Consider the following 115343-nt stretch of genomic DNA (forward strand, 5'->3'; position numbering starts at 1 on the left):
CGGAGGTTCGACTGGAGCGAGCAGGCCTCGCCGCTGTGGTTGGCGATGCTCGTGGGTGGCGTGCTGTCGATGCTGTATCGGCCGTGGGTGGTGTTGCGCGCCCGGCGCCGCTCCGGTCGCTACGCGGTCGAGGGTGCCTACGACATCACCGACGACAACATCATGATGCGCAGCGGCTCGGAGTCCGGTGGCATCGCCTGGGACGGCGTCAGTCAGGTGGAGGACACCGGTGAGTTCTGGATCGTGTATGTCGGGCGGATGCCGGCGACGGTGATTCCCCGCCGGTTGATGTCCGCCGAGGACGCCGAGACGTTGCGGGCCTTCATGGCCGCGCGAGGGCTGCTCGACCCTCGGTGACGTGTTTCCGAAGATCGACGCTCCGCCTCGATGATTTTTCGAAAAGATCTGGGCGTGCGTGTCGATCGGGGCCGGCTCCGTTCGTAGCCCTGGTGAGAGCCCGGCACGAGACGGGCCACACACCCGCTGGAGGGCACGATGACCACCACCGCGAACACGACAGACGCCACCACCTCGACCCTCGGTGCGATGATCCGGGCCGGTGTCGTCGCCACCGTCGCCGCGAGCGCCGCCACCATGGCCGTGGCCGCCGCCGGCCACGCGGCAGGGGTCAGCCTGGATGTCGGCGGCGCCCCGATCCCCGTGACCGGGTTCGGCGTGCTGACCGCCGCCTTCTCGCTGATCGGCGTGGTCCTCGCCGCGCTGATGTCCCGCTTCGCCAGGCGTCCGCGGCGCACCTTCGTCCGTACGACGCTCGTACTGACGGCCCTGTCGCTGGTGCCGGACGTGATCGCCGACGCCGGAGTGGGCACCAGGGCGCTGCTGATGCTCACCCACCTGGTCGCGGCCGCGATCGTGATCCCCGCCGTGGCGCGCCGCCTGGCCGCCTGACCTGTCGTCATCCCACAATCGAGTAACCGGAGGATCGTCATGAACCAGTACCTGCTGTCCGTGCACTTCGTCGAGGGCCAGCCGGACCCGTCCGACGAGGAGATGGAGATCATGTTCAGGGAGACCGGCCGGATCAACGACGAGATGCAGGCCGCTGGCGCCTGGGTCTTCGGCGGAGGGCTCCGGTCGCCGGACAGCGCCACAGTCGTCCGGATCGAGAACGGCGCGACCACCATGAGCGACGGGCCGTTCGCCGAGACGAAGGAGCACATCGCCGGGTTCTGGGTCATCAAGTGCGCGGACCTGGACGAGGCGCTGGCCTGGGCCGAGAAGTGCGCGGCGGCCTGCGGCCCGGTCGAGGTACGCCCCTTCGACGACCTGTCCCAGGCCTGAGCGGGAGCCGTCAACCGGACATGGATCTGGCGAGCATCTACCGCGCGGAGTACGGCCGCTGCGTCGCCACCCTGGCCCGCCTCCTCGGTGACATCAACCTCGCCGAGGAGGCGGTCCAGGACGCCTTCACCACGGCCTTGCGGAAGTGGCAGACCCCGCCGCCGAACCCGGGCGCCTGGATCGTGACCACCGCACGGAACCGGGCCGTCGACCGGCTCCGCCGGGAGTCGACCCGTGAGGCCCGACACGCCCAGGCGCTGCTGCTGCACCAACCTGACGAACCCCAGGAGGTGGGACCGGTGAAGGACGACCAGCTGCGACTCATCTTCACCTGCTGCCACCCGGCGCTCGCCCCGGACGCACGGACCGCCCTCACCCTCCGCCTGCTCGGCGGCCTCGAGGTGCCGGAGATCGCCCGGGCGTACCTGATCCAGGAGGCGACAGTCGCCCAGCGGATCGTGCGGGCCAAGAAGAAGATCCGGGACGCCGCCATCCCCTACCGGGTACCCGCCGAACACGAGCTGCCGGACCGGCTGCCGCCCGTGCTCACCGTGCTGTACCTGATGTTCAACGAGGGCTACGCCACCACCGCCGGTCCGTTGATCAGGACGGACCTGTGCGCCGAGGCGATCCGGCTGGCCCGCGAACTCGCCGCTTTGATGCCCGACGAACCCGAGGTGCTGGGCCTGCTCGCCCTGCTGCTGCTGACCGAGGCACGCCGCCCGGCCCGGCTCGGCCCGAACGGCGACCTGGTGCCGCTTGCCGACCAGGACCGGTCCCTGTGGAACCGCACGCTCATCGCCGAGGGCCACGACCTGGTCCGTCGCTGCCTGCGGCGGGACCGGCCCGGCCCGTACCAGATCCAGGCCGCGATCAACGCGGTGCACACCGACGGCGCCGCCACCGACTGGCGGCAGGTCCTGGCACTGTACGACCAACTCCTGGCACTCGCGCCGACCCCTGTCGTCGCGCTCAACCGCGCGGTAGCCGTCGCCGAGGTGCACGGCCCGGCGGCCGCCCTCGCCGCGTTGGAGGGCGTCGATCTCCCCGGCTACCACCGGCTGCCCGCCACCCGGGCCGCACTGCTGGCCCGACTCGGACGCGACGACGAGGCCCGAGCCGCCTACGACCAGGCCATCGCGCTGACCGGTAACGAGACCGAGCGGGCCTTCCTGCTCGCCTGCCGTACCGACCTCACCCAGACGAGGGGATCCTCATGACCGTCACCTACACCTTCGACGTCTTCTCCAGCCTCGACGGCTTCGGCACCGCCAGCGGCAACTGGAGCGGCTACTGGGGCAAGCAGGGCCCCGAGTTGCTGGAGCGCCGCCTGGCCTCGTACGGCGAGGAACAGCGCATGGGTCTTCGGCGCCGGCACGTACCGGGTGTTCACACAGCTGTTGGCCGCCAGCACCGAGGAGTCCGGGGTCCGCGACGCCTGGGTCGACCGGATGAGGAGCCTCCCGGCGACAGTCGTGTCGAACACGCTCGAAGAACCCCTCGACTGGCCGGACGCGACGGTCGTACGCGGTGACGCCGTGGATGTCGTCGCCCTGCTCAAGGAGGAGTCCGACGTTCCCCTGCGCTCGCACGGCAGCCTGTCGGTGAACCGGGCGCTGATGGCCGCCGGTCTGGTGGACTTCGTCCAGGTGACGCTCTTTCCGGTGATCACCGGTCAGACCGGGACGGAGCCGATCTTCCAGGGGGCGGCCGACTTCGACATGGAGTTGATCGAGAGTCGAACTCTCGACGGACGCACACAGGAGCTCATCTACCGGCCCACCGTGCACGTCTGAGCCGTCGGGGCCGGCGCTGGCGCCGGCCCCGAACCGGCGCCGGGTCGACCGATCGTTCGCGTCGAACGCAGGCGTTGGCATTGGTGCGGACGCCGCCTATGGTGGATACATGCCTCCGGTCACGTTCCGCTCTCCTGCCGTCACTGATGTGGCGGCATTCGGGGCTGTGCGCCCGGCGGCTGCGGCGCGGCTGATGGCAGGCATGCGGGTGCCTGTGGTCCGCGCACTGCCCATCGCGTCCATCTCCCGGCTGTCGGGCCCGGCGCGAACCGGCCGAGGCCCTCCCGGGGAATCGTTGCACCACGAGACGACCGCCAGGGCGAAGCTATCCAGCTTCGGCCCTTTTCTTTTTACCCGGACTTTCCTCGAAAGGTAGATCATGAGCGTCGATCATCGAACTGTCGACCAGGGTTGGCTTGCTGACCTGCGAGCGTCCCTGGCGGACGACTTCGCCACGCAGACGGCTCGGCTGCGGGAACTGACCGAGCTCAACGCGGACACCGGCGACCCGAGCGAGGCTCACAACCGGGCCGCGCTGCTGGTGGCCACCCGCCGCAACATCGAGCAGATCACCGGTGCGCTGACCCGGATCAGCGACGGCACGTACGGTGCCTGCGAGAAGTGCCGCGAGAACATCCCGTCCGAGCGGCTCGAAATTCTCCCGCACGCGCGTTTCTGCGTGTCGTGCCAGGCGAAGCACAACGGGTGACCCCCGGTGTGGCCGCCGTGCCGCGCTCGTGGCACGGCACGGCGGCCACACAAACGACACCCGTCGCCCAGAGTGTCGACCACGTCCGCGCCAGGTGACCGCCCGTGCCCCCCGCCGTCGCCGGTGACCGACCCCGCGCGCCGGGGCCAATCATCGGCGGGCATCATGTCGGCGTGAATTCGACAGTCGCCGCTCTGCTCGGCTCCACGATCACCGCCTGCGCGTCCCTGTTCGTGGTCATGGTGCAGAGTCGACTGAGGCGCCGGCACCGGGAGCGGACCGACCTGCAACGCGCGTACATCCTCATGCTGTCCGGCGCCCTGCGCCTGTCGCACAAGGCCGAGGCGCTGCGGCAGACCAGGTACTGGCGCTCGGGTCTGCGGGAGGTGGGCGACCAACTGTTCGGAGGGCAGAAGCCGCTGGATCCGATGGTGCTGCACGACTGGCTGGCCCGGGACATGGCCACCGTGGAGGCCGCCTGGTCACAGGTCTGGACCAGCGGCGACCAGGACGGCATCGCCCTGGCCAACGGGCTCATGACCGCGTTCAACGGGGTGATGGACGCCGCCATGAGGGCCAGCGGGACGGAGTCGTTCGAGGCGACCGACGACATGGTGGTCGCCACCCGCCGCCTCGGCGAAGCACGCGGGCAGCTCGCCCTGCACGCCCGCCGGGTGGCGAAGCTGGGACCCCGCGACGTGGACCTGTTCACCGAACGCGAATACGCAGCGATGCCCGTCTGAGGTCAGCTCGCCGGGCGGCAGCGGGGGCGGCGGTCCGCCGCCCCCAACCGTGTACCGATCAGCCCAGGTACTTCTCCCACGGGCCGGTGATGGCCAGCGTGAGGCCGGGGTCCTGCATGTTGACGAAGAGCACCCTGCCGTCGGCGGTGAAGGTCGGTCCGCAGAACTCCGAGTCGTTGAGCTGGTTGCGAGCGATCGCGTACGTCGGGCCGCCCGGGATCGCGCTGAGCACGTGGGACGCGCCCGAGCCGTCCTCGGCGAGCACGAGGCTTCCCCACGGGGTGACAGTCACGTTGTCCGGGCCGTCGAAGGTGAGGTCGGTGTACCTGACCGGAGTCCCCTCCTCGGAAGCCTCCTGGTGCGGGAAGTACGTCACCAGCTCGATGGTCTGGGCCTTGTAGTTGTAGAACCAGACCATGCCGTCGTGCGGGGCGGCGTCCGCCGGCAGGTCGCCGTCGTCCCAGGCGTAGGAGTTGACCACGTACACGCCCTCGTCGGTGCCCCACACGCCCTCGAACTTGCGGCCCCGGGTGACCTGGCCGTCGGCGAACTGCTCGCGGACGGACGTGGTCCGCGCGTCGCGGTCCGGCACCTCGATCCAGCGGACGGCAAAGGGTCGGCCGAGCTGAGCGGAGGTCAGGTAGGCGACGTCCGGCAGCACCGAGCCGTCGTCCATGATGATCTGCATGGCGGCGAGGACACCGGCGTCCGGCGCGAGGCGGGTGAGCACGCCGGGGCCCAGCTTGACACCGCGCGGCGCGGTCCAGCGGTAGAAGAGACCGTTGGGCCCGTCGGCGTCCTCGGAGAGGTAGATCCGGGTGCGGTCCCTGTCGACGGCCAGAGCCTCGTGGGAGTAGCGGCCCAGGCACCTGACCGGCCTCGGGTCGGCGCTGCCGTCGGCCCAGACCTCGAAGACGTAGCCGTGGTCCTTCTGGTAGACGCCGGACCGGCCGCCCTCTTCCCAGGCGTCACCGGCCCGGTCCTCGGTCTCCTCGCAGGTGAGCCAGGTCCCCCACGGGGTCGGCCCGCCGGCGCAGTTGGAGATCGTGCCGGAGAGGGCCACGAACTCGCCCAGGTTACGGCCCGTACGGTCGGTCCTGATCACGGTGCAACCACCGGCATCGACGGCGCCCGCGTCGTAAACCGTCCCCTTGACGTGCGGTACGCCGAACTCGGCGCCCGGGTCGATCTCGTGGTTCTGGATCAGGGTGTACCGGCCGTGACCGGCGTCGTAGACGGCCATCCCGTCGTGGTCCGACGGGGTCGTGCCCTGGCCGCGGTCGAGCCGGGTGACGCCGGTCCGCGTGACGATCGTGTAGCGGAAGCCCTCGGGCAGGGCCAGGATGCCGTCGGGGTCGTCCACGAGCGGCGGGAAGGGCGTGCGTCCGCCCTGGACCGGCGGCTGCGGCCGGCCCGGGCTGGCCTGGGCCAGGGACGGCAGGCCGCCGGCGACGGCGAGGCCCACGCCTGCGGCGGCGCCGCCGGCGAGGAAGGTACGGCGAGAGGAAGGCACGGGGATCAGCTCCTGGTCGGGACAAGTGCGACGACCGACAGCCAACCCCCGCGGGTGGACACCGACACGTCACCTGGGGGCTCGCGTGGTGACATCGGAGTGAAGATTTGATGCCGCAGGCCTGCGGCCGCCCTGCCGTGGGCGTCGCTGGCCGGCCTACGGTTCGCTGGCGAGAGCCGAGGAGAGCGCGGGCACTGGAACAGCCACATCCTCCGCTGACGCGGAGGTTTCCGAGTTGAACGGAAATAGAAGGAAGCGCCCGCATGGCCTCGGCTGTCGCCGCTTACCCAGGGACCAGCTCGCTGAGTCGATCAAGTGTATAGGTCTCCGATCCGTCGGGCAGGCCCTCCGGCGCCTCGATGCCGATGAAGGTGACCGGCTCGTCGGGCAGCCGTCCGTCCCATGTCGACACGTCGGCCCGTGCCCGCCACCTGTCGACCAGGTAGGCGACGGTGAGGTACCGCCGCTCCACGAGTGCCCGTACCCGGTGGGCCGTGCTGAACGTGTTCTCCTCCACCCGGTTGAACGACGGCCAACCGCGCAGGTAGAGCTGTAGCCACATGGCCTGCCAGCCGGCCTCGCCGCGGGCGAACACGATCGGCAGCGCGACCCGACCCTGGCCACGCATGTGCGACCGCGCCCGGACCGTGCGCGGCTCGAACGGGGCGCCGAGCTGGTCCCGGGAGCGGACCTGGTACCCGAACATCGACTCGGCGACCTCGTCGAACGACTCTCCGGCGTAGATGTTCACCTGCGGCACCACATAGCGCGCGTCGACGGTCAGGGGCACGTCGATGAACTCGGTCGCGCCGTTCCTCGCGTCGGTGACGTCGCCGGAGTGCACGACGCCGTCGTGGTGGTAGTTGGTCCAGGACACCTGGCCCGCGCTGTGGAACTCGTCATCGAGCAGCAGCACCGACAGGTCGTAGTCGGTGCGACGACCCGTCTGACGCCAGTAGGTGAAGAAGCGCAGCAGCTCACCCGACACCGACCCCCGTGAGCCACGCGGCAGCACCGCGAAACCGCCCTCGGCCGCCTTGCCGGACAGCGGCAGCGCGACGTCGAGCACCTCCGGATCCACGAGCAACGGCCGCTCCGGTTCCGGGAGGCGGGCGTCGATCTCGGCGTCGAGCAGCGACGACAGTTCGGCCACCAGTTCGGCGGGCAGCGGCGGCCGTACGTCGGGACCGATCCAGGCGGTACGGGAGTGGCTGGCGTACAGCCGGGCCGACGCGGGAGTCGACCGGTTGTCGACGTGCTCGCGCAGCGAGAGGAGCACCCGCCCGGACGCCGAACCGAGCGCCCCGGTGACCGCGTCGACGACAGTGGACCGCTCCGACGGTGACGCCAGCCGCAGCAGCCGGTCGGCGGATCGCAGCAGCATTCCGGGTGCGGCCGACAGCACCGACGCCGCCGGACCTATCGCTCCGGCGCTGATCGCCGCCTCCGCCCGTCCGGCGAGGTTGGGTACGCGCCGTTCGCCACGCGCGACAGCGAACACCTCCTGGGCGTGCGGCCACCTGTCGTACTCATGGGGGTGCAGCCGTTCCGCGAGCCGCTTCCACCGCTCGGCGTAGCGCGCGACGTCACCGAGCTTGTGCGCGTTCGCGCCCACGACCGTGTCCAGCGCGGCAAGCAGAACGCGCCGCTCCGGTCGCCGGAAGGCACGGAACCGCGTGGGTGTCGTGAGCGAGGTGTCCCCGCCGGAGACCTGGCAGGCGAGGCGCAGCACGTCTGTCGTCGTGTCCACACCGATCAGTGGCCGGCCGAGGACCAGCCGGATTCCGTTGAGGACGGCCCGGTTCTCCCGGACCGGGATCTCGGCCGGCTGGGGGCCGTCGGCGCAGGCGACCGCGAGTTCGCCCAGGAGCGCGAGGTCCGTCTCGCCCAGGGGTGTCGTGCTGCCGGCGAGGGTCAGATAGAGCCGCTCGGCCTCCACGTCGGAGGTGTCACCGAGGCGCAGCACTGTCACCCGGTCGCCGGCCGCGCCGATCAGGTCGTCGTGCGCGGCCAGCAGCTCGGCGTAGGTGTGCTGGTAGGTGCCGTACCCCGGCAGGTCGAGCAGGTTCACCCCGCCCTCTGCGACGGCGTCCCGCACGTGCTCGTCGGTGGCGCCGCCGGTGAGGACTGCCGCGCGCAGCCGGTCCGTCCAGAACTCGATGGTGTCCGGCACGTCGTCGGGGAAGCCGATGAAGTAGGAGTTGTGCCGGACGTGGTCGCCGACGAGTTCGCGTACCGCCGAGACGACAGTGGCGGCGAGGTCCATCGCCGGTGCGGGGGCCAGCGTGCCGATGTGGTCCAGCAGGGCCCGCGACGCCGAGAACCCGACGTCGAGCAGCGCCGCGTCCAGCTGCCGGGCCACCGGCGTGCCGTCGCCGGCCGCGCCGGTGCTGGACGGGACGCGCAGCGTCTTCTGGATGAGCAGCTTCTCGAGCACGAGGCCCTCCGTTCCGGTCGACTCCGACAGGTGCCGGTCGTCGCCTACGGCACACGTGGGTCGCCGGGGACTCGAACCCCGAACCCTTCGATCCAACAAGGAGAAGGAAGCGCACCCATCGCCGCGCGGGGCGGAGGGCGGACGCGCTACTCAGTCGACTGCTCTGCCAGTTGAGCTAGCGACCCAGATGTCGATCATCGCACCGGTCGTGGCGGCGTGGCTATCGAGATTGCCGCCGGGCGTCAGCTCGTCGCTGTCGACTGACCGCTGCGGTCGCCGGGCCTCGTGTCGTGCCGGGGACGGCGGGTCAGCACCTGTGGCCCGTCGGTGGTGACCGCGACTGTGTGCTCCGAGTGGGCCGTACGCGAGCCGTCCGCCGAGCGGATCGTCCACCCGTCCTCGTCGTACCTGATCCGGTCGGTGCTCTGGCAGAGCCACGGCTCGATGGCGAGCGTCAGGCCGGGCTTGAGCTTCATGCCCCGGCCGGGGCGGCCGTCGTTGGGCACGTGTGGTGCCTCGTGCATGGTGCGCCCGATGCCGTGCCCGCCGAACTCGTTGTTGACCCGGTAGCCGTAGCGGCGGGCGACCTCGCCGATGGCGGCGGAGACGTCGCCGAGCTGGTTGCCCGCTCGGGCGGCGACGATCCCGGCCTCCAGCGCGACCTCGGTGGCCTCGATGAGCTTCAGGTCGTCCGGGCTGGGGGTGCCGACGATGACGGACAGCGCGGAGTCGGCGGTCCAGCCGTCGATCCCGACGGCCATGTCGATGCTCAGGAGGTCACCGTCGCGCAGGGCGTACCTGTGCGGCAGGCCGTGCAGCACGGCGTCGTTGACCGACAGGCACAGGACGTTACGGAACGGGCCGCGACCGAACGACGGCGTGTAGTCCCAGTAGCAGGATTCGGCGCCGCGCTCCTTGATCCGGCGGCGGGCGTGGTGTTCGAGGTCCATCAGGTCGACCCCGACGGCGGCGACCTCGCGCAGCTCCGCCAGCAGCTCGCCGACGAACTGGCCGGTCACGGCCATCCGGTCGATTTCCTGGGTGGACTTGAGTTCGATCACGATCAACACTCCCTCTCCGTGGCGGTATATTTATACCACGCTGATCGTGGTGTCCCGCGGGTCGGCGTTGCCGGTCCGCGAGGGCGGATCTATCCTGCTCACATGGTCCGCCCACCGCTCACACCGGCACAGATCGCAGCGGGGCAGCGCCTCGGCGCGGCGCTCAGGGTGGCGCGGGGTGGCCGCAGTCTGGTCGAGGTGGCCCTGGCGGCCGGTATCTCACCGGAGACGCTGCGCAAGATCGAGGTGGGTCGGCTTCCGGCGCCGGCGTTCGGCACAGTGGTCTGCCTCAGCGAGGTCCTCGGCGTCGCGCTCAGCGACCTGGCCGAGGTGTGGCTGGCCGATCTGCGCGTCCGTGAGGCGTCCTGAGGGCTCGCTGGGGTCCGAACCCAGCATCCGCATCGACCGGACGACCCACCGCGACGGCCGCGAAAGGGCTTAGGTTAGCTACCCTTCATGACAGTCGGATCGGCGTCGAGCACCCTGACCCAGACCCTGCCCATCGCCCCCTGGCGGCTGTTCGCCGTCGAGGTCCGGGCCGTACGCCGGCTCAGCCCGTCCTTCACCCGGGTCACCTTCACCGGGCCCGATCTGCACCGCTTCGCCGACAACGGCTACGACCAGCGGATCAAGCTTGCCCTGCCACTGCCCGGCCGGCACGGGGTGAATCTCCCCGAGGGCCCGGACTGGTACGCGAAGTGGCGCGCCCTGCCCGAGCGCGAGCGCAACCCGGTGCGCACCTACACGGTCCGCGCGGTCCGCCCGCACGTGTCCGAGGTCGACGTCGACCTCGTTCTGCACGGGGACAGCGGCCCGGCCACCCGCTGGGCGCGGCGGGTACGCCCGGGCGACGAGATCGCCCTGCTCGGCCCGGACGCCGGCTACGACGGTGACCACGGCGGGGTCGAGTTCAAGCCCTCGTCGACCGGGCACCTGCTGCTGGCCGGCGACGAGACGGCCGTGCCGGCGATCAGCGCCATCTGCGAACGCCTCCCGCTCGACGCGTGCGGCACCGTCCTGCTGGAGGTGCCCGACGCCTGTGACGTGCTGCCGCTCGTGACGCCTCCGGGCATCGAGGTGCGGTGGCTGCCCCGGGGCGCGGGCGGGCACGGCAGCCACCTGGTGCCGGCCGTCGCCGCGGCGGCGGGACAGCTGCTGGCCGGCGGTACGCCGCAGGTGACCGCGCAGCCCATCACTGACGTGGACGTGGACGCCGAAATCCTCTGGGAGGTGCCCGAGGAGGTGCCGCCGTCGCGGCTGTACGCCTGGTTGGCGGGGGAGGCGGGTGTCATCCGGACCCTGCGTCGACACCTCGTCGTCGAGCGTGGTCTCGACCGGCGGGCGGTGGCCTTCATGGGTTACTGGCGGCTCGGCCGGGCAGATCCGGTCTGATTCGACCGGTCGCGACGTTTCCCGATCGCACGGCGGGTAATCAGCCGCGCCCACGCAGTCGGGCGGGATGCCTCCGCATCCTCGTCCTGGAGCAAAGGAGCGGCCCGCCGTGTCGGATCAGAAACCTACGGTCGTCCTCGTGCACGGCGCGTTCGCCGAGTCGGCGAGCTGGAACGGTGTGATCGAGCGGCTCGGTTCCGCCTACTCCGTGGTGGCCGCCGCCAACCCGCTGCGCAGCGTCACGGCAGACGCCGCGTACCTGCGGGACGTCATCCGGGGGATCGGCGGTCCCGTCCTGCTCGTCGCTCACTCGTACGGCGGAATGGTCGTCACGGAGGCGGCGGCGGGCGACCCGACGGTGCGTGGCCTGGTCTACGTCAACGCGCTCGCCCCCGAGGCGGGGGAGTCGGCGCTGGCGCTGTCCGCCAAGTTCCCGGGCAGCACGCTCGGCGACACCCTGGTCTCCTACCCGGTGTCCAGCGGGGGCAACGAGGTGGCGATCGGCCAGAACGCCTACCACACGCAGTTCGCCGCGGACGTCAGCGACGACATGGCGGCGCTGATGGCCCGGACGCAGCGGCCGATCACCGAGCAGGCGCTCGGCGAGGGCCTTCCGACGCAGGCGCCTGCCTGGCAGACGTTGCCCAGCTGGTTCGTCTTCGGTGACGCGGACCGCAACATCCCGGTGGCCGCGCATCGCTTCATGGCCGAACGGGCAGGTGCGCGCGGGACCCGGGAGGTGGCCGGCGCGTCCCACGCGATGGCGGTGTCGCAGCCCAGCGAGGTCGCGGAGTCAATCATCGAGGCGATGCGGGGCGTCGGAGCCTGATCGTCGCGGGCGTGGCGTGCGCGCCGGCGTCGCCGCCCCGGCGGCCACGCTCGTTCCGCTACGAGCCGTCCGGGGTGTCGGCGGTGGGAGCCGTGTAGCCCAGCTCGGAAGAGATCTGGTTCGCGGTCGTGAGGAGCAGCGGAAGGTTGCTCTTCAGCTGGTCGAGGTTGGCGATGACCTCGATCGCGGTGATCGAGGCGGCGGCGATGACGAGTCCCCGCGAATCCCGGATCGGCGCGGCGACACACATGACGTAGGCGTCGTGCTCACCGTTGTCGGCGGCCCAGCCGCGTTCGCGGATGCCGACCAGTTCCGCTTCGAGCAGGTCGTGGTCGGCGAGGGTGGTGTCGGTGAACCTCTCGAAGGCGACGTGCGAGAGAAGGCGGTCGCGTTCCTCGGGGGGCAGGTAGGCAAGGATCGTCTTGCCCACGGCGCTCGCGTATACCGACACCGCGCGGCCCACCCGGGAGGGCAGCTTCACGGCGTCGAACGCCTGGCTGTCGACCTTGTCGATGTAGATGATCTCGTCGCCGGTGAGTTGGGCGAGGTGCACGGTGTGGCCGGTCGCGCGTTGCAGGGCGCGCAGGGGCGCGGCGGCGAACTGGCGCAGGTCCATCGAGCCGAGCGCGAGTTCGGACAGTTCGATCAGCCCGCTGCCGAGCACGTAGGTGCCGGCGCCGGTGCGGCGTACGAAGCGTTCGGCCTCCAGCGTCCGCAGGATCCGCAGGGCTGTGGACTTGTGGACGCCGAGCACGTCCGCCGCCTCGGTGAGTGACAGCGGGCGTTCCGCGGATCGGCGGATGAGGTCGATCGCGCGTCGAATGGATTGGGCCACCGGCCAGATCTCCCTTCGTGCGACGGCTGTCCCACCGGCGCTGCTCGTTGCGTAATGTGCAATGTAGCGGACGCGATACGCAACAACTCCTTGACGTCGTTGCATATGTCGCTACGATCGTTGCAAATGTGTTCCGCGGTGTCGTCTCTGACCACCGTCTGGGACGAGCGGTCCTTCTTCGACCCGGGGAGCGGTTCATGACGGTGCCCGAGCCCCGAGGGCGGGCCGCCGACGCGGACTGGTTCGGGACCGCCGCCGAAGCGCTGCCGACCGACGCCGGCGACAGCGTCCTCATCGGCCGGATCTGGGATCCGTCGGTCGACGGCCCCTCACCCGTGACCGTCCGGGACGGCCAGGTCATCGACATCAGCCACCGGTTCTCCACCGTCCGGGACATCTGCGAGCTGCCCGATCCCGCCGCGACGGTGGCCGCGCTCGACGGGCGGGTGCTCGGCGGCATCGGGGCGGTGCTGGCCAACACCGGTGCCGGGACCCGCGACCGCACCCGACCGTGGCTGCTCACCCCGGTCGACCTGCAGGCGCTCAAGGCCGCCGGGGTGACCTTCCCGGTCTCGATGATCGAACGTGTCATCGAGGAACGGGCCCGGGGAGACCTGGCGCTCGCGGCGGACCTCCGTGGCCGGATGCTCGCCGACGTCGGCGCCGACCTGCACAGTCTGGTCCCGGGTTCGGCGCAGGCGCGGCAACTCAAGGATCTGCTGGTCGCCGAGGGCATGTGGAGCCAGTACCTGGAGGTCGGGATCGGCCCGGACGCCGAGATCTTCACCAAGGGGCAGGTCCTCTCCGCCGTCGGCACCGCCGTTCCGGTGGGCGTGCTCGCCACGTCGACCTGGAACAATCCGGAACCCGAGATCGCGCTCATCGTCCAGTCCAGCGGCCGGATCGTCGGTGCCACCCTCGGCAACGACGTGAACCTGCGGGACGTCGAGGGCCGCTCGGCGCTCCTGCTCCCCCTGGCGAAGGACAACAACGCCTCGTGCGCCCTCGGTCCCCTGATCCGGCTGTTCGACGAGCGGTTCGACATGCGGCGGGTGCGCGAACTGGAGGTGGCGCTGACGATCCGTGGGGTGGACGGCTTCCAGCTGGAGGCGGTCTCGGAGATGACCCGGATGTCACGTGACCCGGAGACGCTCGTGCGGCAGATGATCGGCCCGCACCACCAGTATCCCGACGGCGCCGTCCTGATGCTCGGCACGATGTTCGCGCCCATCCAGGACCGGGACCGCCCCGGTGAGGGCTTCACCCACAAGATCGACGACGTGGTACGGATCGGCTGCCCGGCGCTCGGCACCCTGGCGAACCGGGTGCGGCACGCCCAGGAGTGCGCGCCCTGGCACTTCGGCGTCCGCGACCTGATGGGCAATCTGGCACGGAGAGGACTGCTGTGAACGTGGTCAGCACTGTGGACCCGCGCGACGGTAGGCGTCGCCCGACGGACCTCGTCGAGACCGACGAGTCCGCGCTGGAGGCGACCGCGGCCCGGGCGGCCGCGGCGGTGCCGTGGCTGTCCGGGCTGGGCCGGATCGGCAGAGCGCAGATGCTCGACGCGATCGCGGCGTCCCTGGAGTCCCACCGGACGGACCTCGTCGCGACCGCGCAGGCCGAGACCGGACTGGCCCACGCCCGGCTCGACCAGGAACTCACCCGGGCGGCACTCCAGTTCCGGATGTTCGGCGAGGTGCTGCGGGACGGGGCGTACGTCGAGGCGGCCATCGACCACGCCGCCGACACGCCGCTCGGGCGCGGCCCGGATCTGCGGCGGATGCTCGTACCCCTCGGGCCTGTCGCGGTCTTCGGCGCCAGCAACTTCCCGTTCGCCTTCTCGGTCGCCGGAGGCGACACCGCCGCCGCCCTCGCGGCCGGTTGTCCCACGGTCCTGAAGGCACACCCGTCGCACCCGTTGACCTCGCACGCGTCCGCCGAGGCGATCGCGTCGGCCATCCGCGAGCTGGGCGCGCCCGAGGGCGTGACAGCCATCGTGTACGGGGAACAGGCCGGCCCCGCGCTGGTGCGCCACCCCGCGATCCGCGCGGCCGCACTGACCGGCTCCCTCGGCGCGGCCCGCGCCATCCAGGCGGCCATCGACGAACGGCCCGACCCCATTCCCCTGTACGCCGAGCTGAGCAGCCTGAACCCGACAGTCGTCCTGCCCGGAGCGGCGGCCGACCGGGGAGACCAGATCGCCGAGGGGCTGTTCGCCTCCTTCACGGCGTCGGGCGGTCAGTTGTGCACCAAGCCGGGGCTGGCGTTCATCCCGTCCGACCCCGGCGGCGACCATCTGGTCGAGGGGCTACGGGAGCGGGTCGACGGCTCCGGCGGCGCGGTCCTGCTCAACGAGCGCATCCGGGACGCGTACGAGAGCGGGGCCGCCGCGTTCGAGCGGGCCGGCGCCCGCGTCGCGGCGCGGCCCCGGGTCGAGCCCGGCGCGGGGTTCACCGTCGCGCCGACCCTGCTGGAGGTCGGTCTGCCGGGCCTGACTGCCGAGATCGCCGACGAGTGCTTCGGTCCGCTCCTGGTGGTGGTCCGGTACCGCGACGTCGCCGACCTCGACACCGTGCTGGCCACCGTCCCGCCGTCGCTGACCGGCTCGGTCCATCACGGCCCCGGCGACGACGCCGACGTCGTACGCCGACTCGTCGAGGGGCTCGCGGAGCGCGCGGGTCGCATCGTCTTCGACGGCTATCCCACAGGGGTCCGGGTGTCCTGGGCCCAGCACCACGGCGGGCCCTGGCCGTCGACGAACACCGTGCACACGTCGGTGGGCGCCACGTCGATCCGACGATTCCTTCGCCCCCTGGCCTGGCAGGACGCCCCGGCCTGGATCCTCCCCGAGGAGCTGCGGGACGAGTACACCGCCATTTCCCGACGGGTCGACGGGAGATGGGAGCCGGCAACGGGGGAGCCGCGGCGATAGGTGTCCGCGCCCGCTCCGCCATCGCTGAATCCGCATCCCGGACGCAGGACAGAAAGGTGTGCTGATGTCGACGACAGATCGTCCGCTGCGCAGCGGCGAGTGGTTCGGTGCGCAGGGCCGCAACGGGTTCATCCACCGGTCCTGGATGCGCAACCAGGGTTTCGCCGACGACGTCTTCGACGGTCGCCCGGTGATCGGCATCGCCACCACCTGGTCGGAGCTGACCCCCTGCAACGCCCACCTCAGGGACCTCGCCGAGTCGGTGAAGCGGGGCGTGTGGGAGAGCGGCGGTCTGCCGCTGGAGTTTCCCGCGATGAGCCTGGGCGAGCCCCTCATGCGACCCACGACGATGCTCTACCGCAACCTGCTGGCCATGGAGCTGGAGGAGTCGGTCCGCGCCAACCCGCTCGACGGGGTGGTCCTGCTCTCCGGCTGCGACAAGACAACTCCCGGCCTGCTGATGGGCGCGGCGAGCGTCGACCTGCCGACTCTCATGATGACCGGCGGGCCGATGCTCAACGGCAAGTTCCGGGGCCGGGACATCGGCTCGGGCACCGTCGTCTGGCAGTTCACCGAGGAGATGCGGGCCGGTCGGATGACCGCTGCCGACTGCGCGGAGGCCGAGGTCGGCATGTCCCGCAGCCGGGGCCACTGCATGACCATGGGGACCGCCTCCACGATGGCCTGCGTGACCGAGGCGCTGGGCGTGCAGCTGCCGGGAGCCGCCGCCGTACCGGCCGTCGACTCCCGCCGGTACGCGCTCGCGCACGCCGCCGGCCGCCGGATCGTCGCCATGGTCGAGCAGGACCAGCGGCTGTCGTCGGTGCTCACCCGGCAGGCGTTCGAGAACGCCATCCGGGTCAACGCCGCGATCGGCGGGTCCACGAACGCGGTGGTCCACCTGCTCGCGATCGCCGGGCGCCTCGGCGTCCCCCTGTCGCTCGACGACTTCGACACCCTCACCGCCGACGTGCCGATGGTGGTCAACCTGATGCCGTCCGGGGCGTACCTGATGGAGGACTTCGCCTACGCGGGCGGCGTACCGGCGGTGATGGCGGAGATCGCCCCGCTGCTGCACCTCGACCACGTCACAGTGAGCGGGGCGACGGTGGCCGACAACATCGCCGACGCCCGGTGCTGGAACCGGGACGTCATCGGCACCATGGCCGAGCCGTTTCAGGCAGCCGGCTCGGGCACGGTGGTGCTGCGCGGGTCGCTCGCGCCGTCCGGGGCCGTGCTGAAGGTCTCCGCCGCCTCGGCCCATCTGCTCACGCACACCGGGCCGGCGCTCGTCTTCGACCGGATCGAGGAGTACGTCGTCGCCGCCGACGATCCGGACCTGGACGTCACCCCCGAGACGGTGATCGTGGTACGCAACGCCGGACCGCGCGGCTACCCCGGCTTCCCCGAGGTGGGTAACGTGCCCATGCCCCGCCGGCTGCTCGCCGATGGCATCACCGACATGGTGCGGATCTCCGACGCCCGGATGAGCGGCACCGGGTACGGCACCTGCATCCTGCACGTGGCACCGGAGGCGTCAGTGGGTGGTCCTCTCGCGCTGGTGCGTACCGGCGATCTGGTCCACGTCGACGTGTCGACGCGCCGACTGGACCTCCTGGTCGACGACGAGGAGTTGACCCGACGCCGTTCCGGCTGGCAACCGCCACTGCCGACGGCCGAGCGCGGCTGGACCCGCCTGTACAGCGAGCACGTCCTTCAGGCGGACCAGGGCGCCGACCTCGACTTCCTCGTCGGCGGCAGCGGCAGCGCCGTACCCCGCCACTCGCACTGACGGTCACGAGAGGAACTCCACGTACCCGTCCGTGCCGTTGACGCGGATGCGCTGCCCGTCGCGGATCAGCGTGGTCGCCTGTGCCACCCCCACCACGGCGGGCAGCCCGTACTCCCGGGCGATCACCGCGCCGTGGGTCATGAGGCCGCCCACCTCCGTCACCAGGCCCCGGACCGCGACGAACAGCGGGGACCAGCTCGGGTCGGTGAAGGCGGTGACCAGGATGTCGTCCGGTTGCAGGTCGGCCTCGGCCAGGTCCAGGATGACGCGGGCGCGCCCCTCGACCGTCCCCCCGGACACCCCGAGGCCGACCAGCGCGCCGGCCGGCACGTCGTCGCGCCGGTACGCCCCGAGGAGCGCCTCGCCCTCGGACGTGAGCACGCGGGGCGGGGTGAGCTGCCGGTACGACCGGAACTCGTCCCTGCGTCGGCGGATGAGCCTGTCGTCGACGCGTCGGGTGCGCACGACGTCGTGCAGTTCGTCGAACGTCAGGTAGAAGATGTCGTCGGTCGTGCCCAGCACACCGGCCCGTACGAGTCGTTCGGCCTCGGCCAGGAGGGCCTGCTTGTAGACGAGGTAGCGGCTGACGATGGCGTACTTGGGATACTCCCGGTAGCCGATGAAGGTGCGGACGCGGTCGATCATCCGCTTGGTCTCGTCGGCCCTGCGCTGCCCGTCCGGCTGCGCCCTCAGGCGTTCCAGGACATCCCGCTCCTTCTCGAGCGCCGCCTGGCGTCCCTGCTCGAAGCGCCGCTCACGCGCGCCGGGTTCGAAGTTCCTGACGTTGTCGAGGATGAGCGGCGCGAGGGTGCTCGGGCGCTCGATCCAGCGCGGTCGGCTGATGTCGATCTCGCCGACGCAGCGCATGCCGTACCTGTCGAGGTAGGCCTGGAGGGCGGCGCGCGCCTGCGGGCCGCCCGGCAGCCGGGCCAGGTCGTCGAGGAAGTTCTCGTCCCCGGCCCTGTGCAGGAAGGTCACCACCTCCGGGTGGGGGCGGACGACGTCGGCGACGTCCAGGAGCGCCAACCCCATCTCGGACGTGATGTTGTGGGGTGCGGACAGGGTGAGTGTGTCTGCCGCGTTCTTCTCACCCAGCCACTCCTGGAGCTGGTCGTTGAGCCACCAGGTGGCCTCCATCCCCGCCATGATCACCTGCATGCTGAGCGGATCGGCGAGTGCCCGCTTGTGGTCCCCGAAGGCCTCCAGCAGGAAGCTGAACAGCGCCGGACCGCTGACCGTCGCGATGTCGCGCCGCAGGTCGGCGATGGACGCCTGGCTGCGCTCGATCAGCTCGGTGACGATGGCCGGGTCGGTGTCGATCGGGGTGGGGGCGGGGCCGGGTGGCCCGGCGGGAGCGGCATCGGTGACGATCGGGACGAAGTCGGCGCGGTCGAGGACGGTCTCCAGCGCGTCCCTGGTCAGCGGATCGGACCTGCCCACCATCGCCAGGAGGGCGGCGCGGCTGGCCGGCGAGGACAACTGCCGGGTGGCGTCGACGAACAGCCGGCCACCTGCCACGTGCATCGGCGCCAGGGCCGTCAGCTGCCATATGGAGAGCCCCAGGGGCGTCATGGCGTCGGTCATCATCTGCTGGTGACCCACCGAGAGGTAGACGTGGTTCCCGGCGTCGTCCGCCTCGGGGATGGGGAACAGCGTGGTGACGGGCCGGCTCTGGACGATGTGGAAGTCGGAGTCCACCAGGCACCATTCGATGTCCTGCGGGTGGCCGAGGTGGACCTCGATCCGCCGGCCGAGCCGTACGAGCCGTAGGACCTGCTCATCGGTGAGGGCCGGCTCCTCCTGCCGGTCGTCGTCGACCGCCTGCCGCGTCGTCCCGCCGGTCGGCACGGGCTGGATGGCGAGCGGCTTGGCGGCGATGGCCCGCTCGACGACGCGGTCGTCGCGTACCCGGTAGGCATCCGCGTTCACGAGCCCGGAGACCAGGGCCTCGCCGAGGCCGACGACGGCCTCCACGGATGCGACCCTGCGGTTGGAGGTGACCGGGTCGGCGGTGAACAGGACGCCCGCAGCCTGCGGGACGAGCATCCGCTGTACGACGACGGCCATCTCGACCGTCCGATGGTCGATGCCGTTGCGCTGGCGGTAGGTCACCGCGCGCTCGGTGAAGAGGGAGGCCCAGCACCTGCTGACGTGCCTCCGGATCTCCGCCGCCCCGATGACGTTGAGGTACGTGTCCTGCTGGCCGGCGAACGAGGCGGTCGGCAGGTCCTCCGCCGTCGCGCTGGACCGGACGGCGTACGCCGCGTCGTCGCCGAGCCGGGTGAGCGCCCTGTCGATCGCCGCCGACACCTCGTCGGGGAGGGCGACACCATCGAGGGTACGGCGGATCCGGGCGCTCACCGCGCCGATCGCCTCCCGGTCGTCCGGGTCCAGCCCGCAGAGGTCGTCGAGCAGGTCCCCGATCGCCGGCGCCCCGGCCAGGACCAGCCGGAAGGCGTCCGTCGTCACGCAGAACCCGTCCGGCACGCGGACACCGTCTATGCGGGACAACGCCCCGAGGTGCGCGCCCTTGCCGCCGACGAGGGCGATCCGCGACTCGTCGACCTCGCGCAGGCCCACCACATACCGCTCGTTCATCACGGCCCCTTTTGAGAAATGTCGCTCTGTTCCACCGGCGGATCGGTCTGGCGCGTGCGCGTTTTTCGTCCGCTCGCGGCTCCGGCCGACGATTCTGCGCCGCACCCCGGGTCTTGTGGCAAGCCCCCGGGTGCGATATACGTTTTAGAGGGAACAATTCCGCGCCGTCTTCGCCGCTGCGGACGAAAACTCTTCTCGCGAGTGCGTCTTTCAGAAAACGTCCGGGACGTCACCGTGCCTCGCGCGGGAGGATGGTCATGGCTGGTCGGCGGCAGGTGCTGTTCATCCAGGGCGGTGGCGCGGGCGTGCACGACGACTGGGACAGGGCGCTGTCCGACAGTCTGCGACGGGAGTTGGGCGACGGGTACGAGGTCCGTTATCCGCGGATGCCCGACGAGGGCGACCCGACCTACGCGACCTGGAGCCCGGCCATCCGGCGGGAGGTCGCGGCGCTGGACGACGGGTCGGTCGTGGTGGGGCACTCGGTGGGCGCCACGATCCTCGTCCACACGCTCGCCGACCGACCGCCGCGGCGGCACCTCGCGGCCATCGTTCTGCTCGCCGCGCCGTTCGTCGGTCCGGGCGGGTGGCCCTCTGACGAGTTCGAGATGCCACACGACCTCGGCGAACGGTTGCCGCCCGGCGTGCCGGTGCACGTGTTCCACGGGCTCGAGGACGACACCGCGCCGCCCGCGCACGCCGACCTGTACGCCCGGGCCATCCCGCACGCCCGGCTGCACCGGCTGCCCGGCCGCGATCACCAGCTGGGCGACGACCTCGCCGAGGTGGCGGCGGTGCTGACGCTCCTCGATCCGCGTACCCCCTGATCCCCGCCGGTCGGAGGCTGCCCGCCGGCGCGCGCCGAAAACTGGTGCCCGTCCGGGGGTAACCAAACCGGCCGGCCAACCCGTCAGGTCAGGTGACAGGGTCGCCGTGCCGGTGGCCGACCGGGGAGGAGTACGGGACATGCACGACGTCCGCAGGCTTTTGGGGGACGATCTGACCCGGCATCCCGCCCCGCCGCTTGGCGATCTGGTCCAGCAGGCGATGGTGCAGGGTCGCCGGCTGCGCCGACGACGCCGCCTGGCGGGGTTCGGTGGCGGGTCGGCGCTCGTGCTGCTGCTCGTCGTCGGGTTGGCCGTCGGGCCGTTCGACAGGTTCGGGGCGGTCCCCGTTGATGTCGGCGCGCCGGCCGGACCGGTTGTCGGGTCATCGGCCGGGACGCCTGCCACCGCCTCGCCACCGCCCCCGCTCGGGGCGCCCGGCGCCGCGGCCGCCCCGGGGCCGCTCCGCTGGGCGCCGGCGCCGCCGACCGCGACCCGGGTGCTCGGCACCGTGGGGGTCGGCCGCAAGCCGGTGAGCGGTGCGCGGACCACCACCCCGCAGGCCGCCCTGGAGCTGCTGACCCGGCTGCTGCCGAGGGGCAAGACCAGCCACTACGCGATGCTGCCCAACGACGGGGCGGGCCCCGGTATGCCCTTCGTCCAGCTCTACCTGGATCGGGGCAAGGGGCCGGGGATGCTGCGGCTCTCCATCTATCAGGACGAGCGCGGTGGCGACCCGCCTCCGGGGACAGTGGAGCTGACCGAGCTGCCGGACAACTGCGTGCAGGACAGGATGGTCACCGTGCACCACGGCCGTGGCCTCCGGATCGACCTGCTGATCTCCGCTTGCCTCGAGGGGGATGGGAACAACAATCCGGCGGCGACCCCCGCCCTCTCCGTCGAGGAGGCGGTCGATGTGGCGGCCAACCCGCTCTGGGGTACGGAAATGCCAGCCGACATCGTCGCCTCCGGTGCCAAGACCTTCACGCCACTGGCCCGGTCGAATGGCTGACGAGGAGTTCGTCGAATTCGCGCAGGCGGCCGGCGGCCGCCTGCGCGACGCCGCGTTCCTGATGTGCCGCGACTGGCACCTCGCCCAGGATCTCACCCAGACGACGCTGGCCAAGGTGTACGCCAACTGGAGGCGGGTCCGTCGAGCCGACGACCCCCACGCGTACGCCCGCAAGATCCTGGTGCGCTGCGTGATCGACCAGCAGAGGCGTCGATCCAGCCAGGAGTTGGCCGTGTCGAGGCCGCCGGAGCGGGCCGAGGAACATCCCGCGGAACTGCGGATGACGCTGCTGGACGCGATCGCCACCCTGCCACCGCGGGACCGGGCGATAGTCGTCCTGCGGTACTGGGACGACCTGAGCGTGGAGACCGTCGCCGAGGCCGTCGGCGTCTCGATCGCCGTGGTCAAGAGCCAGAGCATGCGCTCGCTCAGCCGGCTGCGCGACCTGCTCGGCGAGAGCCGGCTCGAATTGTTCGCCGAGGAACGCCACTGAGCGGTCCGGTCCGGTTCGGCGGTGATCGTCGCCGGTCGGCGGGTGCGCGTCGCGCACCCGCCACATTGTCGTGGGTCTGGGGAGGTCCATCGTGTCCGTGTCGGTCAGAGGGCGTGGCGCGGGCCGGCGCCGGGTCGCCGTGCTGGCAGCGCTGCTGTCGGCGGTGGTGGTGTTCGGCGGCGGCTGTCAACGTTCCGAGTCGGACGACGTGGCCGGTACGCCACAGACGGTGAACGCCACGTTGCTCGACGCCGGCATGTTGCTGAGCGCTGGTGATCTGGGTGCGGCCTGGCGGGAGGGCGACGCTCCGGCCGGGTCGCCGCCGTGGCCGTGGGAGCAGAGCAGCTGCCCGCACTATCGCGGCGGCGACTACCCGGCCCGGTCGTACCGGCAGAGCGCCGTGGAGCGCTTCTACCGCCCGGCGGACGGCTCGTCGCCGGCACACCACGTGGTGGAGAAATTCGCGCCGGGATGGGCCGAGCGCAACGTCGAGGACGTCCGGCGCGTCCTCGTGCGGTGCGCGGACTACCGGATGCTCGGATCGCGTATCTCATTTACCGTCGTGGATCAAAATTACCGCGCGGGCGCCGGGATGCTCATCCGGGGTCGTATCGAGCACGAGGACCGTCCGGCGACCGTCACGTATTTCGTCGTGCTGAAACGAGGTGAGGTGGTGTCGACGTTCAGCCTGCCGGATCCGGGTAGTCGCGCCGCATTGGATTCCGTCGCGGCGAGAGCGGCGGCCCGCCTTGGCTGAACGGAACGGCAGAGGGCTGCCTCGCCGCTGGGTCGTCTCGGCGGTCACGATGTCCGTCGCCGGCGTCGCCACCGCCGCCTACGGTGCTACGCGCGGTGTGGGCCACGAGGGCGCCGCCGCCTCGCCGAGTCGGACGCCCGCCCAACCGGTCCCCACGACGCCGGCCGTCGACTGGATCGGGCAGGCGCGAACGCGGATCGAGACCTACGTGCGGCAGTACGACGGCCACCTGGCAGTCGCCGCACTGGACCGGCGCGGGTCGGCGGCGGTGACCGTCGGGGCGCGACGTTTCGAGACCGCCAGCATCGTCAAGGTCGACATCCTCGCGGCACTCCTGCTGCGCCAACGACCGCCTGGCAGGGCCCTGAGTTCGGCCAACCGGGAGTTGGCCGAGGCGATGATCCGGTCCAGCGACAACGACGCGGCGAGTGCGCTGTGGCAGAAGATCGAGGGATCGCGGGGGCTCACCGCCGCGAATCGCACACTCGGTCTGCGGGAGACCAAACCCCGCTCGCAGTGGGGTCGTACCACCACCACTGTGGCCGACCAGATCCGGCTGCTGGGCGCGCTGACGTCGCCGACCGGGCCGCTCACCGCGCAGGACCGCCGTTTCGTCATGGGGCTCATGTCGACTGTGGTGCCGGAGCAGCGCTGGGGGGTCACCGCCGGGCGGGCGCCCGGCAACCGTGGCACCTACGTCAAGAACGGCTGGGACACCGCCGACGCCGACGGTGGGCGCTGGCTCGTCAACAGCATCGGGCGGGTTGTCGAGGACCGCCACGACTGGCTCGTCGCCGTGCTCTCCGACCATCACGTGAGCCGGGAGGCAGGTGTCCGGGTCGTCGAGAAGGCCGCCACGTACATACTTCGGGAGCTGCGCGCCGCCGCGGCGCACGACACCCCCGCCCAGGGGTAGGTCGCGCGGCGCGCGGCGGCGGTCGGCTTGCGCGACGGGGTTGTGTTCCCTGGGGATTACGACTTGACGAACAGCATGTTATCGCTCACAGTCGATGGACAAGGACGACGGCACCCGAGGCTTACCGGGCGAGCCTGCTGCGTCGACCTCGAATCACACGTGCGTCAGGACATGCCGGAACAGTGTTAACGCAAACAATCTTGTGGCATGCGCCAGGCCGTGCGTCGCGGTGCGCCCAGCTCGGGTGAACCGTTCGGCTCCTGGTTACTGGAGGAGGACCATGTCTGCCCTTGATAGGTCTCCATCGATCGTATCGCCGTCACGGCGGCGGCGAGGATGGTTGCTGCGACTCGTCACCGCCGGCGTCGCGGCGGTGGTCGCCGGTGGCGCCGCCGCCGTGGCGGTGACATCGCCCGCCGCCGCGGCGACTGTCGACACCAGCGCCTGGTACGTGCTGGTCAACCGCAACAGCGGCAAGGCCCTGGACGTGTACAACCTGGCCACCAACGACGGCGCCCGGATCACGCAGTGGACGCGGAACAACGGCAACCAGCAGCAGTGGCAGTTCGTGGACTCGGGCGGCGGCTACTACCGGTTGAAGTCGCGGCTGTCCGGCAAGGTGCTGGACGTCTACAACTTCTCCACCGCCAACGGCGCCAACATCGTGCAGTGGAGCGACGGCAACGGGACGAACCAGCAGTTCCGGCTGGCCGACTCCGACAGCGGCTACATCCGGCTGATCAACCGGAACAGCAACAAGGTGGTGGAGGTGCAGGGCGCCTCGACCGCCGACGGAGGCAACGTGGTGCAGTACGACGACTGGAACGGCAGCAACCAGCAGTGGCAGCTCGTCCGTGTCGACGGTGGGGGCAACCCGACCACGCCGCCGCCGACGGGTACGTGCAGTCTGCCGTCGTCGTACCGGTGGTCGTCCTCGGGGGTGTTGGCGAACCCGAAGTCGGGGTGGGTGTCGTTGAAGGACTTCACTGTGGCGCCGTACAACGGTCGGCACCTCGTGTACGCCACGACCCATGACACCGGTACGCGGTGGGGGTCGATGAACTTCAGTCTGTTCTCGAACTTCTCGGAGATGGGTTCGGCGAGTCAGAACACGATGAACTCGGCCACCGTCGCGCCGACGTTGTTCTACTTCGCGCCGAAGAACATCTGGGTCCTGGCGTACCAGTGGGGCGGCACCGCGTTCTCGTACCGCACCTCGACCGATCCGACGAACCCGAACGGCTGGTCGGCGGCGCAGACCCTGTTCACCGGCAGCATCACCGGCTCGGGCACCGGCCCGATCGATCAGACGTTGATCGCGGACAGCACGACGATGTACCTGTTCTTCGCCGGTGACAACGGCAAGATCTACCGGGCGAGTATGCCGATCGGGAACTTCCCGGGCAGTTTCGGCTCGTCGTACACCACGATCATGAGTGACACCACGAACAACCTGTTCGAGGCCCCGCAGGTGTACAAGCTCCAGGGCCAGGACCGGTACCTGATGATCGTCGAGGCGATCGGCTCGCAGGGCCGCTACTTCCGGTCCTTCACCGCGACGAGCCTGTCGGGGTCGTGGACGCCGCAGGCCGCCACCGAGAGCAACCCGTTCGCCGGTAAGGCCAACAGCGGGGCGACCTGGACCAACGACATCAGCCACGGGGAACTGCTGCGCACCAGCGCGGACCAGACGTTCACCGTCGACCCGTGCAACCTGCAACTGCTCTACCAGGGCCGCTCGCCCAGCTCCGGCGGGGACTACGGCCTCCTGCCCTACCGACCCGGCCTCCTGACCCTGCAACGCTGACCACACGACACACGGGCGGGCACGGCCAACAGGCCGTGCCCGCCCTGCCGTGCGAGAGGTGGTGCTGGGCCGCCGCCTGAACGACGTCGACCCGACGCCCCCGCGTGCCAGAGTGGGACATGCCATTGAGCGCGTACCACCTCAGAGCGTCGATCGCCGTGTCCGACATCCAGACGGCTGTCGCCTTCTACGAAGGCAAGCTGGGCCTGCCGGTGCTGCGGTCCGGTCCCAGCGCCACAATCGCCGGCGGCAGCCGGATCTACGGCTCCGGTGGCGGGCCGGCGCTGAACGTCTACCAGTCGGTGACCGCCGGGAAGACCCAGGCCACGCTGGCGACGTGGTACGTCGACGACCTCGACCGGATCGTCGACGAGCTCAGCTCGGCCGGTGTCGAGTTCGTCCGCTACGAGCAGTTCGACCACGACGCCCGGGGAATCACCCCGCGCGCTGGAGGTGGACGTATCGCCTGGTTCCAGGACCCGGACGGCAACACCTTCGCCCTCGAGGCCGACACCTGACCGTCGGTGCGTCAGGCGTCACCTTGACGCTGTCGGCTAATCGTATTAGCTTAAAGCTAACGCACATAGCTAACCGGGGAGAGCTGATGACCGAACACCTGACCGTCGACGGCGGCACCATCGCGTACGAGGTGACAGGCGACGGACCACTCGTCGTCCTCGCCCACGGCATAGGGGACAGCCGCGAGGCGTACCGTTTCGTCGCCCCACGCCTGGCGGCCGCCGGCTACCGGGTGGCCGCGGTCGACCTGCGGGGCTGCGGCGAGTCGAGCGTGGGATGGCCGTCGTACAGCCGCACCGACATCGCGGGCGACCTGCTCGCGGTGATCAGGCACCTCGGCGGCCCGGCCGTGCTTGTCGGTCACTCGATCTCGGGTGGGGCCGCCACCATCGCCGCCGCCCAGGCGCCCGACCTGGTCACCGGCATCGTCGAGTTGGCGCCGTTCACCCGCAAGCAGTCGATCAGGCTGGGCGACCTGCGGGTCGGCCGTTACCGCAGGGGCATGATCCGACTGCTCGGGGCCGGCCTGCTGGGCAGCGTGCCGCTCTGGCGCAGCTACCTCGAGGTCGCGTACCCGGGCAGGAAGCCTGCCGACTGGACCGCCCGGATGGCCCGCGTCGACGCCATGATGCGCGAGCCCGGCCGGATGAAGGCCCTGCAGAAGATGGGCCAGTCGGCGCCTGTCGACGCCGGGGCGCAGCTGGCGAACGTCCGCTGCCCCGTGCTCATCGTCGAGGGCACGCTCGACCCGGACTGGGCCGACCCGCGCGCCGAGGGCGAGGCGATCGTGGCCGCGCTCCCGGCAGGTCTGGGCCGGCTCGACACCATCGAGGGCGCCGGCCACTACCCGCACGCGCAGTACCCCGACGAGGTGACCGCGCTGGTGCTGACCTTCCTGCGCGCGAACGCCCATGCCTAGGGCCGGCCTCGCCCCGGCGGCGGTCGTCGCTGCCGGGGCCGCGCTCGCCGACGAGGTCGGCTTCGCCAACCTGTCGATGGGTCTGGTGGCCGAACGGGTCGGCGTCCGGACACCGTCGCTCTACAAACACGTCGACTCGCTGGAGGCGCTGCGTCGGGGCATCTCCATCCAGGCCCGCCGCGAACTCGGTGACACGCTGGTCCGGGCGACCGTCGGCAGATCCGGCCCGGACGCCGTCCGCGCGTTCGCCGACGCCTACCGCCGCTGGGTTCTCGACCATCCGGGCCGCTACGCCGCCACCGTCCGCGCGCCCGACCTCGATGACGAGGAGGACCGCCGCGCCGGCGACGAGGCCCTGCGGATCCTGCTCGACGTCCTGGCCGGCTTCGGGTCGCCGGGCGCCGATGCCATCGACGCCGCCCGCGCGCTGCGCTCGGCGCTGCACGGCTTCGCCAGCCTGGAGAGCGCCGGCGGCTTCGGGCTGCCCCGCGACGTCGACCGCAGCTACCGGTTCCTCGTCGAGACTCTGATCAGCGGCCTGGGAGCCGACCGGGCCGGTGACGGCGAAGGGGAGGCCTGACCGCCGCTCCCCGCCGCCGTCAGACCAGCAGTTGCTCCCGCAGCCGTGCGCCCAGGTTGATCGCGCCCACCGCCCGGGGCCCGGCCGGATCGTGCACGCCGACCGTGTTGTTGCGGCGCATCAGCTCACGGACCGCGGGGGGCAGTCGGGGCGGATCGTCCATGGCGGCGAGGACCTGCGCGGCGCTCGAGATCAGTCGATCGACCAGGGCGGCGGCGTCGGTGTCCACCCGTACCCGGCCGTACTCCCAGCCGGCGGTGGTGAGGTCCAGCACCTCGAACACGCGGGTCACGACCGGGACCGGATCGGTCACCCGCTCGAGACGGCGCGCCTGGCCGCCGACCACGGAGACAGCGGCGGCCAGCTGGGCGTACGGGTGGTAGCCGCACGGCAGCGCGAACAGGGGCCACCGCAGCGCCGGACCGACCTCCTTCCACAGTGGCCGGTAGTTGCGGCGGTTCACCAGCAGCCGTCGACCCGTCCGTCGGTGGTAGTCCTGGGCCTGGGCCTGCAGGTCGGCGTGGGCCTCGTCGGCGACCTGGCTCACGATCCCCGCCGCCACCACCAGGCCGTCATCGCCGTCGAGGACTCCGGTGACCGCCTCGACCTGCTGGGCGAACGGGATCCGCGCGTGGGCGCCGTACCTCTGCCGGACGTCCCGCAGCAGCGCCTGCTGCCGCTGCGGATCGAGCTGGACCCGCCCGCCACCCAGCAACCGCTGGAGCCAACCCATCTCGCCTCGTTTCAGCAGAGCCGTCCCGGACCGCGGCAATGCTAGTGCGTCGGACCCCGCCCGGTGCTGAAGGGGTGGCGACCGGCCACGGTCATCGGCAGGCGGGCCACCCTCCTGGGCTCTCTACGAGGCGTACGCCGGCAACCTGTACCAGGTCCGGCGCTCGTCGGACAACACGACACGCAACATCGGGCTCACGGGTACGGGCGGCACCCTGATGAAGAAGCAGGGCGCCATCATCCTGGGCAGCGGCGGGGACTGCTGCAAGCCCGACGGCGGCGCGAACCTCAGCGACGGCACCTTCTACGAGGGGGCAATGGTCGCCGGCTGTCCCAGCGATGCCACCGAGAACGCGGTGCAGGCCAACGTGGTCACCGCTGGCTACCGCTGACCTGTACGGGAAGCGCGCGGCACACCCGTGCGCCGGTCACCACTCGATGATGGCCGGCGCACCCGCGCGGCCGGTCAGGAGACCGCCGCCTTCACCAACTCGACGACCCGCTTCTCCACCTCGGGGCTCCACGCGCGCAGCGCGTACGCCACAGGCCACAGGTCACCGTCGTCGAGGTTGGCCGTGTCCTGGAAACCCAGTGTCGAGTACCTGTAGTTGAACTTGGCGGAGTCCTGGAAGAAGACGACGATCTTGCCGTCCTCGTTCGCGTACGCGGGCATCCCGTACCAGGTCTTCGGTGCCAGGTCCGGTGCGGTCGCGGTCACCGTCACGTGCACCCGCTCGGCGAGCGCGCGGTCCTCCGGCTCCATCTGCGCGATCCGGTCGAGGACCGCCTGGAGGCCGTCGGCCCGCTTCGCGCCCTTGCGGCCCTCGGCACGCAGCTCGGCGGCGCGCTCCTTCATCGCGGCGCGTTCCTCAGCGGTGAAGCCGTCGGATGGGGTCGTGGACGTCTTCGCGGACATTCGCGGGCTCCCTCTCTCTGGTGAGGCTCGGCGTGCTGCCGTCTACCTGGTAAAAGGCTAGGCTCGGCGACCCGCGGACGCTTCTTGATTCCTGATCGATGACTGGTGCGGCGTGACGTGCCTCCGTGACCGCGCCACATGACCGGGCCGTCCGTACCCGACTGGGCGGCACACCGTCGGACCGGTGTCCGCCGGACACGCACAAGCCCCGGTCGGAACGTGTCCGACCAGGGCTTGTGCGGTTGTCCTACCGGCGGCTTCGCCGGGTCATGAGACGAAGCGGGTACGGCGGCGGCGCCCCATCAGGAACAGGACGGCGCCCGCGGCCAGCAGGGCGACCCCGCCGCCCAGCGCCAGGCTGGACTGGCCGGTGATCGGCAGCGATGGTCCGTCGCCGGCATCTCCGCCACCGGCACCGCCACCGGCACCGCCACCGGCAGGGTTGACGACAAGTGCGGCGACGTCGTTGTCGGACGTGACGTCAGGGGTCGAGGACTTCGCCGTGACGGTGCCGGTCAGCTCCCCGGCCGTGTCGACCCGCAGCCCGAAGTTCCAGGTGACCGCCTCGCCCACGTCGAGCGGGTGGACGGCCGTCCGGCAGACGTAGCCGGCGTCCGCCTTCGCGCAGCCGTCCGGCACCGCCGTGACGGTGGTGCCCTTCGGCGGTACGACGGTCACGGTCGCGGCCGGCTCGCTGATCCCGGAGGCGTACGCGGGACCGAGGTTCTTGACACCCACCTTCGCGGTGACCGTGGCGCCGACACTGGCGCGGACCTGCCCGCCGACGGCGCTCACGTCGGAACGGTTGGTGCCCTCGACGGTGAGGATCACGTGCTGCGAGTCCAGGAAGACCGAATCCTCGGTCTGGGCGCCCTGGGCGCGCAGACCTTCGGTCTTGCGGACCAGGCCGAGGGTGCCCTGCGTGCCGCGGGTCGGCTTGGTGGCCCGGACCATGTCGAGGTTGTCCCGCCCGTCGACCGGAGTCGACCAGGTGAACCCGGCCCCGGCGACACCCGGCGCCGGCACCTGCGGCCGAAGCTGCAACGGCAGATCCTCGGACAGCCGGTACTCCTGACGGGGGGCCAGCGTGGCGTCGAAGTGGCAGTACGCGGCGAAGCTGCCGTACTCGCAGTTGTCGTAGCGCTTCGGCACCGTGAACATGGCCTCGTAGTAGAAGAACAGGTCGACGCCGGTGATCGCGTTGTCGCCGGCGTTGCGCACCGTGAGCGGGTTGGTGAAGACGTCGCCCGGCTTGGCCTTCTTGCTGATGATCGGCCCGACCTCCAGGGCGACCTTCTCGCTGACGGTCACCGTCGACGTCCTGGTGTACGTCTGGTCGCGGCTGGCCACCTTGACGCTCACCTCACCCTCGTCGCCGACCTTCGCCGCCGCCAGCGGCCGGAAGGTGAGCGTGGTGATGCCCGCGAACAGGTTCTCCGAGGCGAGAGTGTCGAACGTGCAGGTGATCGTGGTGCCCGACTGCTTGCACGGGTCGAGGCCCTCGAACGTGAGCGCGGCCGTGGCGACACCGGCGAGCTTCGAGGTGTCGATGGTGACCGTGACGTCGTTGAGCGCGAAGTCGGTGTCGTAGTTGTAGAGGTAGACGGACTGGGTCTTGCCGAACGAGCCGGGCACCAGAGCGGTGTGGTCGAGGCGGAGCTGCGTGCCCTTGGGCAGCGCGACCGCGGACGGCGGCGCCACGGCGTTGGCGCCGAGCACCCCGATGGCGCAGGCGCCGAACCACGCGGCGACCCGCAGTAGACGTGAACGACTCACTGATGTTCCTCCCCCGTTGATGAACGGGGGAGATCCTAGCCTCCGTGACCTGTGCGTGGGGGGCGTCGGGACGACGGACCGCCCTCGCTGGACGTAGGCTTCGGCCTATGTCCAGCTGGCCATGGCAGGGCCGGGCGACGAACGTGTCAGTGGTGTTCGTGGTCGGCCTGGTCGCGCTCGTCGGCCTCGTGGTGCAGTCCGAGGGCGTCGACTCCGCCGCCGACCGGGTGGCCCTGCTGGTGGTGCTGGCCTCCTCCGGGGCGCTGTACGTGCGCCGCCGTCACCCGGTGTGGGTGGGCGTGGTGGCGCTTGTGGCCGTCGGCGCGTACGGGGCACTGCTGCACCGGCCGGGGCCGGTCATGCTGGTCTTCGTCGTGGCGCTCTACACGGTCGTCGACGAGGGCCACCTCGCGGTGGCGATCGGGCTCGGGGTCGCCTCGGTGGTCGCCTTCGCCGTGGCGGACGGCGGCAACCGTGTGGGGCCCGACTCCAACGGTGCGACGCTGCTGCACGCCGGCTGGCTCGTCGCGGTCATCGTCGGCGTGACCCGCAACCGCCGGGCGTACGTCGCGGAGGCGCGGGCCCGGGTGCTCGAAGCGGAGCAGACCATGCGGGAGGAGGCCCGTCGGCGGGCCACCGAGGAACGCTTGCGCATCGCCCGTGAACTGCACGACGCGCTCGGCCACCACCTCTCGCTGATCAACGTGCAGGCCAGCGCCGCGCTGCACCGCCCGGATCCCACCCGGTCCGTGCAGGCCCTCACCGCGATCAAGCAGACGAGCAGGGACACGCTTCGCGAGTTGCGCGCGACGTTGGACGTCCTGCGGCAGGAGAGCGGGACACCCGCCGCGGCACCCGGCCTGAACCGTCTCGACGAGCTGGTGCATGTGGCCGGAGGGTCCGGGTTGGCGATCCGTGTAGACGTGACCGAGACCCGGCCGTTGCCGCCGGAGGTCGACCTGGCGGTGTACCGGATCGTCCAGGAAGCGCTCACCAACGTGGCCCGGCACGCGGGCGCGACCGCCGCCGTGGTCCGGGTGCGGCCCCAGGGGGACGACGTGCTGGTCGAGGTCGACGACGACGGCAGCGGGTCAGCCGGGCCGCCCGGCAACGGCATCATCGGCATGGGTGAGCGTGCGCGGTCGCTCGGCGGTTCGCTCACCGCGCGCCCGGGGCCGGACGGCGGCTTCCGGGTGCGGGCCCGCCTCCCGCTGCGACCAGGCGATGTGCCGGCGGGAGCGTCGGCGTGATCCGGGTGCTGCTCGCCGACGACCAGACCCTGGTCCGTGCCGGCTTCCGGTCCATCCTGGAGGGCGAGGACGGCATCGAGGTGGTCGGTGAGGCCGCCGACGGCGCCGAGGCGGTGCGTCTCGCCCGCCTGTCGCGGCCGGACGTCGTCCTGATGGACATCCGGATGCCCGGGCTGGACGGCCTGGCGGCGACCCGCGAGATCACCGAGCGCTCCGAGATCCGGGTGATCATCCTGACCACGTTCGACCTGGACGACTACGTGTACGGCGCGCTGCGGGCCGGTGCCAGCGGTTTCCTGGTCAAGGACACCGAGCCCGCCGAACTGATCCACGGCGTGCGGGTGGTGGCCCGTGGTGACGCGCTGATCGCGCCGTCGATCACGCGCCGGCTGATCTCCGAGTTCGCCGCCCGGGCCCGGCATCCGGACCCGGGCCCACGGCTGAACGCGCTCACCGACCGGGAACGCGAGGTGATGGCGCTTGTCGCGGCCGGGCTGTCCAACGACGAGATCGCGGCGCGACTGGTGTTGAGCCCGGCCACCGCCAAGACGCACGTCAGCCGGATCATGACCAAGGCGGGGGTCCGGGACCGGGCCCAGGTGGTCATCCTCGCCTACGAGTCCGGTCTGACGGTCCCCGGATGGCTCGCCCGCGACCGCCCGTGACCCGGCCGCCGGTCCCGTTCAGCCGGCACGCCGGGAGCGGGCCAGCGCCAACCCGCCGAGAACGATGCTGACGAGGCCGACCACCAGAGCCACGTAGGCGCCGCCACGTCCGTTGCCGGTGCCGATGCCACTGTCGGAGGTGGCCACGACGATGCCGCCGAGGACGACACCGATCAGCCCGGCCGTCACGGCCACGGCCGGCCGGAGCCGCGCGTTTCCGGCACCGGTGGCGGGGCGGGCCAACGCGAGACCCCCGATCACCACGCCGATCAGCCCCAGCACAGCGGCCACGGAGGCGCCGAGCCGACCGGCGCTCATCGTGGTGACGCTGGCGGCGAGCAGGTGAATGTCGTACATGGCGGTTCCCTTCGCTCACGAGTGGATGCCGTTGCAGCGTATGGAGCCGCAGGGTCACCGGTCGTCAGGCCGGAGTTGTCGATGGGCCTACCACCACGGGTGTACTGGCGCGACACGACGCACCACCCCGGTTGCGACCCGCACACGCCAACGCCGCCGCCTGCCGAAGAACCGGCAGGCGGCGGCGCTGACGCGACGCTCAGGAGTACGGGAGCCGCAGCACCGACTGGTTGCCGATGCCCACAGTGCTGGGGTTGCTGCCGATCGCCGACCAGACCTCCACCCGGACCGTGCCGTTGGTCAGCGCGCCGAACGTTCCGGTGGCCGAGGCGAGGCCGGCGGCCTGGGTGTAGTGCTCGTAGCCGGAGACCGGGTCGGTGGCGAAGTACCGCCACGTCTCGACCCGTTCCCAACTGCCGTTGCCGGTCAGGTCGTAGGAGACCCGCACCTGCACGCCGTTGCCGACCGCCGTACCGGCATCGACGAACAGGTCGAACGCGGTCTGCGCGCCCGAGTAGGCGAGGGTGAGCCCGGTCGCCGTGAACACCTGGGCGTTCGTCGGCGTACCGTCGTGGTTTCCGTTGGCGGCCGCGACAGCGGTCGTGGCCGCGCCACCGGCGGCGCCCAGACCACCACCGGGCAGCAGGTACCGCGTCGGGCTGCCCGTCGGCGGCGGCGTGGTCGGTGGCGGCGTCGTCGGCGGGGGATCGGTGGGCGTCGGGGACACGCCGCCGGCCGCGTTGCCGCCACTCCAGGTGTACGCCCCGGTGGTGGCCGTCCTGCCGGCGCCGACGGTGAGCGTGGTGCCGTTGGAGAACGTCACAGTGACAGGTGACGCGGTCGGGTTCGACGCCACGTAGGTACGCGCCCCGTTGCGCGAGAAGACCGCCGACAGCGGATGGTTGCCGGTGACCGTCGTGTCGACTGTGCCCAGCGCCGCGAGGTTGCGGATCCAGTGGAAGGTGTGCGCCCTGCTCTCGCCCTCCTCCGGGGTGTAGCCGGGGTTCGCCCGCAGGTTCGCCAGTGCCGCGTCGGGATCGCCGAGCGCCTGGAACTGCCAGAGGATGTCCTGCCACACCGTGGGTTGTCCGCCGTTGTTGCGGACCAGTTCGGCGTAGTTGGTGCGCACGTACGCCGGGTTGTTGCCGAGGTAGAGGTGTCCACCGGTGACGGGCAGCAGGTTGATGCCCTGGATCATCTCCGGGTCGGCACTGAACCAGGTGGCGTACGCGCCGCCGTCGCCCCAGACCATGCCGACAGTGGAGTGCCCGAAGGCGGCGGGGAAGTTCTGGTCGCTGACGTCGAACCAGTACTCCTGGATGGCGGCGGCCTGCGTGGTGTAGAGGAAGACACCCGCGTCACGGACGGCCGTGTTGCCGGTGACCTGCCCCCACTGGATCAGGGCGTTGGCGAAGTTCATCCCCTCGGACGAGGACTCCTGGTTGTTGCCCGAACCGAACGAGCCGTGCCCGGACGCCCAGTCGTGCCCGGCGTAGATGTCGAAGTCCCGCAGGTAGGGAAAGCGGGTGTCGTCGCGCCGGTAGTTGTTGGCGTCGCGGATCAAGAGGTCCACCATGCCGCCGTAGCGGCTGGTGCTGGCCCACGACGGGTCGAATTTGGCAAGTGTCGCGGCGGCGGCGATGTAGTAGCCGTAGTGGAAGTGGTGGTCGTTGAGTTCCTGGTCGGAGCCGTACGACGCCGGGTAGCCGATCAGGGTGCCCCAGTTGTTGTCGTAGTAGAAGACCCGGCTGGTCTTGCCGCTGGACGCGGTGAACCAGTCGGTGAGCGTGCTGCGGATGGCGTTCAGCGCGCTGTCGCGCGTCGTGGTGTCGTTGACCAGGTCGGCGATCTCGGCGATCCGGGCGGCCCGGCCGAGGCCCTTGCCGGTCCAGTACGTGTCGCCGCCGCGCTGGTCCATCGGGTTTGCGCGCACGGCGGCCAGTTGGCTGGTGAGCGTCGCCAGGTCGCTTCCGCTGCCGTCGCCGACGGCGGGCAGCTCCGGCAGGACACCCTGGTACTTCATGGCGGTACGGAACTGGTTGACGCCTGTGAGCACCTTCATCCGGCCGCGCGCCGACGGGTAGGTGGGCGTGATCGCGGTGGACCCGCTCAGCGACTTCCACTGGTGCGGGTAGAGGCTGACCACCGTCTGCGTCGCGGTGCCCTCCCGGGCGGTGGTGGTGAACGCGTACGTGGTGGTCAGGCCGCTGGTCGCCGGGTCGTAGGCGTACGACACCTGGGTGCCGGTGACGTGGGCGTGCGCGTACCGGCCGTAGGTGGCGGCCAGGTCGGCGCGTTCGCTCGCGCTCGACGTCGGCGGCAGGAGAGCGACGGAGAAGTAACCCCGGCCGTTCAGGGTGGACGTGATCCGACCGGACGCCACGGTCCAGCTCGCGCCGCTGGGGGCGTACCCGACGTAGTCGTGGCCGTTGACCCGGAAGCCGATTGTCGCGCCACTGTTGGACCAGACCTCGGGGGTGCCGGCGGTGCTGATCTGCGCGTTCCCGCCGGTGGTCTGGAAGTACGCGAAGGGCAGCCCGTGGCCGATGGTGGCGCGCATGGTGCGCGTGCCGTCACTCCAGTACGGGCTGACGGTCCAGTCGGTCCAGCCGTCGACCTTGACCACTGGTGCGCCGAGGCCGGCCAGGCCCACCCGGATGTCCTGGACGTACGGGTAGTGGAATTCCCCGACGCCTGTCGCGGTGCCGCTGATGGCGGGTGTGGAGTTGGCGGAGAAGCCGAGGCCGTCGGTGTAGGTGTCGTACGAGATCGGGTGGGCGTGCAGGGGCTCGCTGAAGGAGCAGTCGGTGCGCTTGAACAGCAGCGAGGACCACCAGTCGTTGGTGGGTACCGCGCCGGTGGGGGCGTTGGCGGTGACGAACTGCCGGGGGTTTGTGGACATCGGTCCGCACCCCGTGGGCAGCGGCCCGACAGGGGTGGTGGTGTAGCTGCCGGCGCCGACGGTTGCGGCCGCTGCGGGGCCGGTGACGGGGATGGCCAGGCCGCCGACGACAAGCGCCAGGGCTGTCGTGACGGCCAGGATCCATCGGCGGTGGGGGACGGGAGGTTTCATGGTGCCTCCATCGCGCGTCGGTGCCGGTGGGGGCCGGCCCGACGCCTTCGTCTTAATTGAGGAGAAGGTCTGCTGAGAGAGCGCTCTCTCACCGGGCACGGTAATCGAACGCCGAGATTCTCGTCAATGTGTCCGGCTGGTTGCGTGCTGATGTCGCGATTTGCCGCCGGCGGGGCCGGCCCGATCCCTGGGCCCGACGCGCGGCCGTCAGCTCAGGTCGTACCAGCGGGCCCACTCGTTCGCCACGGCGACCCGGACCGGGTCCGGGTCCGCCCAACTCCAGTTGGGGTGGGCCCGGTTGGTGAGAAGGACGAGCACGAGCCTGCGGTAGGGGTCGACCACCAGGGAGGTGCCTGTGAAGCCGGTGTGCCCGAAGGCGGTCGGACGGCTGATCCGGCCCATGAACCAGGGTTGGTTGAGCACCACGCCGAGGCCGTGGTCACTGGTGCGACCCGGACGCTCGGCGTCGACCGCGGGCAGGCCTGCGTTGGCGTTGGTCAGCATCAGCCGTACGGTGCTCTCGGCCAGGAGCCGTTGCCCGCCGTACACGCCGCCGTCGAGCAGGAGCCGACCGATGACGGCGACCTCCTGCGCGGTGCTGAAGACGCCCGCGTGCCCGGCGACGCCGCCGAGGTGGTTGGCGACGTCGTCGTGGACGACCCCGCGCAGCAGCCCGCGCGAGGATCGGGCGTCGGTGGCGACCATCCGGGCCGCGCGTTCGGCGCTGCTGATCCAGGTGTCCGGGGTGAAGCCGGTCCACAGTAGACCGATTGGGTCGGTCAGGTTGGTCTTCAGTGCCTGGTCGAGCGTCTGGCCGGTGACCTTCTCGACGAGCTTCCCGGCGACCATCAGACCGACGCTCGAGTACCGGAACACGCTCCCCGGCACGGCGCCCGCGACCAGCGGAGTGGCGAGCACAGCCCTCCACCTCGCGTCCAGGGTGCCCGAGCTGGTGCCGCTGGCGCCGACCGGCAGGCCGCTCGTGTGCGCCAGCAGCATCGCCACGGTGACCGCCGACTTGCCGGTGCCTGTGAAGTCCGGCAGATAGCGCACCACAGGCGCGTCCAGGTCGAGGCGACCCCTCTCCACCTGCTGCAGCACGAGGATCGCGGTGTAGACCTTCGTGATCGACGCCAGGTCGAAGATCGAGTCTGGACGCATCCGGACACGCTGCGCCGCCGGCAGGAGCACCGGTCCCGCGTCGAAACGCAGGGCCTCACCCACGGTGACCCGCGCGCTCGTCTGCCCGTCCGTGCTGACCAGCGCCACCGCGCCCGCGTACGACGGGTGCGCGGGATTGTCGGCTGTGGGTTCCAGGTGTTCGGTGAGCAGGCGGGTCAGCCGTTTGCCGAGCGTCGTCGCCGCCGGGCCCAGGGGAATGGTGGCACCGCCATGACCGGCGGCCACGGACGCGGCCGGCCGAGCACCCGTCTGTTCCGCCGGGTGGGTCGGCTGGCGACCGGTGAGTGCCGCGGCGGCGGTCAGGCCGAGGCCGAGCAGCGAACGACGATTGAGGCGCACGGGTGGATCATTCCAGCCGGCCGGGCGTGTCGGCAGCAGTCGACACGCCACGACTGCCGGACGAGGTCAGCGGAGACCGGCGAACAGATCGTCCTCCGGCAGCGGCGCGTCGGTGGTGTCCCGGACCCGGACGAACGTCTCCATGCCCATCAGCTCGGTGAACCGCTCCCGGCCCAGCTGGAGGAAGAAGATGTTCTCGGTCTGGCTGGCGTGCGTGGCCAGGGCGTCGAACTTCTGCCCGCCGTACGCCCGGGTGTCCACCCAGGTGGAGATCTCCTCGTCGGGCAGGCCCAGCTGCGGCTGTGGCTCGTCCGGCTCGGCCCACTCGACGCCCATCTCCTGCATGATCTTGCCGAACTCCGCGAAGGCCGTACGCGGCACCGTGGTCCAGTACACCTTCGCGGGGATGTCGGTCTTCGCGACGGCCGCCATCGTGATCCGGTGCGCCTGGATGTGGTCCGGGTGGCCGTAGAAGCCGTTCTCGTCGTAGGTGACCACGACGTCCGGGCGGTACCGCCGGATCAGCTCCGCCAACCGGTCCGCCGCCTCGTCCACCGGAGTGGTCCAGAACGAGCCGGGGAGGTCGTTGGTCGGCCACCCCATCATCCCGGAGTCGGCGTACCCGAGGGTCTCCAGGTGGGTGACCTTCAGCGCCGCGCAGCTGGCCTCCAGCTCGGCCTGGCGCATCGCCACGACGGACGCCGGGTCGTGCCCCGGGTCGCCGGGTTTGACCCCGCCCGGACCGTCACCGCACCGCCCGTCGGTGCAGGTCACGAGCACGGTCGTGACCCCCTCAGCCGCGTAGCGGGCCAGGACGCCGCCGGTGCTTGTCGCCTCGTCGTCGGGGTGGGCGTGCACCGCCATCAGGGTCAGGGTTCGTTCAACCATGCAGTCAGCCTACGAGGACCGGCGGGGATCGGTGGTGACCCGCGCCACGGCGCCACTGAGCGCGGCCGCCGGGGCTACGACCAGAACCGGCGCGACTTCGCCCGGTTGATCTGGCACACCGCGTCACCGAAGTGGCCGTTCGACGACGCGACCTTCGACCGCAGCGCGGCGGCACGGGCACAACCTGCCCCAGGAGGCACCCCGCGCCTTCGCCGAAGCGGTGCTCCACGTCTGCGCTCAACGCTGAGCCCTCGGACGTTCCACGCGGACCGGGTCGCCGCGGACCAGCTCGTCGTGCACGCGCCAGCGGGCGGTACGCACCGCGCGCCGTGCGGCGTCATCACCCTCCTCGACGCGCTGACGCAGTAGGCGCAACGCGATGCGGCGGTTGAGGGTGAACTGCCGCTCCGTGTCCACCACCACGACGATGCCCGACGGCCGGTGGGTCGCCCGTACCGCCGTGCTGGCCTTGTTCCGGTGCTGACCGCCCGGCCCGCCGGTCCGGCAGCCGACGATCTCGACGTCCGACTCCGCGAACGGCGTGGACGGGGCGTCGCCGTGGGGTCGCCGCGCCGTGACGTACCAGTTCTTCCGGCCGGCGCCCGCTCGGTACGGGCTGGGTGCCTGCCAGCACAGGGTGCCGGTCCACGAGGCGGCGAACGCCTCCGCGTCCCCGCCGGTGATGCGGATCAGCACCGACCGGTAGGTGCCGGGCCGCTCACCCGGCACGGCCCGGACCTGCTGGACCGTCAACCCCTGACGGCCGGCGTCAGAGGTGAGGCGGTGCAGCAGCCGGCCCACCGCCCAGGCGCACTCCTGGGGGCCACGACCGGCGGACAGCAGCAGGTACGTGCTCACGACCGGCCCCGCCCGTGCCGCCGCTCCCGCCGTCCGGTGCGCGACGCCGCCCCGAGGTCCGGCGTCTTGTACGTCACCAGGGGCGTCGTGTCGACCACCGGCGTGGCCAGATCGTGCGCGACGAGGTCCGCGATCACCTGCTCGATGCGTTTGTACGCCGTCGGCGCCTCCTCGAACAGCAGCTGCCGGTCGCCGCAGACCACGACCGAGCCCACCGGCGTACGACGCAGTTCCTCCACCGTGTGCTTCGCCCGGCCGCGGCGCAGGGCGTCGGCGCGCGACATCTTGCGACCCGCGCCGTGCGCCACCGAGTGGTTGGCGTCCGCCCCGGCGTGGGCCGCCACGAGGCAGGAGGTGGTGCCCCGCGTACCGGCGATGAGCACGTCCCGGCCGTCGCCCGGCGCCGCGCCCTTGCGGTGCAGGTAGACCCCGTCGCGAACCTCGACCAGGTTGTGGCACTGGTCGACGATCGGTTCGGTCGGCTCGGCTCCCAGCGCGTACGCGACCCGCGCCGCGAGGACCCGACGGTTGAGCGAGCCCCACCGTACGGCGGCGTCGTGCAGCGCCAGGTAGGCCTCGGGGTCGACGGCCCGGCCGGCGCCGTGGACCTCGGTGTGCGCCCGCAGGATCCGTTCGCCCAACCCCCGTGAGCCACTGTGGACGATAAGCACGAGCGCGCCGGTGTCGAGCCCGAGACGGCGCGCGTGCCCCGCGTCGAGGACTGTGTCGACGCGTGCCAGTTCGACGAAGTGGTTGCCCCGGCCGACCGTACCCAGCCCGTCGAGGTGGCCCGCGGGGATCTCCGCCGGTACGACGGCCCAGGCCGGATCGTCGGCGTCGCGCCTCGGGTCCAGCGCGCGGTCGAGGTCGGGGAACCGGGTGGCGAGGCGTTCGGGTACGGCACGCCTGAGCCGGATGGGGAACACGGCGATGCCGCATCCGATGTCGGAGCCCACCAGATGTGGGTACAGCACCGTCGACGCCATGGCGGCGCCGATCGGGGCGCCCTTGCCGGGGTGCAGGTCCGGCATCGCGGCGACGTGGACCATGCCGTCGAGGGCGGCGACCTGCTGACACTGTGCGAGCGCGTCGGACTCGATCCAGCTCGCGGGCGAGGCGAAGACGGTGACGGTGGCGGGCGTGCGGGAGTACACCTGGGACAAGGGGTGCTCACTGTTCTGAAGAGACGGACGGACGGCGGCGCGGCCCGGGAGTCGTCACCGGGGGCGCGAGCGGGGGTGTGTCCGTCAGTACGTCATGGGTGTCACTCTCGCGGAATCCGCGAGCACCCGGCAAGCGAGTTTTCCTCGCGGCTTACGCTGCCGCGATGAGCGCACCGCGACGCATCCTGGTCTACGGCGTGTACGGCGCCGGCAAGTCCACCCTCGCCGCGCGCCTGGCAGAGCACCTCACGGTGCCCTGGTATCCGGTCGACGACCTGCTGTGGCAGCCGGGCTGGGTCGAGGTGCCTGTCGCGCAGCAGCGCAGCCGGATCGAGGAGATCTGCCGACGGGACCGTTGGATCATCGACGGGGCGTACCACGGCTGGCGGGACGTACCGTTGGCCCGCGCCGACCTGGTCATCGGCCTGGACTACCCGCGGTGGCGTTCGTTCTGGCAGCTGCTGCGCCGTACCGCCCGGCGCCTGGTGACGCGCGAGGTGATCTGCAACGGCAACCGTGAGTCGCTGGGCAGCGTGCTGTCGCACGACTCGATCCTGATCTGGCACGTCGCCGCGTTCGGTCGGGCGAGGCGACGGATGCGCGCCTGGCGGGATGACCCGTCCGTGCCCCAGGTGCTGCTGTTCGACTCACCGTCGGCTCTCGACGACTGGCTGGCCGCCCTGCCCCACCGGTGATCCGGCTCAGCCGGGGTTCGTCGTCGCCTGTCGCACGGCCCGTCCCCGGACGCAGGGCGAGGACGGGCCGTTGCTCGTCGCCGGGAAGCGGAACTCCAGCAGCTCCTCGATGACGAACCCGTGTGCCCCGATGGCGGCGACGGTGTCCCGGGAGGTGTGGCAGCCGGCGAAGAGCGTCGGCCACACCGTCGCGTCGAGCAGCCGCTGCACGCGCCGCAGGCGGCCGGATTCCTCGGCGGCGACGTGCTCGAGGAACCGCACCTCACCGCCGGGGCGCAGCACCCGGGCGACCTCGGCGAGCGCGACGGCCTGATCGGGCACGGTGCACAACACCAACGCGACGACCGCCGCGTCGAACTCGCCGTCCCCCGCGGGCAACGCCTCGGCCAGACCGTCGACGACCGTGACCGGAACGGGCGCCGTCGCCGCCGCCCGCAGCGCCGCCGCGCGCAGACGTGGCTCCGGTTCGACGGCGAGGACCCCGGTCACCGTGGGCGGGTAGTGGGGGAACATCAGGCCGTTGCCCGCACCGATCTCGATCACCCGGCCGGTCAGGCCGGCGACCAGCTCCCGCCTGTGCTCCGCGGTTCCGGCGCGGTCCATGGCGACGCTGAGCCGCTGGTAGACCCGGGCGAACACCGGGTGGGAAACCGTGGCCATGCCGACCTCCAGCGGTGGTGGTGAACTCCGGCGATTGTCGCGCACGGGCGCACGCTTTCCGGCTTAGACCCTGGTATATAAGGGGTTCGGGTGGTCGTTTGCGGGGTGGAGATCGATAGCCAGGCTCGCCTTCAGCGTGGCGGCGTGACAAGAGGAAGGGCCTTCGGTACGAGCAACGGTGACTAGCCAGCAGCTCGAACCCCGAAGGCCCAACCCGGTCTGTATACCTTGTCACCGGGATTGCCACATCGATGATCCCGGCCACTCTCGCCGAGCACCTGCGCAGCGCCCGGCCACGGCACTACCCGTCCGACACCAGCGACGCCGAATGGGCGATCCTCGCCCCATCAGCGCACCTGAACCCCTTATTTACCAGGGTCTTACTTGCCAGGGTCTTGCTTCGCCGGGACTGCGACGCCGGTGGAGGTAGTCCGACGGGGTGCAGCCGTACTGCTTCTTGAAGGTACGGACGAAATGGCTGCTGTCGGTGAAGTGCCAGCGGGCTGCCGCCTCCGAGATCGTCGTCGAAGGAGTGGCGAGCAGCAAGCGGGTGGCCTCCTCCAAGCGGCGGCGGCGAATGTATGCGCTCAGCGGCTCATCGGTGGTGGCGAACGAACGCTGCAATGTTCGTACCGAAACGTGCAGGCAGGCGGCAATGAGTTCCGGGGTCAGATGCTCCGACTCCAGGAGTTCCTCCGATAATTCCCGGGAGGCTCGGACCAGAGCGGGGACGAAGGCCGATTCCTGCTGGTCGAACTCGCTGAAAACCACGCCTTTCAAGAGTTCGACGAGCGCTGAGGCGGCGCCCTCTCGTCCGCGCGGGCCGAGATGGGGAAGGTTCTGCCGGATCGTCTCTGCGTGGGCCACCAGCAGACGCAGCGGCGCCATGCTCGTCGCGCCCATCGTGGGTTTGCCGGCCAGTAGCCGGCGGAGGAGGTGGCCGGGGAGAAGCAGGGCGAGGGCAGCGATGGGCGAGGTGGTGTCGAAGTGATGGTCCTGCGTGATGTGGCCCAGGAAGTAGCGTCCCGGTGTAAGTCGCACGTCACCGCGCCCGGTCGGGTCGTTCAGAAGCAGCGCACCCCGGTGAACGGCGTACAGGCGGATCTGGTCCTGTTCGAGGGCGCCGACCTCAGCGGTCCGGATACGTGATTCCGCCTGATAAGTGGCGATGACGATGCCGTCGAGCGCGACGTTCTGGAAAGTCCCGGTGAACTCCCGGGCTGTGGACGCCGAGTACGTGGGGTGGCGGAAAGGTTCCCCCAGTTCGTTCGCGTAGGCCTCCAGATACGCATCGAAACCCTTCTGGCCGCCTTGGGCGCCCTCCGCGTTCAACATGAACGCCCCGCTGCTGTTCGGCATGTTGGTTCGAGGTCCTCTCGGATCCTGACGCGACGATACAAAGTCGAGTCGTACGGATACAAGCCCGAAGGCCACGCTGGCTTCTAGAGTCGGGTTTTGAATTTTCGTCCTACGCGAGCGAATGGAAATCGGCCTTGTCGAACTTTGTTTTTGTTCCCGGAGTCAACCATGGCGGGTGGTGCTGGAATCCTGTGGGTCGGCGGGTGCGTGATGCGGGTCATGCCGCCTACGCCCTCACCCTGCCCGGGCTTACGCTCGGCGATGACACCACCGGATTGCAGCTGGCGGACGCGGTGAAGTACGTCGTTGACGAGGTCGAACGCCGGGACCTGCACGACGTCGTTCTGGTCGGGCACAGTTTCGCCGGCGTACCGATCAGCGGCGCCGCCTCACGCTTGCGGGAACGGCTGACGCATCTTGCGTTCTTCAGCGCGTTCATTCCGCGCTCAGGCGAGTCGATGGCTTCGGCCCTGGGCCCGCAGACGGCTGCCTGGATACGGGCAACCGCAGAGGCTTCCCCTGGTGGCACGATCGACCTCGATTTCGAAACGTTGAGCACACGGCTCATGCAGGACGAGCCGGCGGTGTTGCAGAGGATGGTTTTCGAGCAGTTGACGCCTCATCCCGGCGGCTACGTTCTCGATGCGTGGGAGGGCGAAGACCTTCGTACGCTGGGCGTGCCGATGACCTACCTGCTGGCCGAACGTGACATTGCGCTGGCCGCCCCGGGTTCCGAGTTGGCATCCCGGCTCGGCGTGGAGCCGGTGATGGTGCCCGGCACGCACGAGGCCCTGCTGACCCATCCGGATGAGCTGGCCGGAGCCCTCCTAAAGGCCACCGTGACGCCGGGAAACTGATTACGGTGCTTCCTCATGTCCGCTTGACACGCCGCCCACGAGCGGGATCGTCGACTTTCACCAGGCGGTGCCCGCCTCGCCGGCACCCGGCTGGACGACTGGCGGTCCCGGACGTCCGGCGGGAGCTGACCCGGTCCGCTCACGCACGCGTCGCACCAGCTCCCGTACCGCCCCGGTGAACGGCTCGTCGGACTCGCCAGGCCAGTGCCCCTCGATCGGCGGCGGCACGCTGTCGCTGGGCGGTGTCACCACGTCCCGGGGGTCGCGCTGGCGGCGGTCCACCCCGTCCGCCGGGTCGCCGGTCGCGGGCGGGACCGCCGAGCGGTGGGCGGAGAAGATCCAACCGCCGATGGGGTCCGTGTCGCGCCACAGGTTCACCCAGCGCCAGCCGACCCGCCTGCCGATCTCCCGCAGCGCGGCGTCGTCGACGTAGGCGGGGAAGAGCCGCGCGTACAGCCGCCGCAGCGGCGAGCCGTGGGTGAGCAGGGCGACCCGGTTGCCGACGTGTGGCGGCAACTGGAGCACCGTCGCGGCGAGCAGGACCGAGCCGTGACTGTGCCCGGTGAGCAGCACCGCGTCCCCGCGCTCCACGAGGTACGTGATGCGCCGGGTCAGCTCCGGCACGGCCCGTTCGGAGTAGCAGGGCGGCGCGAACGGGTGGGCGGCCCGCGGCCAGAAGGTGCCGAGGTCCCACAGGACGCCCACGTGCCGCCGGAACGGGACCGTCCGGTACGCGAAGACACCGCCGACGACCAGGCCGAGGATGATCGCCGTGATCGCCCAGCTGGTGGACGCGATGCCGAAGGTGACGGCGTGGGCCGGCAGCCCGGCGAACCGCTCCACGACGTCACTCGGGAACTGCCCGAGCAGGCCGATGGTGGTGGTGGCCGTTCCGAGCCCGGCGAAACAGCCGTAGGCGACCGCAAGCGGCACCAGCCGCTCGGTGAACCGGGCGCGAGCTATCGCGTTTCGGACCTGCCGCAGTCGAGGCGCCGCCTCCGCCGGCGGATCCGGGTAGTCGTGCGCGACGATCGCCGCCGCGGCCCGGCGCCGGGCGCGTCGGGAGACGAGCACGAGCAGGCCGGCGACGACAAGCGTGAGCACCACCGCGCGCAGAAAACCGAAGACCACCCAGGTGTACGCCGGGGGAGGGCCGGTGGTGATTCCCTCCCCGGTCGGCAGATCGCGGTCCAGGAAGTCCGCCGCCCGGTAGACCAGTTCGGCGGAGTACGCCACCGCGACACTGATTCCCGTCGCCGCGATGAAGAGGGCCCCCAGCCCGAACATCGACGTGACGCCCCGCCCGCGGTCGCGCCGCCACAGCAGCACCACGCCGAGGACGGCCAGCAGCGCCGTCTGCGCCACGAACACGCCGGCCAGTGTCGTGTCGTAGCCGGGAAGCCCGCGCTCCTGGCTCCACGGCTCGGAGCTGACCAGCGTGTGGACCATGACGACGACGGTCAGGACGACCGCGACGGTCCGCAGCGCGGAGGTGATCCGGTCGAGGCGGCGGTCGGTGGCGCCCCTGTCGATAAGCGGCGGTGTGCATAGCAGGCCCACACAGGCGGCCAGGACCACGGCGGTGGCCACGCCCAGCCCGATCGTGGTGACGGTGGCGCCGGTCGCGGCCCGGGCGAGCAGCAACGTCAGGTCCAGCGTCGCGAACGCGGCGGCGACGTGGATGGAGCGCAGCCGCCCCACCAGCGGCTCGGCGTCCCACTGGCCGATGGCGCCGAGGGGAAGGTCGGAGACGTCCCGCTCGGGTGCGCGGAACGCGGCGAACGCCCGTCCCGGCCGGTTGCTGGACCGCCAGACCAGGCCGATGGCGGCGGCCGGCACCAGCGCGAGCACCGCCAGCCGCAGCCCGACCGGTTGCCCACCCAGCCAGGACAACCAGCTGCGGCCGGCCAGGCAGCGGGGCGAGGCCGTGCACGTCCAACCGACCAGATCCAGGGCGACGCCGGAGATGGCGAGCACGTACAGCGCGGTGAGGGTGAGCGCCAGCACCCGGCACAGGGACTTGACCACGGCCTCCGAGCGGGGGTCCGCCGGACGCATCCAGATCGCGACGTTGACAAGCATGAACGGCAGCAGGAAGACCAACGCCAGGGTGCGGGCCACCGTCCCGGACGGCAGGTCACCCCAGCGGTACGCCTCGAGCGTCACCCCGTGCGTGGCGCCGGTGTCCGTACGCCCGGGTCGTTGCCGGTAGAAGCCTCCGCTGCGGTCGCCCGCGACCTGCGTGATCTGCCGCAGGTCAAGCACCTGGTCGGGGCTGGCGCCGGAGACGCCGTGCACCCGCACCTCCACGACGTCGCCGGGGACGTCCGGCCCGCTCAACCGCGCTGATCCATCCGACATCGCCCCCCGACGCGTCCTGACCGGCATCGGGCAGGTCCTTGCGCCGAGGCCGGGCCACCAACTCCGCGTTCTACCCGGCCGGGGCGGCCCCAACCGCCGGCCGGCGGCTCACGCGCTCGCGACCGGGTCGGCTCAGCCGGACCGCCCGGAGCGGGCCAGCTGCCGTAGGCGCGCGGTGAGGAGGTCGTACCCGGCGGGCCGGACGCCACCGGCGGGGTGGCCGCCCACGCGCTTGACCCGGCCGCCGCCGACCGGCTCTGGACGTACGCCGAGAAGGCGGTTGTCACGCGCTGAGGCACGACGCGGCCATCGGCGGCGCGGTACGGGACTGATCCGGTTGACCCCGGGTACGTGCCGCCATGGTCGATGTCGGTCGGCAGGGAGCGGACAAGGGCACGCCGACCCGGACCGGCCTGGCGGCGAGGCTCACCGGGCTGCGTGAGCGTTCGGTGGTCGAACTGCGGGACCGGGGGCGTCGGGTCCGCGCCATCGGCGGGCTGGCCCTGCAGGCCGGACTGGCCGCGGCGCTGTCCTGGCTGGCGGCGCACGAGCTGCTGCACGTCTCACAGCCGGTGTTCGCCCCGATCTCGGCGGTGTCGACGCTCGCCGCGTCCGTCGGCCAACGGTTGCGCCGCACCGTCGAGCTGGTCATCGGTGTCACGGTCGGGGTGCTGATCGGCGATCTGCTGCTCCTGGTGATCGGCACCGGCTGGTGGCAACTCTCCCTGATCGTCGTCCTGGCCGTCCTGGTCGCGTTGTTCCTGGTCGGCGGCGCCGCGGTGATGATCCAGGCCGGTGCCACGGCGGTGCTCATCGTCGCGCTGAGTCCGTCCGTGCGGGACCTGGAGATCCCCCGCTTCGTGGACGCCCTCGTCGGGGGATCGGTGGCGCTGCTGGTGACGGCCGTCCTGCTGCCGCTGAACCCGTTGCGGGTGCTCAACCGGGCGGCCCGGCCGGCGCTGGACCTGCTCACCGCCCAGCTCGACGCGACCGCGTCCGCCCTGCGGGAGGGCGACGTCGCCCGTGCGCGTGCCGCGTTGACCGCGCTGCGGGAGAACACCGATGAGATGAACGCCCTGATCGAGGCGACCAAGGGCGCTCGGGAGGCCAGCACCCTGTCGCCTGTCAACTGGCATCACCGGCACGGGCCGGTGAGCCGCTACGCCCGGATGGCCGAGCCGATCGACCGGGCGATGCGCAACAGCGGGACGTTGATCCGCCGGGCGGTGACCCTGATCGAGGACGGCGAGCCGGTCCCGGAGCCGATGCCCAGGGCGGTCGCCGACCTGGCCGAGACGGTCCGGCTGCTCAAGCAGCAGTTCGCCGCCGGCGACGAACCCCTTCGGGCACGGGAGGCGGCGTTGCGGGCGGTCTGCGCGGCGGGTGACGCGTACCGCGAGGGCGTCGGGTTCTCCGGCGCCGTCGTGGTGGCGCAGGTCCGGACGACGGTCAGCGATCTGATGGTGGGCACCGGGCTGACCCAGGAGACCGCGAACCGGCTGGTGAGGCGCGCCTTCGGTGAGCTTCGGCCACCCGCCGCCCTCACAGACGACGACGGTCTGGCACCACCGGCGACAGCAGACTGAGCCATAGGTGTTGCACTCTGAGCCAAAGTGGTGCCATGATGGTGCCATGGAGCTGAGGTCGTACGTCGAGAACCTGCGAACCGAATTCGCCGTGGCGGCGGAGGGAGTTGACCCGGAGGCACGGGTGCTGGCCGAGAGGCTCTTCACCCAACTGGAGGCGGCCACCCGCCTCACGTTGCTGGAGGCGCTGTCCGACGCCGCCGACGAGATCACCCGGGAGCTCGCCCCGGGGTCGGTGCACGTCCGGCTGCGCGGCCGCGAACCCGACTTCGTGGTGACGCCGGCCAACCTTCCGGTCGACCCGGCGGGCGAGGTCACCGAACCACCCCCGATGCCGGCCCCGCTGCTCCCGCCCGAGGGCGACGACGGTGGCACGTCGCGGATCAACCTCCGCCTGCCCGACCACCTGAAGGCCAGCGTCGACGAGGCGGCCAGCCGGGCCGGGCTGTCGGTAAACGCCTGGCTGGTGCGCGCCGTCGCCGGCGCGGTCGCGGCCGGCGGGACAGACCGGCAGCCACCCCGCCGACCGGAGCCGCCCCGCTCCGGCCAGCACTTCACCGGCTGGGCGCGCTGACCCCCGTACCCCCTCTCCTTCCTTCGCCGCCCACCGGCGGTGACCTTCGCCGACCACCTTCCGGGAGACCGCCATGCCTGTTTTCGACACGCCAGAGCCGATTTCCGTCCAGATCGAGATGCCGGTGGGGGACGCGTGGATCGCCGCCACCGACCGCACCGACACCGTGGTCCAGGTGCGGCCCCGTGACCCGTCGAGCAAGTCCGACGTGAGCGCGGCCGAGCAGACCACTGTCGAGTACGCCGCCGGGAAACTGCTGATCAGGGTGCCCAAGAGCTGGCGCCGCTACGGCTTCGGGTCCGGCCCGTCGGTCGACGTACTGATCGAGCTGCCCACCGGGTCGCGGCTGCACGCGGAGGCGTCCTGGGCGGCGTTCCGCTGCGAGGGCCGGCTCGGTGACTGCCGCATCAAGACCGGCAGCAGCATCCGGCTCGACGAGACCGGGCCGCTCGACATCGACAGCAGCCACGGCGAAGTCGCCGTCGAACGCGTCGCCGGCTCCGCCCGGGTGAAGGCGTCCTCCGGCAAGGTCCGCATCGGTGCGGTCGACGGCACCGCCGAGATCAAGAACTCCTCGGGCGACTGCTGGATCGGCCAGAGCGGCGGGGACGCGCGGATCAACACCGCGTACGGCGACATCACCGTCGACGCGTCGACGGCCTCGGTGAACGCCCGTACCGCCTACGGCAACCTCCGGTTGGGTCAGGTCGTACGCGGAGCGGTCGAGTTGCAGACCTCGTACGGGGCGATCGAGGTAGGCGTCCGCCGGGGCACCGCCGCCTGGCTCGACGTCAGCTCCCGACACGGCCGCGTGCACAACGCGCTCGAGACGACCGACAGCCCGGCGCAGACCGACGAGACGGTCGAGGTCCGGGCGAACACCTCCTACGGCGACATCACGATCCGCCGCGCCTGATCCACCTCCACGAATCGAGGCAATCCATGACCAGATCCCGACCATCCGCGATCAGCGCGACAGGTCTACGAAAGTCCTACGGGGACAAGGTGGTGCTCGACGGCATCGACCTGGAGATCGCCGCGGGGACGATCTTCGCGCTGCTCGGCCCCAACGGCGCCGGCAAGACCACCACCGTGCGGATCCTGTCCACCCTGATCGACGCCGACGGCGGCGAGGCCCGCATCGCCGGGCACGAGCTGAGCCGGCAGGCCGACGCCGTACGCGCCCTGATCGGCGTCACCGGCCAGTTCTCCGCTGTGGACAACCTTCTCACCGGGCGGGAGAACCTGCGGCTCATGGCCGACCTGTGCCACCTGGACCGGGCGGCCGGGCACCGACGCGTCGAGGACCTGCTCGTCCAGTTCGACCTCGTCGACGTGGCGGGCAAGCCGGCGTCGACGTACTCCGGAGGGCTGCGCCGACGGCTCGACCTCGCGATGACGCTTGTCGGCGAACCGCGCGTCATCTTCCTCGACGAGCCGACGACAGGCCTCGACCCGCGCAGCCGCCGCGCCATGTGGCAGATCATCCGTGACCTCGTCGCCAGCGGCGTCACCATCCTGCTCACCACCCAGTACCTGGAGGAGGCCGACCAGCTCGCCGACCGGGTGGCGTTCCTCGACCACGGGCGGCTCATCGCCGAGGGCACCCCGCGCGAGCTGAAACGGCTCATCCCCGGCGGGCACGTCGTCCTCCAGTTCGCCGACCAGGACGGGCTCGACGCGGCGGCGCGCACCCTCACGCCGTCCACCCGCGACGACGCGGCGCTCACCCTCCAGGTGCCGAACGACGGCGGGGTCGGATCACTGCGCTCCCTGCTGGACCAGCTCGACCGGGCCTCGATCAGCGTGGCCGGTCTCGCCGTGCACACCCCCGACCTCGACGACGTCTTCCTCACGCTGACCGGTCAACCCGACCACGAAAGGGCCATGGCGCGATGAGCACCCTCACCCTCGCCGTCCGCGACTCGAGCACGATGCTGCGACGCAACCTTCTGCACATGCGCCGCTATCCCTCGTTGACACTCATGCTCATCGGCATCCCGGTCATCCTCCTGCTGGTCTTCGTCTACGTCTTCGGCGGCACGCTCGGCGCCGGCCTCGGTCCCTCCGGAGGTCGTGCCGAATACGCCAACTACGTCACCCCCGGCATCCTGCTCATCTCCGTGGCCAGTGCGGCGCAGGGCACCGCCATCGGGGTCGCCATGGACATGACCGAGGGGATCATCGCCCGGTTCCGGACCATGGCGATCTTCCGACCGTCGGTCCTCACCGGCCACGTACTGGGCAGCGTCATCCAGACGATGCTCGCTCTGGTGGCCGTCGTCGGAGCGGCGCTGCTCGTCGGGTTCCGACCCGACGCCACCCCGCTCGAGTGGCTCGCCGTGGCCGGTGTTCTCATCATGATCACCGTGGCGGTCACCTGGCTCTCGGTCGCCCTCGGCCTGGTGAGTGAGAGCGTCGAGACGGCCAGCAACCTGCCGATGCCCCTGGTGCTCCTGCCCTTCCTGGGCAGCGGGTTCGTTCCCACCGACTCGATGCCGACGGCGGTGCGGTGGTTCGCCGACTACCAGCCGTTCACGCCCGTCATGGAGACCCTGCGGGGCCTGCTGTTCGGCACCGAAATCGGCGCCAACGCGATCCTCGCGGTCGCCTGGTGCGCCGTCATCACGGTGCTCTGCTTCCTCTGGGCCAAGACCCTGTACAACCGCAGTCGGGCCGCCTGATCCGGCGCTCGACGCGCGGCCACCCGCACCAACGACGGCCCGGATCCCGCAAGGGGTCCGGGCCGTCGGTCGTGCCCGCGTCGGCGAGCGTGCGGAGGCGCAACGGAAACGTCGAATGTTATCGATAACACCGATCATCGCCCCGGCGCGGCGAGGGGCCCGACTTCCTGCGGGGCGCTCGGCCCCGAGCCCGGCGGTGCGCGGGCGTCGTTCCATTGATCTGATCATGCCGGCGCGGCGCTCGGATGATGTTATCGCTGACATCGCCGGTGCCGGGGCCGGACGTCGTGACTGGATGGTCCTCGCGCGGCTGTGCGGGGACGCTGCGCTCGTCGTCCGGCCCGCCGACGGGCCCGCCCGTCCGGTCGCCGGCCCGGCGACCGGCCCCTCGTCCCACGTCCGCGGCGGGCGCCGGGATCGAGTGTTTTGCACCGTTCCGGTATCAACGCGCCCGAGTCGATCCGGCCCTGCCGTTCCGTTACGTAGCTGTTGCGGTCAGATGTCTTGACGACGCTGGATGTGAGCGTTAACACTATCCCCGTTAACGGTGGAGGTGAACATGAACCGTGTGGACGGAGCTGACGACCGCTATGTCGTCGGTGTCGACTTCGGCACCCTGTCCGGACGAGCTCTGGTGGTTCGCGTCGGTGATGGTGCCGAACTGGGGACCGCGGTGCACGAGTACGGCGACGGAGTCATCAGCACGGCGCTTCCGGGAGGTCGACCGCTTCCCCCGGACTGGGCCCTGCAGAACCCCGAGGACTACCGCGACGTGCTGCGGTACGCCGTCCCGGCGGCGCTGGCCGCCGCGGGGGTGGACCCGGCGGCGGTGGTCGGCATCGGCATCGACTTCACCGCCTGCACGGTGCTGCCGACCCTCGCGGACGGCACTCCGCTGTGCGAGACCGCCGAGCTTCGCGACAGGCCACACGCCTGGGTGAAGCTGTGGAAGCACCACGCCGCGCAGCCGCACGCCGACCGGATCAACGCGCTCGCCCACGAGCGGGCCGAGCCGTGGATCGGCAGGTACGGCGGCAAGATCTCCGCCGAGTGGCAGTTCGCCAAGGGCCTGCAGATGCTGGAGGAGGACCCGGAGGTCTACCACCGGGCCGAGCGTTTCGTCGAGGCGGCCGACTGGATCGTCTGGCAACTCAGCGGCACCGAGACCCGCAACGTCTGCACTGCCGGTTACAAGGGAATCCTCCAGGAGGGCACCTATCCCTCCGAGGGCTTCCTGACCGCGCTCAACCCGGGCTTCGGCGACTTCGTGGCCAAGCTGGACGGTCCGCTGCTGCCCCTCGGGGCGCGCGCCGGCGCGCTGACCGCCGAGGCCGCCGCGTGGACCGGCCTGCCGGAGGGGATCGCGGTGGCCGTCGGCAACGTCGACGCGCACGTCACGGCGGCGGCCGCGCAGGCCGTGGAGCCCGGCCGCCTGGTCGCCATCATGGGTACGTCCACCTGCCACGTGGTCAACGGCACCCAGGTCGCCGAGGTGGCCGGGATGTGCGGGGTCGTCGACGGCGGTATCAGCCCAGGCGCCTGGGGTTACGAGGCCGGCCAGAGCGGAGTCGGTGACATCTTCGGCTGGTTCGTCGAGCACGCGGCCCCGGCCGGCGTCGACTCGCACGAACGCCTCACCGAGCTGGCCGCGAGCCAACCGGTCGGCGCGCACGGTCTGATCGCGCTGGACTGGTGGAACGGCAACCGTTCCCTGCTCGTCAACCACGACCTCAGCGGGATGATCGTCGGCATGACCCTGGCCACCCGGCCGCCTGACATCTACCGGGCGCTGCTGGAGTCCACCGCCTTCGGCACGCGGATGATCATCGAGGCATTCGTCGAGGCCGGGGTCACCGTGAACGACCTGGTGATCGCCGGTGGCCTCACCAACAACGCGTTGCTGATGCAGATCTACGCCGACGTGACCAGGCGACCCCTGAACATCATCGCCTCCGCCCAGGGGCCGGCGCTCGGCTCGGCGATCCACGCCGCCGTCGCCGCCGGCGAGTACCCGTCGATCCACGAGGCAGCACAGGCGATGGGTCGGGTGCACGAGGCCGTCTACCGGCCGGACCCGGACCGGGCGCGCGCCTACGACGCCCTCTACGCCGAGTACCGGGCGCTGCACGACCACTTCGGACGCGGCGGCGACGACGTGATGCTCCGCCTTCGGGCGATCCGGAACGCCGCGGTCGGCACCGCCGCCCCCGCGCACGGGACCGCGCTGGAGGTGGTGGCGTGAACGCCGAGGTGAGTCGACAAATCGGCGCTCTGCGTGAGACCGTCGCCCGGCTGCACGCCGAGTTGACCCGGTACAACCTGGTCGCCTGGACGTCCGGGAACGTCTCCGCGCGGGTCCCCGGCCACGACCTGATGGTGATCAAGCCGAGCGGGGTGAGCTACGACGACCTCACCGCGGACACGATGGTGCTGTGCGACCTCGACGGCGTACTCGTCGAGGGGGACTTCGCCCCCTCCAGCGACACCGCCGCGCACGCCTACGTCTACCGGGCCATGCCGGACGTCGGCGGGGTCGTGCACACGCACAGCTCGTACGCGACCGCCTGGGCCGCGTGCGGGGAGTCGATCCCCTGTCACCTCACCGCGCAGGCCGACGAGTTCGGCGGGGAGATCCCGATCGGCCCGTTCGCGTTGATCGGCGGCGACGACATCGGCAAGGGCATCGTCGCCACGCTCGCCGGGCACCGCTCACCTGCGGTGCTGATGCGCAACCACGGCGTGTTCACCATCGGGCGGGACGCCCGCGCGGCGGTCAAGGCGGCGGTCATGTGCGAGGACGTGGCCCGTACCGCACACCTCGCCCGCACGCTCGGGCAGCCGGTGCCGATGGCGCAGGCGGACATCGATGCTCTTTATGACCGTTACCAGAACGTCTACGGTCAACAACCAGTCGCACCGGCGGGTTCCTGACCGTCCACCGGTTATCCGGGACCTGCCGGTCTGCACCACGACGCACCAGCACGCACCAACCCGCGTACGCCGCTTCCGCACCTCGGCGGTTGGCGCGGTCACCCACCACACCCAGCCAAGGAGAACTGATGAGAAAGTTGCGAACGCAGCGCGTCATCGCGGTCCTCGCCAGCGTGCTGCTCGTCGGCGGCGTGGCGGCCTGCGGCAACAGCGACACCGGCGGCGGCGGGTCCAAGGACGACGGCAAGATCACGCTGGGCTTCTCGCAGGTCGGCGCGGAGAGCGGGTGGCGTACGGCGAACACCACCTCGATCAAGGAGTCCGCTGCCGCCGCGGGCATCGACCTGAAGTTCGACGACGCGCAGCAGAAGCAGGAAAACCAGATCAAGGCGATCCGCAACTACATCCAGCAGAAGGTGGACGTGATCGCCTTCTCGCCGGTGGTGGAGTCCGGATGGGACACGGTGCTCAAGGAGGCCAAGGACGCCGGCATCCCGGTCATCCTGACCGACCGCTCGGTGGATTCGGCCGACAAGAGCCTGTACAAGACGTTCCTCGGCTCGGACTTCGTCAAGGAGGGCCGCCTCGCCGGCGAGTGGCTGGTCGAGCAGAAGAAGGGCGCCACCGGCCCGGTCAACATCGTGGAGTTGCAGGGCAACACCGGCGCGGCCCCGGCCAACGACCGCAAGAAGGGCTTCGGCGAGGCGATCGCCGTCAACCCGAACCTGAAGATCATCGCCTCTCAGCCGGGTGACTTCACCCGGGCGGGCGGCAAGCAGGTCATGGAGCAGTTCCTCAAGGCCAACCCGAAGATCGACGTGCTGTTCGCGCACAACGACGACATGGGCCTGGGCGCGCTCGAGGCGATCACCGCCGCCGGCAAGGTGCCCGGCAAGGACATCACCATCATCACCGTCGACGCCGTCAAGGACGGTATGCAGGCGCTCGCCGACGGGAAGTTCAACTTCATCGCCGAGTGCAGCCCGCTGCTCGGCCCGCAGCTGATGGACCTGGCCAAGAAGGTCCACGCGGGCGAGGAGGTGCCTGCTCGGATCGAGACCGAGGAGACCACCTTCACCCAGGAGCAGGCCAAGGAGGCCCTGCCCAACCGCAAGTACTGATCGACGACGGGGTCGCCGCGTTCGCGCGGCGGCCCCGCCGCGTCGCTCCCATACCCGTAACGGACCGGGCCTGGCCCGCGACCACCCCCGTACCACGCACGCCCGAGCGACCCCCAGGGACGACCGGGCGGGCGCCGCGGGAGCGTAGCGGCCTCTCCGTGCCGACAACCCAGAAGAGGTCTGATGGGATGACGGATAGCCGTCCGGTCCTGACGATGACCGGGATCAGCAAGTCCTTCCCCGGGGTGCGCGCACTCCACGACGTCAACTTCCGGCTCTTCCCCGGCGAGGTGCACGCCCTGATGGGCGAGAACGGCGCCGGCAAGTCGACTCTCATCAAGGTGCTGACCGGCGTCTACGACACCGACGCGGGCGCGATCACACTCGACGGTGACCCCGTGTCGTTCACCGGGCCGATGCAGGCGACCGCCGCCGGGGTGAGCACCGTCTTCCAGGAGGTCAACCTCTGCACCAACCTCTCGGTGGCGGAGAACATCTTCATCGGCCGTGAGCCTCGGCGCCTCGGCGCGGTCCACTGGGGCGAGGTCCGCCGTCGCGCCCGCGCCCTGCTGGCCCGCCTCGACCTCGACCTCGACGTCAGCGCGCCGCTCGGCTCGTACTCCCTGGCGATCCAGCAGATGGTCGCCATCGCCCGCGCCATCGACATCAAGGCGCGGGTCCTGATCCTGGACGAGCCGACGTCAAGCCTCGACGCCGGCGAGGTGGCGCAGCTGTTCCGCATCATGCGGCAACTGCGCGACGAGGGCATCGCCATCCTGTTCGTGACCCACTTCCTCGACCAGGTCTACGAGATCGCCGACCGGATCACCGTGCTGCGCAACGGCGGGCTCGTCGGCGAGTACCTCACCACCGCGCTGCCCCAGCTCTCCCTTGTGGAGAAGATGATCGGCAAGGAACTCGACGCCCTGGAGGGCATCGAGGAGCACTCCCGCCGGGACCTGGCCGCGATGGAGGAGGGCACCCCCCTGGTGGCGGTGTCGAACTTCGGTCGGACGGGCGCGGTCGAGCCGTTCAGCCTCACCATCCACGCCGGTGAGGTGGTGGGTCTGGCCGGCCTGCTGGGTTCGGGGCGTACCGAGGTGGCGCGGCTGCTGTTCGGCGCCGACCGGACCGACGGCGGTCAGGTCGCGATCGACGGCACGGCGAGCAGCCTGCGTACTCCCGCACAGGCCATCGACCACGGCGTCGGGTTCTGTTCGGAGAACCGCCGCGCGGAGGGCATCGTCGCCGACCTGTCGGTCCGGGAGAACATGATCCTCGCCATGCAGGCGGCCCGTGGCTGGCTGCGGCCCATTCCGCGTCGCCGCCAGGACGAGCTGGTCGACAGGTACGTCAAGGCCCTCAACATCCGGCCCGCGGACCCGGAGGTGCCGGTCGGCAACCTGTCCGGCGGCAACCAGCAGAAGGTGCTGCTGGCCCGGTGGCTGATCACCGAGCCACGGCTGCTGATCCTCGACGAGCCGACCCGGGGCATCGACATCGGCGCGAAGACCGAGATCCAGAAACTCGTGACGCAGCTGTCCGACGGTGGCATGGCCGTGCTGTTCATCTCCGCCGAGCTGGAGGAGGTGCTGCGCCTCAGCCACAAGGTGGCGGTGATGCGGGACCGGCAGATGGTCGCGCAGCTCGCCAACGACGACAGCCTCGACGCCGACCGCATCATGCAGACCATCGCCAGCGGATCCCACCGGGAGGAGGCAGACCGATGAACGCCACAATGAGCCGCTACCGGACGATTACCGGTCACCGGCTGTTCTGGCCCGCTGCCGTGCTGTTCGTCATGCTCGCCGCGAACACCATCTACCGCCCCGGGTTCCTGTCCATCGAGCTCAAGGACGGGCACCTCTACGGCTCGCCGATCGACATCCTGCGGTTGAGCGCGCCGCTGATCCTCGTCGCGCTGGGAATGACCCTGGTCATCTCGACCGGCGGCATCGACCTGTCGGTGGGATCGGTCTGTGCGATCAGCGGCGCGATCGCCTGCATGTACATCAGCAAGCAGTCCGACCAGAACAGCCTCGTCGTGGTGCTGACGGCCCTCGCGATGGCGTTGGGGGTCGCGCTCGTGCTCGGCGCCTGGAACGGGGTGCTGGTGGCCGTGATCGGGATCCAGCCGATCATCGCCACCCTGATCCTGATGGTGGCCGGCCGGGGTCTCGCCCAGCTGATCACCCAGGGCCAGATCATCACTATCAACTCCGAGCCGTTCCGGGCGATCGGGCTGGGCCACCTGCTCACCCTGCCGCTCGCCATCTTCATCGCCCTCGCCGCGGCACTCCTCGTCGCCGCGTTCACACGGCGTACCGCACTCGGGATGATCGTCGAGTCGGTGGGCGGTAACGCCGAGGCGAGCCGGTTGGCGGGCATCCGCTCCGGCCGGGTCATCTTCCTCGCGTACGTGCTCAGCGCCGCCTGCGCCGCGATCGCCGGTTTCATGATGACTGCCAACGTCTCGAGTGCCGACGGCAACGCGGTGGGCCTCTGGGTGGAGCTGGACGCCATCCTCGCCGTCGTCATCGGCGGTACGTCCCTCGCCGGTGGCCGGTTCTTCCTCAGCGGCACGATCATCGGCGCGCTGATCATCCAGACGCTGACCACCACCGTGTACGCCATGGACATCTCACCGCAGACCTCGCTGCTGTTCAAAGCGGTGGTCGTCATCGCCGTCTGCCTCATCCAGGCGCCGGCCTTCCGGGCCCGGTTCAGTCGCCGCAGGCGCACCGCACCGCCGCCCGCCGCCATCGCCGACAAGCCGAAGGAGCAGGTGCCGGCATGACCACTGGATTGCTCACCCCCGGCCGTACCCGGTTCCGGGTGCCGAGGAGGCAGATACCGGTCCTGGCGACGCTCGCCCTGCTGCTGGTGATGTACGGCATCGGCGTCTCGCAGTACACGGCGTTCTCCAACGTGCAGGTCATCTTCAACGTCTTCATCGACAACGGTTTCCTGCTCGTGGTCGCGATCGGGATGACCTTCGTGATCCTCACCGGCGGCATCGACCTGTCGGTCGGGTCCGTCGTCGCGATGACGGCGATGGTGTCGGCCTGGCTGCTCCAGGAGGGCCTACCGGCGGCCCTGGTGCTCGTCATCGCCCTGCTCATCGGGCCGACGCTCGGCCTGCTGATGGGCTGCGCCATCCACTTCTTCGACATCCAGCCGTTCATCGTCACGCTCGCCGGAATGTTCTTCGCCCGGGGGATGTGCACGTTCATCTCGGGCTCGTCGATCCCGATCACTGACGGGTTCTGGACCAGGATGTCGCAGGAACGGATCGGCGATCCCCGGGGCAACTTCGTCTCGATCAGCGTGTTGATCGCCTTCGTCGTGGTCGCCGTCGCCGCGTACACGCTGGCCTACACGCGGCTGGGGCGCAACGTGTACGCCATCGGCGGCAACCCCCAGTCGGCCCTTCTGATGGGTCTGCCGGTGGGACGGACCAGGATCGCCGTCTACACGATCAGTGGTCTGTGCTCGGCCATCGGCGGGATCCTGCTGTCCTTCTACACCCTCTCCGGCGCGCCGCTGATCGCCGTCGGGATGGAGCTGGACGTCATCGCCGCCGTCGTCATCGGTGGCACGGTGCTCACCGGCGGCGCGGGTTACGTCTTCGGCACGGTGCTCGGCGTCCTGGTCCTGGGCGTGATCCAGACCCTCATCACCTTCGACGGGAGTCTCAACTCCTGGTGGACCAAGATCGTGATCGGCGGTCTGCTCTTCGCGTTCATCCTCCTTCAGCGCCTCATCGGAATCCGTTACAAGTGACCGCCCCTCTCGCGGAAGGCAACTCCATGGCACCACACACCGCACCCGAGATCTGGTTCCTCACCGGCAGCCAGGGCATGTACGGCGAGGAGACGCTCCGGCAGGTCGCCGAGCAGTCCCGTCAGATCGCGGCCGCGCTCGACGACTCGCCGCAGATTCCGGCCCGGGTGGTCTGGAAGCCCGTCCTGACCAACAGCGGTGAGATCCTGCAGGTCTGTCGGGACGCCGCCGCCCAGGGCGCCATCGGGGTCATCGCCTGGATGCACACCTTCTCGCCGGCGAAGATGTGGATCGCCGGTCTCGACGCGTTGCAGACGCCGTTGCTGCACCTGCACACGCAGGCAAACGTCCTGCTGCCGTGGAACGACATCGACATGGACTTCATGAACCTGAACCAGGCCGCCCACGGCGACCGGGAGTTCGGGTACATCCAGACCCGTCTCGGTGTGGCCCGCAAGACGGTGGCCGGGCACGTCAGCGACCCGCGGGTGAGCGCCCGGGTCGGGGCGTGGGCCCGCGCGGCGCTCGGTTGGTCGGCGATGCGGTCGCTGCGCCTGGCCCGCTTCGGCGACAACATGCGCGACGTGGCGGTGACCGAGGGCGACAAGGTCGAGGCGGAGCTGCGGTTCGGGGTGTCGGTCAACACCTACGGCGTCAACGACCTGGTCGAGGTGGTCGGTCAGGTCACCGACGCGCAGGTGGACGACCTGGTCAAGGAGTACGAGGACACCTACCGGGTGGTGCCGAGTCTGGTCGCGGGCGGCGAGCAGCACGACTCCCTGCGGTACGCGGCCCGGCTGGAGCTGGGCATGCGTGCCTTCCTGGACGAGGGCGGGTTCCGGGCCTTCACCACCAACTTCGAGGACCTCGGCGGCCTGCGTCAGCTGCCCGGCATCGCCGTGCAGCGGCTGATGGCCGACGGGTACGGCTTCGGTGGCGAGGGCGACTGGAAGACCTCCGTGCTGGTGCACACCCTCAAGGCGATGTCGGTGGGCGTGGACGGCGGTACGTCGTTCATGGAGGACTACACCTACGACCTGACCCCCGGCGAGGAGCTGGTGCTGGGCGCCCACATGCTGGAGGTCTGCCCGACCATCGCGTCGGACGTGCCGAACGTGGAGATCCACCCGTTGAGCATCGGTGGGCGGGAGGATCCGGTCCGGCTCGTCTTCGACGCCGCGCCCGGTCCGGCGGTGGTGCTCGGTTTGGCCGACATGGGGGAGCGCTTCCGGCTGGTGGCCAACGAGATCGACGTGGTCGCGCCGCCGCAGCCGTTGCGCCGGCTGCCGGTGGCCCGCGCGGTCTGGCGGCCGCGCCCCGACCTGCCCGGCTCGGCGGAGGCGTGGATCACCGCCGGCGCGCCGCACCACACGGTGCTGTCCCAGGCGGTGGGTGTGGAGGAGCTGCACGACCTGGCCGAGATGAGCCGCACCGAGCTGGTGGTCATCGACGCCGACACCCGGCCCCGTCGCTTCGCCGACGAGATCCGGTGGAACCAGGCCTACTACCGGTTGGCCCGCGGCTTCTGACCGTCGCGGTCGGAGCGCCTCTTCTGACGGGTGGCCCGTCCCTGCTGCGAGCGGGGGCGGGCCACCCGTTCGCGCGTCCGCAGCACGACCGGGGGTCGACTGTGTTACGCCTTGACTAAGAGCATGTTATCGCTCACAGTCTATAGCCAAGATGGTCGATGTCTTCCGTTGGTCCGGCCCGGCATGTGTCCTCGCCCCTCGGTTCCGGCAGTTCGGTGCCGCAACCGCTAGGCGATCGGTGTTAGCGATCACATGATTGGGCCGTGGTCAGCTCGGTGCCCCGCCCGGCGCCGCGGACGCCGGCCCAGACCGCTCGGTTCGCGTCAGCAGAGGAGGATCATGCTTTCCATCGGTCGGGTTCCCCGCGGTGCGCCACGCCGGCGCGGGTGGATGTCGCGGCTCGTGGCCGCAGCGGCGGCGGTGCTGGTGGGCGGCGCGGTCGCGGCCGTCGCACCCACGGCCGCGTCGGCAGCGACTGTGGACACCAACGCGTGGTACGTGTTGGTCAACCGCAACAGCGGCAAGGCTCTGGACGTGTACAACCAGGCGACCAACGACGGCGCGCGGATCACCCAGTGGTCGCGTAACGACGGCGCCTGGCAGCAGTGGCAGTTCGTCGACTCCGGCGGTGGCTACTACCGGCTCAAGTCGCGGCACTCGGGCAAGGTGCTCGACGTCTACAACTTCTCCACAGCGAACGGCGCCTCGATCGTGCAGTGGGCGGACGGCAACGGGACCAACCAGCAGTTCCGGCTGGCCGACTCGGACAGCGGCTACATCCGGTTGATCAACCGCAACAGCAACAAGGCGATGGAGGTGCAGGGCGCCTCGACCGCCGACGGTGGCAACATCGTGCAGTACGACGACTGGGGCGGCAGCAACCAGCAGTGGCAGCTCGTCCCCGTCGGCGGCAGCAACCCGCCGCCGTCGAGCGGCACCTACACCAACCCGGTCATCTGGCAGGACTTCGCCGACGTCGACATCATCCGGGTGGACAACGCCTACTACATGTCGGCGTCCACCATGCACTACTCCCCGGGCGCGCCTGTGCTGCGCTCGTACGACCTGGTGAACTGGGAGTTCGCCGGGCACTCCGTACCCCGCCTCGAGTTCGGGTCGAAGTACGACATGAGTGGCGGCAACGCGTACGTCGACGGGATCTGGGCGTCGACGTTGAACTACCGGCCGAGCAACCGGACGTACTACTGGGCCGGGTGCATCGACTTCGCGCAGACCCACATCTACACCGCGTCCGCCGTCGACGGCACGTGGAGCAAGCACACCACCATCCCCAACTGCTACTACGACGCCGGGATGCTGATCGACGACAACGACACCATGTACGTGGCGTACGGCAACGGCACCATCAGCGTGGCGCAGCTGTCCGCCGACGGGAAGTCGCAGGTCCGCGCCCAGCAGGTGTACCAGACGCCGTCGAGCATCGGGACGCTGGAGGGCGCGCGCTTCTACAAGCGCAACGGCGCCTACTACATCTGGCTCACCCGCCCGGCCAACGGCCAGTACGTGCTGAAGTCGACGAACGGTCCCTTCGGCCCGTACGAGCAGCGTCAGGTGCTGCTCAACCTGCCCGGCCCGATCTCCGGCGGCGGTGTGCCGCACCAGGGTGGGCTGGTGCAGACCCAGAACGGCGACTGGTACTACATGTCCTTCGTCGACGCGTACCCCGGCGGTCGGATGCCCGCCATGGCCCCGATCACCTGGACCGGCGACGGTTGGCCAGTGCTCCAGACGGTCAACGGCGCGTGGGGCACCTCGTACCCGAAGCCGAACCTGCCGGCGCCGCCGCGCGCGGTGAAGCCACTCACCGGCAGCGACACGTTCGCCGGCACCACCCTCGGCCCGCAGTGGGAGTGGAACCACAACCCCGACAACAGCAAGTGGTCGGTGAACAACGGGCTCAACCTGCAGACCGCCACCGTCACCGGCGACCTCTACAAGGCGCGCAACACGTTGACGCACCGCATCCAGGGCCCGACCTCCACCGCCACCATCGAGTTGGACTACTCCACGATGCGCGACGGCGACCGCACCGGCCTGGCGGTGCTGCGCAACTCGTCGGCCTGGATCGGGGTACGGCGGGACAACGGCTCCACGCGTCTGGTCATGCAGAACGGCCTGACGATGGACGACAGCTGGAACACCACGAGCACCGGCAGCGAGGTGGCGAGCACCGCCGTCTCCGGTGGCCGGATCTGGTTGCGTGCCAACGCCGACATCAGACCCGGCTCCGGCCGGCAGGCTCGTTTCTCGTACAGCACCGACGGGGTCAACTTCACGTCGTTCGGCAACGCCCTGACCCTGGCGAACAACTGGCAGTTCTTCATGGGCTACCGGTTCGCCATCTTCAACCACGCCACGCAGGCGCTCGGTGGTGCCGTCACGGTGCGCCGATTCGACCTGACGACACCGTGACACCAGTCCCACACTGATCGGTCCACAGGTCACGAGGACAGCCCTGCGCCCCGTGCGCCGGGTGCGGTCCACGGCACCGCGTCACACAGTCGCCGGCCCTGCTCCCCGCCCTTTCCAGGGGCGTGGAGCGGGCCGGCGCTTCCGTTGCCGGTCCGGCGCGGGGCCGGGATGCCGCGTGCGCGACGGGAAGCCCGGCGCACGGCCAGCTCGGACCTTCCGTCCGCGCCGCATGGCCGAACCGTGTCGGAGGCCTTCGCTGGCGTAGACTGTCGGCGATCCAGCGCTGGTCACCTGGGATTCAGCACCGGCGTGGTGGCTGAGCGAGGGGATCGGGCCGGGCCGCTCCAGTCGACGTCGACGGGCTGCGGGCCGGAGACGTAGCGGGGGGAGTTAAATGGCCGTCCACGGTCCCGCGATGACGGACGTCGCTCGTCTCGCCGGTGTCTCCCATCAGACGGTGTCGCGGGTGCTCAACGGGCACCCCAACGTCCGCGAGCAGACCCGGCTGCGGGTGCGCGCGGCGATCGCCGAACTCGGCTACCGTCCGAACGGCGCGGCACGCGCGCTGGTGACCGGCCGGTCGCAGGTCATCGGTGTGGTCGCCCAGAACACCACGCTCTACGGTCCGGCCTCACTGCTTGCCGCGTTGGAGCAGACGGCCGCGGCGGAGGGTTTCGCGGTGAGCGTGGGCAGCGTCCGGAATTTGGACCACCGGTCCATCTCGGCGGCCGTCGAACGGCACCTGTCGCACCGCGTCGCCGGCATCGTGGTCATCGCGCCCGTCGAATCGGCCGGCGAGGCGCTGGAACGACTGCCCAAGGACGTCCCGTTGGTCACTGTCGACGGGGATCCGAGCCGGCCGGTGCCGCTTGTGACAGTCGACCAGGTGGCGGGCGCCCGAGCGGCGACGCAGCACCTGCTCGACGCGGGGCACCGCACCGTCTGGCACGTCTCCGGGCCGTCGGACTGGTTCGACAGCGTCGGCCGGGTCGACGGCTGGCGTGAGGCGTTGGTGGCCGCCGGGATCGACCCGCCGCCGCTGATGCACGGCGACTGGTCGGCCGCGTCGGGTTACCGCTGTGGGCAGATGCTCGCGCGGATGCCGGAGGTGACCGCGGTCTTCACCGCCAACGACCATCTCGCGTTGGGCGTGCTGCGGGCTCTGCACGAGTTCGGTAGGCGCGTGCCGGACGACATCAGTGTCGTCGGCTTCGACGACGTGCCGGAGGCCGCGTACTTCATTCCGCCGTTGACCACCGTCCGACCGGACTTCGACGCGGTGGCGCGGGCGAGCCTGCAGCTGCTGCTGAGGCAGATCGAGTCGGGCACCGGCGGGGCGTTGCGGCAGACCATCGCACCGGCCCTGGTCGCCCGCGACAGCGTCGCCCCACCACCCGCCTGACGGCGCCCGGGCGGTGTGCCCGTATTCGGGTCGGCCATCGTGCCGCTATGGCGTCCGTCGATGAGGGGTCAACCTACTCGATCGACGTATGACGATTCGATGCGGCGCAGGTATTGAACGACCTGAAATCCCGCCGTAACATGATGGCCGTCTCTGTTAGCGTTAACAACATTGGTGTCCGGCTATCAGTCCACGGGTCAGCGATCCCGGTCGCGGGGCGGGGCGCCACCGGCAAGGAGGCTCGATGAACCGCATCACCCGAGGTCGTCGGTGGGGAAGCGTACTGGCGGCGGGACTACTGCTGGCCGGCGCCCTCGTCGGCCTGCGCGCCCCGGCGGCGCAGGCGTTGGACAACGGGGTGGCCCGCACACCTCCGATGGGTTGGAACTCCTGGAACTCGTTCGGCTGCAACATCAACGAGGGGCTGATCCGACAGTCCGCCGACGCGATAGTCAGCAGCGGAATGCGGGATCTGGGCTACGAGTACGTAGTCGTCGACGACTGCTGGTTCAACCCGAACCGGGACTCCTCCGGCAACATCCAGGGGGACCCGACGCGGTTCCCCAGCGGGATGAAGGCGCTCGGCGACTACCTGCACGCCCGGGGCCTGAAGTTCGGTCTGTACCAGGTGCCTGTCGACAAGACCTGCGCGCAGTACTTCAACTCCTACCCGGGCGCCACCGGCAGCCGGGGCCACGAGGTGCAGGACGCCCGCCAGTTCGCCGCCTGGGGTGTCGACTTCCTCAAGTACGACTGGTGTTCGCCGGAGGGCAGCATCAACGACCAGGTGGCCACCTTCGCCAAGATGCGGGACGCGCTGGCGGCTACCGGCCGACCGATCGTGTACAGCATCAACCCGAACAGCATCCACGCCAAGACCGGCCCGCAGCGCAACTGGGGCGACGTGGCGAACATGTGGCGGACCACCGAGGACATCACCAACGCGTGGGACACCGGCCAGACCAACGGCTACCCGATGGGCATCCAGAACATCATCAACGTGACGGTTCCGCTGGCCTCGTACGCGCGCCCGGGTGGCTTCAACGACCCGGACATGATGGAGGTCGGTCGCGGCGGCATGAACGACACGGAGATGCGCAGCCACTTCGCGATGTGGGCGATCATGGCGTCTCCGCTGATCGCGGGCAACGACGTGCGGAACATGAACGCCGCGACGCAGGCAATCCTCAAGAACGCCAACCTGATCGCGATCAACCAGGACTCACTCGGGTTGCAGGGGACGCCTGTGTCGTTCGACGGTACGCGTCGGGTGCTGGCCAAGCGGCTCGCCAACGGTGACGTCGCGGTCGCGCTGTTCAACCAGGGCTCCTCGACGACGACGATTTCGACCACGGCCGCGGCGATTGGCAAGTCCGGGACGTCGTTCACGCTTGTCGACGCGTGGACCGGCGGCACCAGCTCCAGCAGCGGGACCATCAGCGCCAGCGTCCCCGCGCACGGCACTGTGGTGTACCGGGTCAGCGGTGGCGGCACCACGACCCCGCCCCCGACCACGTCAAGCGCCCTCGCCAGCGTCTCCTCCGGTCGCTGCCTGGACGTCCCGAACAGCAACACGGCAAACGGCACCCAGCCGGTCATCTGGGACTGCAACGGCGCCGCCAACCAGAGCTGGACGGTCAACGGGCAGACCCTGCAGTCCCTCGGCAAGTGCCTGGACGCTCCGCTCAACGCCACGGCCGGCGCCAAGGTGCAGATCTGGGACTGCAACGGTGGGGCCAACCAGCGGTGGAGCATCAACACCAACGGCACGATCAGCGCCGCGCAGTCCGGGCTCTGCCTGGACGTCAACAACAACGGCACGGCCAACGGCACCACGGTGATCCTCTGGACCTGCACCGCGGCGGCGAACCAACGGTGGACGCGGCGGTAGCCGGTCGGGTCCGCCGGCCGACCGGGCCCCGGCGGCCCACCTGACCCTCCGGCGGTGCGGGGTGCCCGCGGACGACGACGTCGTCCGCGGGCACCGCTCTGTGCGGGCCCCCGCGTGCGCCTCGGTGACCTGCGCTCCGCGTCGGTCGGCGCCGAAGTCGCTCTTGCGCGGACGCCTCCGTTACGAGACCGTGACACCGGTATTTCGGATCAAGTGTTGACGCACCCTATGTGAGCGCTAACACTACCCGAAAGGTGACAGTTGGCCCCGGCACTCGGCGGGGGAGTCCAGAGAGGAGAGGCCCGTGGGCAGGAGATTCCTGGTTGCTCTCGGCAGCGCGGCGCTGGCGCTAAGCCTGGCGGCATGCAGTGGCGAGGGCGCCGGCAGTGGTGGCGACAAGAGCGGGGACAAGCCCGCCGACCTGACCATCGGCGTCTCGATGCCGACCCAGACCTCCGAGCGGTGGATCGCCGACGGCAACGCCGTGAAGCAGAAGCTGGAGGCCAAGGGCTACAAGGTCGAGCTCCAGTACGCCGGAGACGACATCCCCACCCAGTCCCAGCAGGTCGACCAGATGATCACCCAGGGCGCCGACGTCCTGGTCATCGCCGCGATCGACGGCACGGCTCTCAACAGCCAGCTCCAGGCCGCCGCCGACGCGAAGATCCCGGTCATCTCGTACGACCGGCTGATCCGCGGCAGCAAGAACGTCGACTTCTACGTCAGCTTCGACAACTACAAGGTCGGCGTCGCCCAGGCCACCTCCCTGCTCGTCGGTCTCGGCCTGCAGAACAAGGACGGCTCGAAGGGCACGGCCAAGGGTCCGTTCAACGTCGAGCTGTTCGCCGGCTCGCTCGACGACAACAACACGCAGTACTTCTTCGGCGGCGCGATGGACACGCTGAAGCCGTTCATCGATGCCGGCACGCTGAAGGTCAAGTCGGGCCAGACCAAGATCGAGCAGGTCGCCATCCTGCGGTGGCAGCAGGAGACCGCGCAGAAGCGCATGGAGGACCTGCTCACCTCCAGCTACAACGACGGCGCCAAGGTCGACGGCGTGCTGTCGCCGTACGACGGCATCTCCCGGGGCATCATCACCGCCCTGCAGAACGCCGGCTACGGCAGCGCCAGCAAGAAGATCCCGGTGGTCACCGGCCAGGACGCGGAGATCGCCTCGATCAAGCTGATCAACGACGGCGTGCAGAACTCCACGGTCTTCAAGGACACCCGTCTGCTCGCCGAGCAGGCCGTGAACGCGGCCGAGGCGTTCCTGCAGAAGAAGCAGCCGCAGGCCAACGACACGAAGACGTACGACAACGGCGTCAAGGTCGTCCCGGCGTACCTGCTACCGATCGCGACCGTCTACAAGGACGACATCAAGGCTACGCTGATCGACTCCGGCTACTGGACGGCGGACGAGGTCGCCGCCGGTCAGGCCAAGAAGTAAGCCCGTCGTCGGGCCCGACGGTGACCGTCGGGCCCGACGCCGTGGCGTACCGCGTCCGACCTGACAGAGGACAGTGACAATGGACGACACCATCCTCGAGATGCGCCGCATCACGAAGACCTTCCCCGGGGTGACCGCGCTGGAGGACGTCTCCCTCTCGGTGCGCCGGGGAGAGATCCACGCCATCTGCGGTGAGAACGGCGCCGGAAAGTCCACCCTGATGAAGGTGCTCTCCGGCGTACACCCGACCGGCTCCTACGACGGCGAGATCCTGTTCGACGGCAAGCCTGTGCAGTTCCGGGGCATCCGCGACAGCGAAGCCGACGGCATCGTCATCATCCACCAGGAGCTCGCCCTGGTGCCGTACCTGTCGATCGCGGAGAACATCTTCCTGGGCAACGAGCGGCGCGGTCGCGGTGGGCTCATCGACTGGAACCGGGCCAACGCCGAGGCGGCGCAGCTGCTGGCGTCCGTGGGGCTGCACGAGAACCCGGTGACCCCGGTCATCCAGCTCGGCGTGGGCAAGCAGCAACTGGTGGAGATCGCCAAGGCGCTGTCGAAGAAGGTGCGCCTGCTCATCCTCGACGAGCCAACCGCCGCCCTCAACGACGTCGACTCCGCCCACCTGCTCGACCTGCTGCGGCAGCTGCGCGACAGGGGCATCACCTGCATCATGATCTCGCACAAGCTCAACGAGATCACCGCCATCGCCGACTCGACCACGGTCATCCGGGACGGACGCACGGTGGAGACCCTCGACATGAAAGCCGGCGAGGTGACCCAGCAACGGATCATCCGCGGCATGGTCGGACGCGACCTGGACAGCTTCTACCCGGACCGGGAGTCGTCCCCCGGCGAGGAGGTCCTGCGCATCGAGGACTGGACGGTGCGTCACCCCGTCCAGGACCGCAAGGTCGTCGAGGGTGTCGGCCTGTCCGTGCGCGCCGGCGAGGTCGTCGGCATCGCCGGTCTCATGGGGGCCGGGCGCACCGAGCTGGCGATGAGCGTGTTCGGCAGGTCGTACGGGCGGGACATCAGCGGCCGGCTCTTCGTGCGCGGACGCGAGGTGCAGGCCCGTACCGTCGCCGAGGCGATCGACAACGGCATCGCGTACGTCACCGAGGACCGCAAGCGGTACGGCCTCAACCTGATCGACGACGTGCGCCGTAACGTCTCGGCCGCCGCGCTGGACCGGCTGGCCCGGCTGGGCTGGGTGAACGGCAACGAGGAGATCAAGGTCGCCGAGACGAGCCGGCGGGAGATGAACATCAGGACCACGAGCGTCATGGCGGTGGTAGGCAAGCTCTCCGGCGGCAACCAGCAGAAGGTCGTGCTGTCGAAGTGGCTGTTCACCGACCCGGACGTGCTGATCCTGGACGAGCCCACACGTGGGATCGACGTCGGCGCCAAGTACGAGATCTACACGATCATCAATCGGCTGGTGGCCGCCGGTAAGGCGGTGATCGTCATCTCTTCGGAGCTGCCGGAGCTGCTCGGGATGTGCGACCGGATCTACACCCTCGCCGGCGGCCGGATCACCGGTGAGGTGCCGGTGGGCGAGGCGACCCAGGAGAGCCTCATGGAGCTGATGACCAAGGACAAGGAGCTCGTCGGATGACAAGCATCAAGACCCCTCCGGCGGAGCGCCCGACGCCCTCGGACAGCACACCAGCCGCCGCCCTGCACACGGGGACGAGCGACCTGCGGGCGTTGGTGTTGAACAACCTGCGGCAGAGCGGGATCTACGTCGCGCTTGTCGTCATCGTGGCGCTCTTCGCGATCCTGACCGACGGGGTGTCGCTGAGCCCCGGGAACATCACGAACATCGTCCTTCAGTACTCGTACATCCTGGTCCTCGCGATCGGGATGGTCATCCTGATCATCGGCGGGCACATCGACCTGTCGGTGGGGTCGGTCGTCGCGCTGACCGGGGCGGTCTCCGCCGTCCTGGTGATCCAGCAGGGCCACCCGTGGTGGATCGGCGTGCTGGCCGCCCTGGCAGTCGGCGTGGCAGTCGGCGCGTGGCACGGCTTCTGGGTGGCATACGCCGGCATCCCGGCGTTCATCGTGACCCTCGCCGGGATGCTGCTGTTCCGCGGCCTCACCCTGCGGGTGCTCGACAACATCTCGCTGTCGCCGTTCCCGGGCGAGTACCAGCGCGTCGCGGCGGGTTTCCTCAACGGACTGCTCGGCGGCAACGGCTTCGACGCGTTCACACTGCTGATCGGCGCCGTCGCGGTGGCCGGCTACGCGGTGAGCGGGTTCCGCACCCGGGTCGCCCGCATCCGCTACCAGCAGCCCGTCGAGTCGTTCCCGCTGTTCGTCGCCCGGGTCGTCGCGGTCGGCGCGGTCATCATGTACTTCGCCTGGCAGTTGGCGCACGCCCGTGGTCTGCCGATCGTGCTGATCATCCTGGCGGTGCTGGTCCTGGTCTACGGCCTGCTCACCCGGCGTACCGTCTTCGGCCGTCAGGTGTACGCGATCGGCGGCAACCTCTCCGCGGCGGCGCTGTCGGGCGTGAAGGTCCGCACCGTCAACTTCTGGATGTTCGTCAACATGGGCTTCCTGGCGGCGGTGGCCGGTGTCATCTACTCGTCGCGGTCCAACGGCGCCCAGCCGGCAGCCGGCAACATGTTCGAGCTGGACGCGATCGCGGCGGCCTTCATCGGCGGCGCGGCGGTCACCGGTGGCGTGGGCACGGTCGTCGGCGCGATGGTCGGTGGTCTGATCATGGCGGTGATGAGCAACGGCATGCAGCTGATGGGCGTCGACCAGTCGACCCAATCGGTGGTCAAGGGGCTCGTGCTGCTGGTGGCCGTCGCCTTCGACGTCTACAACAAGCGCCGCGCCGGCTCGGCCCGCTGACGTCGGCACCGCACGTCCGTGCCCCCTGCCCGTCGTTCGGGCAGGGGGCACGCGTCGTGTCGGGCGGTCAGTGGCAGGTGGCGGTGCCGCTGTCGGTGTACGTCTGGCCGGCGACCGGCACGAACTGCCAGTCGTAGCTGCCGGCGTGCAGGGTGAACTTCAGGACCCCGTACGCCGAGCTGTTGCGTGCCTCGCTGTTGGGCTGGATGGTGCCGAAGCCGTAGTGGCTCGCACCGCCCATCCCGGCCACGAAGCTGCGCATGCCCCGGGTGGCGTCGGCCCCGCCGGCCGGGTTCATCGGGGCGAACCGCTCGTACACGTGGTTGTGGCCCCACACCACGACGTCGGCGTTGTAGTCGTAGAGCGCCTGGTAGAGCGGGCGTGTCGACGTCGACGGCGCGTGGTTGGAGCTGGACGTGAACAGCGGGTGGTGCCAGTACGCCAGCGTGCACGGCTTGCCGCTGGCGGCCAGGTCCGCGCGCAGCCACTGCTCCTGCGCCGACCCGGCGGACATGCTGATGTTGGAGTTCAACGACACGATGTGCCAGTTGCCGAGGTCGAAGGAGTAGTAGCCGCGACCGCTCGGGCCGGCGGCCGTACCGAAGTAGCTGTAGTAGCCGGTCGCGCCCGAGGTGTTGTAGTCGTGGTTGCCTGGCGACGGGCGGGTGCGTGCCTTGTGCCGACCCCAGGTGGGCTCGTAGTAGCTGGCGAACTGCGACGCGGTGCCGTTGTCGTACACGTTGTCGCCGGTGGTGAAGACGGTGCCGGGGATGCTGTCCAGCAGCGCGGCGGTGGCGGTGTCGCCGGAGCCGGAGTTGGCGATGTCGCCGGCGCCCACGAAGACCGGGTCACCTGACGTCGGCGGCGTGGTGGTCCCGGTGGTGACCACCAGTTGCGGCGCGTCCGCTCCGCTCTCACGGGTGCCGTAGTAGGCGCCGTCGCCGCTGGTCGAGGTCGCGCCGAAGCTGTACGTGCCGTTGCCGGTGACCGCGGCGGTGACGTCGACCTCGTACCAGCCGGCGCCGCTGACCGCTCCGATCGAGCCGAGTGTGGCGCCGTCGATGGTCGGCTGGTTGCTCCAGGTGGTGCCGGTCTCCGACCAGGTCGTGTTGGACATCCGCCGGAACGTGCCGCCGGCGTCGCTGCCGTCGTTGCCGCTGATCGTGCGCAGTCGCAGCTTCGCGCTGGTCACCGTGCCGCTGACCCCGCTGACCGTGAAGCGCAGGAACGAGCGCCGCACCGGCGAGTTGTCCACCACGAGCTGCGCGGAGGTGCCGTAGTTGGTGGACGCCGTGTCGCTCTGGACGTAGGTGTCCGCGACCGGCGTGAACGTCACGCTCGCGGCCGAAGCCGCGCCCGCTCCGGTCACGACGACGGCGGCCGTCGAGGCGAGCAGTACCGCGACCACCCCCACCGTCACCGACGGGCGGGGAAATCGAATGTCCATGCAGGACTCCTTCGCTACGGGTGTGAGGCGCAAGGAATGTAGGAAGGTCGATCGGCCGGCGCACTACGCGTGGGTGAACAGTGCGTCCCGCCAGGCGAACACCTCGGTGTTCGGCGAGCGTTCACCCGCCGCACGCCCGGCCGTCACGCGCCCTCCCTTGTGGCCGGTCGGACCGGTTCCGCACGATGGCTGACCGTCAGTCGTCGATCCGAGGAGATGCTCGTGTACCTGTCGACCGTCTCCCGACCGGTCACCGATCCGTCCGGGCCACGACGCCGACGGCTCGCCATGGTCGGTGGCAACGTCGTCGCGTTGGGCACGGTCAGCCTGATCACCGATGTCTCCGCCGAGATGGTCGCCGCCGTCCTGCCGCTCTACCTGGTGCTGGGACTGCACCTGAGCCCGGTGGCGTTCGGTGTGCTCGACGGCGTCCACACCGGCGCCACGGCACTGCTGCGGGTCGTCGGTGGATTCGTCGCCGACCGGTTCCGGCGTCGTAAGCTGATCGCGGGCACCGGCTACGCGCTCTCGGCGGTCGCCAAGCTCGGCCTGCTGCTCGCCGGCCGTTCGGTGCCGGCGATCGGCGCCGTCATCGCCGTCGACCGGCTCGGCAAGGGGATCCGCAGCGCGCCCCGCGACGCGCTGATCACGCTCTCCACCCCACCCGAGGCGCTTGGGCGCGCGTTCGGGGTGCACCGGGCCATGGACAGCGTCGGCGCGTTCCTCGGCCCGCTCGCCGCGTTCGCGGTCCTGCTGGCCGTCGGGCAGTCGTACGACGCGGTGTTCGTCACCAGTTTCTGCGTCGCCGCCCTGGCCGTCGTCGTGCTCGTGCTGTTCGTCAGGGAGCGGCCGTCCGGTGTGCCGACCGACGGGCCGGACGACCCGAGGGTCTCCGTCGGCGAGGCGTTCGGACTGCTGCGCAGCCGGCCGGCGCGCCGCCTCGTGCTGGCGGCGGCGCTGCTCGGCCTGTCCACCATCGGCGACGGGTTCGTCTACCTGCTGCTGCAACGGCGCGAGGACCTCGGTCTGCGCTGGTTCCCGCTCCTCGCGGTCGGCACCAGCCTGGCGTACCTGCTGCTCGCCGCGCCCCTCGGGGTGCTGGCCGACCGAATCGGCAGGCTGCCGGTGGTGGTGGGCGGATACGCGGCACTCGGCGTGACGTACCTGCTGCTGTCCACGCCGACGCACGGCTGGCCGGGGCTCGCGGTGACGCTTGCGCTGTACGGGACGTTCTACGCGGCCACCGACGGAGTGCTCATCGCGCTCGCCGGTCCGGTGCTGCCGGCGCGACTGCGCACCACCGGGATCGCCCTCGTGCAGACCGGGCAGGCGCTGGCGTACCTCGTCTCCTCGATCCTGTTCGGCCTGGCCTGGCAGGCGTGGGGGCCGCAGACCGCGGTCCGGGCCGCGGCCCTCGCGGTCGGCGTCGTTCTCGTCGGCACGCTCCTCCTGCTCGCCTCGCCGTCCCGTCCCGTTGCCCGGAGGGTCTCCCGATGACCACGATGTCGACCCGCGCGAAGATCGCCGTGGTGACCGCCTCGGCCGTGCTGCTGGGCGCGGCGGCGGCCGGCTACGCCGCCACGGCGGCGGAACCGACCCGGACCCCGCCGCCGGCCAGCGGCGAGCGGGCCGTCACCCTCGCGCCCGGTCCGCGCCTGCTGGCCATCACCGACAGGTACGTCTCCGCTGTCGACGCGACCGAGCCCGACGGGCCGCGCACCGTGTCCGCTCTGGAGTGCCTACGCGTGTACGCCGCCGCCGGCACCGGTGTCTGCCTGCGACCGGAGACCGCCTGGTCGTACCAGGTGGTCGTGCTCGACGCCGCGCTGCGTCAGACACGGGCACTGAGCGTGCCGGGCCTGCCAAACCGGGCCCGTGTCTCGGCGTCCGGGCGGATGGTCTCCTGGACGACGTTCGTGGGCGGCGACTCCTACACCGCGAGCGGCTTCTCCACCCGCACCGGAATCCTCGACACCGTCACCGGTGCGAGGGTGCAGTCGCTCGAGGGGTTCGCGATCACGCGGGACGGCAGGGCCTACCGCAACGCCGACGTCAACTACTGGGGCGTCACCTTCACCGCCGACGACAACCGCTTCTACGCGACCCTGTCGACCCAGGGACGGCGCTACCTCGTGCGGGGCGACCTCGCCGCCCGGACCGTGGAAACCGTGAAGGAGAACGTCGAGTGCCCGTCGCTGTCGCCCGACGGCACGCGACTGGCCTTCAAGGAGGCGATCGACGCCGACCCGGCGAAGGGCTGGCGGCTGTCGGTCCTCGACCTGGCGAGCATGCGGGTGACCGCGACGGCCGAGACGTCGAGCGTCGACGACCAGGCCGCCTGGCTGGACGGCGCGACGCTCGCCTACACGCTTCGCGTAAGTGACGGCCGGCCGGACGTGTGGAGCGTCCCGGCGGACGGGTCCGGTACGCCGACGCTCCTGATCCCCGGCGCGGAGTCGCCCTCGCCGCTCACCTGACGGTCACAAGGCTCCTCGGCCTCGGGGCGACCAACTCCACCTGGCTCGTCCCGGCCGACGAACTGCCGACGAAAGGCTCGGGCCGCCACCGGGCCCCGGCGGGGTGACCGGGATCGGGGAAACGGGCCGCGTCTCGCGTTCGGAGGCGCGGCCCGTACGCGTCGAGGAGGTCACGCCGGGACTCATCCTCGCCCACTCCCGGCGCGGTCCGAGGGGTCGGGCCCGCAATAGCGGAGATGTAGAAAACTTTCGATGTGTGCATTGACTTCCGGTGGTTTACTACACAACAATCACCGTCAATATTCACACCTGTCTCTTTCAAGGTCACGCCAGCGGCCGTCGGCTCTCCGTCGCCCCGGCCTGAACCCGCCGCACCGAAAGTGAGGGCACGATGAGACACAGCCGACGACTGGTCGGCGGCGCTGCCGCCGCCCTGTTGATGCTCACCAGTCTGATCGGGGCGACACCCGGCGCCGCCTCGGCGGCGCCCGTCACCTCCACGCTCACCGCCGCGGTAACCGCCAAACTGCTCGGCGCGGCCGAACTGTCCACGTCCGCCGCGCGACCGGAAACCCGGGTCACCGTCAGTCGCACCAGCGGCCGGTGGGCGTTCGGCACCGCTGTCGCCCTCGCGCCCCGACAGGAGGACGCCCACCCGACCGGCTCGGTCTTCATCGCCCGGTCCGAGCCCACCGGCTGGCGGGTCGCCTTCGACGGCGAGGCCACCTTCGCCGCGCTTGCCGCCGAATCGCCACTGGTGAGCAACCAGGAGAGGGGCGTGCTCACCGCCACCCCCACCCCGCTCTACGCGGGCGGGGACTTCCGCACCGGGATGGCCCTGCCGTTCGGCGTGGGCCAGACGTGGACGCTCACCAGCGGCCCGCACGGCTGGGGCGGAACCGAGTGGCCGTACAGCTCGGTCGACCTGGCCGGTGGTGACCAGGTGGTCCGCGCCGCCCGCGCCGGCACGGCGTACACGATGTGTCAGGGATGGATCCGGGTCATCCACGACCGGGGCTATTCGACCGACTACTACCACCTGTGGAACAGCATCTCCGTCAACGGCCTCGGCGTCGGCCAGGGCGCCGTGCTGGGCAACACCGGCACCGACGTCACCTGCGGCGGGGCGGCGTACGGCCGGCACGTGCACTTCGGGCTGCGGCAGAACAGCGCGTACGTGCCGATCGCCGACCACGACATCGGAAAGTGGGTGCTGGCCAACGGGTCCGCCGCGTACCAGGGCGGGGCGCGGCACGGTTCGGCCTGGGCCGGCGTCGGCGGCGGCCTGTACAACTACGGCGCGCTCGGCTTCAACCAGGCGGTCGTCGACGCGAACGGCGGCGGAGCGCTCACCCGACGTGCCGGGCCGGGCAGCGGCTACGGCTCGCTCGGTTCACTAGGCGACGGCGCGACAGTCACCGTCTCCTGCTCCGCCAACGGGACCTCGCACACCGGGCGGTACGGCACCACGGCGCTCTGGGACCGCCTGAGCGACGGCAGTTGGGTGTCCGACGCGTACCTGTGGACCGGCGTGAACGGTCCGGTCAACGGCTGGTGCTGACGAGTTCGACCGCCGGGGTGGGTGGTCGACCGGCCGCCCACCCCAGTCCTCCCGAGGAGTGCTGATGTCCGTTCGAACCTCCCTGCTCGCCCTGACCACAGCCCTGACCGTCGTGGTCGCGTCACCTGCCGTCGCCGACCCCGGGGGGACACCCGCGTCGGCCGCCCCGCTGGCCGCCGCGTTCGACACCGCCGCCGCGCGGTACGACGTTCCCCGCGACCTGCTTGTCGCCCTCGGGTACGCCGAGTCGCGGCTCGACCCGCACGGCGGCGCGGCCAGCACGGCCGGCGGGTACGGGCTCATGCACCTGGCCACCGACCGCACCCTGGACGAGGCGGCCACCCTCACCCGACTCAGTCCGGCCACGCTGCGCGCCGACACCGCGGCGAACGTCCTCGGGGCGGCCGCCGTCCTGCGGTCGTACGCCGACCAGGCCGGCCTCACCACCCCGGCCCGCGACGACGTGAACGGGTGGTACGTGCCTGTCGCCAGGTACGGCGGCGCCGCCGAGCCGTCGGTCGCGCGGCTCTACGCGGACACCGTCTACGACCTGCTGCGCGTCGGGATCGCTCCGACGAGCGGCGAGGCGGTGGCCGGCCGGCCTGTCGCGCCGCGCCGGGGCGCCCTGGAGCGGGCCGCGGTGCCCGGCGGGGTCGGCACCCTCAGCACCGACTACGGGCCGGCCGCGTGGGCACCGGCCAGCACCAGCAACTACACGGTGGCCAGCCGGCCGGGCAGCCACCCCGTGAACCGCGTCGTCATCCACTTCGCGCAGGGCTCGTACGCCGGGACCATCAGCTGGTTCCAGAACCCGGCCGCCCAGGCCAGCGCGCACTACACCGTCCGCTCCTCGGACGGCGCGGTCACCCAGTCGGTGCGGGAGAAGGACATCGCCTGGCACGCCGGCAACTGGACCTACAACACCCAGTCGGTAGGCATCGAGCACGAGGGGTACGTCGACAATCCGGCCTGGTTCACCGACGCGATGTACCGCCAGTCCGCCACCCTGACCCGCAACCTCACCACGAAGTACGGCATCCCCAGGGACCGGGCGCACATCATCGGCCACAACGAGGTGCCCGGCGCCACCCACACCGACCCCGGCCCGAACTGGAACTGGACCTACTACCTGCAACTGGTGAACGGGATCACCGGCATCGGCTCGGGCACGGTGAACACAAGCGCGAGCACCCTGAACGTGCGCTCCGGCCCGGGGGCGAGCTATCCGGTCGTCGGCTCGATCGCCGACGGCGCCACGGTCTCCATCTACTGCCAGGCGGTCGGCAGCACCGTCACCGGCCCGTACGGCACCACCTCCGTCTGGAACCGGATCGGCACCAACCGCTACGTCTCGGACGCGTACCTGCTCACCGGGTACGACGGGTACATCCCGAACGTGCCGCGCTGCTGACGGCGCGCATCGGCCCCGGCGACCGTCGCTCAGGCGGTCGCCGGTGCGCCGAACAGCAGGTCGAGGTGGGCGTCCAGGGCGTCCAGCGCCTGCTCGGGGGTGTACTGCCCACCCAGCAGGTAGACGCCCAGCCCCTCCATGAGCGCCAGCAGGCCGGCCGCGGCGGCCGCGTCCCTCGTGGGCAGGACGCTGGCGATGAAGGTGGTCAGCTGCGCGGTGTCCGCGCGGAGACCGGGTGCGGCCGACGGTCGTACCGCCGTGTAGGCGAGGAACGCCAACGCCACCCGGCCGTCGTCGCGGGTCCGGTCGTCGAGCGGCAGCAGCGCGGCGATCATCGTCCGAAGCAGGAGCCGGGGGGAGGGGTTCTCGCCCAGCCGCCGCACCGCCTCGGTGACCCGGACCTGTCCGCGCTCGCGCACCACGCTCAACGCGAACGCCATCATCTCGTCCTTGGTCCGGAAGTAGTGCTGGACCATCCCGGCGGACACGCCGGCCGCGGTGGCCACGTGACGCAGGCTCACCGCCTCCAGGCCCTGGTCGGCGGCGACCCGCATCAGCGCGTCCGCGATGAGGGTGCGTCGCTCCTGGTGGTCGACCTTCTTGGGCATGACCTCGATCGTTTCACAGTGGGTGGCCCGGACACGCCGCCCGTCGGCGGCGGCTACCGGCGGGCGGTGTCGCCCGCCGGCGTGCCCCGCGCGCTGCGCAGGAGGCCGTCGGGGTCGTCGGCGTACAGCCGGAGTTCGTTCATCGGCGCGGACCGGCCCTTGGGCAGGTCGAAGGTCAGCGGGTGGCGCAGCAGGACGTCGATGCTCGTCTGGCTGCCGACGGCGAGATGCAGGACCTGTCGGTCTCCCTCCCGCTCGACCTGGACGGATCTGCTGGAGGGCAGCGAGCGGTAGCGCTTGCGCAGCGCCTCGATGTCCGTCCACGGGATCCAGATGTCGATTCCCGAGCTGACCCGGACCCGCAGGCCGGTGTCGCCGACGACGTGCGGGTGGATCGTCATGCTGGCGAAGAGGCCGATCATCCAGAGCAGACCCCAGACGCCGAGGCCCAGCACGATCCAGCGGGCGGGCCGCCACGGCACGACGTGGGTGACGACGAGGTCGAAGATCGGGATCTCGACAGCCGACAGGACGATGAAGATGCCGAGGATGGGCTTGACCACGCCGAGGTAGCCGAACGGCTCGTCGCCGGGTTCCAGTGGCAGCGGGCGTCGTCGCGCCCACAGGTGCAGGCTTCGCCACATCGCCGCCTCGGCCGTCGCCGCCCGGCGCAGCAGCTGGCCCACGGTCGTCGCGGTGGGTGGTCCCGGCTCGGTCATCGTCGTCCTCGCGGTAGGGGTGGTGGTCAGTGGAGGGTGACTGTTCCGGCGCCGCCGTCCACGGTGACGAGTTGCCCGGTGGTGATCGTCCGGGTGGCGTCCGGCACGCAGATGACGGCGGGGATCCCGTACTCCCGGGCCACTGTGGGCCCGTGGGCCATGACCGCGCCGGTGTCGGTGACCAGCGCGGCAGCGGTGAGAAAGAGCGGGGTCCAACCGGGGTCTGTGGTCGCGGCGACCAGGACGTCGCCTGGTTCGAGGTGGGCGGTGCCCGGGTCGTGCACGACCCGGGCCGGTCCGGTCACCCGACCCGCGGACGCGCCCACGCCGACGAGCGTCCCCTCGCCGGCGGCAGTCGCCGGCAGGACCGCCTCGACGTCTGTGCCGTCGGACAGCAGCGCCACTGGCACCGACCGGCGACGCAGTTCCCGACGGTGCACGGCCCGCCGCGCGGCGACCACGCCGCGCAGATCAACACCCTGGTGTACGACGGAGTGCGCCTCGTCGAGCGTCAGGAACATGATGTCGTCGCTCTGGTCCAGCAGCCCGGCGCCGTGCAGGTCGGCCCCGATGAGCAGCAGGTGTCGGCGGGTCTCGCGCAGCGGGTACAACCCGGCGAACTTGCCTGCCTCGCGCAGGCCGGCCAACGAGCGGGCGCGGCGGAGCAGGAATCCGGCGAGCCTGCCCCGTACCGGGCGCCGGCGGCGGGCCCGGGCGACCAACTCCTCCAGCGCCGCCTCCGCCGCCACGGCGGCCCGGTGGAAACGCTTGTCAGGGCCCTGCCGCGGATCGGTGACGCGCAGGTAGTTGGCGAGCGCCGCGAAGACGGGTGTGGGGTCTTCGGCCCAGCGGGGCACACCGAGGTCGACCTCGGCGACGCCCCGGTGGCCGTACTCGTCGAGGAAGGCGGTCATGCCGATGTCGGGCAGCGTTCCGCTCAGGTGACGTGCGGCCAGCTCGTCCGGCGGGGTGTCCAACAGGAGTTGACGGTGGTCACCCGCGCCCTGGGCGAGCCGCCACAGCGCCAGGTCCATCTCGATCGTCACGTTGTGCGGCATGCCAGCCAGCACAGCGTGGATCTCGTCCGGGCCGGCGATGCCCTTGAGCAGTGCGGCAGGCAGCGCGGCGGCGAGCATCCCCGCGACGATCGGCCACATGATCGCGTCGGCGCTGTCGTCGGCGTCCTGTGCCTCCCGCACGAAACGCAGCCGGTCCGCGCTGGTCCGCAGGTCGGTCGGGGCTGCCGAGCGTACCCTCATCTGCTCGACCGCCCGGAACATCCGGATCCGCGCCGTGTCCGGACGGGCCAGGGCCCGCAGGATTCCCACCACCGCGCGCCCGGCCGTCCGCAGCGACGCCGCGCCCTGCCCCGCGCCGCGACCGGTGCCGCCGCCGACCGGGGCGAATCGAGGATCCGCGAGCACGTGTCGCATCACCGCCTGCGCCCGGGGGCCGAAGTCGACGGCCAGGAGCTTCACCAGCCGCCGGCGGGACGACCTGTCCCGCGCCAGGTCGGTCAGGTCGCCGTAGAGGCGGCCGCCGATGTCGACGATCTCGACCCGGACGCCGAGCGCGGCGAGCATCGCGGTGATCTGCGCCCGCAGGGTCGCCATGCCCATCGGGGTCACCGGTCGCAGCATGCCCTGGACGTGCCCGAACTCCAGGTAGACGCGGGGGAGGGGCTTGTCGGTGGCCGGCGGCGCGGGGAACAGCGTGGTGATCGGTCGCGACTGCAGCAGCCACAGCACGTCGTCCGCGTCGATCGCCCACTCCACGTCCTGGGGGCAGCCGAACTGGGCCTGGAGCCGTTCGCCCGTGACGCGCAGTCCGGCCAGGTGTGCGGACGTCAGGCAGCCGGCGTCGTCCCTGTCGACGCCGTCGAGGACGTAGTGGTCCACAGTCGTCGCGCCGTCCACGACAGTGGTGCCCAGCCCCGGAGCGGCGTCGACCACCATCTCGTCACGGCGGCCGGTCACCGGGTTGGCGGTGAACAGCACCCCCGCCACCGTCGGTGTGACCATGCGTTGCACGACGACAGCCATCCACACCTCCTGACTGTCGATCCGGCGGGCGTCGCGGTAGGCGGTGGCGCGGTGGTTGTGCAGCGAGTCCCGGCAAGTGCCGATCGCGGCGATGACCTCGGCGGCGCCTGTGACGTTCAGGACGGTGTCCTGCTGCCCGGCGAAGCTGGCGTCCGGCAGGTCCTCGGCGGTGGCGCTGGAGCGTACCGCCACCGGGCCGCCGCCGAGTCTCTCGTACGCGGCGATGATCTCCGCCTCGGGGAGGACGCCGAGCCGGTGTGCCTCGGCGGTGACACAGAAGCCCTCGGGGACGTGTTCACCGCGCCGGATCAGCTCGCCCAGCCCGGCCGCCTTGCCGCCGACCAGGTCGACCATCTCAGTGGTCGCCTGGGACAACGCGATCACGTGCACGGATGCCCCCTCGTTTGCAATACGACTGCATTGCGTTCACCGTAGCTCTTTCACGATGCGACTGCAATGCAACTGTGGGGGGGATCGCCCGACCCGGGGCGGGCGCGTTGCCGGCGTCTGCCATGCTCGGGCCGGTGACGACCGGCCGCCCCGCCCGAGCCCGTACCCACCGCCGTCCCCACGGCCGTACCGGGCGTGTCCTCCTGGCGCTCGTCGCGGTGGCGGCCCTCCTCGGCATCGCCGTGGTCGTGGTGCCGATGCTGCGACCGGCGGGTCCCCGCCCGCTCTTCCAGATGCCCGTCGCCTGCGGCGAGACGTGGCAGCTCGGCACCTACCCCGGCCACGACGACTACGACGTCGACCTGTTCCCCACCGAGGGCGAGGCCTGGGGCCGCCCGGTGCTCGCGTCCTACGCCGGCACGGTCACCGTGGCGGGCATCAACGGGTCGCTGGGTGGGCGTACCCCGGAGAACCCGCAGGGTCCGCGCGGCCGCGGCGGTGGCTACTGGGTGAAGATCGACCACGGCGGCAAGTGGGAGACGCAGTACCTGCACATGCTCGAACCGCCGCTTGTCGAGGTCGGGCAGAAGGTCGCCCAGGGTGAACAGATCGGGCGGCTCGGCAGCACCGGCAACTCCGGCGCCCCGCATCTGCACTACGAGCAGCGGCGCGGCTGGGACAAGGTGGAGACCCACTTCGACGGCACGCCCTCGGGCATCACCGCCGACGATCGCGAGTACACGGTCAGGCGGACGAGCAACAACTGCCCGGCCGTCTCCTGAGGACTCCGTTTTGCCCGGCACGACTCGGGGCACTGATCCGGGGACAGTCCAGACGCAGTGAGGAGCCGGCCATGGCCAAGGGTGACGTCGACACGTACCACGAGGACGGGCAGTGGAAGAACAAGGCGGAGGGCAACGAGCGGGCCAGCAGCACGCACGACGGGAAGGCCGAGGCGCAGGCCGAGGGCCGGGAGATGGCGGCCGACCGGGGCGTCGAGCACGTGATCAAGAAGCAGGACGGCACGATCGGGGAGAAGAACACCTACCCCCGCAGCCGCGATCCCCGCGACATCGCGGGCTGACCGCACCAGCGACAGGCGGACCGACCTCTTCGGCGTGACCGAGGAGGTCGGTCCGTTTTCGCGCACCAGCCGCGCATCCCCATGCTGAAGAAGAGCCGTCTGATCGCCGTGACCGCGTCGACTGTCGTGCCGGCTCCGGGAGCGGCGTCGGCGGCCGACCCGGTTGCGAGCGCGGGACCTCGAGGGGTCGGCCGCCTCAGGCCGGGACCACGTACGGGAACGTGGCGGCGCGGGCGGCCTTCGTGACGTCAGCCGTGAGGCCGGAGGTCGTACCGGTGTTGAGGACCAGGGAGAACATCACCTCGGGCGCGTTGTCGGCCATCGTGCGCCCGTTGCGACAGGCGAAGCCGAAGGTCGCGGCCGTGCCGACCGTGTACGACAACACGTCCGGGTAGAGCTGGCGGGCAACGCTCCAGCCGTACGCCTGCGGGTCCGGTGCGGTGCCGTTCGCCGCCACGACGCCCGCGACCGCCGTGGCGATCTCCTCCCCGCCGTCGGGCAGGTCCCTGCTGGGGTGCCGGAAGTTGGCGGGATCCGAGAAGTCGGTGTCGTGGGGCCAGAAGATCGGCCACATCATCGGGTGCCCGGCGCGGTTGATCTGCCGCCATCCACCGGCGTCGGTGGCGAGCAGGGTACGGCACCACACGCCGATCTCGGTGCCGTCGCGCAGCAGCGGCTCGTCCTGGGAGACCTCGAGGACGATCGACTCGACAGTCGTGCCGGCGAAGCTGTTCCTGGCCTGGTCGACCCGCCACGCCGAGCGGTCCACCCGCGAACCGTCCTTGACCGCGCCGTTGATGGTGGCCAGTTCGTCGAGGTCGACGAAGAACGGGTCGGTGATCCGTCCGGCCCAGATCCGGACGTTGCCGCCGGTCGTGATCTCGCCGGTCCGCCCCTCGGCGATGGGGGTGCCCATCGCTGCGTCGTCGCGGGCGTCGGCTCCGGTGAGTTCGTACAGCTGGAGGGCCTGCCTGCCCTCGCCGTCCGGCTCACCGAAGGCGAAGCGGTAGGTCAGTTCCTCCATCTCCGCGCCGTTGAAATGGATCTTGATTTCGTAACGCGCCTCGGCGTGGAAGCCTCGCTTGATGTCGGCCCTGGTCACCGAGCTGTTGACGTCCATGACGAACACGGTGGAGCGGTCGCCGCCGAAGACGTACAGGTCGTCGATGTAGAGCTGACCGCCCTGGGCGGCGAGGGGGGTGTCGAGATGGTGGGACATGGGCTCACTCCCGGAACGGTCGGATACGGATAATCCGAACATAGGGCGTGAGCCGACGTGCGTCGGCGGAATCCGGGTCGCTCCGGTGGCCCGGTACGCCGTACCTGACGGTGGGCCGCCCGAAGCCTCTCGGGCGGCCCACTCGTTGACGCCGGCGTGGTCAGATGCGAGACCATTTCTGGTTGGCGGCGCCGAGGCAGTCCCACAGGTGCAGCTTGCCCCCGTTGTTGGGGTTGGCCTCCCGTACGTCCACGCACTTGTTGGCGCTCAGGTTGACCAGGTCGCCCGCGCCGTTGAGGGTGAATCGCTGGGCCGGGTTGCCGTTGCAGCTGACGAGGTTGACCTCGGTGCCGTTGGCGGTGCCGGCCCAGGCCGGGTCCATGCACTTGCCCATCGCGCGGACGGTCCCGTCGGAAGCGAAGGTCCACGCCTGGGCGGCTGTGGTGTTGCAGTCCCAGATCTGGAGCTTGGCGCCCTCGACCGGGTTGGCGCTCGGGATGTCGATGCACCGACCGCTCTGCGCCCCCCGGATCCGGCTGGTGCCGGGCGCGGGGTCGCCTCCGCCGGAGGTGTAGCTGGACACACGGACGTAGTCGACGAGCATCTGCTGCGGGAACTGGGTGGAGCCGTCCGGGTAGCCGGGCCAGTTACCGCCGACCGCCACGTTGAGGATCATGAAGAACGGGTGGTCGAACACCCACCGGTTGCCGCCGAGCCGGGCGGGGTCGACCCGGTGGTACTGCACCCCGTCCAGGTACCAGGTGATCGCGTTCGGCTCCCAGTCCACCTGGTAGGTGTGGAAGCCGTCGGCGAGCGGAACACCGATGGTACGGCTGCCGGTGATGCCTCCGCTCCCGGAGTAGCCGGGCCCGTGCACGGTGCCGTAGACGGTGTTGGGTTCTCGGCCGATGTTCTCCATGACGTCGATCTCGCCCGCGTCGGGCCACCCGCCGCCGGTGCCGAGCATCCAGAACGCCGGCCAGATGCCCTGACCGCGCGGGATCTTGATGCGAGCCTCGAAGCGGCCGTACGTCTGGGTGAAGGTAGCCGCCGTCAGCAGCCGCGCCGAGGTGTACTCGCAGCGCCCGTAGTGGCACTGGTAATTGCCGGGGTTTTCCCGGCGCGCGGTGATGACGAGGTTGCCCTGGCCGTCGTGGACCGCGTTGCTTGTGCTGTTGGTGTAGTACTGCCGTTCGTTGTTGCCCCAGCCGCCGCCGCCGATGTCGAAGCGCCATTTGTTCTGGTCGACGGGAGCGCCGGCTGGGGCGTTGAACTCGTCCTGCCAGGTGATCGGGCCGATGGCGGCCTCGGCGCGGTCGGACTGCGCGGGGATGGCGAGGGCGGCGGCGGTGGTGACGAGGGCGACCGCCGCGAGGAGGAGGGGTCGGAGACGGGGTGCGGGGCGGGCTGTGAACACGGGGGGCTCCTCGGTGAAGAGGGTGGCGGAGGCTGCGCGCCGAGAGGATGGAGAGCGCTCTCTGAAGCGAAGCATGTCGATATCGTGTCTTTCTGTCAAGAGTGTTTCCAATACGGCGACCGTCCGTTACCGCCCGATCGCACCCCTCGATAGCGGTCGAATCGACCCCTCCTATTGCCGTGGAGCGTCCACCCGGGACAGGATGACGAGGTTCGCAGGAAACCTCCCCGTAACCTGCGCGCTGCTGGTCTCTGTCACAAGGAAGTGGGAGTCAGTCATGAGCGACGCGTCGGCGGCACTGGGTGTGCGCCTCTACCCGGACCTGGTCGAGCAAGGTGGCCTGGCCCCCGCGCTCGTCGAAACCGCCGCCCACCACGGCCTCGACCTCGGCCGGGTCACCGCCCCGGAGCAGGGGCGGAGTCGGTTCACCTGCGCCGAGCTGCACTCCGACCAGGGCGTGGTCTGCGTCAAGCTGGGATCGCAGGCCCGATACTTCATGATCGATCTTCGGGTCGCCGGGGAGATCATCGCACGCGGCGACGTCATGGACCTGGCGCAGGTCGCCCAGGTCGCCTCGGCATGGCAGGCGGGGCTGACGGTCGCCGAGCTCACCGCCCGGTTCCCGTTCATGGAGGAGATCCGGCACCGCCCGGCGCCGGTGGCCCAGGTCAGCTGATCGCCGACCCGCACCGGGGCACTGTCAGCGAGAACCGATCCGGTCCGTCGGTCCGCCGGGACATCGTCCCCCGACGATGACATGTCCGGCGTGGACAGTGGGCCCACGCGCCGCGGATCCCCCTCGCGGGGGAGGAGCCCTGACGCCCGTGCCCGGCATACTGACCGGCAGTCCACTTGTCGTGGTGGTGGCTGTGTCCCACGGGGGAGAATGCCGATGACCGCGTTGTCCGATGGTGTGTCAGGACCGACGGCCACCGAGATCATGGCCATGATCAGCGATGAACGACGACGAGCCGCCGACCTGATCGACGCGCTCACCCCCACGCAGCTGGACGCGCCAAGCCTGTGCGGAGCCTGGACCGTCCGGCAGGTGGCCGCTCACCTCGTCGTCCCGTTCGCGGCCCGCCGTCGCTGGTTCCTGCCGATCCTCCTGCGCAGCAGGTTCAACCTGCACGAGGCGAACGCCCGGCTGGCCGAGATGGTCGCCCACCGCCCCGTCGGGCAGATCTCGGCGCTGCTGCGCGAGAACGCCGAGACGCCGTTCTCCGCGCCGCGTGTCGGATACTTCGGCCAGCTCACCGACCTTCAGGTACACGGGCAGGACATCCGCCGCCCGCTGGGCCTCGCGCACGAGTTGCGTCCGGACCGGCTCCGGACGTCGCTGGACTTCCTGGTGCACCGCCGCGCGCTCGGCTTCTTCGTGTCCCGGGGCCTCACCGACGGGCTGCGTTTCGAGGCGACCGACATCGGCTGGGCGTCGGGGCAGGGGCGGGTGGTCCGGGGCGAAGCGGAGGCGGTGATGCTCGCGCTGACCGGTAGGCCCGCCGTCCTCGCCGAGTTGTCCGGCGACGGCGTCGCGACCCTGCGGGACCGTCTGCGCCACTGACCCACCAGGGCGGTTTGCGTCCACCGTGTGGCGCGGTCGTGCCGGGACCCAGGTGCGGGCATGAACGGCGCAGGCCGGGGAAGACCTGCCGCTTCCGTGCCGAACAGGGGGGTCGGATGAGAGCCGTCGTCTACGCGGACGTCCGGACGGTCGCCGTGCGCGAGGTGCCCGACGCGACGATCGAGGAGGAGACCGATGCGCTCGTGCGGATCACCTCCAGCGCGTTGTGCGGCACCGACCTGCACATGTACGACGGGCGCACCGGAGCCGACCCCGGGCTGGTGCTCGGTCACGAGCCGCTGGGCGTGGTGCAGGAGGTCGGCGGGGCGGTGCAGACCGTCCGGCCGGGCACCCGGGTGGTGATCCCCACCCACCTGTTCTGCGGAACGTGCGTGATGTGCGCCAGGGGGCTGTCGGCGGCGTGTCTGCGGGCGCGGGCCGAGGGGCCGGGTGCGGCGTACGGCTACGCGGGTATGGGGCCGTATCGGGGCGCGCAGGCCGAGCTGCTGCGCGTGCCGTGGGCCGACGTCAACTGCGTGCCCGTGCCCGGGGAGCCGCAGGACGCGTACGAGGACGACTTCGTGCTGCTCGCCGACGCGTTCGTCACCGGATGGCATGCCGCCGCCGCCCTGGCCGTGGTCGAGCCCGGTGACACGGTGGCGGTGTTCGGGGCCGGCACCATCGGTCTGCTCGGCGCGTACTCGGCGCTGCTCCGGGGCGCCCGGGTCGTCTACTGCGTCGACGGTGTGGACGCGCGGCTCGACAAGGCCGGCGAGATCGGGGCGGTGCCCGTCGACTTCCGGCGCGGAGATCCGGTCGAGCAGATCCGCGCCGACCGCGCCCGGTCGGGGCTTCCGCTCGGCGAGGAGAAGCTGGGCGGGGTCGACAAGGTCATCGACGCGGTCGGCTTCCAGGCCCGCGACCGGGAGCGCCCCGAGCGGGAACGCCCCGATCAGGTGATCTCCGACGCGGCCCGGGTGGTCAATCCCGCGGGTGCGATCGCGGTCGCCGGGGTCTACCCGGAGAAGGACCTGCACCCGCGCCCCGGCGCGGACGGCCACGAGAACCTGGTCGCGCCGTGGGGGACGCTGTTCAGCAAGGGGGTCGCGGTCCGGTTCGGCCGTACGCACGACCGCCGCTACACGGTGCTGCTGCGGGACATGGTCGTCGCCGGCCGGGCCCGACCCAGTGTGATCGTGACCCACCACGGCAGCCTCGACGACGCGCCCGATCTGTATCGCCGCTTCGACCGCCGGGAGAACGGCGTGATCAAGGCGGTGCTACGCCCGAGTTGACCGATCGGATCGCGGTCGAACTGCGAATCGGCAGTAGTCGGCGTTAAGGTGCGGGATCCCCTCTCCTGGTGGCGGGCGTGTCGAGGCGACGGTCGTCGATCCGGTGCCGCCGTAGAGGCGCGGGTCACACATGTGGTCGAGGGTCGCCGTGGCGTCCCGGAGGGGGCGTCGGGGTGGCGGCCCCATCACGATCGTTCGATCGTGGCGGGCGCGCGGGTGCGTCGCTGTTCCTCCGGTCACCGCGGATCACCCCTGGTGGTGGGGCTTGTCAAGGGTGGGGCGGAGTCAACCGCGGCGCCGCTGCCATTTGACAACGTTGCCACCGGCACGGGAAGGTGCGTGAGTGGCTGCCGGGGCCGCTGTGACGGGCGAAGACAGCGTTACGTCTATATTGCCGGATTGTTACATTTTCAACAGGCCCTCGCCTTGCGGATGGGCGTTCCGCCGCAATACGTTGCCGTCAACAACAAAACCAAGTGAAGGTTCAACCTTCCGGAGGCAACCGATGACGTTGGCGAGGTGGTACGAGCGATGAGCGACGTGCCCATCCTCCTTGAGATGCGTTCCATCACCAAGGAGTTCCCCGGAGTCAAGGCCCTCTCCGACGTCAACCTGGTGGTTCGCGCCGGCGAGATCCATGCCATCTGCGGCGAGAACGGCGCGGGCAAGTCCACGCTGATGAAGGTCCTCAGCGGGGTCTACCCGTACGGCAGCTACGACGGCAAGATCATTTACCAGGGTTCGGAGAGCCGCTTCTCCGACATCCGGGCCAGCGAGAACGCCGGAATCGTGATCATCCACCAGGAGCTCGCGCTCATTCCGGGCATGTCGATCGCCGAGAACATCTTCCTCGGCAACGAGCCGCGCAAGCGGGGCGCGATCGACTGGAAGGCCGCGAACCGGATGGCCCTGGACCTGATGGCCCGGGTCGGCCTCCAAGAGGACCCGGACACCCTGATCAAGGACATCGGTGTCGGCAAGCAGCAGCTCGTGGAGATCGCCAAGGCGTTCGCCAAGGACGTGAAGCTGCTCATCCTGGACGAGCCGACGGCCGCGCTCAACGAGGCGGACTCCCGGCACCTGCTGGACCTGCTGCGCGGCTTCCGATCGCGCGGCATCACCTCGATCATGATCTCGCACAAGCTCAACGAGATCGAGGCGATCGCCGACCAGATCACCATCCTGCGTGACGGCCGGACCGTGGAGACCCTCGACGTCAAGGCGGACGGGGTCGACGAGGACCGGATCGTGCGGGGCATGGTCGGCCGCGAGCTGAGCAGCCGGTTCCCGGACCACACCCCGAAGATCGGCGAGGTCTTCTTCGAGGTCCGCGACTGGAACGTCAGGCATCCGATCTCCGCCGAGCGGCAGGTCTGCAAGAACGAGAGCTTCGTGGTCCGCCGCGGCGAGATCGTCGGCTTCGCCGGTCTCATGGGCGCGGGTCGTACGGAACTCGCGATGAGTGTCTTCGGCCGCTCCTACGGGGTGTACGAGTCGGGCACGATCATCAAGGACGGCAAGGAGATCGTCCTGAAGTCGGTGGCGGACGCCATCGACAACGGGCTCGCGTACGTCAGCGAGGACCGCAAGGCGATCGGCCTCAACCTGCTCGACGACATCAAGTCCTCGACGGTGGCCGCCAAGCTGTCCAAGATCTCGCACCACGGCGTCCTCAGTGAGGTCGAGGAGTACCAGGCGGCCGAGGCGTACCGCAAGGATTTGCGGACCAAGGCCCCCACTGTCGACGAGAGCGTCTCCAAGCTCTCCGGCGGCAACCAGCAGAAGGTCGTCCTGGCGAAGTGGATGTTCACCGACCCGGACCTGCTGATCCTCGACGAGCCGACACGCGGCATCGACGTCGGTGCCAAGTACGAGATCTACGGCATCATCCAGCGGCTCGCCGACCAGGGGAAGGGCGTCATCGTCATCTCCTCGGAGCTGCCTGAGCTGATCGGGCTCTGCGACCGCATCTACACCGTGTTCGAGGGTGCCATCACGGGCGAGATCGCCCGGGCCGACGCCACCCCGGAAAACCTCATGAAGCAGATGACCTCGACGAAGAAGATGGCCACACGATGAGCCGATTGAAGGACCTTCAGAAGAACCTCTTCGGAGGCACCACCTCCAACGCTCGACAGTTCGGAATGATCTTCACCCTGGTGGCGATCGTCGTCCTGTTCCAGATCCTGACCGACGGCCTCACCCTGCGGTCGGACAACCTGATCGCGCTGTTCCAGCAGAACTCGTACATTCTGATTCTGGCCATCGGCATGCTCATGGTGATCGTGGCCGGGCACATCGACCTCTCGGTCGGCTCGGTCGCCGCCTTCGCGGGCATCCTGGTGGCCAAGTCGATGGCCGAATGGTCGCTGCCCTGGCCCGTCGCCATCCTGTTCGGCCTCGCCATCGGTGCGATCATCGGCGCCTGGCAGGGCTTCTGGGTGGCGTACATCGGGGTGCCGGCGTTCATCGTCACGCTGGCCGGCATGCTGCTCTTCCGCGGTGGCAACCAGTTCATCGGTAACGCCAACACCATTCCGGTGCCCGAGGGCTTCCGGGAGATCGGCTCGGGCTTCCTGCCCGAGTTCGGCCCGAACACCGGCTACAACAACGCGACGCTGCTGCTCGGTCTGGCCGCGGCGGTGGCGGTGGTGTGGCGCGAGATCCAGGCCCGCAAGACCCGTCGGGCCATGGACGCCGACCCGGCGCCGATGTGGATCTCGATCCTGCGGATGGCCGTCATGGTCGGGGTCATCGCCTTCGCCTCGCTGCGCTTCGCCAGTGGCCGCGTCGGCACCAGCTTCCCGATCTCCGGAATCATCCTGGTGGTCCTGGTCATCGCGTACTCCTTCTACACCCGCAACACGGCAGGTGGCCGGCACATCTACGCGGTGGGCGGCAACTCCCGGGCGGCCGAGCTGTCAGGCGTGAAGCTCAAGCGGGTCAACTTCTTCGTCATGATGAACATGTCCGTCCTGGCCGCGCTTGCCGGCATGATCTTCGTGGCCCGTTCGGCGGCCTCCGGACCGCAGGACGGCAACGGCTGGGAGTTGGACGCCATCGCCGCGGTCTTCATCGGTGGCGCGGCGGTCTCCGGCGGTATCGGCACCATCAGCGGCTCGATCGTCGGTGGTCTCGTCATGGCCGTGCTCAACAACGGCCTCCAGCTCATGGGCGTCGGCACCGACCGCGTCCAGATCATCAAGGGCCTGGTCCTGCTGCTGGCCGTCGCGATCGACGTCTACAACAAGAGCCAGGGGCGCTTCTCCATCATCGGGAGCCTGATGCGGCCGTTCCGTCGCGACGACTCCGCCCCACCCGCCTCACCGCCGGACGCGGAGCGCGAGCCCGCCAAGGCAGCGGTGTCCGGCTGACGGCCACCGACCTCTCCACCCGTCTCACATCCAGAAAGGCAAGTCCTCACCATGCGTAAATTCTTCGGCTCGTCGGTGGTGGCCATCAGCGCCGCCGCCATGCTGGCCCTCGCCGGCTGCGGCTCCGGCCGTGACGGCGACAGCGACTCCGGCGGCGAGGCCGCCAAGGGCTTCGCTGCGAACTCCCTGATCGGTGTGGCCCTGCCGGCCAAGACCTCGGAGAACTGGGTCCTCGCCGGTGACCTGTTCACCAACGGTCTCAAGGAGGCCGGTTTCCAGGCTGACGTGCAGTACGCCGGCGCGTCGACCACCGTCGCCGACCAGCAGGCCCAGATCACCGCCATGACCACCAAGGGCGCCAAGGTCATCGTCATCGGCGCGACCGACGCCGCGCAGCTGTCGACCCAGGTCGCCGCGGCGCACGCCGCCGGTGCCAAGGTGATCGCGTACGACCGGCTCATCACCAACACGCCGGACCTCGACTACTACGTCGCGTTCGACAACTTCAAGGTCGGCCAGCTCCAGGGCCAGGCCCTGCTGGACGGCATGAAGGCCAAGAAGCCGAACGGTCCGTACAACATCGAGCTGTTCTCCGGCTCGCCGGACGACAACAACGCCGGTGTCTTCTTCAACGGCGCCATGGACGTGCTCAAGCCGGAGATCGACAAGGGCAACGTGGTCGTCGCCTCGGGTCAGAAGGACGTCAAGCAGACCGCCATCCAGGGCTGGAAGGCCGAGGGTGCGCAGGCCCGCATGGACCAGCTGCTGACCTCGACCTACGGCAACAAGGAGCTGGACGGCGTCCTCTCCCCGAACGACACGCTGGCCCGCGCCATCCTGACCTCGGTCAAGGGTGCTGGCAAGCCGATCCCGGTCGTCACCGGCCAGGACTCCGAGGTCGAGTCGGTCAAGTCGATCGTCGCCGGCGAGCAGTACATGACGATCAACAAGGACACCCGCAACCTGGTGAAGGAGACCATCAACATGGTCAAGGCTCTCCAGGCCGGTGACAAGCCGCAGGTGAACGACACCGAGTCGTACAACAACGGCAGCAAGGTCGTCGACACGTTCCTGCTCCCGCCGGTCGCCGTCACCAAGGCGAACGCCGCCGAGGCGTACGCGAACGACCCGAAGCTCGCACCGCTCACCAAGTAATCACGCGGTAGGCAGCAACGACGATGGGTCCCGGGATCTCCTCTTCCGGGACCCATCGTCGTCCGGGCGCCCCGCACCACCCGGCAGCGACCCGGAAGGAGGTCTGACCGTGAACGAACCCATCCGGTCCAGGCCTGCCGGCGTCGGCCGTAACCCCGAATTTCCCCTGCCCTCGGTCCCCGGCGCCAGCCAGGAGGAGATCCGGCGGCAGAACCTCGGTGCCGTGCTGCGCTACGTGCACCTGCACGGCCCGACGTCCCGCGCCGAGCTGACCAGTCGACTCGGCCTGAACCGCAGCACCATCGGCGCCCTCGCCGCCGATCTGGTCGCCGGTGGCCTGGTCACCGAGGAGACAACCACCACCGCCCGCCGCGCCGGCCGCCCCTCGCTGGTGGTCAGCCCTCGGTCCGACCGGGTGTACGCACACGCCCTCAGCATCGACGCCTACCGGTTGCGTGCCGCCCGGGTCGGCCTGGGCGGGCGCATCCTCGACCTGCGGGAGGTCGCCCGACCCGGTGGCATGTCGGCGGTCGACGCCGTCGGGCCGCTCGCAAACCTGGTCCGCGACATGGAACGCGCGGTGGCCCCCGACGCGCTGCTCGTCGGCGGTGCCGTCGCGGTGACCGACACGTCCCGCAACCCGGACGGCGAGATCCTGGTCGCCGGCGTCGAGGCGACCCTCGGAGCGGCGCTCGAGGCCGAGCTGTCCGCCTGCCCCGGCTTCGTGGCCGGGGACCTGGCCGACATCGCCGGGCTGGCCGAACACGTACGCGGCGTGGCGACAGGGGTCGACGACCTCATCTACCTGCACGGCGACGTCGGGATCAGCGCCGGCATCATCGTCGGCGGCCGTTTGGTGATCGGCCACCGGGGGCACAGCGGCAAGGTCGGCCACATGGTCGTCAACCCGAACGGGCTGCCCTGCGGCTGCGGCTCGCGCGGCTGCTGGGAGACCGAGATCGGTGAGGCGGCGCTGCTGCGGCACGCCGGCCGGGACCCCCGCGACCGTACGGCGGTGGCCGAGGTGCTGCGCGCGGCGGAGCACGGCGACCCGACCGCGCGGGCGGCGGTCGAGCGGGTCGCCGACTGGCTCGGCTTCGGCGTGGCGAACCTCGTCAACGTGGTCAACCCGGACGCGGTGGTGTTCGGTGGCTCCCTTCGCGACATCTTCACCGCCGGCGCGGACACCGTACGCCGCCGGCTGGACACCATGCCGCTGCCGGGTTCCCGGGAGCACCTGCGCCTGCGCGCGGCCGCGCTCGGCCGGGACGCCGTTCTGATCGGCGCTGCCGAACTGGCCTTCGACAAGCTGCTTGCCGATCCGCTAAACGTCGGCGTCGCCGGACAGTGGGGATCGGCCGGCTCGGCCTAGGGATCCGACCCGCCGCGCGGGATCCGGCGGATCCCTCACCACCTGATCACACCACCCGGACGGGGACCAGGTCTCGTGCCCCGTCCGTCGCTGTCGTCATCGCGCTGAAGTCGGCCGGAACTCGTTCCCGTATTCGCTACCGTATGTTGTACGGTAGGCGCCGGTGGCCGCTACGGAGGGGAGATCGACGTGACAGCGAGCGGTGCGGCGATAGTCGCGCAGGGGCTGCGCAAGCGGTATCGGGACCGGTTCGCCCTGGACGGCTTCGACCTGCGGGTGGACGCGGGGACGGTGTGCGGCCTGCTCGGTCCGAACGGGGCCGGCAAGACCACCTCGGTGCGGATCCTGTCGACCCTGCTGCGGCTGGACGGGGGCCGGGCCGAGGTCGCCGGCTTCGACGTGACCCGCCAGCCGGACCAGGTGCGCTACCGCATCGGGCTGGTGGGGCAGCACCCCGCGCTCGACGAGGCGCTCAGCGGCAGACAGAACCTCGTGCTCTTCGGGCGGCTGTTCCACCTGGGGCGGCGCCGGGCCCAGCAGCGGGCGGTCGAGCTGCTGGAGCGGTTCGGCCTCGACGATGTCGGCGAGCGGCCGGTCCGCACGTACTCCGGCGGGATGCGGCGGCGGCTGGACCTGGCGTCCGGCATGATCCTGGCCCCCGCCGTCCTCTTCCTCGACGAACCCACCACCGGGCTGGACCCTCGCGGCCGGAACGAGGTGTGGGTCTCGATCCGGGAGCTGGTCCGCGCCGGCACCACAGTGCTGCTCACCACCCAGCACCTGGACGAGGCCGACCAGCTCGCCGACCGGATCTCGGTGGTCGAGGCCGGTCGCGTGATCGCCGAAGGCACACCCGACGACCTCAAGGCCCGCCTCGGCGGCGACCGGATCGAGCTGGTCGTCGCGGACGCCGCCGACCTCGCCACCGCCGTCGCCCAGGTGCGCCGGGTCGTCGACGACGAACCGACCGTCGACGCCGACCGGCGTGCGGTGAGCGTCGGCGTCGGGCATCGGGCCGGTGCTCTCGTCGAGGTGTTGCGGGCGCTCGACGCCGCGCGGGTCACGGTGGCCGACGTCGCTCTTCGTCGCCCCACCCTGGACGACGTGTTCCTGCACCTCACCGGGCACCGGGCCGTCCAGCAGGAGGTGACCGCGTGAGCACCACGACCCTGCCCTCGGCGGTGGACCTGACGCCCGGCCGGCCCGCCGCGCTCACCGACAGCGGCACCCTCGTCTGGCGCGGCCTGGCCCGGTGGCGACGCGACCCCGGGCCGCTTGTCGCCTCGCTCGGCTTCAACATCCTGATCGTGCTGATCTTCGCCTACCTGTTCGGCGGGGCGTTGCAGGTGCCCGGCGGGGGCAGCTACCGGGAGTTCCTGATGCCCGGCATGTTCGTGATGACAATGGTCTTCGGGATCAGCCTCACCACGATCGCTGTCGCCGAGGACCTGGAGCGCGGCATCACCGACCGGCTTCGCGCCATGCCTGTGTCACCCCTCGCGCCGCTTGTCGCCCGGGCGGTGACCGACATGCTGTTCGCCCTGGTCACCCTCGCGGTGCTGCTGGCCGCCGGCCTCGCGGTCGGTTGGCGGGCGCACGGCGGCCCCGGCGCCACACTGGGCGCGGTGGGACTGATCCTGCTGCTGCGGTTCGCCCTGATCTGGGTCGGCATCTTCCTCGGCCTGGTCACCAGGGGCCAGACGGCCGTGGTCGCCGTGCAGACCCTGGAGTTCCCGCTCGGCTTCCTCTCCAACGCGTTCGTCGCACCGGCCACGATGCCGGCCTGGCTCGGCGCGGTGGCCGCGTGGAACCCGCTGTCGGCGACCGTCGGCGCCACCCGCGAGCTGTTCGGCAACCCCGGCTGGGGAGGTGACTCGTGGGCGGCGCAGCACTACCCGTGGCTGGCGGTGGCCTGGCCGATCGTGCTTGTCGCCGTGTTCCTGCCGCTCTCGGTCGCCAGGTACCGGCGGCTGGCCGGCTGAGCGTCCAGGCGTACGCGCCCCCGGTGGTTCGGCCACCGGGGGCGCGGTCGGTCACCCGGCGGGACGCAGCACCCGCCCCGGGCCGGCTGCGTTGTCGGCGGCGGCCTGGCTGCGCTGGGTCCCGGTGACGCAGACGTCGTCGCCGATGAACGCCTCGCGCCACACGTACCCGGCGACGCAGGTGTGCGGGCCGTACGGTCCGCTGACCCAGCGGCTCGTCGCGGCCGCGTTGTCCGCGAGCACCTGGGAGCGGGTCGCGCCGGTGACGCAGACGTAGTCGGACTGGTCGGCGTCGCGCCAGACGTACCCGCTGACGCAGGTGTTCGGGCCGGAGACGAGCCGGGCCGGGTTGCGCCGGGACGCGGCCGCGGCGTTGTCGGCGGCGGCCTGGCTGCGCTGCGTCCCGGTGACGCAGACGTCGTCCCCGGCGTACGCCTCACGCCACACGTAGCCGGCGACGCAGGTGTGCGGACCGTACGGGCCGTTCACCCAGCGGCTGGCCGCGGCGGCGTTGTCCGCCCACACCTGGCTGCGGGTGGCGCCTGTGACGCAGACCAGATCGCCGGCGCGGGCCTCGCGCCACACGTAGCCCTGGAGGCAGCGGTTCACCACGTCGGTCGTCACGGTCACCGAGGCGGTGTTGCCGGAGAGCCAGTTCACGCCGATCTGCACGCCGTTGGCGTTGAGCGACTGGGCCGGCCCGCCGCCGGGGCCGGTACGCAGCAGGGTCGGGGTGCCGTTGCGGACCTCGTGCAGCAGCACGGTGTCGGCGGGGATGCCCGCGCTCCAGCCGGTCTTACGGCGGAACTCGACCGTGTAGTAATGGAAGAGGTCGGCCGGGTCGAACGGGATCCGGACCAGCTGCGGGCCGCTCGCGGCGGGCACCTCAAGCGGGGCCATGGTGAGGGTGCGGGAGGCGACGCCGTCGGCGGCCATGGTGAACACCCGGTTCTTGGGCAGCCAGCCCAGCTCGTCGCGGTGCGGCCCGTTGAGCCCTACCGCGCTGGTGCCGTAGTTCGCGGTGCCGAAGGCGTGGATGTGCATGGCGCTCATCTCGTCCCACGGGTCGTCGTACTCGCCAGGCTGGGACCACGGCGCGTTCTGGTAGGTGGTGTCGTTGGAGAAGGAGTGCCCCAGGTTGTAACCGTGCAGCATCTCGTGCGCGGCGAAGCCGACGTTCCAGGCGCCCGGGTCGAGCAGCACCCGGCCGCCTGCCGCGCCGGAATCCACCCAGTCGTTGAGCATGACCGCGATCCGGTTGCCGGCGGGCACCGCGTAGCCGGCGGTCGCCGCCGTGTCCACGCAGCGCTGGATCCGGGTCCACCTGTCGATCGACCCGAACTGCGCAAGCGTGTACGGCATCGTGTACCAGCCCCGCACCACCGACCCGGCCAGTGAGACCCGCCCGCCGGACTGGTCGGCGAAGTAGTCCGCGACCCCGCCGGTGCCGACCCCGGCCGCGGTGAGGAAGTTGGCGAAGTGCGACGGCGGTTGAGGCTCCGCCGGTTTGTCGCTGAACTTGCACAGCAGCACCGACCAGGCGGTGGCGTTGCGGATCGGGCTGGCCGTCGCCGGGGCGGCCGGCAACGCGACCGCCCCCAGCGCGGCGCAGGCGAGCGCCACGGCCGACGCGGCAACCCGACGGAGGATTCTGGACTTCACGCGTACGCTCCCGTCTCTGCGGCCCGGCCAACCCGGGCCCGGAGTCCACATCGGAGCACCGTGGGTGAGTGAATCGGCACGTTGAGTCGCGTTGGCGACGGGCCGGAATCCGACTTCGCGGGCTCGCACTGACGGTCGAGCGCCTGCGCTCACGGGTGATCGCCGGGGCCCCCGCACCCCGACGAGCACCCGCCGTCGCGCTACGCGATCCGGCGGATCCGCCGCACCGCGAGGTAGAGCAGGAGCAGGGCCAGGGCGACGAAGATCCCCGTCTCGATGCCCTGGAACAGCCAGAACCGGTCCGCCGGCTGGTACAGCTGCCAGTTGTACGCGCCCGGCTCAAGTCCCAGTTCCGCCCCGCAGACCCGACCCTCCGGCCCCTTGCCACCCGGCGGGCACTGGATCCGGCCGCCCTCCGCGATCATCGTGCCGTCGGGGTTCCGGACGCCCTGGGCGAGGATCCAGTCTCCCCGGCTGATCTCCGGCGGCCCTTCTCCCTCGATCGGGAAGGTCTGGGTGCGGGCCGGCTGGTAGTGCCGTCGGGCCAGAAGCTCCACCGCCGCCCGTACGCCGATGAACCCGGCGAGGGTGATGCCCATGGCAGGCAGCATCCGCTTCCAGACGGTGCCGGCGAAGACGCCGAGCGCCACGGCGAACAGGGTGTACCCGATCGGCACGATGCCCTGCAGGTCGAAAACGATCATGCCGAACCGGCCCTCGTACGCGGCCTGGGTGAGCGGGTCGACCCACCACGACATGCCCAGCCCGTAGACCGCCGCGAGGATCAGGACGGCCGCGCCCACCAGCCCCAACTTCACCAGAGCCCAGCGGGTCCGGCCGACGCCCTGGGTCCAGACGAACCGGTGCGTGCCGTGCTCCACCTCGCGGGCGACCAGCGGCGCGCCCCAGAACAGGCCGACAAGCGCCGGCAGGGTGATCAGCAGTACGGCCACCAGGTTGAGGCTGCCGTACTGGTTGCCGAAACGCCGGAAGCCCGCGTCGCAGGCCTCCCGGGTCGCCGCCGCCACACTGGTGTCCGCGAGCTGCCGTGCGCAGTCCGTCAGCCCGAGGTCGCTGAAGGTGTTCCGCATCGACAGGCCGATCGGCACCAGCAGGGCGGCGAGCGCCGCGAGCCCGACCAGGGTGTAGAACGCCTGCTTGCGGTGTTGCCGCCAGGTCAGCCAGATCATGCCGCCACCCCCCATTCGCTGTGACTGGTCTGCGGGGTGCCGTCGGCCAGGTAGGCCAGGACGACGTCCTCCAGGCTGACGTCGCGGACCGTCCAGGCCGGATCGGTGACCGGGCCGTCGGTGCGGACCAGCAGCGTGGACTGCCGGTCGGTGTGGCTGGCCCGGACCACGGCGGCGACGCCCCCGATGACGCCGCCGTCGTGCCGAGGGCCGACCAGGTGCCGGTGCCCGGTGACCAGGTCGTCGACCGTGCCGGTGAGCTGTACCTGGGCCGAGTTGAGCACGATCAGGTAGTCGCAGACCCGTTCCAGGTCGGCCAGCAGGTGCGACGAGAGCAGCACCGTGGTTCCGGAGTCCGCCACGCTGCCCATCAGCGACTGGAGGAACTCCCGCCGGGCCAGCGGGTCGAGGCTGGCCACCGGCTCGTCGAGCAGCAGCAGCCGGGGCCGTTTGGCCAGCGCCAGGGCGAGCGCCACCTGGGCCCGCTGCCCGCCGGAGAGCTTGCCCACCGGCCGGTCCGGTGGAATGCCGAGCTGTGCCAACCGGGTACGGGCCAACGCCGCGTCCCACCGCCTGTTCAGCTTGCCGCCGGCGAAGACCAGCTCAGCGGCGGTGAAGTCCCGGTACAGGGGAGTGTCCTGGGCGACGAACCCGATATCGGCCAGGCCCTCCGTGTCGCCGTACGGGGACCTGCCGAACACCCGCACCGTGCCCGCGTCGGGCTTGAGCAGCCCGACGGCGAGGTGCAGCAGAGTGCTCTTTCCCGCGCCGTTCGGCCCGACCAGCGCGGCGATCCGGCCGGCCGGCAGGTGCAGTGAGCAGTCCCGCAGCGCCCAGGTGCTGCCGTACCGCTTGCCGAGCCGGTCGGCCTCCATGACCATGTCCATCCTCTGTCCTCTCGTTCCGCTCATGCGGGTTCCTTCTGCGGGGTGTCGTCGGCGAGGGTGGCGCGCAGCGTGGTCTCCACCAGGGCGATGACGTCCTCGGCCGTGAGGCCTGCGGCCTGCGCCCGGTGCAGCCAGGCGACCAGGTCGTCGCGCAGCTCGGCCTGGTTGGGCAGGGACGCGCCGGCTAGCGTGCGCTGCACGAACGTGCCCACCCCGGGTCGGCCGCCGACCAGACCCTCGATCTCCAACTCGCGGTACGCCTTCAGCACCGTGTTCGGGTTGATCGCCAGTGACTGGGCGACGTCCCGGACCTTCGGCAGCTGGTCGCCCGGTGAGAGCAGGCCGACCCGCAGCGCCTGTTTCACCTGCTGCACCAGCTGCATGTAGGTGTTCACCTTCGACCGGCTGTCCAGCACGAACTCGATCACTCGTGATGATCCTTCCTGTTGTCCTACGACAGTAGGACTAATAGACAGCTTCGACGCACGGGTCGTACCTGTCAAGCGACTCGGCGGCAGTGGCGGCACCGGCGGGCCACGGATTGGCACCTACGGGCCAGCGGACCGGGAAGGGGACGGCAGGCGATCCGCGCGACGGAGAGGTGGGCGATGGTCACCAGGGAGTTCACGGCGCCGACGGCGACACCGTTGCAGACGGCCCGCGCCCGGGGCCGGGTGCGGGGACGACTGATCCTGCTCGGCCCGGCGTTCGTCGCCGCCGTCGCGTACGTCGACCCGGGCAACTTCGCGACCAACTCGGCCGCCGGCGCCCGCTACGGCTACCTGCTGGTCTGGGTCGTGGTGGTGGCCAACCTGATGGCCATGCTCGTGCAGACGCTCACCGCCAAGCTGGGCCTGGCCACCGGGCGCAGCCTGCCCGAACTGTGCCGCGAGCGCCTGCCACGGCCGGTGAACCGGATGATGTGGGTCCAGGCCGAACTGGTCGCCATGGCCACCGACCTGGCCGAGGTGATCGGCGGCGCGGTCGCGCTCTACCTGCTCTTCGGCATCCCGCTGCTGCCCGGCGGGATCATCATCGGCGCCACCGCGTTCGCCGTGCTGGCCCTGCGCTCACGGGGCTTTCGCGCGTTCGAGATCGGCATCGCCGTGCTGCTCGGCGTGATCGTGCTGGCCTTCGCCGCCAACCTGCTCGCCTCCGGCTCCGACCCGGGCTCCGCCGTCGCCGGCCTGGTGCCCCGCCTCCAGGGCACCGACAGCGTGCTGCTGGCCGCCGGCATCCTCGGCGCCACGGTCATGCCACACGTCATCTACGTGCACTCCGCGCTGACCCGCGACCGCATCCCCGCCGCCGACGACACCGAACGTCGCACGCTCTTTCGGGGCCAGCGCGCCGACGTGCTGCTCGCGCTGACCGCCGCCGGGGCGGTGAACCTCGCCATGCTGCTGATCGCCGCGGCCAGCTTCCGGGGCGGTGGCCCGGCCGGCGCGGACAGCCTGGAGGGGGTGCACGCCGGCCTCGGTCAGACAATCGGCACCGCTGCGGCGTTCGGCTTCGCCATCGCCCTGCTGGTCTCCGGGCTCGCGTCCACGAGCGTCGGCACGTACGCCGGTGAAGTGATCATGGAGGGCTTCCTACGGCGGCGGATTCCCCTGCTGCTGCGTCGCCTGGTCACCCTGCTGCCCGCGCTCGCCGTGCTCGCCATCGGCCTCGACCCGACCCGGGCGCTGGTGCTGTCCCAGGTCATCCTCAGCTTCGGCATCCCGTTCGCGCTGATCCCGGTGGTCGCCTTCACCCGCCGCCGTGAGCTGATGGGAAACCTGGTCAACCACCCCCTCACCACCGCCGCCGCGTCGCTGGTGGCCGTGCTGGTGGTCGCGCTCAACGTCTTCCTGCTCTGGCAGGTCGTCGGAGCCGGCTGAGCCGGGGCGTGGGTCAGGTCCGGCGGCCCTCGTCACGGGCCGGGATCTCCTGGCGCTGTTCGAGGGCGTCCGCCGGGTCGGCGTCGGCCGGCAGTGACGTCCCCTCCTCGAGAGTGCCCGCCGGCAGGGAACCCTGCTCGGCGAGGTCGGCCTCGGACGCCTCCGGGTCGACGTCACCCGACACCCGGTCCGGCGGCCCCACGTCGAACGCGTCCTGCCGTTGCTCGACAGCGTCCGCCTCCGGGGGAGGGATCGGAACGCCCTGGTCGTCCGGGTACGTGCTCATCGGAGCCTCCTCGCGGCGGTCGTCGACATGCCGCCGGGCCGCTGCCTACCCGGCATCGCCGCAGTCAGACCTGCCCCGGGGGCGGGATCCGGCGGGATCCCGACCGGCTCGGGTGTCAGGCCGGCGGGGTCGCGCCGCCGCGGCAGGACGAGGCGGTCGTGCCCCGCACCGTCGTGGGGGCACCGAGATCCACCGGAGCGGGGCCAGCCGCGCAGGTCAGCGCGCCCACCCGCCCGCCGGCGAGGATCGGTGCGGACGCGGTACCCGTCAGCGCCAGCGGGCCGTCCACCCGCGTGCCCACCACTGTGACGTGGCCCGTCGTGCCGGTCAGCGCCACCGCGCCGCGCACCTCGGAGCCCAGCAGCTCGACGGCGGCGGCGCCGGAGGACGCCAGGCCCCCGCCGATCGTGGACCGCTCGGCGACCAGGGAGGCGCCGGGCGCCACGGTGACCGGGCCGCTCACGGTGGCCGCGCGCAGGCAGGTGACGCCGGCGCTGACCACCAGCGGGCCGGCGTGCCGCCCGGCGACCACGCGGGTGCAGGCCGGTGGCGGCGGGAGCAGGGTGGCCACGAACGCGCGGGACGACCCGACGTTGCCGACCGCGTCGACGCCCCGGTACTCGATGGTGTGCCGGCCGTACCCCGGGGACCGCTCGGCGAACGGGGACACCGACAGCCCGCCCGAGCCGAGGTTGCCGTAGACCAGGCCGTCCACGTCGGTGCCGGTGGCGGTGAACAGGAACGGCGACCGGGCATCCGTGGGCCAGCCGTAGTAGGTGTGCCAGCCGTCGCCGTCGAGCCGGAACTCCGAGGTCACCACCCCCGGGGTGTCGTCCGTGCCGGTCAACCCCATGGTGAACGGGCCGTTGTACACGTACTCGGTGGGCCGGCCGGGCCGGGTCACGGTGAGCAGGGGCTCGGAGAGGTCGTACGCGACGTCGGGGCGGGTCGCGTCGACCGTCCAGGTGCGGGTCACCGCCTCCCGGGTCGCCGGGTCGCTCACCCGGGCGGTCAGCCGGTGGGTGCCCCGCGACAGGCGCAGCGCGCCCAGGTCGAGGTCGCGGTCGCTGCCGGCGTCGGCCACCTGTCGCCCGTCCAGCGACCAGCGCACGCCCGGCGCCCGGTCGGTGGGTTGGCTGGTCTGCACGTACACCACGTCGTGGGCCCCGACCGGCCGGTCGGTCGGGGTGGACCCGGTGATGGCCAGCGGCGGCGCCACCGGCGGGGTGCGGACACGGGTGTCCACCGTCCAGGTGCGGGTCTGGGTCAGCGCGGGGGAGGTGCGGATCGCCGGGTCGCGGACGAACTCCGTCGGGTCCGTCACCGTGGCGGTGACCGTGTGCCGGCCGGGGCGCAGCCGCAGCGTCCGCAGGTCCAGGTAACGGGCGTCGCCGGTCCGCGGCACCACCCTGCCGTCCACCGACCAGGTCACGGCCAACGCGTGGCTCACCGGGTGCAGGGTGTCCACCCAGAGCAGCCGGTCCGCGCCGACCGGCTGGTCGGTGGCCGTGCCGCCCTGCACGATGCTCACCCGGTCCGCGATCCGCTCGGTCATCTGCTCGCGGCCGACCTGGTCGAAGTAGAAGCCCAGCGACTTCATCATCGAGTGCCGGCTCGGCCGCCACACCCCGCGCTGGAGGTACAGGCCGCCCTCGTAGCGGCCGATCCGGCCGCCCGACTCGCTCGGCTCACCAAGCCAGCGCCACCACTTGGCCCGGGTGTCGCGCATCTGCCGCTCGGTGAGCACCGTGTGGTGCGCCGAGTCCGGTTCCGGCCCGTCGTACGTGTCGCCGGGCACCCCGCGGGCGTAGTAGTCGTACTCGTCCTGCAACCCGCCGAGCGAGTGCCCCAGCTCGTGCGGGCTGATCAGCGCCGAGAGCGCGTTACCGCCGGACGCGGTGGCGTTGCTGCCGCCCGCCCCGCCGTACGTGCCGCTGTTGGCCAGGGCGATCAGCTGCCGGTTGCCCGGGTTGGTGCCGACGGCCAGGTCGGCGTACGTGTTCGCGGCGGCGCCGTCGACAGTGAGCAGGCGTTGCACGCTTGCCGGGTTGCACCCGCCCCAGAAACCCATGTCCAGCACTGTGTCGCGTTGCGGCGCGGACAGGCCGGGATCGCAGTCCACACCGGACTCCGGCGAGACGATCTCGACGGCGTACACGTTGAAGTAGCTGCGGTAGGACTTGAACGGCTCGATCGTCCAGAGGGTGTTGAGGTGCCGGTCCACGTGCTCCCGGAAGGTGGGCAGGTCGGCCTCGGTGTAGCCGTCGCCCAGCAGCACCAGGTTGAACCGCTTCGCCGGGTCGCCGGTGACCTGGATCGGCACCACTGTGGCGCTGCCGGCCGGCGCGGCGGTGGCCGGTGTGGCGACAGCCATTCCCGCCGCGACCAGCGCCGCCACACACAATCCCGCTCTGATCCGCACCCCGCGCCCCTTCCGACGTGCCGTGCGGCCGGACGGCGTGGGACAACCGGGCCGGCGGGAGCGCCGGCACCCGGTCCGCCGTGACCGCTGTCACGTCGGACCGTACCGGGGGTGGGGCCGGCACGTAACCCCGCGCCGTCGCGACTGGACAGTGACGGCGGGTGACCGCTCGGCGCACCCAGGGCGGCGTTCGGCTCGCGTGCCTGCCCGGGCGGCTGTCGGGCCACCCCTCTCATCGGAAAGCATCGATCAATTGTCCCGGTGTGGCCGTCGGTCGGCGGTCGGCGCGTCACCGCGAACCGGACGACCCGCGACGAGAGGGAACACCATGCGATGGAACGCACGACGGGCCGCCGCCGGCGGCTTCGGGCTCGTCCTCGGTGCCGTGCTGGCGCTCGCCCAGGTCGCACCCGCGCAGGCCGAGTCGAACGGCGGCGTACGCGTCATGCCACTGGGTGACTCGATAACCGACGGGTACAACGTGCCCGGCGGGTACCGGATCAACCTGTGGCAGCGCCTGGCCGGCGGTGGCTACACGGTCGACTTCGTCGGCTCCGGGTTCAACGGGCCCGCGAGCCTCGGCGACCACGACCACGAGGGGCACTCCGGCTGGCGCATCGACCAGCTCGACGCCAACATCGTCACCTGGCTGCGGGCCACCGACCCGCGTACCGTGCTGCTGCACATCGGCACCAACGACGTGAACCAGAACTACGACCTGGCCAACGCGCCGGCCCGGCTCTCCGGTCTCATCGACAAGATCAGGGCGACGGCTCCGGAGGCCGAACTCTTCGTCGCCACCATCACCCCGGAGTCCGACGCGACCCGGGAGGTGCGGGTGCAGGCGTACAACGCCGCGATACCCGGGATCGTGGCGCAGAAGGGCAGCCGGGTGCACCTGGTCGACATGCACGCCGCGCTCACCACCGCCGACCTCGCCGACGGTGTCCATCCCAACGCCGGCGGGTACGACAAGATGGCCGCCCGCTGGTACGACGCGCTGCGCTCGGTGCCCGGCAGCCTGACCCCGGCCGGCGGCCCGCCGGTCGGCACCCCGGTCGGCCTGGTCAACACCGGCTCCGGGCGTTGCCTGGACGTCTCGGGCGCCAGCACCACCGCCGGCGCCCCGACCATCATCTGGGACTGCCACGGCGGCGCCAACCAGCGGTGGACCCGCACCACCGCCGGCGAACTGCGGGTCTACGGCGACCGGTGCCTGGATGTGAACGGCGGGGCGAGCGCCGACGGCACCCGGGTGCAGATCTGGACGTGCAACGGCAGCGCCGCCCAGCGCTTCACCTTCCGCACGGACGGGGCCATCGTGCTCACCTCCGCCGGCAAGTGCGTGGACGTGATCTCCGGCGGTACGGCCAACGGCACGACTGTGCAGCTCTGGACCTGCAACGGCACCGGCGCCCAACGCTGGTCCACCCGGTAGTCGGCTGGCCCAGCCACTCCCACAGCGGATGCCAGGCCGGTTGCGGCTCGCCCAGGCGGCCGCCGCGCCCAGCACCGTGCCGAGCACACCTGCCGGCACCACCGCCGGGGGTGGCGCGCGGCGCACCTCGACAGTCAGGTCCCTCACGTCCGAAATCCGGCCGGGTGACAGTACATCGACGAGGGTGGGGACCCGGCGCCGAGATGACCACGCCGGTGGTCGGGATCAGCCAGGATGGGCGGGACGGCCCGGGACGTGGCCGCGACGAGGAGGCGGGCGATGCGGGTACGCGGGCGGGTGACCCGGGGGCGGCGTGTCCGCGCGGCAGCGGTGCTCGGCGCGCTTGTCGTCGGTGCCGTGCCGGCCGTGGCGTTGGCGCCCGGTGTGGCAGGCGCGGCGGGCCCCGCACCTGTGTGCCAGGTGCGGGACGACCGGCTCACCGAGATCTCCGGGATGGTCGCCACGGACGACGGGTACGTGGTCGTCAACGACGGCGCCGACGACGAGGCCCGTCGCCGGATCTTCCACCTCGACCGCCGTTGCACGGTGACGCGGACGGTCAGCTACCCGTCGCGCCCTCGCGACACCGAGGACCTGGCGATCGGCGCGGACGGCACCATCTGGGTGGCCGACACCGGTGACAACGACCGGACGCGGGAGACGATCGCCCTGTGGCGGCTCGCGCCGGGCGCGGACGAGCCGGTGCTGCTCCGGATGGCGTACCCGGACCGCCCGCACGACGCGGAGGCGCTGCTGCTCAACGCCGACGGCCGGCCGCTGATCATCACCAAGGGTGGCAGCGGCACCGCCGTCCTGTACGCGCCGACCGCCGCGCTGCGACCGGGCGCGACGACGCCGCTGGCCTCGGTCGGCCAGGTGGTCCTGCCGTCCAGCTCCACGAGCAACCCGTTCTCGTTCCTCGGCCGGGGCGTGGTCACCGGCGCGGCGAACGCGCCGGACGGACGTCGGGTGGTGCTGCGCACCTACGCCGACGCCTTCGAGTACGACGTGCCCGACGGTGACGTGGTCGCCGCGCTCACCACAGGCGTCCCGAGGGCAATCGCGCTGCCGGACGAGCCCCAGGGCGAGTCGATCACCTACAGCCGGGACGGACGGTCGCTGCTCACCGTGTCCGAGTCCGCCGACCAGCCGGGCATCCGCCCGACGATCCTGCGGTACGCGGTCGCGCCCGCCACCGCCGCCCCGCAGCCGGCGGAATCCACCACCGCCCCCACGCCCGCGCCCACGACTGCCGTCCCCGCCGCCGGGCAGGCCGACGGGGGCGGCCGGATCTGGCCCCTCGCGGCCGGGGCCGGGACGCTCCTGGGCCTCCTCGCGGTGGGCGGTGTGCTGTGGCGGCGGCACACCGACAGGCGGTGACCGGCGGCTCGTCCGCCGGCGCGCGTCAGGTGCGGCAGGATGGGCGGATGTCCGTCCTGTCCACGTTGCGTCACCCGATCGTCGCCGCCCCGATGGCCGGTGGGCCGTCCACCCTGGCACTCGTCGCGGCCGTCTCCGCCGCCGGTGGCCTGGGCTTCCTGGCCGCCGGGATGATCGACACCGGACGGCTGGTCGCCGACGTCGCGCAGGTCCGCGCCCGCACCGACAGCTCGTTCGGGGTCAACGTCTTCCTGCCCAGCGCCGGCCCGGTCGACCAGGCCGCGATCGAGGCGTACGCCGAGCGGCTCGCGCCGCAGGCCGACAGGCAGGGCGTGCGGTTGGGCGAGCCGGTGGGCGGCGACGACGCGTACCCCGAGAAGCTGGCGGCGCTGCTCGCGGACCCGGTGCCCGTGGTGTCCTTCGTGTTCGGCCTGCCGGACCGGGCGGCGGTGGCTGCCCTGCGCGAGCGCGGCACCGAGGTGTGGGCCACGGTCACCAGGCCGGACGCCGCCACGGCAGCCGTCGAGCTGGGTGTGGACGCGGTGGTCGTGCAGGGCACCGAGGCGGGCGGGCACCGCGGTGGGGTGCCGGACGACGACGACTACGCGCTGCTGCCGCTGCTCCGGTTGGCCGCCGCCCGGTGCGCCAGGCCGCTGGTGGCCGCCGGTGGCATCGCCGACGGTCCCGGGGTCGCCGCCGTGTTGACCGCCGGGGCCGCCGCCGCCCAGCTCGGTACGGCCTTCCTGCGCTGTCCGGAGGCGGGCAGTTCGCCCCTGCACCGGGCGGCGGTGGCCAGCGCCGACCCGACCGCGTTGACCCGGGCGTTCACCGGCAAGCGGGCCAGGGGAGTGGCGAACGACTTCCTGCGGCGGCACGACGCGGCGGCGCCGGTCGGTTACCCGCAGGTGCTGCACCTGACCCGGCCGCTGCTCGCCGCCGCCCGGCGGGACGGGGACGCGTCGGTCGCCAATCTGTGGGCCGGTCAGGCGCACCCGCTGGCCCGGGAGATGCCCGCGGCCGACCTGCTCGCCGAGCTGAGCGCCGACGCCCGGGCGGCCCTGGAGGGAGCGGTGCGGCGGTCGACCCACTGGGGCTGACCAGCGCGTGCACAGTTGAGCCGGGCGGGCGGACGGCACTGGACGGGAAACCCGTTAGAGTCTCGCCGTGATCGAGATCGGCACCCAGGTGGACCTGTCCCACCCGCCCGACCGGGTCTGGCTCGCCCTGACGGATCTGGAGCTGCTCGGCAGGTGGTTCGTGGAGGCCGAGACGGTCGAGGGTGTGCCGGACCGGCTGCTGCTGCACACGTCCGGCCTGCCGGGCTTCGACGCCGACGTCGAGGTCGAGGTGACCGAGCGGAACGCGCCGGAACTGCTCTCGTTGCGCTGCGACGAGGCCGGCCGGCTCACCGAGCTGACCTGTGCCGTCACCGCCACCAGGGAGGGCTCGCGACTCGCGGTGCGGGAGGTCACCACGCACGGCGCCTGGTCGGCCGAGCAGCACGAGGCGCGGGAGCAGCAACTCCGGCAGGCACTCACCGTACGCCTGCCTGCCATTCTCGACTGGCTCGCCTTCCAGCAGGTCGACCTGCGCCGGGGCGAGGCCGGGATGACAACCGAACTGCCGGTGATCGGTGCGGGCGGCCCGTCGGCCGGTCCCCGACGGCGGCGGCGCACGCTTGTGGCCGTGGTGGGCGGGGCTGTCCTGGTGGCGGGCACGGCCGCGTGGATCGCGCTGCCGACCGGGTCGGAGCCCGCAGTCGCGCCGGCCCCGACGGGCACACCGTCGGCGAGCGCGACGGCCGTCGCCCCCACCGTCGCGCCCACGGTGACCCCGTCGGCGCGGCCGTCGCGGACCGTCGCTTCGGCGACCGCCCGGCCGAGCCGCACGCCGTCGGCGAAGCCGTCACGGACGCCCTCGTCGGCCCCGCCGCCCTCGCCGCAGGTCGTGGTGGTGGCCCGCTACGAGACCGACTCCAGCCGGCTGTTCGGTTACACGGGCGAGATCGTGGTGGACAACCCGGGCGGCGCACCGGCGGCGAACTGGTCGGTCGTGGTCACCCTCGCCGAGGGCACCACAGTGGACGACGTGGACGACGCCACCTGGCGGCAGGACGGGCGGACGATCACGTTCACCGGGCCCGCCGTGTCGGCCGGCGGGTCACAGACGTTCCGGTTCGACGTGCGCGACAGCCGGCCCAAGGCACGGGAACCGGAGAGCTGCACGATCGACGGGAAACCCTGCGCGGGCCTGTGACCTAGGCTGCCGGAATGGCACTGCTGCACCGCGCGACACTGCGCCCCACGAAGCTCGACCTGCTGGCGACCTGGCTGCCCGGCCGACCCTGGTACCAGGGGTCGGCCGGCGCCGCCGTGGTGAGCCGGGGCGCCTACCGCTTCGACGACCCGGCCGGCGCGGTAGGCGTCGAGACGATGCTTGTGGGCGCCGCCGACGGACCGGTCCACCACGTCCCGCTCACCTACCGCGACGCGCCGCTCGACGGCGCCGACGACTCGCTGCTCGGCACCACCGAACACTCGGCGCTCGGCACCCGCTGGGTGTACGACGGCTGCGCCGACCCGGTGTACGTCGCCGCGCTGGCCCACGCCGTCCTGACCGGCGCCGGTCAGGCGGAACAGTACTTCGAGGTCGACGGGCGGCGTGAGGTGCGCGAGCCGACGATGACCGTCGCCGTCACCGGCGCCGGGCACGCCGACGTGGCACCGGTCGGCGTCGTACGTCAGGTGGTCGACGGGGACGACACGGTGATCGTCACCGACTCCGTCGAGCTTGTCGTCGTCCGCCGGCCCGTCCCGGCCGAACCCGCCGGACCCACCCTGCTCGGCAGGTGGGACGGGCAGCCGACGAGCATCCCGCTGGCGTACACCCGGCTGGCCTGACCACGCGGTGGGCGGCCCGGCTGTGCGGGCCGCCCACCGTGGTCACCACCGTGACGGAGGCGGGGGCGGCGACACCGGGGGCCGGTCGTCGCAGGTGATGGTGTTGGGCAGCAGCCACGGCGCGAGCCAGCCGCCGTCGTTGCCGCCGAGGTCGGTCAACCTGAACTCCGAGCCGGCCGGGGTGAAGTGGAACGACCCGCAGTTGTTGACGCCCACGGCTCCCACGTTGCGGGCGTCCACGTTGGCGAACGAGGCCGACCCCGCCGCGCGGGCGCTGACCACCGAGGTGCCGGTGCCGTCGACCCGGACGTCGCGGAAACGCACGTCGCTGATCGAGTAGAGGTCCTTCACCGGCCAGTCGCTGACCAGCATGATCGCGTTGTAGGTGTTGTCGAGGTACGCGTCCCCGGTCACCTCGATCGCCGCGTCGATGCTGCGGTCCAGAGCGAAGACCCAGATCGCGCCCAGCCCGATGTTCCAGTTCAGCTCGTACGTGCCGGCGCGGACCGTGGTGTTGTCGGTGAACCGCAGGTGCCCGGTGAACGGCTCCGCGCCGAAACGGGAACCGGCGTGCAGGCCGCTGCCCTCACGTACCGGGTCGGCGACGAGGTTGTGCGAGACGGTGGTGTCCGTGCCGCCGTAGATGGCGATGCCGTTGGCCAGCGTCGGCGACTGCACGGTGTTGTGGTCGAACGTGTTGCGCGCGTTGGCCGTCTTCTCCGACCACATCGCCAGGCCGTCGTCGCCTGTGTTGCGGACGAAGGTGTGCGCGACGAGCGAGTCGGTGACGCCTGTGTGGAAGTTGAGCGCGTCGGCGATCTGGTCGACGACGATGGTGTCGGTGACGCGGACGTTGCGCATCGGGCCGTCGAACCACAGACCCGCCTTGGTGTGGCGCAGGTGCAGGCCGTCGATCGTCGAGTCGCTCATCGCCCCGCCGATCGCGTTCACCTGGTCGGTGTCGATGCGTTCCCGCACGTCGCCCTCGATGGCGAAGCCGGACAGGTGGACGTTGCGGCTGCCGCCGTCGGCGGCGTCGCGACCGTAGAACCCGACACCTGTGTGCACCGAGCCGTCCCGCGCGGGGGTCGGCAGGGCGACCTCGCGACCCTTGATGACGGTGTGCCAGTTGCCGGCGCCCTCGATTGTCACGTCGTCCACGATGATGTGCCTGTTGACCTGGTAGGTACCCGGCGGGATGTACACCTTCAGGTGGGTGCGCCGGGCGAAGGTGATGGCCCGGTCCAGGGCGTCGGCGGAGTCCCGCCGGCCGGTGGGGTCGGCGCCGAAGGCCAGCACGTTAGCCGCGAGCAGGCGGATGCGCGGCGGCGCCACGAGCTCGGAGTCGAGCAGGTCGATGACCGTCCAGGCGGCGGCGCTGCCGGCCGGCGCGGTGAGCCGGATCCGGTCACCGGCCCGGTAGGTGCGCCCGAGCAGCAGTCGCTGTTCGTCGTAGAAGTGGGTGGGCCGGAAGGGCTTGCTGATGCTCGGGTACGGCGTGGTGGCCGACGGCACGCACTGGCACTCGGTGATCCACCAGTCCGGGTGCAGCAGCCCGGCCTGCGGGTCGTTGGTGAACGGGTACTGGTTGTAGAGCCACGAGTACTGCGAGGTCAGCGTCATGGTGCGCACGTGCGTGCCGTTGACGGCGACCCGCAGCGGCGCGGTGATCCCGCCGCCGGAGGGCGCGTCCGGGATGCTGTACCGCACGGTGATCCCGTTGGCCGCGCTGGGCAGGACGAACTCCACGTACTCGCCGGGGGTGAGCCGGACGGCCCGACGACCGGACGCCTCTGCGGGCAGCGTGTAGGCGGACCGGTCCGGGCCGATGACCTCGCCCGTGGTGCGGGCGTTCTCCGCCTCCTGTTCGACGAAGTCGACGTCGGCGCCGCGCCCGGTGACGAGCGCAGGATCGAGGGCGGCGCGGGTGACCACCGGCCGCGCGGCGTCGGACGCGGACGGAGCGGCGACGGCGACGGCGGGCGCGGCGGCCAGCACGGCGAGGCCTGTCGCGAGCGCGACCGCCGCCGAGGTGGGCCGGCCCGGGCGTCCCCGTGGCGGCATGAGGCTGCGAAACATCGGTGACCCTCCTGGGTGGATGGTGGTGGAGGTCCGCCCGGCGTCCCTCGACGCCCGACATTGATCTGCATGATGCAGCACGGGACAGTCCTCTGCAAGACGACAATCAAACACCGAAAATAGGCGACTGTCTTATCGCAAGAAATGGACGATCGGTGAGTTGAGGTGTCGCGCCTCGCCTGCGCCCGGACGGCCCACGGCCGGCGTACGCTGGGCCGCGTGGATCAAGAAGACCGGATCGCCCTTTTCCTCGACTACGAGAACCTCGCGCTGGGAGCACGCGACCACCGTGGCGGCGCGGACTTCGACTTCCGGCCGATCGCGGACGCGCTGGCCGAGCGGGGGCGGGTGGTGGTGCGCCGGGCGTACGCCGACTGGTCGTACTTCGACGAGGACCGCCGCATGCTCACCCGGTCGCACGTCGAGCTGATCGAGATCCCCCAGCGGATGGGCGCGTCCCGCAAGAACGCGGCGGACATCAAGATGGCGGTCGACGCGATCGAGTTGGCGTTCGAGCGCGACTACATCTCAACCTTCGTCATCTGTAGCGGTGACAGTGACTTCACGCCGCTGGTGCACAAGCTGCGCGAGCTGAACAAGCGGGTCATCGGGGTCGGGGTCGAGGGGTCGACGTCGGCGCTGCTGCCCCCGGCGTGCGACGAGTTCCTCTACTACGACCGGCTGGAGGGCGTCGACATCCCGCCGGCCCGCGGCCGGCGTGCCCGCCCCGCCGCTCGGCAGGCCGGCCCGGACCAGCGTCCGTCCGAGCCGGAGCGGCAGCACGAGCCGGAACCCGACGTGGACGGTCGCCCCGCCGGGGAGGAACCCGGCCGTGACGTGGACGCCCTCGCGGTGCAGGTCGCCCAGACGGTGGCCGGGCTGCAGGGCAGCGCCAACGGCGAGGTCACCGCTTCCCGGCTCAAGCGCACCCTGCTGCGCAAGGACCCGACGTTCAGCGAGTCCGACTACGGCTTCCGCACCTTCGGCGAGCTGCTGCGCCACCTCGCCGAGCGCAACGTGATCGAGTTGGCCGAGGGCCCCGCGAAGGGCGACCCGGAGGTCTCGCTGCCCGAGCATGGCGACCGAGAGGTGGCGTTCGGCCTGCTCCGGGGCGTCGTGGCGGACCTGGGCAGCGGCGGCAACCCGGTGGCCCTGTCCGGCCTGAAGAACCAGGTACGCCGGGCGCGCCCCGACTTCAGCGAGAAGAAGCTCGGCTACCGCAGCTTCCTTCAGTTCTGCAAGGCCGCCGCCACCGCCGGCGTACTCGACCTGCGGTGGAGCCCCGAGGCCGACGACTACCTCCTGACCACCCGGGCCTGACCGCCCGGGCGGGTCCGACGTGCTCCTGATCTGCAAGTCAGGAGGGGAAGATCCGCCGTTGTGGTTTCGAACTGTCAACGCTTGGCCCGAAATACGCCTGGAATGCGGCTCTTGCCCTGGTCTGAGCCCTCCTGCGCCGTACCCTCGGCGCGGGAATTGCTATACGGTCGGCGAATGAAGGTCGAGGAGCATTGGTGGAACGGAGACACGACCCCGCGCGGGCGCCGGGACGTGTACATCCGTACTGATGGGCAGGGTTGGGAGGTTCGCGCCCAGATCGGTGGGGCGTCGGGCCGTGAGCGGGTGCAGCAGTGCCCCAGCCGGGCCTCGGCGGCCATTCTCGCCGACGCCTGGCGCGGCACCCACCCATCCTGGCGCGAGCTGAAGCAGCGCTGATCCGGCGCCGGGCCGGGCCGGCACCGCTCCTGGGCTTGTGCCCGGGCGCACCCGCCGACCGGCCCGGCGCACGGCTTTTCACCCCGCCCGTGCGCCTCCGGGCCTTCGAGACACCTCCCGTTTTCCGTGTCCCCGCCGTCAGGCCGGGTACCCGAGGCGTCCGTGCCCGATGGAGGTCGCCCATGTCGCAAGGTCCTGACGAGGAGAACTCCCGGGTCGACGAAGAGGCCCGGGAGGCCGAGCGTCGGCTCGCGAACCTCACCCACTCGTCGGACGACACGCTTACCGACGACGACGCCCGGGTGCCGGACGACGCCCTCTCCGAGCGGGAAGCCGAATAACTCTCAACTTCGGTGGCCGTCCTGGTGGGTCCCACCCTGTGCGGGTCCGCCGTACGTGCCAGGGAAACCGCCACCCACGGGCCGGTGCAGGACCGCTGTCGGCGCGTCGGTCATGCTCCCGCCACCCACGGGCCTGAGCACCGCTGTCGGCGCGTCGGCCATGCTCCCGCCCGCCGACGCCGGCAGTTGGGTCGTCGGAGGAACCCCCGCCTCCGTCGCCTTCCTCCGACGCATCACCAGCAGTACGAGCGTGCCCAGGCCGGCGGCGACCAGTAGGCCGCCCAGGACGAAGGGCAGCGCCGAACTGCCTTGCCCGTCGCTTACCGCCTTGAGGGCGGGCGACGCGGCCTCGGGGGTACCGTCGGCCGGCGCGTCGAGCGCGCTCGCCTCCACGGCGGGCGACGACGACGCCGTGGTGGGCGCCGGCACCGCGGAGAGGGTCAGCCGCACTGTCGCGACGGCGCCGGCGGTGCCCCGTACGGTCGTGCTGGCGGCGCGGTAGCCGTCCATTGCCGCGCGAACCGTGATGGGGCCCTCGGCGATCGTCCTGCCGACGCTCGCCGTGATCGAGAACTGGCCGCTGCCTCCGCTTGTCGTCCGGTACTCGTGCCCGGCGCTGTCCCGGATGGTCAGGGCCACGCCGCCGATCGCCTTCCCGTCGGAGTCGCGCACCCGGCCGGAGACCCCGCTCACCCCTGCCGCCGGCTTGTCCCCACCGGACGGCGACGCGCCCGGGCCGTGGACGTAGACCATCTTGTAGGCATAGCTGTTCTCCCCGGCAAGCCGCACGCCGATCGAGATGTTGAGGCCGGTGGTCTCGCCCGGGTGAGCGGCGGGGGCGACGACTGTCGCGTCGAAGGTCTGGCTGCGGCCGGGTGCGAGTTTCGGCTCCGCCCGGC

General features: G+C 71.0%; 99 protein-coding genes, 1 tRNA gene and 1 pseudogene (2 of these 101 running past the window's edge). 69 read left to right on the forward strand and 32 right to left on the reverse strand.

Features of this window, described 5'->3' with window-relative positions; genetic code table 11:
* From ACFY1S_RS06785 to ACFY1S_RS06815, 7 genes are all read left to right on the forward strand, one after another.
* A protein-coding gene (locus ACFY1S_RS06785) for a YcxB family protein (protein WP_387113529.1) crosses the window boundary here: on the forward strand, positions 1-357 show its 3' portion. It extends 141 nt beyond the left edge of the window; the window shows 357 of its 498 coding nt (coding positions 142-498); the start codon falls outside the window, past its left edge; it ends in the stop codon at positions 355-357.
* A 138-nt stretch (positions 358-495) separates the two neighbouring features.
* Complete coding sequence (locus ACFY1S_RS06790; protein ID WP_387113531.1) at positions 496-909, forward strand: DUF6069 family protein; 414 nt, start codon at positions 496-498, stop codon at positions 907-909.
* A 39-nt stretch (positions 910-948) separates the two neighbouring features.
* Complete coding sequence (locus tag ACFY1S_RS06795; protein WP_364376259.1) at positions 949-1302, forward strand: YciI family protein; 354 nt, start codon at positions 949-951, stop codon at positions 1300-1302.
* 20 nt (positions 1303-1322) lie between these two features.
* Positions 1323-2522: an RNA polymerase sigma factor gene (locus ACFY1S_RS06800; RefSeq protein WP_387113534.1), complete on the forward strand. Its 1200-nt coding sequence runs from the start codon at positions 1323-1325 to the stop codon at positions 2520-2522.
* A gap of 165 nt (positions 2523-2687) precedes the next feature.
* Positions 2688-3098: a dihydrofolate reductase family protein gene (locus tag ACFY1S_RS06805; RefSeq protein ID WP_387113536.1), complete on the forward strand. Its 411-nt coding sequence runs from the start codon at positions 2688-2690 to the stop codon at positions 3096-3098.
* Positions 3099-3477: 379 nt separating this feature from the next.
* Positions 3478-3807, forward strand: a complete 330-nt coding sequence (locus ACFY1S_RS06810; protein WP_364376250.1) for a TraR/DksA C4-type zinc finger protein — start codon at positions 3478-3480, stop codon at positions 3805-3807.
* A 173-nt stretch (positions 3808-3980) separates the two neighbouring features.
* Positions 3981-4550 (forward strand): hypothetical protein, encoded by a 570-nt coding sequence (locus tag ACFY1S_RS06815; protein ID WP_364376241.1) that lies wholly within the window; start codon positions 3981-3983, stop codon positions 4548-4550.
* A 58-nt stretch (positions 4551-4608) separates the two neighbouring features.
* Here ACFY1S_RS06815 and ACFY1S_RS06820 read toward each other — a convergent pair whose 3' ends face one another.
* The 4 genes from ACFY1S_RS06820 to map form a co-directional block, all read right to left on the reverse strand.
* Entirely contained in the window at positions 4609-6063 is a 1455-nt protein-coding gene (locus ACFY1S_RS06820; RefSeq protein WP_387113539.1) for an alkaline phosphatase PhoX, read from the reverse strand.
* A 283-nt stretch (positions 6064-6346) separates the two neighbouring features.
* On the reverse strand, positions 6347-8500 hold the full coding sequence (locus ACFY1S_RS06825; protein WP_387113541.1) for a hypothetical protein: 2154 nt from the start codon (positions 8498-8500) through the stop codon (positions 6347-6349).
* Between the two features lie 56 nt (positions 8501-8556).
* Positions 8557-8685, reverse strand: a tRNA-OTHER gene (locus tag ACFY1S_RS06830).
* Positions 8686-8742: 57 nt separating this feature from the next.
* Positions 8743-9561, reverse strand: a complete 819-nt coding sequence (map, locus tag ACFY1S_RS06835) for a type I methionyl aminopeptidase (RefSeq protein ID WP_387114356.1) — start codon at positions 9559-9561, stop codon at positions 8743-8745.
* A gap of 102 nt (positions 9562-9663) precedes the next feature.
* Here map and ACFY1S_RS06840 point away from each other — a divergent pair, with 102 nt between their 5' ends.
* The 3 genes from ACFY1S_RS06840 to ACFY1S_RS06850 all read left to right on the forward strand — a co-directional run bounded on the left by ACFY1S_RS06840 (position 9664) and on the right by ACFY1S_RS06850 (position 11782).
* Positions 9664-9930, forward strand: a complete 267-nt coding sequence (locus ACFY1S_RS06840; RefSeq protein ID WP_074318219.1) for a helix-turn-helix domain-containing protein — start codon at positions 9664-9666, stop codon at positions 9928-9930.
* Between the two features lie 114 nt (positions 9931-10044).
* Positions 10045-10953 (forward strand): siderophore-interacting protein, encoded by a 909-nt coding sequence (locus tag ACFY1S_RS06845; protein ID WP_387114359.1) that lies wholly within the window; start codon positions 10045-10047, stop codon positions 10951-10953.
* A gap of 109 nt (positions 10954-11062) precedes the next feature.
* Positions 11063-11782, forward strand: coding sequence for an alpha/beta fold hydrolase (locus tag ACFY1S_RS06850; protein WP_387113544.1), 720 nt, complete (start codon positions 11063-11065; stop codon positions 11780-11782).
* Positions 11783-11840: 58 nt separating this feature from the next.
* On the opposite strand, the gene ACFY1S_RS06855 is transcribed toward ACFY1S_RS06850, so the two are convergent.
* On the reverse strand, positions 11841-12617 hold the full coding sequence (locus ACFY1S_RS06855; protein ID WP_387113546.1) for an IclR family transcriptional regulator: 777 nt from the start codon (positions 12615-12617) through the stop codon (positions 11841-11843).
* 197 nt (positions 12618-12814) lie between these two features.
* Between ACFY1S_RS06855 and ACFY1S_RS06860 the strand changes: the two genes are divergently transcribed.
* The 3 genes from ACFY1S_RS06860 to ACFY1S_RS06870 all read left to right on the forward strand — a co-directional run bounded on the left by ACFY1S_RS06860 (position 12815) and on the right by ACFY1S_RS06870 (position 17344).
* On the forward strand, positions 12815-14026 hold the full coding sequence (locus ACFY1S_RS06860) for a fumarylacetoacetate hydrolase family protein (RefSeq protein ID WP_387113548.1): 1212 nt from the start codon (positions 12815-12817) through the stop codon (positions 14024-14026).
* A complete protein-coding gene (locus tag ACFY1S_RS06865) occupies positions 14023-15552 on the forward strand; it encodes an aldehyde dehydrogenase family protein (protein WP_387113550.1) in 1530 nt (509 codons plus the stop codon). Before ACFY1S_RS06860 ends, ACFY1S_RS06865 begins: the two co-directional genes overlap by 4 nt.
* Before the next feature lie 64 nt (positions 15553-15616).
* A complete protein-coding gene (locus ACFY1S_RS06870; RefSeq protein WP_387113552.1) occupies positions 15617-17344 on the forward strand; it encodes an IlvD/Edd family dehydratase in 1728 nt (575 codons plus the stop codon).
* Between the two features lie 3 nt (positions 17345-17347).
* Here the strand turns inward: ACFY1S_RS06870 and rph are convergent, their stop codons facing one another.
* Entirely contained in the window at positions 17348-19942 is a 2595-nt protein-coding gene (gene rph, locus ACFY1S_RS06875) for a rifamycin-inactivating phosphotransferase (protein WP_387113554.1), read from the reverse strand.
* A gap of 257 nt (positions 19943-20199) precedes the next feature.
* Between rph and ACFY1S_RS06880 the strand changes: the two genes are divergently transcribed.
* From ACFY1S_RS06880 to ACFY1S_RS06920, 9 genes are all read left to right on the forward strand, one after another.
* Positions 20200-20769, forward strand: coding sequence for an alpha/beta fold hydrolase (locus tag ACFY1S_RS06880; protein ID WP_387113556.1), 570 nt, complete (start codon positions 20200-20202; stop codon positions 20767-20769).
* Positions 20770-20908: 139 nt separating this feature from the next.
* Entirely contained in the window at positions 20909-21778 is an 870-nt protein-coding gene (locus tag ACFY1S_RS06885; RefSeq protein WP_387113558.1) for a hypothetical protein, read from the forward strand.
* Entirely contained in the window at positions 21771-22271 is a 501-nt protein-coding gene (locus tag ACFY1S_RS06890) for a SigE family RNA polymerase sigma factor (protein ID WP_387113560.1), read from the forward strand. The genes ACFY1S_RS06885 and ACFY1S_RS06890 overlap by 8 nt, the downstream gene beginning before the upstream one ends.
* Positions 22272-22362: 91 nt before the next feature.
* Positions 22363-23028, forward strand: coding sequence for a hypothetical protein (locus tag ACFY1S_RS06895; protein WP_387113562.1), 666 nt, complete (start codon positions 22363-22365; stop codon positions 23026-23028).
* On the forward strand, positions 23021-23944 hold the full coding sequence (locus ACFY1S_RS06900; RefSeq protein ID WP_387113564.1) for a serine hydrolase: 924 nt from the start codon (positions 23021-23023) through the stop codon (positions 23942-23944). Before ACFY1S_RS06895 ends, ACFY1S_RS06900 begins: the two co-directional genes overlap by 8 nt.
* A gap of 280 nt (positions 23945-24224) precedes the next feature.
* Complete coding sequence (locus tag ACFY1S_RS06905) at positions 24225-25751, forward strand: non-reducing end alpha-L-arabinofuranosidase family hydrolase (protein ID WP_387113566.1); 1527 nt, start codon at positions 24225-24227, stop codon at positions 25749-25751.
* 158 nt (positions 25752-25909) lie between these two features.
* Complete coding sequence (locus ACFY1S_RS06910) at positions 25910-26269, forward strand: VOC family protein (RefSeq protein ID WP_387113568.1); 360 nt, start codon at positions 25910-25912, stop codon at positions 26267-26269.
* Positions 26270-26355: 86 nt separating this feature from the next.
* Positions 26356-27189 carry an alpha/beta fold hydrolase gene (locus ACFY1S_RS06915; protein WP_387113570.1) on the forward strand — a complete coding sequence of 278 codons (834 nt, stop codon included), beginning with the start codon at positions 26356-26358 and terminating at the stop codon, positions 27187-27189.
* A complete protein-coding gene (locus ACFY1S_RS06920) occupies positions 27182-27769 on the forward strand; it encodes a WHG domain-containing protein (RefSeq protein WP_387113572.1) in 588 nt (195 codons plus the stop codon). The genes ACFY1S_RS06915 and ACFY1S_RS06920 overlap by 8 nt, the downstream gene beginning before the upstream one ends.
* Before the next feature lie 19 nt (positions 27770-27788).
* Here the strand turns inward: ACFY1S_RS06920 and ACFY1S_RS06925 are convergent, their stop codons facing one another.
* Complete coding sequence (locus ACFY1S_RS06925; protein WP_387113574.1) at positions 27789-28502, reverse strand: hypothetical protein; 714 nt, start codon at positions 28500-28502, stop codon at positions 27789-27791.
* Between the two features lie 130 nt (positions 28503-28632).
* Between ACFY1S_RS06925 and ACFY1S_RS06930 the strand changes: the two are divergent.
* Positions 28633-28893 (forward strand): annotated as a pseudogene (locus tag ACFY1S_RS06930) (arabinofuranosidase catalytic domain-containing protein); the annotation flags it as partial.
* 74 nt (positions 28894-28967) lie between these two features.
* Here ACFY1S_RS06930 and ACFY1S_RS06935 read toward each other — a convergent pair.
* Positions 28968-29417, reverse strand: coding sequence for an iron chaperone (locus tag ACFY1S_RS06935; protein ID WP_387113576.1), 450 nt, complete (start codon positions 29415-29417; stop codon positions 28968-28970).
* A 267-nt stretch (positions 29418-29684) separates the two neighbouring features.
* On the reverse strand, positions 29685-31193 hold the full coding sequence (locus ACFY1S_RS06940) for a hypothetical protein (RefSeq protein WP_387113578.1): 1509 nt from the start codon (positions 31191-31193) through the stop codon (positions 29685-29687).
* Between the two features lie 107 nt (positions 31194-31300).
* Between ACFY1S_RS06940 and ACFY1S_RS06945 the strand changes: the two genes are divergently transcribed.
* Together ACFY1S_RS06945 and ACFY1S_RS06950 are read left to right on the forward strand one after the other, a co-directional pair.
* Positions 31301-32443, forward strand: coding sequence for a sensor histidine kinase (locus ACFY1S_RS06945; protein WP_387113580.1), 1143 nt, complete (start codon positions 31301-31303; stop codon positions 32441-32443).
* Positions 32440-33108, forward strand: coding sequence for a response regulator (locus ACFY1S_RS06950; protein ID WP_387113582.1), 669 nt, complete (start codon positions 32440-32442; stop codon positions 33106-33108). Before ACFY1S_RS06945 ends, ACFY1S_RS06950 begins: the two co-directional genes overlap by 4 nt.
* Before the next feature lie 18 nt (positions 33109-33126).
* Here ACFY1S_RS06950 and ACFY1S_RS06955 read toward each other — a convergent pair whose 3' ends face one another.
* The 6 genes from ACFY1S_RS06955 to ACFY1S_RS06980 form a co-directional block, all read right to left on the reverse strand.
* On the reverse strand, positions 33127-33465 hold the full coding sequence (locus ACFY1S_RS06955) for a DUF6223 family protein (protein WP_387113584.1): 339 nt from the start codon (positions 33463-33465) through the stop codon (positions 33127-33129).
* A 199-nt stretch (positions 33466-33664) separates the two neighbouring features.
* A complete protein-coding gene (locus ACFY1S_RS06960) occupies positions 33665-36538 on the reverse strand; it encodes a glycosyl hydrolase (RefSeq protein WP_387113586.1) in 2874 nt (957 codons plus the stop codon).
* 207 nt (positions 36539-36745) lie between these two features.
* Positions 36746-38059, reverse strand: coding sequence for a serine hydrolase domain-containing protein (locus tag ACFY1S_RS06965; protein ID WP_387113588.1), 1314 nt, complete (start codon positions 38057-38059; stop codon positions 36746-36748).
* A gap of 66 nt (positions 38060-38125) precedes the next feature.
* A complete protein-coding gene (locus ACFY1S_RS06970) occupies positions 38126-38947 on the reverse strand; it encodes a PIG-L family deacetylase (protein ID WP_387113590.1) in 822 nt (273 codons plus the stop codon).
* Positions 38948-39184: 237 nt separating this feature from the next.
* On the reverse strand, positions 39185-39805 hold the full coding sequence (prfH, locus tag ACFY1S_RS06975) for a peptide chain release factor H (RefSeq protein ID WP_387113592.1): 621 nt from the start codon (positions 39803-39805) through the stop codon (positions 39185-39187).
* Entirely contained in the window at positions 39802-40968 is a 1167-nt protein-coding gene (locus ACFY1S_RS06980) for an RNA ligase RtcB family protein (RefSeq protein WP_387113594.1), read from the reverse strand. The genes prfH and ACFY1S_RS06980 overlap by 4 nt, the downstream gene beginning before the upstream one ends.
* A gap of 164 nt (positions 40969-41132) precedes the next feature.
* Between ACFY1S_RS06980 and ACFY1S_RS06985 the strand changes: the two genes are divergently transcribed.
* Positions 41133-41663, forward strand: coding sequence for an adenylate kinase (locus ACFY1S_RS06985; RefSeq protein ID WP_387113596.1), 531 nt, complete (start codon positions 41133-41135; stop codon positions 41661-41663).
* A gap of 6 nt (positions 41664-41669) precedes the next feature.
* On the opposite strand, the gene ACFY1S_RS06990 is transcribed toward ACFY1S_RS06985, so the two are convergent.
* Both ACFY1S_RS06990 and ACFY1S_RS06995 read right to left on the reverse strand, forming a co-directional pair.
* On the reverse strand, positions 41670-42323 hold the full coding sequence (locus tag ACFY1S_RS06990) for a class I SAM-dependent methyltransferase (RefSeq protein ID WP_387113598.1): 654 nt from the start codon (positions 42321-42323) through the stop codon (positions 41670-41672).
* 369 nt (positions 42324-42692) lie between these two features.
* Positions 42693-43682 carry a helix-turn-helix transcriptional regulator gene (locus tag ACFY1S_RS06995; RefSeq protein WP_387113600.1) on the reverse strand — a complete coding sequence of 330 codons (990 nt, stop codon included), beginning with the start codon at positions 43680-43682 and terminating at the stop codon, positions 42693-42695.
* Between the two features lie 134 nt (positions 43683-43816).
* Between ACFY1S_RS06995 and ACFY1S_RS07000 the strand changes: the two genes are divergently transcribed.
* Positions 43817-44539 carry an alpha/beta hydrolase gene (locus tag ACFY1S_RS07000; RefSeq protein ID WP_387113602.1) on the forward strand — a complete coding sequence of 241 codons (723 nt, stop codon included), beginning with the start codon at positions 43817-43819 and terminating at the stop codon, positions 44537-44539.
* Between the two features lie 57 nt (positions 44540-44596).
* Here ACFY1S_RS07000 and ACFY1S_RS07005 read toward each other — a convergent pair whose 3' ends face one another.
* The gene (locus ACFY1S_RS07005; protein ID WP_387113604.1) at positions 44597-46879 is read right to left on the reverse strand and encodes a hypothetical protein; all 2283 of its coding nucleotides are present in this window, start codon (positions 46877-46879) and stop codon (positions 44597-44599) included.
* Positions 46880-47259: 380 nt separating this feature from the next.
* Here ACFY1S_RS07005 and ACFY1S_RS07010 point away from each other — a divergent pair, with 380 nt between their 5' ends.
* From ACFY1S_RS07010 to mmsB (ACFY1S_RS07095), 18 genes are all read left to right on the forward strand, one after another.
* On the forward strand, positions 47260-48486 hold the full coding sequence (locus tag ACFY1S_RS07010) for an aromatic acid exporter family protein (RefSeq protein ID WP_387113606.1): 1227 nt from the start codon (positions 47260-47262) through the stop codon (positions 48484-48486).
* 46 nt (positions 48487-48532) lie between these two features.
* Positions 48533-49060, forward strand: coding sequence for a hypothetical protein (locus tag ACFY1S_RS07015; protein WP_387113608.1), 528 nt, complete (start codon positions 48533-48535; stop codon positions 49058-49060).
* A gap of 73 nt (positions 49061-49133) precedes the next feature.
* Positions 49134-49976 (forward strand): DUF4097 domain-containing protein, encoded by an 843-nt coding sequence (locus ACFY1S_RS07020; protein WP_387113610.1) that lies wholly within the window; start codon positions 49134-49136, stop codon positions 49974-49976.
* A gap of 26 nt (positions 49977-50002) precedes the next feature.
* Positions 50003-50959 (forward strand): ATP-binding cassette domain-containing protein, encoded by a 957-nt coding sequence (locus ACFY1S_RS07025; RefSeq protein WP_387113612.1) that lies wholly within the window; start codon positions 50003-50005, stop codon positions 50957-50959.
* Positions 50956-51744, forward strand: coding sequence for an ABC transporter permease (locus ACFY1S_RS07030; RefSeq protein WP_387113614.1), 789 nt, complete (start codon positions 50956-50958; stop codon positions 51742-51744). The genes ACFY1S_RS07025 and ACFY1S_RS07030 overlap by 4 nt, the downstream gene beginning before the upstream one ends.
* A 559-nt stretch (positions 51745-52303) precedes the next feature.
* Complete coding sequence (araB, locus tag ACFY1S_RS07035; RefSeq protein WP_387113616.1) at positions 52304-53986, forward strand: ribulokinase; 1683 nt, start codon at positions 52304-52306, stop codon at positions 53984-53986.
* The gene (locus tag ACFY1S_RS07040) at positions 53983-54675 is read left to right on the forward strand and encodes an L-ribulose-5-phosphate 4-epimerase (RefSeq protein ID WP_364376118.1); all 693 of its coding nucleotides are present in this window, start codon (positions 53983-53985) and stop codon (positions 54673-54675) included. Before araB ends, ACFY1S_RS07040 begins: the two co-directional genes overlap by 4 nt.
* Positions 54676-54803: 128 nt before the next feature.
* Positions 54804-55796 (forward strand): ABC transporter substrate-binding protein, encoded by a 993-nt coding sequence (locus tag ACFY1S_RS07045; RefSeq protein ID WP_364376115.1) that lies wholly within the window; start codon positions 54804-54806, stop codon positions 55794-55796.
* A gap of 188 nt (positions 55797-55984) precedes the next feature.
* Positions 55985-57526, forward strand: coding sequence for a sugar ABC transporter ATP-binding protein (locus ACFY1S_RS07050; protein ID WP_387113618.1), 1542 nt, complete (start codon positions 55985-55987; stop codon positions 57524-57526).
* Positions 57523-58593 (forward strand): ABC transporter permease, encoded by a 1071-nt coding sequence (locus ACFY1S_RS07055; protein ID WP_364376109.1) that lies wholly within the window; start codon positions 57523-57525, stop codon positions 58591-58593. Before ACFY1S_RS07050 ends, ACFY1S_RS07055 begins: the two co-directional genes overlap by 4 nt.
* Positions 58590-59579: a galactofuranose ABC transporter, permease protein YjfF gene (yjfF, locus tag ACFY1S_RS07060; protein ID WP_387113621.1), complete on the forward strand. Its 990-nt coding sequence runs from the start codon at positions 58590-58592 to the stop codon at positions 59577-59579. The genes ACFY1S_RS07055 and yjfF overlap by 4 nt, the downstream gene beginning before the upstream one ends.
* Positions 59580-59605: 26 nt before the next feature.
* Entirely contained in the window at positions 59606-61108 is a 1503-nt protein-coding gene (araA, locus tag ACFY1S_RS07065) for an L-arabinose isomerase (RefSeq protein WP_387113623.1), read from the forward strand.
* Positions 61109-61447: 339 nt separating this feature from the next.
* A complete protein-coding gene (locus ACFY1S_RS07070) occupies positions 61448-63541 on the forward strand; it encodes a family 43 glycosylhydrolase (RefSeq protein ID WP_387113625.1) in 2094 nt (697 codons plus the stop codon).
* A 415-nt stretch (positions 63542-63956) separates the two neighbouring features.
* Positions 63957-64943, forward strand: coding sequence for a LacI family DNA-binding transcriptional regulator (locus ACFY1S_RS07075; protein ID WP_387113627.1), 987 nt, complete (start codon positions 63957-63959; stop codon positions 64941-64943).
* A gap of 244 nt (positions 64944-65187) precedes the next feature.
* The gene (locus ACFY1S_RS07080; protein ID WP_387113629.1) at positions 65188-66834 is read left to right on the forward strand and encodes a glycoside hydrolase family 27 protein; all 1647 of its coding nucleotides are present in this window, start codon (positions 65188-65190) and stop codon (positions 66832-66834) included.
* A 304-nt stretch (positions 66835-67138) separates the two neighbouring features.
* Entirely contained in the window at positions 67139-68281 is a 1143-nt protein-coding gene (gene chvE / locus ACFY1S_RS07085; protein ID WP_364376091.1) for a multiple monosaccharide ABC transporter substrate-binding protein, read from the forward strand.
* Between the two features lie 79 nt (positions 68282-68360).
* On the forward strand, positions 68361-69899 hold the full coding sequence (gene mmsA, locus ACFY1S_RS07090; RefSeq protein WP_364372072.1) for a multiple monosaccharide ABC transporter ATP-binding protein: 1539 nt from the start codon (positions 68361-68363) through the stop codon (positions 69897-69899).
* Complete coding sequence (gene mmsB, locus ACFY1S_RS07095; RefSeq protein WP_387113632.1) at positions 69896-71146, forward strand: multiple monosaccharide ABC transporter permease; 1251 nt, start codon at positions 69896-69898, stop codon at positions 71144-71146. The genes mmsA (ACFY1S_RS07090) and mmsB (ACFY1S_RS07095) overlap by 4 nt, the downstream gene beginning before the upstream one ends.
* 67 nt (positions 71147-71213) lie before the next feature.
* On the opposite strand, the gene ACFY1S_RS07100 is transcribed toward mmsB (ACFY1S_RS07095), so the two are convergent.
* The gene (locus ACFY1S_RS07100) at positions 71214-72593 is read right to left on the reverse strand and encodes a DNRLRE domain-containing protein (protein ID WP_387113634.1); all 1380 of its coding nucleotides are present in this window, start codon (positions 72591-72593) and stop codon (positions 71214-71216) included.
* A gap of 222 nt (positions 72594-72815) precedes the next feature.
* On the opposite strand from ACFY1S_RS07100, the gene ACFY1S_RS07105 reads away from it, so the two are divergent.
* The 4 genes from ACFY1S_RS07105 to ACFY1S_RS07120 all read left to right on the forward strand — a co-directional run bounded on the left by ACFY1S_RS07105 (position 72816) and on the right by ACFY1S_RS07120 (position 78042).
* Positions 72816-74090, forward strand: a complete 1275-nt coding sequence (locus ACFY1S_RS07105; RefSeq protein WP_387113636.1) for an MFS transporter — start codon at positions 72816-72818, stop codon at positions 74088-74090.
* The gene (locus ACFY1S_RS07110) at positions 74087-75070 is read left to right on the forward strand and encodes a TolB family protein (RefSeq protein ID WP_387113638.1); all 984 of its coding nucleotides are present in this window, start codon (positions 74087-74089) and stop codon (positions 75068-75070) included. The genes ACFY1S_RS07105 and ACFY1S_RS07110 overlap by 4 nt, the downstream gene beginning before the upstream one ends.
* 391 nt (positions 75071-75461) lie before the next feature.
* Positions 75462-76631, forward strand: a complete 1170-nt coding sequence (locus ACFY1S_RS07115; RefSeq protein ID WP_387113640.1) for a peptidase M23 — start codon at positions 75462-75464, stop codon at positions 76629-76631.
* Between the two features lie 64 nt (positions 76632-76695).
* Positions 76696-78042: an N-acetylmuramoyl-L-alanine amidase gene (locus tag ACFY1S_RS07120; RefSeq protein ID WP_387113642.1), complete on the forward strand. Its 1347-nt coding sequence runs from the start codon at positions 76696-76698 to the stop codon at positions 78040-78042.
* Positions 78043-78071: 29 nt separating this feature from the next.
* Here the strand turns inward: ACFY1S_RS07120 and ACFY1S_RS07125 are convergent, their stop codons facing one another.
* Genes ACFY1S_RS07125 through ACFY1S_RS07135 form a run of 3 tightly spaced genes read right to left on the reverse strand, consistent with a single transcriptional unit; the run spans position 78072 to position 81801 of the window.
* Positions 78072-78650: a TetR/AcrR family transcriptional regulator gene (locus ACFY1S_RS07125; RefSeq protein WP_387113644.1), complete on the reverse strand. Its 579-nt coding sequence runs from the start codon at positions 78648-78650 to the stop codon at positions 78072-78074.
* 53 nt (positions 78651-78703) lie between these two features.
* On the reverse strand, positions 78704-79369 hold the full coding sequence (locus ACFY1S_RS07130; protein WP_387113646.1) for a hypothetical protein: 666 nt from the start codon (positions 79367-79369) through the stop codon (positions 78704-78706).
* A gap of 26 nt (positions 79370-79395) precedes the next feature.
* Positions 79396-81801: a PEP/pyruvate-binding domain-containing protein gene (locus tag ACFY1S_RS07135; protein WP_387113648.1), complete on the reverse strand. Its 2406-nt coding sequence runs from the start codon at positions 81799-81801 to the stop codon at positions 79396-79398.
* A 134-nt stretch (positions 81802-81935) separates the two neighbouring features.
* Here ACFY1S_RS07135 and ACFY1S_RS07140 point away from each other — a divergent pair, with 134 nt between their 5' ends.
* Together ACFY1S_RS07140 and ACFY1S_RS07145 are read left to right on the forward strand one after the other, a co-directional pair.
* Entirely contained in the window at positions 81936-82583 is a 648-nt protein-coding gene (locus tag ACFY1S_RS07140) for a M23 family metallopeptidase (protein WP_387113650.1), read from the forward strand.
* A 71-nt stretch (positions 82584-82654) separates the two neighbouring features.
* Positions 82655-82885: a DUF2188 domain-containing protein gene (locus ACFY1S_RS07145; RefSeq protein WP_364372042.1), complete on the forward strand. Its 231-nt coding sequence runs from the start codon at positions 82655-82657 to the stop codon at positions 82883-82885.
* A gap of 196 nt (positions 82886-83081) precedes the next feature.
* Here ACFY1S_RS07145 and ACFY1S_RS07150 read toward each other — a convergent pair whose 3' ends face one another.
* Both ACFY1S_RS07150 and ACFY1S_RS07155 read right to left on the reverse strand, forming a co-directional pair.
* Positions 83082-84104 carry a DUF4331 family protein gene (locus ACFY1S_RS07150; protein ID WP_387113653.1) on the reverse strand — a complete coding sequence of 341 codons (1023 nt, stop codon included), beginning with the start codon at positions 84102-84104 and terminating at the stop codon, positions 83082-83084.
* 160 nt (positions 84105-84264) lie between these two features.
* Positions 84265-85521 (reverse strand): family 16 glycosylhydrolase, encoded by a 1257-nt coding sequence (locus ACFY1S_RS07155; RefSeq protein ID WP_387113655.1) that lies wholly within the window; start codon positions 85519-85521, stop codon positions 84265-84267.
* Positions 85522-85798: 277 nt separating this feature from the next.
* Here ACFY1S_RS07155 and ACFY1S_RS07160 point away from each other — a divergent pair, with 277 nt between their 5' ends.
* From ACFY1S_RS07160 to ACFY1S_RS07200, 9 genes are all read left to right on the forward strand, one after another.
* Positions 85799-86197 carry a hypothetical protein gene (locus tag ACFY1S_RS07160; RefSeq protein WP_387113657.1) on the forward strand — a complete coding sequence of 133 codons (399 nt, stop codon included), beginning with the start codon at positions 85799-85801 and terminating at the stop codon, positions 86195-86197.
* A gap of 216 nt (positions 86198-86413) precedes the next feature.
* Positions 86414-87085, forward strand: a complete 672-nt coding sequence (locus ACFY1S_RS07165; RefSeq protein WP_387113659.1) for a maleylpyruvate isomerase family mycothiol-dependent enzyme — start codon at positions 86414-86416, stop codon at positions 87083-87085.
* A gap of 116 nt (positions 87086-87201) precedes the next feature.
* Complete coding sequence (locus tag ACFY1S_RS07170) at positions 87202-88380, forward strand: alcohol dehydrogenase catalytic domain-containing protein (protein ID WP_387113661.1); 1179 nt, start codon at positions 87202-87204, stop codon at positions 88378-88380.
* 531 nt (positions 88381-88911) lie between these two features.
* Positions 88912-90459 (forward strand): multiple monosaccharide ABC transporter ATP-binding protein, encoded by a 1548-nt coding sequence (gene mmsA / locus ACFY1S_RS07175; RefSeq protein ID WP_387113663.1) that lies wholly within the window; start codon positions 88912-88914, stop codon positions 90457-90459.
* Complete coding sequence (gene mmsB / locus ACFY1S_RS07180; protein ID WP_387113665.1) at positions 90456-91754, forward strand: multiple monosaccharide ABC transporter permease; 1299 nt, start codon at positions 90456-90458, stop codon at positions 91752-91754. Before mmsA (ACFY1S_RS07175) ends, mmsB (ACFY1S_RS07180) begins: the two co-directional genes overlap by 4 nt.
* A 51-nt stretch (positions 91755-91805) precedes the next feature.
* Positions 91806-92909 (forward strand): sugar-binding protein, encoded by a 1104-nt coding sequence (locus ACFY1S_RS07185; protein WP_357986089.1) that lies wholly within the window; start codon positions 91806-91808, stop codon positions 92907-92909.
* 166 nt (positions 92910-93075) lie between these two features.
* Positions 93076-94281 carry an ROK family protein gene (locus tag ACFY1S_RS07190; RefSeq protein ID WP_387114362.1) on the forward strand — a complete coding sequence of 402 codons (1206 nt, stop codon included), beginning with the start codon at positions 93076-93078 and terminating at the stop codon, positions 94279-94281.
* A 189-nt stretch (positions 94282-94470) separates the two neighbouring features.
* Positions 94471-95439, forward strand: coding sequence for an ATP-binding cassette domain-containing protein (locus ACFY1S_RS07195; protein WP_387113668.1), 969 nt, complete (start codon positions 94471-94473; stop codon positions 95437-95439).
* Positions 95436-96263 carry an ABC transporter permease gene (locus ACFY1S_RS07200; RefSeq protein WP_387113670.1) on the forward strand — a complete coding sequence of 276 codons (828 nt, stop codon included), beginning with the start codon at positions 95436-95438 and terminating at the stop codon, positions 96261-96263. Before ACFY1S_RS07195 ends, ACFY1S_RS07200 begins: the two co-directional genes overlap by 4 nt.
* 51 nt (positions 96264-96314) lie before the next feature.
* Here ACFY1S_RS07200 and ACFY1S_RS07205 read toward each other — a convergent pair whose 3' ends face one another.
* The 4 genes from ACFY1S_RS07205 to ACFY1S_RS07220 all read right to left on the reverse strand — a co-directional run bounded on the left by ACFY1S_RS07205 (position 96315) and on the right by ACFY1S_RS07220 (position 100430).
* On the reverse strand, positions 96315-97925 hold the full coding sequence (locus tag ACFY1S_RS07205; RefSeq protein ID WP_387113672.1) for a hypothetical protein: 1611 nt from the start codon (positions 97923-97925) through the stop codon (positions 96315-96317).
* Positions 97926-98125: 200 nt separating this feature from the next.
* The gene (locus ACFY1S_RS07210) at positions 98126-99115 is read right to left on the reverse strand and encodes an ABC transporter permease (protein WP_387113674.1); all 990 of its coding nucleotides are present in this window, start codon (positions 99113-99115) and stop codon (positions 98126-98128) included.
* Entirely contained in the window at positions 99112-100002 is an 891-nt protein-coding gene (locus ACFY1S_RS07215; RefSeq protein WP_387114365.1) for an ABC transporter ATP-binding protein, read from the reverse strand. Before ACFY1S_RS07215 ends, ACFY1S_RS07210 begins: the two co-directional genes overlap by 4 nt.
* A 20-nt stretch (positions 100003-100022) precedes the next feature.
* On the reverse strand, positions 100023-100430 hold the full coding sequence (locus ACFY1S_RS07220; protein WP_139586771.1) for a GntR family transcriptional regulator: 408 nt from the start codon (positions 100428-100430) through the stop codon (positions 100023-100025).
* 180 nt (positions 100431-100610) lie between these two features.
* Here ACFY1S_RS07220 and ACFY1S_RS07225 point away from each other — a divergent pair, with 180 nt between their 5' ends.
* Complete coding sequence (locus tag ACFY1S_RS07225; protein ID WP_387113676.1) at positions 100611-101882, forward strand: Nramp family divalent metal transporter; 1272 nt, start codon at positions 100611-100613, stop codon at positions 101880-101882.
* A 13-nt stretch (positions 101883-101895) separates the two neighbouring features.
* On the opposite strand, the gene ACFY1S_RS07230 is transcribed toward ACFY1S_RS07225, so the two are convergent.
* Positions 101896-102168, reverse strand: coding sequence for a hypothetical protein (locus tag ACFY1S_RS07230; RefSeq protein WP_387113678.1), 273 nt, complete (start codon positions 102166-102168; stop codon positions 101896-101898).
* A gap of 115 nt (positions 102169-102283) precedes the next feature.
* A complete protein-coding gene (locus tag ACFY1S_RS07235; protein ID WP_387113680.1) occupies positions 102284-104590 on the reverse strand; it encodes a M64 family metallopeptidase in 2307 nt (768 codons plus the stop codon).
* 328 nt (positions 104591-104918) lie between these two features.
* On the opposite strand from ACFY1S_RS07235, the gene ACFY1S_RS07240 reads away from it, so the two are divergent.
* The 5 genes from ACFY1S_RS07240 (at position 104919) to ACFY1S_RS07260 (ending at position 110308) form a co-directional block, all read left to right on the forward strand.
* Entirely contained in the window at positions 104919-106028 is a 1110-nt protein-coding gene (locus tag ACFY1S_RS07240; RefSeq protein ID WP_387113682.1) for a lectin, read from the forward strand.
* 279 nt (positions 106029-106307) lie between these two features.
* The gene (locus ACFY1S_RS07245; protein WP_387113684.1) at positions 106308-107408 is read left to right on the forward strand and encodes a hypothetical protein; all 1101 of its coding nucleotides are present in this window, start codon (positions 106308-106310) and stop codon (positions 107406-107408) included.
* A gap of 47 nt (positions 107409-107455) precedes the next feature.
* Positions 107456-108505, forward strand: a complete 1050-nt coding sequence (locus ACFY1S_RS07250; RefSeq protein ID WP_387113686.1) for an NAD(P)H-dependent flavin oxidoreductase — start codon at positions 107456-107458, stop codon at positions 108503-108505.
* 67 nt (positions 108506-108572) lie between these two features.
* A complete protein-coding gene (locus ACFY1S_RS07255; RefSeq protein ID WP_387113687.1) occupies positions 108573-109664 on the forward strand; it encodes a cellulose binding domain-containing protein in 1092 nt (363 codons plus the stop codon).
* Positions 109665-109678: 14 nt separating this feature from the next.
* Complete coding sequence (locus ACFY1S_RS07260; protein ID WP_387113689.1) at positions 109679-110308, forward strand: hypothetical protein; 630 nt, start codon at positions 109679-109681, stop codon at positions 110306-110308.
* Positions 110309-110350: 42 nt separating this feature from the next.
* Here the strand turns inward: ACFY1S_RS07260 and ACFY1S_RS07265 are convergent, their stop codons facing one another.
* Positions 110351-112387 carry a glycosyl hydrolase family 28-related protein gene (locus ACFY1S_RS07265; RefSeq protein WP_387113691.1) on the reverse strand — a complete coding sequence of 679 codons (2037 nt, stop codon included), beginning with the start codon at positions 112385-112387 and terminating at the stop codon, positions 110351-110353.
* 219 nt (positions 112388-112606) lie between these two features.
* Here ACFY1S_RS07265 and ACFY1S_RS07270 point away from each other — a divergent pair, with 219 nt between their 5' ends.
* The 3 genes from ACFY1S_RS07270 (at position 112607) to ACFY1S_RS07280 (ending at position 114444) form a co-directional block, all read left to right on the forward strand.
* The gene (locus ACFY1S_RS07270; protein WP_364371970.1) at positions 112607-113707 is read left to right on the forward strand and encodes a PIN domain-containing protein; all 1101 of its coding nucleotides are present in this window, start codon (positions 112607-112609) and stop codon (positions 113705-113707) included.
* 174 nt (positions 113708-113881) lie between these two features.
* Entirely contained in the window at positions 113882-114103 is a 222-nt protein-coding gene (locus tag ACFY1S_RS07275) for a hypothetical protein (protein ID WP_030335934.1), read from the forward strand.
* Between the two features lie 182 nt (positions 114104-114285).
* The gene (locus ACFY1S_RS07280; protein ID WP_387113693.1) at positions 114286-114444 is read left to right on the forward strand and encodes a hypothetical protein; all 159 of its coding nucleotides are present in this window, start codon (positions 114286-114288) and stop codon (positions 114442-114444) included.
* Positions 114445-114447: 3 nt separating this feature from the next.
* On the opposite strand, the gene ACFY1S_RS07285 is transcribed toward ACFY1S_RS07280, so the two are convergent.
* On the reverse strand, positions 114448-115343 hold the 3' portion of the coding sequence (locus ACFY1S_RS07285) for a carboxypeptidase-like regulatory domain-containing protein (protein ID WP_387113695.1). The gene runs 244 nt beyond the window's last position; only the last 896 of its 1140 coding nucleotides appear in the window; its start codon lies off the right edge, out of view; the stop codon is at positions 114448-114450.

It is taken from the genome of Micromonospora sp. NPDC000663 (assembly GCF_042898105.1).
Taxonomy (GTDB): Bacteria; Actinomycetota; Actinomycetes; order Mycobacteriales; family Micromonosporaceae; genus Micromonospora.

Bases quoted from the DNA above. Each gene is read 5' to 3' on its own strand.
- ACFY1S_RS06790 (WP_387113531.1), top strand. From the start codon at position 496: ATGACCACCACCGCGAACACGACAGACGCCACCACCTCGACCCTCGGT.
- ACFY1S_RS06795 (WP_364376259.1), top strand. From the start codon at position 949: ATGAACCAGTACCTGCTGTCCGTGCACTTCGTCGAGGGCCAGCCGGAC.
- ACFY1S_RS06800 (WP_387113534.1), top strand. From the start codon at position 1,323: ATGGATCTGGCGAGCATCTACCGCGCGGAGTACGGCCGCTGCGTCGCC.
- ACFY1S_RS06810 (WP_364376250.1), top strand. From the start codon at position 3,478: ATGAGCGTCGATCATCGAACTGTCGACCAGGGTTGGCTTGCTGACCTG.
- ACFY1S_RS06840 (WP_074318219.1), top strand. From the start codon at position 9,664: ATGGTCCGCCCACCGCTCACACCGGCACAGATCGCAGCGGGGCAGCGC.
- ACFY1S_RS06860 (WP_387113548.1), top strand. From the start codon at position 12,815: ATGACGGTGCCCGAGCCCCGAGGGCGGGCCGCCGACGCGGACTGGTTC.
- ACFY1S_RS06870 (WP_387113552.1), top strand. From the start codon at position 15,617: ATGTCGACGACAGATCGTCCGCTGCGCAGCGGCGAGTGGTTCGGTGCG.
- rph (WP_387113554.1), bottom strand. From the start codon at position 19,942: ATGAACGAGCGGTATGTGGTGGGCCTGCGCGAGGTCGACGAGTCGCGG.
- ACFY1S_RS06880 (WP_387113556.1), top strand. From the start codon at position 20,200: ATGGCTGGTCGGCGGCAGGTGCTGTTCATCCAGGGCGGTGGCGCGGGC.
- ACFY1S_RS06885 (WP_387113558.1), top strand. From the start codon at position 20,909: ATGCACGACGTCCGCAGGCTTTTGGGGGACGATCTGACCCGGCATCCC.
- ACFY1S_RS06890 (WP_387113560.1), top strand. From the start codon at position 21,771: ATGGCTGACGAGGAGTTCGTCGAATTCGCGCAGGCGGCCGGCGGCCGC.
- ACFY1S_RS06905 (WP_387113566.1), top strand. From the start codon at position 24,225: ATGTCTGCCCTTGATAGGTCTCCATCGATCGTATCGCCGTCACGGCGG.
- ACFY1S_RS06915 (WP_387113570.1), top strand. From the start codon at position 26,356: ATGACCGAACACCTGACCGTCGACGGCGGCACCATCGCGTACGAGGTG.
- ACFY1S_RS06920 (WP_387113572.1), top strand. From the start codon at position 27,182: ATGCCTAGGGCCGGCCTCGCCCCGGCGGCGGTCGTCGCTGCCGGGGCC.
- ACFY1S_RS06925 (WP_387113574.1), bottom strand. From the start codon at position 28,502: ATGGGTTGGCTCCAGCGGTTGCTGGGTGGCGGGCGGGTCCAGCTCGAT.
- ACFY1S_RS06935 (WP_387113576.1), bottom strand. From the start codon at position 29,417: ATGTCCGCGAAGACGTCCACGACCCCATCCGACGGCTTCACCGCTGAG.
- ACFY1S_RS06945 (WP_387113580.1), top strand. From the start codon at position 31,301: ATGTCCAGCTGGCCATGGCAGGGCCGGGCGACGAACGTGTCAGTGGTG.
- ACFY1S_RS06955 (WP_387113584.1), bottom strand. From the start codon at position 33,465: ATGTACGACATTCACCTGCTCGCCGCCAGCGTCACCACGATGAGCGCC.
- ACFY1S_RS06960 (WP_387113586.1), bottom strand. From the start codon at position 36,538: ATGAAACCTCCCGTCCCCCACCGCCGATGGATCCTGGCCGTCACGACA.
- ACFY1S_RS06970 (WP_387113590.1), bottom strand. From the start codon at position 38,947: ATGGTTGAACGAACCCTGACCCTGATGGCGGTGCACGCCCACCCCGAC.
- ACFY1S_RS06985 (WP_387113596.1), top strand. From the start codon at position 41,133: ATGAGCGCACCGCGACGCATCCTGGTCTACGGCGTGTACGGCGCCGGC.
- ACFY1S_RS06990 (WP_387113598.1), bottom strand. From the start codon at position 42,323: ATGGCCACGGTTTCCCACCCGGTGTTCGCCCGGGTCTACCAGCGGCTC.
- ACFY1S_RS06995 (WP_387113600.1), bottom strand. From the start codon at position 43,682: ATGCCGAACAGCAGCGGGGCGTTCATGTTGAACGCGGAGGGCGCCCAA.
- ACFY1S_RS07010 (WP_387113606.1), top strand. From the start codon at position 47,260: ATGGTCGATGTCGGTCGGCAGGGAGCGGACAAGGGCACGCCGACCCGG.
- ACFY1S_RS07015 (WP_387113608.1), top strand. From the start codon at position 48,533: ATGGAGCTGAGGTCGTACGTCGAGAACCTGCGAACCGAATTCGCCGTG.
- ACFY1S_RS07020 (WP_387113610.1), top strand. From the start codon at position 49,134: ATGCCTGTTTTCGACACGCCAGAGCCGATTTCCGTCCAGATCGAGATG.
- ACFY1S_RS07025 (WP_387113612.1), top strand. From the start codon at position 50,003: ATGACCAGATCCCGACCATCCGCGATCAGCGCGACAGGTCTACGAAAG.
- ACFY1S_RS07030 (WP_387113614.1), top strand. From the start codon at position 50,956: ATGAGCACCCTCACCCTCGCCGTCCGCGACTCGAGCACGATGCTGCGA.
- araB (WP_387113616.1), top strand. From the start codon at position 52,304: ATGAACCGTGTGGACGGAGCTGACGACCGCTATGTCGTCGGTGTCGAC.
- ACFY1S_RS07045 (WP_364376115.1), top strand. From the start codon at position 54,804: ATGAGAAAGTTGCGAACGCAGCGCGTCATCGCGGTCCTCGCCAGCGTG.
- ACFY1S_RS07050 (WP_387113618.1), top strand. From the start codon at position 55,985: ATGACGGATAGCCGTCCGGTCCTGACGATGACCGGGATCAGCAAGTCC.
- ACFY1S_RS07055 (WP_364376109.1), top strand. From the start codon at position 57,523: ATGAACGCCACAATGAGCCGCTACCGGACGATTACCGGTCACCGGCTG.
- yjfF (WP_387113621.1), top strand. From the start codon at position 58,590: ATGACCACTGGATTGCTCACCCCCGGCCGTACCCGGTTCCGGGTGCCG.
- araA (WP_387113623.1), top strand. From the start codon at position 59,606: ATGGCACCACACACCGCACCCGAGATCTGGTTCCTCACCGGCAGCCAG.
- ACFY1S_RS07070 (WP_387113625.1), top strand. From the start codon at position 61,448: ATGCTTTCCATCGGTCGGGTTCCCCGCGGTGCGCCACGCCGGCGCGGG.
- ACFY1S_RS07075 (WP_387113627.1), top strand. From the start codon at position 63,957: ATGACGGACGTCGCTCGTCTCGCCGGTGTCTCCCATCAGACGGTGTCG.
- ACFY1S_RS07080 (WP_387113629.1), top strand. From the start codon at position 65,188: ATGAACCGCATCACCCGAGGTCGTCGGTGGGGAAGCGTACTGGCGGCG.
- mmsA (WP_364372072.1), top strand. From the start codon at position 68,361: ATGGACGACACCATCCTCGAGATGCGCCGCATCACGAAGACCTTCCCC.
- mmsB (WP_387113632.1), top strand. From the start codon at position 69,896: ATGACAAGCATCAAGACCCCTCCGGCGGAGCGCCCGACGCCCTCGGAC.
- ACFY1S_RS07100 (WP_387113634.1), bottom strand. From the start codon at position 72,593: ATGGACATTCGATTTCCCCGCCCGTCGGTGACGGTGGGGGTGGTCGCG.
- ACFY1S_RS07110 (WP_387113638.1), top strand. From the start codon at position 74,087: ATGACCACGATGTCGACCCGCGCGAAGATCGCCGTGGTGACCGCCTCG.
- ACFY1S_RS07115 (WP_387113640.1), top strand. From the start codon at position 75,462: ATGAGACACAGCCGACGACTGGTCGGCGGCGCTGCCGCCGCCCTGTTG.
- ACFY1S_RS07120 (WP_387113642.1), top strand. From the start codon at position 76,696: ATGTCCGTTCGAACCTCCCTGCTCGCCCTGACCACAGCCCTGACCGTC.
- ACFY1S_RS07125 (WP_387113644.1), bottom strand. From the start codon at position 78,650: ATGCCCAAGAAGGTCGACCACCAGGAGCGACGCACCCTCATCGCGGAC.
- ACFY1S_RS07130 (WP_387113646.1), bottom strand. From the start codon at position 79,369: ATGACCGAGCCGGGACCACCCACCGCGACGACCGTGGGCCAGCTGCTG.
- ACFY1S_RS07145 (WP_364372042.1), top strand. From the start codon at position 82,655: ATGGCCAAGGGTGACGTCGACACGTACCACGAGGACGGGCAGTGGAAG.
- ACFY1S_RS07150 (WP_387113653.1), bottom strand. From the start codon at position 84,104: ATGTCCCACCATCTCGACACCCCCCTCGCCGCCCAGGGCGGTCAGCTC.
- ACFY1S_RS07160 (WP_387113657.1), top strand. From the start codon at position 85,799: ATGAGCGACGCGTCGGCGGCACTGGGTGTGCGCCTCTACCCGGACCTG.
- ACFY1S_RS07165 (WP_387113659.1), top strand. From the start codon at position 86,414: ATGACCGCGTTGTCCGATGGTGTGTCAGGACCGACGGCCACCGAGATC.
- ACFY1S_RS07170 (WP_387113661.1), top strand. From the start codon at position 87,202: ATGAGAGCCGTCGTCTACGCGGACGTCCGGACGGTCGCCGTGCGCGAG.
- mmsA (WP_387113663.1), top strand. From the start codon at position 88,912: ATGAGCGACGTGCCCATCCTCCTTGAGATGCGTTCCATCACCAAGGAG.
- mmsB (WP_387113665.1), top strand. From the start codon at position 90,456: ATGAGCCGATTGAAGGACCTTCAGAAGAACCTCTTCGGAGGCACCACC.
- ACFY1S_RS07185 (WP_357986089.1), top strand. From the start codon at position 91,806: ATGCGTAAATTCTTCGGCTCGTCGGTGGTGGCCATCAGCGCCGCCGCC.
- ACFY1S_RS07210 (WP_387113674.1), bottom strand. From the start codon at position 99,115: ATGATCTGGCTGACCTGGCGGCAACACCGCAAGCAGGCGTTCTACACC.
- ACFY1S_RS07215 (WP_387114365.1), bottom strand. From the start codon at position 100,002: ATGGACATGGTCATGGAGGCCGACCGGCTCGGCAAGCGGTACGGCAGC.
- ACFY1S_RS07225 (WP_387113676.1), top strand. From the start codon at position 100,611: ATGGTCACCAGGGAGTTCACGGCGCCGACGGCGACACCGTTGCAGACG.
- ACFY1S_RS07230 (WP_387113678.1), bottom strand. From the start codon at position 102,168: ATGAGCACGTACCCGGACGACCAGGGCGTTCCGATCCCTCCCCCGGAG.
- ACFY1S_RS07240 (WP_387113682.1), top strand. From the start codon at position 104,919: ATGCGATGGAACGCACGACGGGCCGCCGCCGGCGGCTTCGGGCTCGTC.
- ACFY1S_RS07245 (WP_387113684.1), top strand. From the start codon at position 106,308: ATGCGGGTACGCGGGCGGGTGACCCGGGGGCGGCGTGTCCGCGCGGCA.
- ACFY1S_RS07250 (WP_387113686.1), top strand. From the start codon at position 107,456: ATGTCCGTCCTGTCCACGTTGCGTCACCCGATCGTCGCCGCCCCGATG.
- ACFY1S_RS07260 (WP_387113689.1), top strand. From the start codon at position 109,679: ATGGCACTGCTGCACCGCGCGACACTGCGCCCCACGAAGCTCGACCTG.
- ACFY1S_RS07265 (WP_387113691.1), bottom strand. From the start codon at position 112,387: ATGTTTCGCAGCCTCATGCCGCCACGGGGACGCCCGGGCCGGCCCACC.
- ACFY1S_RS07275 (WP_030335934.1), top strand. From the start codon at position 113,882: ATGAAGGTCGAGGAGCATTGGTGGAACGGAGACACGACCCCGCGCGGG.
- ACFY1S_RS07280 (WP_387113693.1), top strand. From the start codon at position 114,286: ATGTCGCAAGGTCCTGACGAGGAGAACTCCCGGGTCGACGAAGAGGCC.